Annotated in this window: 99 protein-coding genes, 5 tRNA genes and 1 pseudogene (2 of these 105 cut by a window edge); 53 read left to right on the top strand and 52 right to left on the bottom strand. The window is 72.9% G+C overall.

The window, feature by feature from the left end:
- The 4 genes from ACPC54_RS04310 to pknB all read left to right on the top strand — a co-directional run.
- A protein-coding gene (locus ACPC54_RS04310) for a PP2C family protein-serine/threonine phosphatase (RefSeq protein ID WP_498961015.1) crosses the window boundary here: on the top strand, positions 1–60 show its 3' end. It extends 1,623 nt beyond the left edge of the window; 60 of the gene's 1,683 nt are visible here — the last part of the coding sequence; its start codon lies beyond the left edge, outside the window; it ends in the stop codon at positions 58–60.
- 151 nt (positions 61–211) lie between these two features.
- Positions 212–1,588 carry an FtsW/RodA/SpoVE family cell cycle protein gene (locus ACPC54_RS04305; RefSeq protein ID WP_498961553.1) on the top strand — a complete coding sequence of 459 codons (1,377 nt, stop codon included), beginning with the start codon at positions 212–214 and terminating at the stop codon, positions 1,586–1,588.
- Complete coding sequence (locus tag ACPC54_RS04300; protein ID WP_498961013.1) at positions 1,585–3,036, top strand: peptidoglycan D,D-transpeptidase FtsI family protein; 1,452 nt, start codon at positions 1,585–1,587, stop codon at positions 3,034–3,036. Before ACPC54_RS04305 ends, ACPC54_RS04300 begins: the two co-directional genes overlap by 4 nt.
- A 260-nt stretch (positions 3,037–3,296) precedes the next feature.
- On the top strand, positions 3,297–5,393 hold the full coding sequence (gene pknB, locus ACPC54_RS04295; RefSeq protein WP_498961011.1) for a Stk1 family PASTA domain-containing Ser/Thr kinase: 2,097 nt from the start codon (positions 3,297–3,299) through the stop codon (positions 5,391–5,393).
- 112 nt (positions 5,394–5,505) lie between these two features.
- Here pknB and ACPC54_RS04290 read toward each other — a convergent pair whose 3' ends face one another.
- From ACPC54_RS04290 to ACPC54_RS04270, 5 genes are all read right to left on the bottom strand, one after another.
- Positions 5,506–6,321 (bottom strand): class E sortase, encoded by an 816-nt coding sequence (locus ACPC54_RS04290; RefSeq protein WP_498961009.1) that lies wholly within the window; start codon positions 6,319–6,321, stop codon positions 5,506–5,508.
- 36 nt (positions 6,322–6,357) lie between these two features.
- Positions 6,358–7,563: a class E sortase gene (locus ACPC54_RS04285; protein ID WP_498961007.1), complete on the bottom strand. Its 1,206-nt coding sequence runs from the start codon at positions 7,561–7,563 to the stop codon at positions 6,358–6,360.
- 5 nt (positions 7,564–7,568) lie between these two features.
- Positions 7,569–8,234 (bottom strand): aminodeoxychorismate/anthranilate synthase component II, encoded by a 666-nt coding sequence (locus tag ACPC54_RS04280; RefSeq protein ID WP_498961004.1) that lies wholly within the window; start codon positions 8,232–8,234, stop codon positions 7,569–7,571.
- Positions 8,235–8,288: 54 nt separating this feature from the next.
- The gene (locus ACPC54_RS04275) at positions 8,289–8,468 is read right to left on the bottom strand and encodes a hypothetical protein (RefSeq protein ID WP_498961002.1); all 180 of its coding nucleotides are present in this window, start codon (positions 8,466–8,468) and stop codon (positions 8,289–8,291) included.
- A gap of 69 nt (positions 8,469–8,537) precedes the next feature.
- Positions 8,538–9,302, bottom strand: coding sequence for a DUF881 domain-containing protein (locus tag ACPC54_RS04270; RefSeq protein ID WP_498961000.1), 765 nt, complete (start codon positions 9,300–9,302; stop codon positions 8,538–8,540).
- Between the two features lie 169 nt (positions 9,303–9,471).
- Between ACPC54_RS04270 and crgA the strand changes: the two genes are divergently transcribed.
- A complete protein-coding gene (gene crgA, locus ACPC54_RS04265) occupies positions 9,472–9,720 on the top strand; it encodes a cell division protein CrgA (RefSeq protein ID WP_097236921.1) in 249 nt (82 codons plus the stop codon).
- 336 nt (positions 9,721–10,056) lie between these two features.
- Here crgA and ACPC54_RS04260 read toward each other — a convergent pair whose 3' ends face one another.
- Positions 10,057–10,944: a rhomboid family intramembrane serine protease gene (locus ACPC54_RS04260; RefSeq protein WP_498960998.1), complete on the bottom strand. Its 888-nt coding sequence runs from the start codon at positions 10,942–10,944 to the stop codon at positions 10,057–10,059.
- Between the two features lie 174 nt (positions 10,945–11,118).
- Here ACPC54_RS04260 and ACPC54_RS04255 point away from each other — a divergent pair, with 174 nt between their 5' ends.
- Positions 11,119–11,838 carry a DUF5324 family protein gene (locus ACPC54_RS04255; RefSeq protein ID WP_498960996.1) on the top strand — a complete coding sequence of 240 codons (720 nt, stop codon included), beginning with the start codon at positions 11,119–11,121 and terminating at the stop codon, positions 11,836–11,838.
- Positions 11,839–11,912: 74 nt separating this feature from the next.
- Here ACPC54_RS04255 and ACPC54_RS04250 read toward each other — a convergent pair.
- The 13 genes from ACPC54_RS04250 to dnaA form a co-directional block, all read right to left on the bottom strand.
- Positions 11,913–11,985 (bottom strand) — tRNA-Ala (locus ACPC54_RS04250).
- A gap of 168 nt (positions 11,986–12,153) precedes the next feature.
- On the bottom strand, positions 12,154–12,282 hold the full coding sequence (locus tag ACPC54_RS04245; protein ID WP_014137031.1) for a DLW-39 family protein: 129 nt from the start codon (positions 12,280–12,282) through the stop codon (positions 12,154–12,156).
- 288 nt (positions 12,283–12,570) lie between these two features.
- Positions 12,571–12,644, bottom strand: a tRNA-Ile gene (locus ACPC54_RS04240).
- Between the two features lie 183 nt (positions 12,645–12,827).
- A tRNA-Ile gene (locus tag ACPC54_RS04235) sits at positions 12,828–12,904 on the bottom strand.
- An 80-nt stretch (positions 12,905–12,984) separates the two neighbouring features.
- Entirely contained in the window at positions 12,985–14,334 is a 1,350-nt protein-coding gene (locus tag ACPC54_RS04230) for a class I SAM-dependent methyltransferase (protein ID WP_498960993.1), read from the bottom strand.
- Between the two features lie 259 nt (positions 14,335–14,593).
- Positions 14,594–15,250, bottom strand: a complete 657-nt coding sequence (locus ACPC54_RS04225; RefSeq protein WP_498960991.1) for a DUF3566 domain-containing protein — start codon at positions 15,248–15,250, stop codon at positions 14,594–14,596.
- 220 nt (positions 15,251–15,470) lie between these two features.
- Positions 15,471–18,008, bottom strand: coding sequence for a DNA gyrase subunit A (gyrA, locus tag ACPC54_RS04220; protein WP_498961551.1), 2,538 nt, complete (start codon positions 18,006–18,008; stop codon positions 15,471–15,473).
- A 133-nt stretch (positions 18,009–18,141) separates the two neighbouring features.
- Entirely contained in the window at positions 18,142–20,163 is a 2,022-nt protein-coding gene (gene gyrB, locus ACPC54_RS04215) for a DNA topoisomerase (ATP-hydrolyzing) subunit B (protein ID WP_498960990.1), read from the bottom strand.
- A 256-nt stretch (positions 20,164–20,419) separates the two neighbouring features.
- Positions 20,420–20,971: a DciA family protein gene (locus ACPC54_RS04210; protein WP_498960988.1), complete on the bottom strand. Its 552-nt coding sequence runs from the start codon at positions 20,969–20,971 to the stop codon at positions 20,420–20,422.
- A 109-nt stretch (positions 20,972–21,080) separates the two neighbouring features.
- Positions 21,081–22,217: a DNA replication/repair protein RecF gene (gene recF / locus ACPC54_RS04205; RefSeq protein ID WP_498960986.1), complete on the bottom strand. Its 1,137-nt coding sequence runs from the start codon at positions 22,215–22,217 to the stop codon at positions 21,081–21,083.
- 57 nt (positions 22,218–22,274) lie between these two features.
- Complete coding sequence (gnd, locus tag ACPC54_RS04200) at positions 22,275–23,150, bottom strand: phosphogluconate dehydrogenase (NAD(+)-dependent, decarboxylating) (RefSeq protein ID WP_498960984.1); 876 nt, start codon at positions 23,148–23,150, stop codon at positions 22,275–22,277.
- Positions 23,151–23,339: 189 nt separating this feature from the next.
- Positions 23,340–24,470 carry a DNA polymerase III subunit beta gene (dnaN, locus tag ACPC54_RS04195; protein WP_498960982.1) on the bottom strand — a complete coding sequence of 377 codons (1,131 nt, stop codon included), beginning with the start codon at positions 24,468–24,470 and terminating at the stop codon, positions 23,340–23,342.
- Between the two features lie 950 nt (positions 24,471–25,420).
- On the bottom strand, positions 25,421–27,241 hold the full coding sequence (gene dnaA / locus ACPC54_RS04190; RefSeq protein ID WP_498960980.1) for a chromosomal replication initiator protein DnaA: 1,821 nt from the start codon (positions 27,239–27,241) through the stop codon (positions 25,421–25,423).
- A 355-nt stretch (positions 27,242–27,596) separates the two neighbouring features.
- Between dnaA and rpmH the strand changes: the two genes are divergently transcribed.
- The 9 genes from rpmH (at position 27,597) to ACPC54_RS04145 (ending at position 34,453) form a co-directional block, all read left to right on the top strand.
- The gene (gene rpmH / locus ACPC54_RS04185; RefSeq protein ID WP_030059672.1) at positions 27,597–27,734 is read left to right on the top strand and encodes a 50S ribosomal protein L34; all 138 of its coding nucleotides are present in this window, start codon (positions 27,597–27,599) and stop codon (positions 27,732–27,734) included.
- A 19-nt stretch (positions 27,735–27,753) separates the two neighbouring features.
- On the top strand, positions 27,754–28,182 hold the full coding sequence (rnpA, locus tag ACPC54_RS04180) for a ribonuclease P protein component (protein WP_498960977.1): 429 nt from the start codon (positions 27,754–27,756) through the stop codon (positions 28,180–28,182).
- Positions 28,179–28,493: a membrane protein insertion efficiency factor YidD gene (gene yidD / locus ACPC54_RS04175; RefSeq protein ID WP_375891840.1), complete on the top strand. Its 315-nt coding sequence runs from the start codon at positions 28,179–28,181 to the stop codon at positions 28,491–28,493. Before rnpA ends, yidD begins: the two co-directional genes overlap by 4 nt.
- A gap of 3 nt (positions 28,494–28,496) precedes the next feature.
- A complete protein-coding gene (gene yidC, locus ACPC54_RS04170; protein WP_498960975.1) occupies positions 28,497–29,648 on the top strand; it encodes a membrane protein insertase YidC in 1,152 nt (383 codons plus the stop codon).
- Positions 29,649–29,730: 82 nt separating this feature from the next.
- On the top strand, positions 29,731–30,261 hold the full coding sequence (locus ACPC54_RS04165; protein ID WP_498960973.1) for a Jag family protein: 531 nt from the start codon (positions 29,731–29,733) through the stop codon (positions 30,259–30,261).
- A 180-nt stretch (positions 30,262–30,441) separates the two neighbouring features.
- The gene (gene rsmG / locus ACPC54_RS04160) at positions 30,442–31,281 is read left to right on the top strand and encodes a 16S rRNA (guanine(527)-N(7))-methyltransferase RsmG (RefSeq protein ID WP_498960971.1); all 840 of its coding nucleotides are present in this window, start codon (positions 30,442–30,444) and stop codon (positions 31,279–31,281) included.
- Between the two features lie 325 nt (positions 31,282–31,606).
- Positions 31,607–32,587, top strand: a complete 981-nt coding sequence (locus ACPC54_RS04155; RefSeq protein WP_498960969.1) for a ParA family protein — start codon at positions 31,607–31,609, stop codon at positions 32,585–32,587.
- On the top strand, positions 32,584–33,669 hold the full coding sequence (locus ACPC54_RS04150) for a ParB/RepB/Spo0J family partition protein (RefSeq protein WP_498960967.1): 1,086 nt from the start codon (positions 32,584–32,586) through the stop codon (positions 33,667–33,669). The genes ACPC54_RS04155 and ACPC54_RS04150 overlap by 4 nt, the downstream gene beginning before the upstream one ends.
- Positions 33,670–33,835: 166 nt before the next feature.
- Positions 33,836–34,453: a GNAT family N-acetyltransferase gene (locus tag ACPC54_RS04145; RefSeq protein WP_498960965.1), complete on the top strand. Its 618-nt coding sequence runs from the start codon at positions 33,836–33,838 to the stop codon at positions 34,451–34,453.
- Between the two features lie 115 nt (positions 34,454–34,568).
- On the opposite strand, the gene trxA is transcribed toward ACPC54_RS04145, so the two are convergent.
- From trxA to ACPC54_RS04110, 7 genes are all read right to left on the bottom strand, one after another.
- Entirely contained in the window at positions 34,569–34,895 is a 327-nt protein-coding gene (gene trxA, locus ACPC54_RS04140) for a thioredoxin (protein ID WP_498960963.1), read from the bottom strand.
- Positions 34,896–35,040: 145 nt separating this feature from the next.
- Positions 35,041–36,021, bottom strand: a complete 981-nt coding sequence (gene trxB, locus ACPC54_RS04135) for a thioredoxin-disulfide reductase (RefSeq protein WP_498960961.1) — start codon at positions 36,019–36,021, stop codon at positions 35,041–35,043.
- A gap of 209 nt (positions 36,022–36,230) precedes the next feature.
- The gene (locus ACPC54_RS04130; protein WP_498960959.1) at positions 36,231–37,223 is read right to left on the bottom strand and encodes a cupin domain-containing protein; all 993 of its coding nucleotides are present in this window, start codon (positions 37,221–37,223) and stop codon (positions 36,231–36,233) included.
- Positions 37,220–37,954, bottom strand: coding sequence for an RNA polymerase sigma factor SigM (gene sigM, locus ACPC54_RS04125; protein ID WP_498960957.1), 735 nt, complete (start codon positions 37,952–37,954; stop codon positions 37,220–37,222). The genes ACPC54_RS04130 and sigM overlap by 4 nt, the downstream gene beginning before the upstream one ends.
- A gap of 49 nt (positions 37,955–38,003) precedes the next feature.
- Complete coding sequence (locus ACPC54_RS04120; RefSeq protein ID WP_498960955.1) at positions 38,004–40,007, bottom strand: protein kinase family protein; 2,004 nt, start codon at positions 40,005–40,007, stop codon at positions 38,004–38,006.
- 294 nt (positions 40,008–40,301) lie between these two features.
- Positions 40,302–42,797, bottom strand: a complete 2,496-nt coding sequence (murJ, locus tag ACPC54_RS04115) for a murein biosynthesis integral membrane protein MurJ (protein ID WP_498960953.1) — start codon at positions 42,795–42,797, stop codon at positions 40,302–40,304.
- Positions 42,798–42,854: 57 nt separating this feature from the next.
- The gene (locus ACPC54_RS04110; protein ID WP_498960951.1) at positions 42,855–45,356 is read right to left on the bottom strand and encodes a DUF6049 family protein; all 2,502 of its coding nucleotides are present in this window, start codon (positions 45,354–45,356) and stop codon (positions 42,855–42,857) included.
- Positions 45,357–45,631: 275 nt separating this feature from the next.
- Between ACPC54_RS04110 and ACPC54_RS04105 the strand changes: the two genes are divergently transcribed.
- A complete protein-coding gene (locus ACPC54_RS04105; RefSeq protein ID WP_498960949.1) occupies positions 45,632–47,128 on the top strand; it encodes a CCA tRNA nucleotidyltransferase in 1,497 nt (498 codons plus the stop codon).
- Between the two features lie 81 nt (positions 47,129–47,209).
- On the opposite strand, the gene ACPC54_RS04100 is transcribed toward ACPC54_RS04105, so the two are convergent.
- From ACPC54_RS04100 to ACPC54_RS04080, 5 genes are all read right to left on the bottom strand, one after another.
- Positions 47,210–48,259 carry an LppU/SCO3897 family protein gene (locus ACPC54_RS04100; protein ID WP_498960947.1) on the bottom strand — a complete coding sequence of 350 codons (1,050 nt, stop codon included), beginning with the start codon at positions 48,257–48,259 and terminating at the stop codon, positions 47,210–47,212.
- Positions 48,260–48,293: 34 nt separating this feature from the next.
- Positions 48,294–48,965, bottom strand: a complete 672-nt coding sequence (locus tag ACPC54_RS04095) for an LppU/SCO3897 family protein (RefSeq protein ID WP_498960945.1) — start codon at positions 48,963–48,965, stop codon at positions 48,294–48,296.
- Between the two features lie 134 nt (positions 48,966–49,099).
- A complete protein-coding gene (locus ACPC54_RS04090) occupies positions 49,100–50,440 on the bottom strand; it encodes an MFS transporter (protein WP_498960943.1) in 1,341 nt (446 codons plus the stop codon).
- A gap of 161 nt (positions 50,441–50,601) precedes the next feature.
- Entirely contained in the window at positions 50,602–51,684 is a 1,083-nt protein-coding gene (locus ACPC54_RS04085; protein ID WP_045692711.1) for an inositol-3-phosphate synthase, read from the bottom strand.
- Between the two features lie 129 nt (positions 51,685–51,813).
- Positions 51,814–52,512, bottom strand: coding sequence for a PadR family transcriptional regulator (locus ACPC54_RS04080; protein ID WP_498960941.1), 699 nt, complete (start codon positions 52,510–52,512; stop codon positions 51,814–51,816).
- Between the two features lie 354 nt (positions 52,513–52,866).
- Here ACPC54_RS04080 and ACPC54_RS04075 point away from each other — a divergent pair, with 354 nt between their 5' ends.
- Together ACPC54_RS04075 and ACPC54_RS04070 are read left to right on the top strand one after the other, a co-directional pair.
- Positions 52,867–55,479 (top strand): transglycosylase domain-containing protein, encoded by a 2,613-nt coding sequence (locus ACPC54_RS04075; RefSeq protein ID WP_498960939.1) that lies wholly within the window; start codon positions 52,867–52,869, stop codon positions 55,477–55,479.
- Between the two features lie 178 nt (positions 55,480–55,657).
- Complete coding sequence (locus ACPC54_RS04070) at positions 55,658–57,241, top strand: glycosyltransferase family 87 protein (RefSeq protein WP_498960937.1); 1,584 nt, start codon at positions 55,658–55,660, stop codon at positions 57,239–57,241.
- A 206-nt stretch (positions 57,242–57,447) separates the two neighbouring features.
- Here ACPC54_RS04070 and ACPC54_RS04065 read toward each other — a convergent pair whose 3' ends face one another.
- The 3 genes from ACPC54_RS04065 to ACPC54_RS04055 all read right to left on the bottom strand — a co-directional run bounded on the left by ACPC54_RS04065 (position 57,448) and on the right by ACPC54_RS04055 (position 60,144).
- Positions 57,448–58,482, bottom strand: a complete 1,035-nt coding sequence (locus tag ACPC54_RS04065; RefSeq protein WP_498960935.1) for an alanine racemase — start codon at positions 58,480–58,482, stop codon at positions 57,448–57,450.
- A gap of 43 nt (positions 58,483–58,525) precedes the next feature.
- Positions 58,526–59,644: a lipid II:glycine glycyltransferase FemX gene (locus tag ACPC54_RS04060; protein ID WP_498960933.1), complete on the bottom strand. Its 1,119-nt coding sequence runs from the start codon at positions 59,642–59,644 to the stop codon at positions 58,526–58,528.
- A 200-nt stretch (positions 59,645–59,844) separates the two neighbouring features.
- Complete coding sequence (locus ACPC54_RS04055; protein ID WP_498960931.1) at positions 59,845–60,144, bottom strand: hypothetical protein; 300 nt, start codon at positions 60,142–60,144, stop codon at positions 59,845–59,847.
- Positions 60,145–60,462: 318 nt separating this feature from the next.
- On the opposite strand from ACPC54_RS04055, the gene rpsF reads away from it, so the two are divergent.
- The 4 genes from rpsF (at position 60,463) to rplI (ending at position 62,230) form a co-directional block, all read left to right on the top strand.
- Positions 60,463–60,753 (top strand): 30S ribosomal protein S6, encoded by a 291-nt coding sequence (gene rpsF / locus ACPC54_RS04050; RefSeq protein WP_030278276.1) that lies wholly within the window; start codon positions 60,463–60,465, stop codon positions 60,751–60,753.
- 96 nt (positions 60,754–60,849) lie between these two features.
- Positions 60,850–61,452, top strand: coding sequence for a single-stranded DNA-binding protein (locus ACPC54_RS04045; protein ID WP_498960928.1), 603 nt, complete (start codon positions 60,850–60,852; stop codon positions 61,450–61,452).
- A gap of 77 nt (positions 61,453–61,529) precedes the next feature.
- Entirely contained in the window at positions 61,530–61,766 is a 237-nt protein-coding gene (rpsR, locus tag ACPC54_RS04040; protein WP_030059640.1) for a 30S ribosomal protein S18, read from the top strand.
- Positions 61,767–61,783: 17 nt separating this feature from the next.
- Positions 61,784–62,230: a 50S ribosomal protein L9 gene (rplI, locus tag ACPC54_RS04035; RefSeq protein WP_498960926.1), complete on the top strand. Its 447-nt coding sequence runs from the start codon at positions 61,784–61,786 to the stop codon at positions 62,228–62,230.
- A 76-nt stretch (positions 62,231–62,306) separates the two neighbouring features.
- Here rplI and ACPC54_RS04030 read toward each other — a convergent pair whose 3' ends face one another.
- On the bottom strand, positions 62,307–63,689 hold the full coding sequence (locus ACPC54_RS04030) for an MATE family efflux transporter (protein WP_498960924.1): 1,383 nt from the start codon (positions 63,687–63,689) through the stop codon (positions 62,307–62,309).
- 428 nt (positions 63,690–64,117) lie between these two features.
- Between ACPC54_RS04030 and dnaB the strand changes: the two genes are divergently transcribed.
- Complete coding sequence (gene dnaB, locus ACPC54_RS04025) at positions 64,118–65,719, top strand: replicative DNA helicase (RefSeq protein ID WP_498960922.1); 1,602 nt, start codon at positions 64,118–64,120, stop codon at positions 65,717–65,719.
- 68 nt (positions 65,720–65,787) lie between these two features.
- Here the strand turns inward: dnaB and manA are convergent, their stop codons facing one another.
- Positions 65,788–67,005 carry a mannose-6-phosphate isomerase, class I gene (gene manA / locus ACPC54_RS04020; RefSeq protein WP_498960920.1) on the bottom strand — a complete coding sequence of 406 codons (1,218 nt, stop codon included), beginning with the start codon at positions 67,003–67,005 and terminating at the stop codon, positions 65,788–65,790.
- A 362-nt stretch (positions 67,006–67,367) separates the two neighbouring features.
- On the opposite strand from manA, the gene ACPC54_RS04015 reads away from it, so the two are divergent.
- A complete protein-coding gene (locus tag ACPC54_RS04015; protein ID WP_498960918.1) occupies positions 67,368–68,135 on the top strand; it encodes a polyprenol monophosphomannose synthase in 768 nt (255 codons plus the stop codon).
- A gap of 87 nt (positions 68,136–68,222) precedes the next feature.
- On the opposite strand, the gene ACPC54_RS04010 is transcribed toward ACPC54_RS04015, so the two are convergent.
- Entirely contained in the window at positions 68,223–68,540 is a 318-nt protein-coding gene (locus ACPC54_RS04010) for a winged helix-turn-helix transcriptional regulator (RefSeq protein ID WP_498961549.1), read from the bottom strand.
- 257 nt (positions 68,541–68,797) lie between these two features.
- Between ACPC54_RS04010 and ACPC54_RS04005 the strand changes: the two genes are divergently transcribed.
- The 11 genes and pseudogenes from ACPC54_RS04005 (at position 68,798) to ACPC54_RS03955 (ending at position 80,182) form a co-directional block, all read left to right on the top strand.
- Positions 68,798–69,445 carry an FMN-dependent NADH-azoreductase gene (locus tag ACPC54_RS04005; protein WP_498960916.1) on the top strand — a complete coding sequence of 216 codons (648 nt, stop codon included), beginning with the start codon at positions 68,798–68,800 and terminating at the stop codon, positions 69,443–69,445.
- Positions 69,446–69,549: 104 nt separating this feature from the next.
- Entirely contained in the window at positions 69,550–70,530 is a 981-nt protein-coding gene (locus ACPC54_RS04000) for an MBL fold metallo-hydrolase (protein WP_498960914.1), read from the top strand.
- 67 nt (positions 70,531–70,597) lie between these two features.
- On the top strand, positions 70,598–71,185 hold the full coding sequence (gene mobA, locus ACPC54_RS03995; protein WP_498960912.1) for a molybdenum cofactor guanylyltransferase: 588 nt from the start codon (positions 70,598–70,600) through the stop codon (positions 71,183–71,185).
- Positions 71,186–71,316: 131 nt separating this feature from the next.
- A pseudogene (locus tag ACPC54_RS03990) lies at positions 71,317–71,568 on the top strand (DUF6457 domain-containing protein); the annotation flags it as partial.
- 20 nt (positions 71,569–71,588) lie between these two features.
- On the top strand, positions 71,589–72,773 hold the full coding sequence (locus ACPC54_RS03985) for a molybdopterin molybdotransferase MoeA (RefSeq protein ID WP_498961547.1): 1,185 nt from the start codon (positions 71,589–71,591) through the stop codon (positions 72,771–72,773).
- Positions 72,774–72,846: 73 nt separating this feature from the next.
- Entirely contained in the window at positions 72,847–73,902 is a 1,056-nt protein-coding gene (locus ACPC54_RS03980) for a potassium channel family protein (protein ID WP_498960911.1), read from the top strand.
- 36 nt (positions 73,903–73,938) lie between these two features.
- A complete protein-coding gene (locus ACPC54_RS03975; protein WP_498960909.1) occupies positions 73,939–74,916 on the top strand; it encodes an NAD(P)H-quinone oxidoreductase in 978 nt (325 codons plus the stop codon).
- A gap of 129 nt (positions 74,917–75,045) precedes the next feature.
- Positions 75,046–75,915, top strand: coding sequence for a hypothetical protein (locus ACPC54_RS03970; RefSeq protein ID WP_498960907.1), 870 nt, complete (start codon positions 75,046–75,048; stop codon positions 75,913–75,915).
- Positions 75,916–76,141: 226 nt separating this feature from the next.
- Positions 76,142–76,753, top strand: coding sequence for a bacterial proteasome activator family protein (locus ACPC54_RS03965; protein WP_498960905.1), 612 nt, complete (start codon positions 76,142–76,144; stop codon positions 76,751–76,753).
- Between the two features lie 233 nt (positions 76,754–76,986).
- Positions 76,987–78,402: a protein kinase domain-containing protein gene (locus tag ACPC54_RS03960; protein WP_498960903.1), complete on the top strand. Its 1,416-nt coding sequence runs from the start codon at positions 76,987–76,989 to the stop codon at positions 78,400–78,402.
- 112 nt (positions 78,403–78,514) lie between these two features.
- On the top strand, positions 78,515–80,182 hold the full coding sequence (locus tag ACPC54_RS03955) for a protein kinase domain-containing protein (protein ID WP_498960901.1): 1,668 nt from the start codon (positions 78,515–78,517) through the stop codon (positions 80,180–80,182).
- Between the two features lie 5 nt (positions 80,183–80,187).
- On the opposite strand, the gene ACPC54_RS03950 is transcribed toward ACPC54_RS03955, so the two are convergent.
- A complete protein-coding gene (locus ACPC54_RS03950; protein WP_498961545.1) occupies positions 80,188–81,252 on the bottom strand; it encodes a phosphotransferase in 1,065 nt (354 codons plus the stop codon).
- 125 nt (positions 81,253–81,377) lie between these two features.
- Positions 81,378–82,037 carry a response regulator gene (locus tag ACPC54_RS03945; RefSeq protein WP_498960899.1) on the bottom strand — a complete coding sequence of 220 codons (660 nt, stop codon included), beginning with the start codon at positions 82,035–82,037 and terminating at the stop codon, positions 81,378–81,380.
- A 427-nt stretch (positions 82,038–82,464) separates the two neighbouring features.
- On the opposite strand from ACPC54_RS03945, the gene pdhA reads away from it, so the two are divergent.
- The 3 genes from pdhA to ACPC54_RS03930 are packed head-to-tail and all read left to right on the top strand — an operon-like array spanning position 82,465 to position 86,033.
- The gene (pdhA, locus tag ACPC54_RS03940; RefSeq protein WP_498960897.1) at positions 82,465–83,619 is read left to right on the top strand and encodes a pyruvate dehydrogenase (acetyl-transferring) E1 component subunit alpha; all 1,155 of its coding nucleotides are present in this window, start codon (positions 82,465–82,467) and stop codon (positions 83,617–83,619) included.
- Entirely contained in the window at positions 83,619–84,593 is a 975-nt protein-coding gene (locus ACPC54_RS03935; RefSeq protein ID WP_498960895.1) for an alpha-ketoacid dehydrogenase subunit beta, read from the top strand. The genes pdhA and ACPC54_RS03935 overlap by 1 nt, the downstream gene beginning before the upstream one ends.
- Positions 84,594–84,608: 15 nt before the next feature.
- A complete protein-coding gene (locus tag ACPC54_RS03930) occupies positions 84,609–86,033 on the top strand; it encodes a dihydrolipoamide acetyltransferase family protein (protein ID WP_498960893.1) in 1,425 nt (474 codons plus the stop codon).
- A 72-nt stretch (positions 86,034–86,105) separates the two neighbouring features.
- Here ACPC54_RS03930 and ACPC54_RS03925 read toward each other — a convergent pair whose 3' ends face one another.
- The gene (locus ACPC54_RS03925; protein ID WP_498960891.1) at positions 86,106–87,041 is read right to left on the bottom strand and encodes a hypothetical protein; all 936 of its coding nucleotides are present in this window, start codon (positions 87,039–87,041) and stop codon (positions 86,106–86,108) included.
- Between the two features lie 203 nt (positions 87,042–87,244).
- On the opposite strand from ACPC54_RS03925, the gene ACPC54_RS03920 reads away from it, so the two are divergent.
- From ACPC54_RS03920 to ACPC54_RS03910, 3 genes are all read left to right on the top strand, one after another.
- On the top strand, positions 87,245–88,468 hold the full coding sequence (locus ACPC54_RS03920; RefSeq protein ID WP_498960889.1) for a benzoate/H(+) symporter BenE family transporter: 1,224 nt from the start codon (positions 87,245–87,247) through the stop codon (positions 88,466–88,468).
- 156 nt (positions 88,469–88,624) lie between these two features.
- Entirely contained in the window at positions 88,625–89,854 is a 1,230-nt protein-coding gene (locus tag ACPC54_RS03915) for a M64 family metallopeptidase (protein ID WP_498960887.1), read from the top strand.
- Positions 89,855–89,934: 80 nt separating this feature from the next.
- Positions 89,935–91,305, top strand: coding sequence for an MFS transporter (locus ACPC54_RS03910; protein WP_498960885.1), 1,371 nt, complete (start codon positions 89,935–89,937; stop codon positions 91,303–91,305).
- An 80-nt stretch (positions 91,306–91,385) separates the two neighbouring features.
- On the opposite strand, the gene ACPC54_RS03905 is transcribed toward ACPC54_RS03910, so the two are convergent.
- Both ACPC54_RS03905 and ACPC54_RS03900 read right to left on the bottom strand, forming a co-directional pair.
- A complete protein-coding gene (locus ACPC54_RS03905; RefSeq protein ID WP_498961543.1) occupies positions 91,386–92,144 on the bottom strand; it encodes a BRO-N domain-containing protein in 759 nt (252 codons plus the stop codon).
- 242 nt (positions 92,145–92,386) lie between these two features.
- Positions 92,387–93,208 carry a maleylpyruvate isomerase family mycothiol-dependent enzyme gene (locus ACPC54_RS03900; protein WP_498960882.1) on the bottom strand — a complete coding sequence of 274 codons (822 nt, stop codon included), beginning with the start codon at positions 93,206–93,208 and terminating at the stop codon, positions 92,387–92,389.
- Positions 93,209–93,396: 188 nt separating this feature from the next.
- On the opposite strand from ACPC54_RS03900, the gene ACPC54_RS03895 reads away from it, so the two are divergent.
- The 3 genes from ACPC54_RS03895 to ACPC54_RS03885 all read left to right on the top strand — a co-directional run bounded on the left by ACPC54_RS03895 (position 93,397) and on the right by ACPC54_RS03885 (position 96,185).
- Complete coding sequence (locus tag ACPC54_RS03895; RefSeq protein ID WP_498960880.1) at positions 93,397–94,194, top strand: carbon-nitrogen family hydrolase; 798 nt, start codon at positions 93,397–93,399, stop codon at positions 94,192–94,194.
- A 194-nt stretch (positions 94,195–94,388) separates the two neighbouring features.
- A complete protein-coding gene (locus ACPC54_RS03890) occupies positions 94,389–95,423 on the top strand; it encodes a GntR family transcriptional regulator (protein ID WP_498960878.1) in 1,035 nt (344 codons plus the stop codon).
- A 114-nt stretch (positions 95,424–95,537) separates the two neighbouring features.
- Positions 95,538–96,185, top strand: a complete 648-nt coding sequence (locus ACPC54_RS03885) for a putative DNA-mimic protein (RefSeq protein ID WP_498960876.1) — start codon at positions 95,538–95,540, stop codon at positions 96,183–96,185.
- 65 nt (positions 96,186–96,250) lie between these two features.
- Here the strand turns inward: ACPC54_RS03885 and ACPC54_RS03880 are convergent, their stop codons facing one another.
- Positions 96,251–97,036 (bottom strand): SLATT domain-containing protein, encoded by a 786-nt coding sequence (locus ACPC54_RS03880; RefSeq protein WP_498960874.1) that lies wholly within the window; start codon positions 97,034–97,036, stop codon positions 96,251–96,253.
- A gap of 369 nt (positions 97,037–97,405) precedes the next feature.
- Here ACPC54_RS03880 and purD point away from each other — a divergent pair, with 369 nt between their 5' ends.
- From purD to ACPC54_RS03860, 4 genes are all read left to right on the top strand, one after another.
- Entirely contained in the window at positions 97,406–98,653 is a 1,248-nt protein-coding gene (gene purD, locus ACPC54_RS03875) for a phosphoribosylamine--glycine ligase (RefSeq protein WP_498960872.1), read from the top strand.
- Between the two features lie 553 nt (positions 98,654–99,206).
- On the top strand, positions 99,207–100,769 hold the full coding sequence (locus ACPC54_RS03870; RefSeq protein WP_498960870.1) for a hypothetical protein: 1,563 nt from the start codon (positions 99,207–99,209) through the stop codon (positions 100,767–100,769).
- Between the two features lie 216 nt (positions 100,770–100,985).
- Positions 100,986–102,521, top strand: a complete 1,536-nt coding sequence (locus tag ACPC54_RS03865; RefSeq protein ID WP_498960868.1) for a N,N-dimethylformamidase beta subunit family domain-containing protein — start codon at positions 100,986–100,988, stop codon at positions 102,519–102,521.
- A 90-nt stretch (positions 102,522–102,611) separates the two neighbouring features.
- A complete protein-coding gene (locus ACPC54_RS03860) occupies positions 102,612–103,511 on the top strand; it encodes a phosphoribosylaminoimidazolesuccinocarboxamide synthase (RefSeq protein WP_498960866.1) in 900 nt (299 codons plus the stop codon).
- A 36-nt stretch (positions 103,512–103,547) separates the two neighbouring features.
- On the opposite strand, the gene ACPC54_RS03855 is transcribed toward ACPC54_RS03860, so the two are convergent.
- The 7 genes from ACPC54_RS03855 to ACPC54_RS03825 form a co-directional block, all read right to left on the bottom strand.
- Positions 103,548–104,168 carry a response regulator gene (locus ACPC54_RS03855; RefSeq protein WP_498960864.1) on the bottom strand — a complete coding sequence of 207 codons (621 nt, stop codon included), beginning with the start codon at positions 104,166–104,168 and terminating at the stop codon, positions 103,548–103,550.
- 26 nt (positions 104,169–104,194) lie between these two features.
- The gene (locus tag ACPC54_RS03850) at positions 104,195–105,430 is read right to left on the bottom strand and encodes a sensor histidine kinase (protein WP_498960862.1); all 1,236 of its coding nucleotides are present in this window, start codon (positions 105,428–105,430) and stop codon (positions 104,195–104,197) included.
- 92 nt (positions 105,431–105,522) lie between these two features.
- The gene (locus ACPC54_RS03845) at positions 105,523–106,356 is read right to left on the bottom strand and encodes an ABC transporter permease (RefSeq protein ID WP_498960860.1); all 834 of its coding nucleotides are present in this window, start codon (positions 106,354–106,356) and stop codon (positions 105,523–105,525) included.
- Positions 106,353–107,366 carry an ABC transporter ATP-binding protein gene (locus ACPC54_RS03840; RefSeq protein ID WP_498960858.1) on the bottom strand — a complete coding sequence of 338 codons (1,014 nt, stop codon included), beginning with the start codon at positions 107,364–107,366 and terminating at the stop codon, positions 106,353–106,355. Before ACPC54_RS03840 ends, ACPC54_RS03845 begins: the two co-directional genes overlap by 4 nt.
- A 184-nt stretch (positions 107,367–107,550) precedes the next feature.
- Positions 107,551–107,626, bottom strand: a tRNA-Gly gene (locus ACPC54_RS03835).
- Positions 107,627–107,665: 39 nt separating this feature from the next.
- Positions 107,666–107,738 (bottom strand) — tRNA-Gly (locus ACPC54_RS03830).
- A 145-nt stretch (positions 107,739–107,883) separates the two neighbouring features.
- A complete protein-coding gene (locus ACPC54_RS03825; RefSeq protein ID WP_063348519.1) occupies positions 107,884–108,201 on the bottom strand; it encodes a histone-like nucleoid-structuring protein Lsr2 in 318 nt (105 codons plus the stop codon).
- A gap of 468 nt (positions 108,202–108,669) precedes the next feature.
- Between ACPC54_RS03825 and purS the strand changes: the two genes are divergently transcribed.
- The 4 genes from purS (at position 108,670) to ACPC54_RS03805 (ending at position 112,741) form a co-directional block, all read left to right on the top strand.
- The gene (purS, locus tag ACPC54_RS03820) at positions 108,670–108,924 is read left to right on the top strand and encodes a phosphoribosylformylglycinamidine synthase subunit PurS (RefSeq protein WP_045692676.1); all 255 of its coding nucleotides are present in this window, start codon (positions 108,670–108,672) and stop codon (positions 108,922–108,924) included.
- On the top strand, positions 108,921–109,598 hold the full coding sequence (gene purQ / locus ACPC54_RS03815) for a phosphoribosylformylglycinamidine synthase subunit PurQ (protein ID WP_498960855.1): 678 nt from the start codon (positions 108,921–108,923) through the stop codon (positions 109,596–109,598). The genes purS and purQ overlap by 4 nt, the downstream gene beginning before the upstream one ends.
- Complete coding sequence (purL, locus tag ACPC54_RS03810) at positions 109,598–111,853, top strand: phosphoribosylformylglycinamidine synthase subunit PurL (protein ID WP_498960852.1); 2,256 nt, start codon at positions 109,598–109,600, stop codon at positions 111,851–111,853. The genes purQ and purL overlap by 1 nt, the downstream gene beginning before the upstream one ends.
- A 66-nt stretch (positions 111,854–111,919) precedes the next feature.
- Positions 111,920–112,741 carry a maleylpyruvate isomerase family mycothiol-dependent enzyme gene (locus tag ACPC54_RS03805; RefSeq protein ID WP_498960850.1) on the top strand — a complete coding sequence of 274 codons (822 nt, stop codon included), beginning with the start codon at positions 111,920–111,922 and terminating at the stop codon, positions 112,739–112,741.
- Here ACPC54_RS03805 and ACPC54_RS03800 read toward each other — a convergent pair.
- Complete coding sequence (locus ACPC54_RS03800) at positions 112,738–113,439, bottom strand: hypothetical protein (RefSeq protein WP_498960848.1); 702 nt, start codon at positions 113,437–113,439, stop codon at positions 112,738–112,740. The genes ACPC54_RS03805 and ACPC54_RS03800 overlap by 4 nt on opposite strands.
- A gap of 72 nt (positions 113,440–113,511) precedes the next feature.
- Complete coding sequence (locus tag ACPC54_RS03795) at positions 113,512–114,288, bottom strand: DUF3152 domain-containing protein (protein WP_498960846.1); 777 nt, start codon at positions 114,286–114,288, stop codon at positions 113,512–113,514.
- Between the two features lie 442 nt (positions 114,289–114,730).
- On the opposite strand from ACPC54_RS03795, the gene ACPC54_RS03790 reads away from it, so the two are divergent.
- Positions 114,731–115,036, top strand: the 5' portion of a protein-coding gene (locus tag ACPC54_RS03790; RefSeq protein WP_045692671.1) for a DUF3151 domain-containing protein. The gene runs 114 nt beyond the window's last position; 306 of the gene's 420 nt are visible here — the first part of the coding sequence; the start codon lies at positions 114,731–114,733; its stop codon lies off the right edge, out of view.

Raw genomic sequence — 115,036 nt, 5'->3', positions numbered from 1 at the left:
CAGCAGCCGCAACTGAGCGACGACGACCTGAACCGGGCCAAGGCCTGTCCGAAGCCGTGACGTCCGCGCACCGACCCGGGAGTGTGCGGAGCACCCCCGCCGGCCGTCAGGGAGCGGTCACCACGTGAGCAGCTACCACCTGAGCGGGGACACCGGCCGGCGCCGGTCCGGGGCCGGCCGGGCCGCGCCCCGGCGCCGGACCACCACGACGATCTCCCCGCAGGGCACGCCGAACCGGCGCAACACGGAGCTGGCCCTGCTGGTCTTCGCCGTCCTGCTGCCGATGCTCGCGTACGCCAACGTCGGCCTCGCGATGGACGCCGCGCTGCCCGCCGGCGTGCTCGGCTACGGGCTCGGCATGGGCGCGCTGGCGCTGGTCGCGCACCTGCTGGTGCGCCGCTTCGCACCGTACGCGGACCCGCTGATGCTGCCCGTCGCCACCCTGCTGAACGGGCTCGGCGTGGTGATGATCTGGCGGCTGGACAAGGCCGGGAAGCTGCTCAGCGCCAACCTGCCGGCGGCCCGGAACCAGCTGATGTGGTCGGCCCTCGGGGTGGCGCTGTTCATCGCCGTCATGGTCTTCCTGAAGGACCACCGGGTGCTGCAGCGCTACACCTACATCTCGATGGTGGGGGCGCTGGTCCTGCTCGCCGCGCCGGCCTTCTTCCCGGCCCGGGCGGAGGACTTCGGCGCCAAGATCTGGATCCGGCTGGGCGGGTTCTCCATCCAGCCCGGCGAGTTCGCGAAGATCGTCCTGACCGTCTTCTTCGCCGGCTACCTGATGGTCAAGCGGGACGCCCTGGCACTGGCCAGCCGCCGCTTCATGGGCCTGTACCTGCCGCGCGGCCGCGACCTCGGCCCGATCGTGGTGATCTGGCTGCTCAGCCTGCTGATCCTGGTCTTCGAGAACGACCTCGGCACGTCCTTCCTGTTCTTCGGCCTGTTCGTGGTGATGCTGTACGTCGCCACCGAGCGGACCAGCTGGATCCTGTTCGGCCTGCTGATGTCGGTCGGCGGCGCGATCGCGGTGGCGATGACCACCAGCCACGTGAAGATCCGCATCAACGCCTGGCTCGACCCGATGGCCGCCTTCGGCGCCCACCCGCCGAAGGGCGCCACCGAGCAGATCGGCCAGTCGCTGATGGCCCTCGGCTCCGGCGGGGTGACCGGCTCCGGCCTCGGCCAGGGCCGCTCCTGGCTGATCAACTTCGCCGCCAAGAGCGACTTCATCCTGGGCTCCTTCGGCGAGGAGCTGGGACTCACCGGCCTGATGGCGATCTTCCTGCTGTACGGGCTGCTGGTGCAGCGCGGGCTGCGCACCGCGCTGGCCGCCCGCGACCCGTTCGGCAAGCTGTTCGCGGTCGGCCTGGCCTCGGCGATGGCCCTGCAGGTCTTCGTCGTGGCCGGCGGGGTCACCGGGCTGATCCCGCTGACCGGTATGACCATGCCGTTCCTCGCCCAGGGCGGGTCGTCCGTGGTCGCCAACTGGGCGCTGGTCGCGATCCTGCTGAAGATCAGCGACAGCGCCCGCCGCCCCGGGGCCGAACCGGCCCCCGTCACCGAGGGCCAGGGAGGACCCGTCCGATGAACAAGCCGATCCGCCGGGTCTCGATCTTCTGCCTGGTCCTGATCCTGGCCCTGATGGTGCGCAGCAACTGGGTGCAGGGCGTCCAGGCCGACTCCTGGGCCAACAACAAGAACAACAAGCGCGCGATCTACGACCGCTACGCCCACCCGCGCGGCAACATCATCGTCAGCGGCCAGCCGGTGACGAAGTCCGACTTCGTGAACGGCCTGCGCTACAAGTACAAGCGCTCCTGGGTCGACGGCCCGATGTGGGCCCCGGTGACCGGCTACTCCTCCCAGGCCTACGGCGCCAACGGGCTGGAGAACCTGGAGGACGGCATCCTCTCCGGCACCGACGACCGGCTGTTCTTCCGCAACACCCTGGACATGCTGACCGGCGAGCAGAAGCGCGGCGGCGACGTCGTCACGACCATCAACGCCAAGGTCCAGAAGGCCGCCTACGACGGCATGGCCGGCAAGAAGGGCGCGGTCGTCGCGCTCGACCCGAAGACCGGCGCGATCCTGGCGCTGGTCTCCACCCCGTCCTACGACCCGGGCACCATCGCGGGCAACGAGGACGGCGACGCCTGGAAGGCGCTCAACGCCGACCCCAACAAGCCGATGGACAACCGGGCGCTGAAGTACACCTATCCGCCCGGTTCGACCTTCAAGCTGGTCACCGCGACCGCCGCGTTCGAGAACGGCGTGTTCCAGAACGTCGACGACGCCACGGAGACCCCGGACCCGTACGTCCTGCCGGGCACCCAGACCCAGCTGAAGAACGAGAGCCCGGACGAGAAGTGCGAGAACGCCACGCTCAAGCGGGCCATGGACCAGTCCTGCAACACCGTCTACGCCAAGATCGGCGCTGACCTGGGCAAGGACAAGATGCGGGCGCAGGCCGAGAAGTTCGGCTTCAACAGCACCGTCGACACCCCGGTCCGGGCCGAGAAGAGCATCTTCCCGAGCAGCGCCGGCGCGGACGGCACCGCGATGGACTCGATCGGCCAGCACGACACCCGGGCCACCCCGCTGCAGATGGCGATGGTCGCCGCCGCGATCGCCAACAACGGCAGCCTGATGCAGCCCTACCTGGTCGACTCCGAGCGCTCCGCCTCGCTGACCACCATCTCCAAGCACACCGAGAAGCAGTTCTCCCAGGCGATGAGCCCGGCCACCGCGTCGAAGATGCAGGACCTGATGGTCTCGGTGGTGCAGAACGGCACCGGCAAGAACGCCCAGATCCCCGGCCTGCAGGTCGGCGGCAAGACCGGCACCGCCCAGCACGGCGAGAACAACGCGGGCCTGCCGTTCGCCTGGTTCGTGTCCTGGGCCAAGACCGCGGACGGCCAGTCGGTCGCGGTCGCCGTGGTGGTCGAGGACGGCTCCGACAACCGCGACGGCATCAGCGGCGGGCGGCTCGCCGCCCCGATCGCCAAGGCGGTGATGCAGTCCGCGCTCGGCAAGTGACCGCCGGTGTCGGGAGTGAGGGGAATGTCACGATCGGCACCTCCGTCCGGATACCGGTCTGATATCGGCCGACCGCCGACTCCGGTTGGACGTGGTGCGACCGGTAGCGTATCCGCCAGCAGCGGGTGTGCCCGTTGCCGCCCGCGATGCGGCGCACGGCCCGGCCGGAGAACCGGCCGAGGGCCGCGCGGCGTCACCCAGAGCGTGCGGGGACACCTACGTCACAACCTCACCGGCGGGTGAGGGAGAGGGTCGGAACTATGGAAGAGCCTCGTCGCCTCGGCGGCAGGTACGAGCTCGGCGGCGTCCTCGGGCGCGGCGGCATGGCCGAGGTGTACCTCGCCCATGACACCCGACTCGGCCGCTCCGTCGCAGTGAAGACGCTCCGGGCCGACATGGCCCGTGACCCGTCGTTCCAAGCCCGCTTCCGCCGCGAGGCGCAGTCGGCGGCATCGCTCAACCACCCCGCGATCGTCGCCGTGTACGACACCGGCGAGGACTACATCGACGGCATCTCCATCCCGTACATCGTGATGGAGTACGTCGAGGGGTCGACCCTGCGCGAGCTGCTGCACTCCGGCCGCCGGCTGCTGCCGGAGCGGGCCCTGGAGATGACCATCGGCATCCTGCAGGCCCTGGAGTACTCGCACCGGGCCGGCATCGTGCACCGCGACATCAAGCCGGCCAACGTGATGCTGACCCGGCAGGGCAACGTCAAGGTCATGGACTTCGGCATCGCCCGCGCGATGGGCGACACCGGGATGACCATGACGCAGACCTCGGCCGTCATCGGCACCGCCCAGTACCTCTCCCCCGAGCAGGCCCGCGGCGACCAGGTCGACGCCCGCTCCGACCTCTACTCCACCGGCTGCCTGCTCTACGAGCTGCTGACCGTCCGCCCGCCGTTCATCGGCGACTCCCCGGTCGCGGTGGCCTACCAGCACGTCCGGGAGGAGCCGCAGCCGCCGTCCGTCTTCGACCCCGAGGTGCGCCCCGAGGTCGACGCGATCGTGCTCAAGGCGCTCGCCAAGGACCGCGACTACCGCTACCAGAGCGCCGACGAGATGCGCGACGACATCGAGCGCTTCCTCGACGGCCTCCCGGTGGCCGCCGCCCAGCAGGCCGCCGCGTACGGCATGGGCGCCGGCTACGGCTACGACCAGAACGGCTACCCGCAGCAGCACGACCCGTACGGCCAGACCAACGTGCTGCCGCAGCAGCCCGGCGGCGGCCCGACCACCGTGCTGCCGCAGGCCTCCGCGCAGGGCGGCTACCAGGACGACGGCTACGGCCAGACCTACGCGGGCGGCCCGGGCGGCAACGACGGCTACGACGACGGGGGCCGCGCCGGCCGCCGTGGCGCGGACCAGCCGAAGAAGAGCAACACCTCCTGGATCGTGCTGGCGGTGGCCGCCGTGCTCGTCCTGGTCGGCACCTTCTTCGTCGCCCAGGCGATGTTCAGCAACAGCGACAAGAAGGACGCCGCGAAGGTGACCGCGCCGAACCTGGTCGGCAAGAGCCTCGCGGACGCCAAGACCGCCGCCGCGGCGGCCGGGTCCAAGCTGACGGTGACCGAGGGCGAGAAGATCGCCTGCCCGGACGCCAACGTCAAGAAGGACCAGGTCTGCACCCAGAACCCGGCGGCCAGCACCCAGGTCGCCGAGAACGCCGCCATCACGGTGCAGCTCTCCTCCGGCCCGGCCAAGCTGCAGATGCCGACGGTGACCGGAAAGCCCAAGGACCAGGCCACGAAGGCCCTGAGCGACCTCGGCTTCACCAACGTCACCACCGAGTACAAGGACGACGACACCGCCGCCCAGGACACCGTCACCGCCCAGGACCCGGCGGCCGGCGCCAACGCCGACCCGAGCGCCCCGGTCAAGCTGACCGTCTCTCAGGGCAAGGCCAAGCAGACCGTGCCGAACGTGGTCGGCGCCCAGAAGGACGACGCGACGAACCAGCTGCAGGGCCTCGGCTTCCAGGTGGACGCGTCGAAGACCACCACGACCAACGACCAGACCAAGGTCAACACCGTCGCCTCGCAGTCGGTCGCGCCGAACACCAAGGCCCCGGCCAACACCAAGATCAGCCTGACGATCTACAAGGCCGCGGACAAGCCCCAGGTCCCGCCGCTGCAGAACCAGAAGCTGTCGGACGCCGCCGCCGCGCTGGCCAAGGTCGGCCTGCTGTACACCGTGGTCGCCGGCCCGCAGGACCCGAACGCGGTGGTCGTGCAGAGCAACCCGCCGGCCGGCACGCAGATGGACCCGAACTCCCAGGTCCAGCTGGTCACCCGCCCGGCCGATCCGGCCAAAGGGGGGGACCCCTTCACACCCCCCGGCAAAACCAACAACTAAGCCCTTGTTCCCCTGGTTCTGAGGCGAGTCGAACGCCCGAGGGCCCGTCGCGACGGTTGCGACGGGCCCTCGGGCGTTCCTGCGTTCGTACGTCCCTGCGGTGCGCGGCCGTTCAGGAGTGCCGCAGCTCGGGCGGCGGGGTGCGCTTGGCGTCCACGTCGTCCACCCGCACCAGGCTGCCCCAGACGGCCATCCGGTACCGCGAGGTGTAGACCGGCGTGCAGGTGGTCAGGGTGATGTACCGGCCGGGGGCGGCGTAGCCGGAGCGGGCCGGCACCGGCGCGACGATGCCGGTGTCGTACTTGGACGTCTCCGACAGGGTGTTGTCGACCTTGTAGACGTACCACTTGTCCCTGGTCTCGACGACGATCGGGTCGCCCTTGTGGACGGCGTCCAGGTCGTGGAACTTGGCACCGTGGCCGTCCCGGTGCGCGGCCAGCGCGAAGTTGCCGCTCTGGTCCCAGGGCATCGCGGCCTGGTACGGCTGCTCGTAGACGCCCGCGACGCCCTCGTCCAGCACCTCGGTGGACGTGCCCATCCGGATCAGCACCTGGTAGTCGTCGCCCAACGCCGGGACGTGCAGGAAGCCGACGTCGTCCCCGACCGCGAACCGCCGCGGCGCGGGCGACCCGCCGGGGGACGGCGTCGCGCCGGGGCCGGTCGGGGAGGCGGCGCCCGGGCTCGCCCAGGCGTCGCGCAGCTTGTCCGCGGCGGCCGAGGCCGAGCGGTCGGCCTGCACGTTGGTCCACCACAGCGAGTAGGTCACGAACAGGCCGAGGACCAGGCCGAGGGTGATCAGCAGTTCGCCGAAGACGCCGAGCGCGGCCAGCGCCGGGCTGCGCCGCCGGGCGCGCGGCGGCGCCTCCTCGGGCGGGGGGAAGGCCTCCCGGCCCGGCCCCTCCGGTTCCGCGGTCCCGTCGTCCTGCATCAGCGGTCCTCCCCCTCGTACCGGGCGGCCGTGCGGCTACCCGCCCGTGATCGCGGCCGGCTTGCCTTGGTTGCGCGGCCGTTCGTCGATCATCTTCCCAAAGACGATGAGCCGGAACTTGGAGGTGAACTCCGGGGTGCAGGTGGTCAGCGTGATGTACCGGCCGGGCCCGGTGTACCCCGAGCCGTTCGGCACCGGCTTGATCACGCTCACGTTGCTGGGCGGGGTCTCCGGGATGCCGCTGGTGATCTCGTACGTGTAGTACGCGGAGGCGGTCTCCACCACGACCTTGTCGCCCTTTTCGAGCTTGTTGATGTACCGGAACGGCTCGCCGTGGGTGTTGCGGTGCGCGGCCAGCGCGAAGTTTCCCGCCTTGTCGGCCGGCATGCCGGTGCCGGTGTAGTGCCCGACCAGCCCGTTGTCGAGCACCGCGGACTTCGAAGTCCCTTCCGCGATCGGGAACTTGAGCCCCAGTTTGGGCAGGTAGATGATGGCGAAGCCCTTGCCCGGAGCGAACACCTCGGGCTTGTTCGGGTCGGGCGCCGGCTGCCCGGGCGCGGCGGGGCCCTGGGCGGCGTCGAACTGCTGCTCCAGCTGGTCGCGGGCGCTGCTCGCGGCCTCGTTCGCCTGCACGTTCGTCCACCAGAGCTGGTACGCGACGAACAGCAGCATCACCACGCCGAGCGTGATGCACAGCTCGCCGACGAACCGGGCGGCCACCACGACCACCGACTCCTTGGGCCGCGCCCGCCCGGCGGCCCGGCCGCCCGCCCGGCGCCGGCCGCCGCCCGAGCGCACGGCGGTGCGGCCCTGGGCGGCCCGCCTGCGCTCGGCCCGGCCGCCGGTGGGCGGGGCGGGCTCGGCGGCGGACCCGGCGCCCTCCGCCGGGAGCCGCAGCTGGAGCGTGTGGTCGGGCAGCCAGGGGTACTCGGGGCCGCCCTCGGCGGGCTGCTCGGCCTGCTCGTACACCCCCCAGGCGTCCTCGACCGGCGCCGGCCCGGCCGGCTGCGCGCCGTACGGGTCCTGCCCGTGCGGCGTCTGGGCCTGCGGAACCTGGGCCTGCGGGGCCTGGAGGTGCGCCGGGCGCCCGTACGGCTCCCGGCCGTACGGGTCCTGCGCGTACTGGTGCTGGTCGTACCCGTCGCGGCCGTGCTGCCCGTGCTGCGCACCGCCGTGCCGCGGGGCGGCGCCGTACGCGTCCGCCTCCGGCTGGTAACGCCCCTCCGGACGCAGCGCGGTCACGCCGCTCAGCCCCGGCCGATCACCGGGGCGAGCCCGGCCGACCGCTCGACGGCCCGTGCGTCGCCGCAGTCCGCGAGCCAGTTGGCGAGCATCCGGTGGCCGCCCTCGGTGAGCACCGACTCGGGGTGGAACTGCACGCCCTCGACGGGCAGTTCACGGTGCCTCAGGCCCATGATCACGCCGCTCTCGACGGTCCGGGCGGTGACCACCAGCTCGTCCGGCACGGTGGCCGGGTCGACCGCCAGCGAGTGGTAGCGGGTCGCGGTCAGCGGCGAGGGCAGGCCGGCGAACACCCCGCCGTCCTCGTGCTCGACCAGCGAGGTCTTGCCGTGCAGCAGCTCCGGCGCCCGGCCGACCACCGCGCCGTACGCGACCGCGATCGACTGCAGACCGAGGCAGACGCCGAACACCGGCAGCCCGATCCGGGCGCAGTGGTGCACCATCTCGACGCAGACGCCCGCCTCCTCCGGCGACCCGGGGCCGGGCGAGAGCAGCACGCCGTCGAAGCCCTGCTCCCCCGCACGGCGGACGGCGTGGTCGACGGTCACCTCGTCGTTGCGCACGACCTCGCAGGTGGCGCCGAGCTGGTACAGGTACTGGACCAGGTTGAAGACGAAGCTGTCGTAGTTGTCCACCACCAGGATGCGGGGCGGGGTCGACTGGGTGGTCATGCGCGCGTGGTCTCCGTGGGATGCGGTACTGGGTGGGAGTGCGGGCCCGCCGGCTCAGCCGGCCGCGGCGCCGTCGCCGCCGTCCACTGTGACGTCACCGAAGGGGAGGAGCGGTTCCGCCCACGGGAAGACGTAAGTGAAGAGGAGGTAGACGATCCCCAGGATCAGGAGCAGCGAGATGGCGGCCCGGACCAGGGTGTTCCCCGGCAGGTGACGCCAGATCCAGCCGTACATGGTGCTCCCTCGAGGTAGCGGACTGGGGTCAAGAGTAGACCCGGGATCAACAGCCGCGAGGCCGGTCCGCTACGGCCGCCCGCCCGTCGAGCGCAGCTCGGTGGTGCCGGAGTAACCGGGAAGGGTGAGCTCGCCGCTCTCCTGGACCTTCCAGCCCAGCCCGTACGCCTGGACGTACTGCTGGTAGTTGCGGATCGTCGGGTCCGCCTCGACGGCGGCCCGCAGCGCGTCCGTCCTCCCGACCGCCTTGACCACGTACGGCGGGGAGTAGACCCGGCCCTGGAGCAGCAGGGTGTTGCCGACGCAGCGGACGGCGCTGGTGGAGATCAGCCGCTGGTCCATCACCTGGACGCCCTCGGCGCCGCCGCGCCACATCGCGTTGACCACGGCCTGGATGTCCTGCTGGTGGATGACCAGGTCGTTGACGCCGGGCTCGGGGACACCGGGGATGCGCGCGGTGGCGTTCGGCGGGGCGTCGTTGAGGGTGACGGTCAGGCCCTCGCCCTTCAGCGGCTCCAGGGCCGCGCCGAGCCGCAGGCCGTCCAGCTGGGCGGTGTCGGCGGGGCTGTGGGCCTGCTGGTCGGTGAGCTCCTGCGCCCGGGCCTGGAGGTCGGCCAGCTGGGACTGCGCCTGCTGGTTCTGCGAGCTGCGCTGGCGGATCACGTCGCCGAGGCTCAGGAGGGAGTTGTCGGTGCGCAGGTCGGTGCCGCGGGCGGTCTGCGCGCTGACGTAGAAGAGCAGACCGGCGAGCGCGAAGACGGCGCAGGTCAGGGCACGTCCGACATTTCGGATGCCGGGGCGGCGGGTACCGGCCGGTCCAGGGGGAATCGACAAATTAGTCACCGTACCCTTATCTCCTCGGGACCCGCCGAGCCACTACGCTAACGGACGCCGGTGGCGCGCGCGGGAACGGTCCCCAGGGACCGCCCCCGGAGCCGCCGGCGACCGACTCACCCGCTGCACCTCTGCGCGGTCTCACAGCGCATCGACAGGAGATCCCCTCGTGCCGAAGTCTCGACTCCGCAAGAAGTCCGACTACACCCCGCCGACGACGGCGGCGGTGAAGATCAGCTCGGGCCGCGGTTGGGTCGCGCCGCTGATGCTGGCACTGTTCCTGATCGGCCTGGTGTGGATCGTCACCTACTACGTGACCAGCGGCTCGTACCCGGTCGAGGGCTGGCGGAACTGGAACATCCTGGTCGGCTTCGGCTTCATCGCCGCCGGCTTCGGCGTCTCCACCCAGTGGAAGTGACGCTCCTCCCGTACTGAGGCTCCCCGCCGAGCCCGTACCGCCGCTCCGGAACCGCCCGACCCGGAGCGGCGGTTCGTCGTGCCCGGGTACGGCCGGGACTCCGGTCTGCTTTTCCCACCGTCACACCATCGTGTTTATCCACATGGTTATCCACACTGGGGAAAAGTCTCCCCAGCCTGTGGATAACTTTCCCGGCCGCGGCTTTCCGCGGCTGTGCACAACCGCCGGAGCACGCGAAATCCGCACAGCTGGACACGCGTAGAACACCAGTCCGCAACCCGGGCGGCGCACAGCCTGTGCACAACCCCGCACCCGTTGTGGACAACCGCCGGGGCGTCACCCGCCGTACAGACCCATCCCGGTCAGCAGCAGCCCGGCCTCCACGGCCAGCGCCCCCGCCAGTGCCAGCCCCTGGACCAGTCCCCGGCGCTCCCGCGGGGCGTACATCAGGCCGCACGCCACCAGCGCGCCCATCACCAGCCCGCCGAGGTGCGCCCGCCAGTCGATGACGTCCGTGCGCGAGAACGTGACCACCGCGTTGAAGACCAGCAGCGCCAGCACCGGGCCGAGCGGCCCCCTGGTCCGCAGCTGCAGCACGACCTGGGCGCCGATCAGGCCGAAGATCGCGCCGGAGGCCCCCAGCGAGTTCAGCCAGTCGCCGTCCACCAGGAAGGCGAACACGCTGCCGCCGAGGCCGGCCAGCAGGTAGAGCGCCAGGAAGCGCAGCCGGCCGAGCGCCTGCTCCAGCGCCGGGCCGAGCACCAGCAGGGCCAGCATGTTGGTGCCGATGTGCCACCACTCCAGGTGCAGGAAGGTGGCGGTCAGCAGCCGGTACCACTGGTCCGGGCCGTCCGCGATGCCCTCCGGGCCGCCGCGCAGCGCCCCGACGCTGTACAGCGACCAGACCTGCGCCAGCTTCGGCTGCAGCACGTACGCGGCCAGCACCCAGACCACCAGGTTGATCCCGACCAGCAGCTTGGTGACCAGCGCGCCGTCCGCGGTCGGCACCCCGCCGAACCGGGTGGTCGCCCGCCGGGCACCGGAGTGCCCCGCGCCGACGCACTCCGGGCACTGGAAGCCCACCGCGGCGGGCACCATGCACCGCGGGCAGACCGGGCGCTCGCAGCGGGTGCAGGAGACCCCGGTCGCCGTCTCCGGGTGCCGGTGGCACCGGGGCAGCCCGGCCTCCGGGCCGGTCGCCGGGGTCCGATCCTCCGGACGCATCAGCCGTTCCCCTTCCCTGCGGGAGCCGCCAGCCTACTGCGGCGGCACGGCGCCCGGGCGGGCTTCGCCCGTCGCGTACGGACCACTCCGGAATGCCGGTGGACAAATCTGGATGCATGATCAGCATTCAGGTGGATATGTGCATAAAGGACGCCACCCAGGAGGAGAGAACCCGTGACGCTCACGCACACGGCCCGCGAGACGGCCACCAGGACCAGGGACACCGCCGCGCAGTTCGCGGACGACGCCAGGCAACGCCTCGGCCCCGCCCTGGACGCCCTCGGACCGAAGGCCGGCCAGGCCGCCCACGCGCTCCGCGTCCAGTACGACAAACATCTCGCCCCACAGCTCGGCCACGCCTTCGCCGGGCTGCCGCCGGAGGCCCAGCAGAACGCCCTGAAGGCCTTCCACCGGGCCCAGGAGGCCGCCCTGGCGGCCCGGCTGTCCGCCGGCCGCGCCGCGGACCAGGCGCGCACCACGGTGGCGCCCTGGGTCCTCCAGGCCGTCGAGGACGCCCGGGCAGCCGTCGCCCCGGTCGCCCAGGAGGCGCAGAGCCGGGGCGCCGCCGCGCTGACCGCCCTGCAGGGCAACGTCAGCTCCGCCGAGATCAGCGGCCTCGCCGCCCGCAACGCCCGCAAGCCGTGCTGCCGCCGCGGCTGGGCCGCCGGACTCGCGGTGGCGGGGGCGCTCACGGTCGGCGGCGTGGTGGCCTGGCAGTGGTGGCGCCGGCACAGCAACCCGGAGTGGCTGGTCGAACCGCCCGCCCCGCAGGCCCCCCGGCCGGCCGGCTCGCACGCCGCCACCGCCCCGGTGAACGGCGCCTCGGAACCCGCGGCCACGGCGGAGGCCACCGCCCCGGAGCCGGACGACGAGGAGCCCCCGAAGCCCGAGTGACCGGGCGGCCGGCCCCGGAAACGACGAGAGCGGCCGACCCGGAGGTTTCCGGGTCAGCCGCTCATCGCGTGCTGTGGAGCATAGGAGACTCGAACTCCTGACATCTGCCTTGCAAAGGCAGCGCTCTACCAACTGAGCTAATGCCCCTTGACGGCACGGCGCGTGCCGACGGGCACTAGCGTACCGGGTTCCGGCGCGATTCCCCGCGCCGTCCCCTGGAGGAGAACCGGCCGGTCCGGTCGTTCGACCGGGCCGACCGGATCGGGAGGCGCGGTCCGCGCCTCCGAAGATCGTCGATCGTCAGATCGTCCGGGGTCAGCGACCGGCCGGAACCGGGTCGGTGGCCTCGGTCCACAGGTCCTGCTCGGCGCGGTCCGCCTGGACCTGACGGTAGACAAAGAAGCCGCCGAGGGCGACCAGGGCGACCAGGAGGAGCTTCTTCACCGCGGGACCTCGTCCTTCTTGCGTTGGTGGACTCAGGAGCCGGTGCTCCGGCCGGATCGACCGGGCCGACGAGTCCAGATGTGTTTCGAGCTCGAATGGGCGGCCGGATACCGGGCTGCCCTTGCGGCCGATGATACACACCGGTGTCCCAATCGTGACCAGCCACCGGGGAGGTCAATCCGGCGGCCCGGCCCGAGGATTGACGCCGTACCTCGTCAGAGGCCGTCCCGGTCCGCCGCGGGAACGCCGAAGGGCCCGGAGTCGATGACTCCGGGCCCTTCGGGGCGGTGGGCCTAACAGGACTTGAACCTGTGGCCTCTTCCTTATCAGGGAAGCGCTCTAACCGTCTGAGCTATAGGCCCTCGTCGCTGAGAACAGAGATTACCGGAAGATTCGCCCCGCGCTCGCATCCGCCCCGGCGGGGGAGCCGCCGGGGCGGCGACCGGACGGCGGAACCGCAGGTGGCGGCGCGGACGCGAATCCGGACGCCCACCCGGGCGGGAACGCCGAAGGGCCCGGAGTCGATGACTCCGGGCCCTTCGCGGTGGTGGGCCTAACAGGACTTGAACCTGTGGCCTCTTCCTTATCAGGGAAGCGCTCTAACCGTCTGAGCTATAGGCCCTTGCCGCACTGAAAGATTAGCGGACCGACGGCCGATCCCCCAAATCCGTATCGGCGGGCGCTCCCCGCGGGGCCCGCGGCTCAGACCCCGCTGACCGGCTGCGGGGCCCCGGCGGCCGGGCGCGGGCGCAGCAGCCACTCCTCCCGGGTCGACGGCAGGCCGGCCGGGCCCTCCGCGGTGCCGCGGACGGCGAGGATCTGGTTCACCCCGATCCGGTTCTGCTCGAAGGCGAGCGCGGAGGCGGCCATGTACAGCCGCCAGACCCGGGCCCGGCCGCGGCCGACCAGCCGGACGGCGTCCGTCCAGTGCGCCTCCAGGTTGGCCACCCACTCGCGCAGGGTCAGCCCGTAGTGCTCGCGCAGCGACTCGACGTCCCGCACCTCGAAGCCGGCCTCCTCCAGCCGGGACACGGTGGAACCGACGGGCGACAGTTCGCCGTCCGGGAAGACGTAGCGGTCGATGAAGAGGCTGGGGCGGTGCGGCTCACCGGGGTGGTCGGGGCGGCGGGCGATCTGGTGGTTGAGCAGCCGGCCGCCGGGCACCAGCAGCCGGTGCAGGCCCTCGGCGTAGATCCGGTACTGCTCGGAGCCGACGTGCTCGGCCATCCCGATGCTGGAGATCGCGTCGAACGGGCCGTCGGTGGTCTCCCGGTAGTCCTGCAGCCGGACCTCGACCCGGTCGGCCAGGTCGGCCTCCTCGATCCGGCGGCGGGCCAGCGCGACCTGCTCCGAGGAGATCGAGACCCCGACCGCGGTGACGCCGTAGTGCTCCGCCGCGTGCAGCAGCAGCGAGCCCCAGCCGCAGCCGACGTCGAGCAGGCGCATCCCGGGCCGCAGGCCGAGCTTGCGGCAGACGAGGTCGAGCTTGGCCTCCTGGGCGGCCTCCAGGCTCTTCGCCGCCGGCGTCCAGTAGGCGCACGAGTAGACCATCGAGGGGCCGAGCACGAGGCCGTAGAAGTCGTTCCCGACGTCGTAGTGGTGGCTGATGGCGGCGCGGTCCCGGCTGCGGCTGTGCAGCCCGCCACGGGCCTTCACGACCTCCTCCGGGGGCGGGGCCGGCTCCGGGCCCACCGCCCCGACCCGCAGCGCGACGGACAGCGCCCGGCGGCCGGCGGCGCCGAGCAGGCCGCGCGGGCCGAGGTCCAGCGTGCGGATCTGCGGCAGGTCGGAGAACCGGCCGACCACCGACAGCAGTTCGTACAGGTCGCCGCCGGGGGCGACGTCGAGGTCCCCCGCGACGTAGCCGCGGGCCAGGCCCAGCTCGCCCGGCTGCCAGAGCAGGCGGCGCACCGCCCGGCGGTTGCGCAGCACGAGGGTGGGCGCCCCGGGCGGCCCGGCGGTGCTGCCGTCCCAGGCCTGCACGCGCAGCGGAACGGGAATCCCCAGTAGCCCGTCCAGGGCCTCGACCAGTTGACCTGCGAGCTTCGCCACCGCGCGCCTCCGTCCAGCCGTCCTGCGGAACGTCACCTCACCCGGTCGGGCGGACCGGGGGCGGCCTGCGGCACTCCCAGGAGCGGAACGGGCGGCGTCCAGCTTGTCCCACCGCGGGCGGCCCGCTTCCGGGCGGCGCGCCGCGGCCGGCCGGCTGTCACCCGAATGCCGACGGGCCCCGCGGGCTGCAACAGCCTGCGGGGCCCGGGAATTCCGTGCGTGGACGGACGGTTGACCGGCGGTCAGATCGCGACCGGGGTCACTCCTCCTCGGCGAGGGTCAGCTCGATGCCGCCGGTGAAGCCGGCCGCGGCGTTGTAGATGAACGCCGAGAGGGTGGACAGCGCGGTCAGCAGGACGATGTCGACCACGGCGATCAGCGTGGTGAACAGCATGACCTTGCCGAAGCCGATGTAGTCCATCAGGTTGATGGCGCTGGAGGCGTTCTCCGCGCCGCCGCCGGTGACGTCCTTCATCGTCTTGGTCAGCGAGTCGAAGACGCCGAGCGAGTCCAGCGTCATCCACAGCACCGCCGCGGCGACGATGATGATGATCCCGACCGCGACCGCCAGCAGGAAGCTGACCTTCATCACGGACCACGGGTCGATCTTGGTCACCCGCAGGCGGGCCTTGCGGGTCCGGCCGAGGCCGCCGGCGGTCGGGGGGCTGCCGGCCGGGCGGCGGGCCGCCCCGGGGACCGGAGTGCCGCCGGCCGGGGTGTTGCCACCCGTCCGGGTGCCCCGGGCCGGGGTCGGCTGGCCCTTGGTGTACGTGGTCGGCTGCGAGAAGCCGCCCGAGCCGGCGGCCGGGCCGCCCGGCTGCGCCGGAGTCTGGCCGCCGTAGGTCTGACCCGCTCCGCCGACCGGTGGCATCAGCGAGGTGGACGCGGCCGAGTGCTCGGTCGGCGGCTGCGGCACGCCGTACGAACCCCCGCCCTGCGCGCCCGGACGGCCGCCGGAGGGTCCTCCCGCAGCACCCGTGGCTCCACTCACCTGGTCCTCCCGCACTTCCCACCAGGGCGGCGCCCTGGTCCGTCACTCGTCATCCAGCGCCCGGCGGGATTGCCCGGAACTGGTCGGCGCGCCGGCGCCGCCGCGCCCCTTCTCTGGACGCGACGGCACCGGTCCGCGGTTCGGTTCAGACCTCGGCGTCGCCGCCGACCGCCGTCCCCGTTCCCTCGGCCGTCTCGGTGGACTCGGTGCCAGTGACCTCGTCCTCCGCCGTCTCCTCGTCCTCGGCCTCGGCGTTGCGGGCCATGCCGACGACCGCATCGCGCTTTCCGAGGTTGATCAGTTGGACGCCCATGGTGTCACGTCCGGTTTCACGAACCTCGGAAACCCTCGTGCGGATCACCCCACCCGAGAGGGTGATCGCCATGATCTCGTCGGTGTCGTCGACCACCAGGGCGCCGACCAGCGAGCCCCGGCCCTCCACGATCTTCGCCGCCTTGGTGCCGTAGCCGCCGCGTCCCTGGACACGGTACTCGTCCACCGCGGTCCGCTTGGCGTACCCGCCGTCAGTGGCGGTGAAGACGTACGTCCCCGGACGGACGACGTTCATCGAGAGCAGCTCGTCGTCCTCGCGGAACGCCATGCCCTTGACGCCGGAGGTGGCGCGGCCGGTGGGGCGCAGTGCGTCGTCGGTCGCGGTGAAGCGGATCGACTGGGCCTTCTTGGAGACCAGCAGCAGGTCGTCCTCGGAGGAGACCAGCTCGGCGCCGATCAGCTCGTCGTCCCGGCCCTCCTCGTCCTGGCGCAGGTTGATGGCGATCAGGCCGCCGGAGCGCGGGGAGTCGTAGTCCTTCAGCGGGGACTTCTTCACCAGGCCGGCCCGGGTGGCGAGGACCAGGTACGGCTTGTCCTCGTAGGTGCGGACGGCCATCACCTGGGCGATGTGCTCCTCCGGCTGGAAGGCCAGCAGGTTGGCGACGTGCTGGCCGCGGGCGTCGCGGCCGGCGTCCGGCAGCTCGTAGCCCTTGGCCCGGTAGACCCGGCCCTTGTTGGTGAAGAACAGGATCCAGTTGTGGGTCGTCGTCACGAAGAAGTGGTCGACGATGTCGTCCTGCTTGAGCTGGGCGCCGCGCACGCCCTTGCCGCCGCGCTTCTGCGAGCGGTAGAGGTCGGAACGGGTCCGCTTGACGTAGCCGCCACGGGTGATCGTGACGACGATGTCCTCCTCGGCGATGAGGTCCTCGATGGAGAGGTCGCCGTCCGAGGGGATCAGGGTCGAGCGGCGCTCGTCGCCGTACTTCTCGACGATCGCGGCGAGCTCCTCGGAGATGATCTCGCGCTGGCGGGTCGGCGAGGCGAGGATCGCGTTGTACTCGTCGATCTTGCGCTGCAGCTCGTCGTGCTCGTCGGTGATCCGCTGGCGCTCCAGGGCGGCCAGGCGGCGCAGCTGCATCTCCAGGATCGCGTTGGCCTGCAGCTCGTCGATGTCGAGCAGGCCCATCAGGCCGCTGCGGGCGGCGTCGGCGCTGGCCGAGGCCCGGATCAGCGCGATGACCTCGTCGATCAGGTCCAGGGCCTTGAGCAGGGCGCGCAGGATGTGGGCGCGCTCCTCGGCCTTGCGCAGGCGGAAGGTGGTGCGCCGGACGATGACCTCGACCTGGTGGTTGACCCAGTGCCGGATGAAGGCGTCCAGCGACAGGGTGCGCGGCACGCCGTCGACCAGGGCCAGCATGTTGGCGCCGAAGTTGGTCTGCAGCTCGGTGTGCTTGTACAGGTTGTTGAGCACGACCTTGGCGACCGCGTCGCGCTTGAGCACGACGACCAGGCGGGTGCCGGTGCGGGACGAGGACTCGTCGCGGACGTCGGCGATGCCGGCGATCTTGCCGTCCTTGACCAGGTCGGCGATCTTCAGCGCGAGGTTGTCCGGGTTGACCTGGTACGGCAGCTCGGTGATGACCAGGCACTGGCGGCCCTGGATCTCCTCGACCTCGACCACGGCCCGCATGGTGACCGAGCCGCGGCCGGTGCGGAAGTAGTCGTCGATGCCGCGGCGGCCGACGATCAGCGCGCCGGTGGGGAAGTCGGGGCCCTTGATCCGCTCGATCAGGGCCTCCAGCAGCTCCTCGTTGGAGGCCTCCGGGTTCTCCAGGTACCAGAGCGCGCCGGTGGCGACCTCGCGGAGGTTGTGCGGCGGGATGTTGGTGGCCATGCCGACCGCGATGCCGGTGGCGCCGTTGACCAGCAGGTTGGGGATGCGGGCCGGGAGGACGGTCGGCTCCTGCGAGCGGCCGTCGTAGTTGGGCGCGAAGTCGACGGTCTCCTCGTCGATGTCGCGCATCATCTCCATGGCCAGCGGCATCAGCTTGCACTCGGTGTAGCGCATGGCCGCGGCCGGGTCGTTGCCCGGGGAGCCGAAGTTGCCGTTGCCGTCCACCAGCGGCATCCGCAGCGACCACGGCTGGGCCAGGCGGACCACGGTGTCGTAGATCGAGGTGTCACCGTGCGGGTGGTAGTTGCCCATCACGTCGCCGACGACGCGGGCGCACTTGTAGTAGCCCTTCTCGGGGCGGTACCCGCCGTCGTACATCGCGTAGAGCACGCGGCGGTGCACCGGCTTGAGGCCGTCGCGGACCTCGGGCAGCGCACGGCTGACGATGACGCTCATCGCGTAGTCGAGGTACGAGCGCTGCATCTCGGTCTCGAGCTCGACCGGCTCGATCCGCATCGTCGCCTGGGCGGTGGCCTCGGCGGCCTCGGGGGTCTCGGGCTGTTCGCCGTCGGGACGGTTGTCGTCGACCACTGGTGGTCAGTTTCCTTTCACGCGGACTGGTACGTGCGGGGCCTGGGGTGCAGGCGCGTCACACGTCCAGGAAGCGGACGTCCTTGGCGTTGCGCTGGATGAAGGAGCGGCGGGCCTCGACGTCCTCGCCCATCAGCACGGAGAACAGCTCGTCGGCGCGGGCGGCGTCCTCCAGGGTGACCTGGAGCAGCAGCCGGTGCTCGGCGTCCATGGTGGTGACCCGGAGCTCCTCGGCGTTCATCTCGCCGAGACCCTTGAAGCGCTGGATCGCGTCGTCCTTGGGGAGCCGGCGCCCGGCCTCGACCCCGGCGGCGATCAGCGCGTCGCGCTCGCGGTCGGAGTAGGCGTACTCGAAGTCGTCCTTGCCCCACTTGATCTTGTACAGCGGCGGCATGGCGAGGTAGACGTACCCGGACTCGACCAGCGGCCGCATGAAGCGGAACAGCAGGGTGAGCAGCAGGGTGCGGATATGCTGACCGTCGACGTCGGCGTCGGCCATCAGCACGATCTTGTGGTACCGCAGCTTGGACTCGTCGTAGTCCTCCTGGATGCCGCAGCCGAAGGCCGAGATCAGCGCCTGGACCTCGGTGTTCTGCAGCACCTTGTCGATCCGGGCCTTCTCGACGTTCAGGATCTTGCCGCGGATCGGCAGGATGGCCTGGGTGCGCGGGTCGCGGCCCTGCTTGGCCGAGCCGCCGGCGGAGTCACCCTCGACGATGAAGATCTCGCACTCGGACGGGTCCTTGGACTGGCAGTCCGAGAGCTTGCCCGGCAGCGAGGCGGACTCCAACAGGCCCTTGCGGCGGGTCAGGTCGCGGGCCTTGCGGGCGGCGACGCGCGCGGTGGCGGCCTGGATGGACTTGCGGATGATGTCCGCGGCCTCGTTGGGGTTGCGGTCCAGCCAGTCGTTGAGCTGCTCGTGGACGACCTTCTGGACGAAGGTCTTCGCCTCGGTGTTGCCGAGCTTGTCCTTGGTCTGGCCCTCGAACTGCGGCTCGCCGAGCTTGACCGAGATGATCGCGGTCAGGCCCTCGCGGATGTCCTCGCCGGAGAGGTTGTCGTCCTTCTCGCGGAGCAGCTTCTTGTCCCGCGCGTAGCGGTTGACCAGACCGGTCAGCGCCGCGCGGAAGCCCTCCTCGTGGGTGCCGCCGCCGTGGGTGTGGATGGTGTTGGCGAAGCTGTAGACCCCCTCGGTGTAGGAGGAGTTCCACTGCATCGCGACCTCCACCGAGATCGCCTTGTCCTTGTCCTCCGCCTCGAAGTCGATGACCGAGGGGTGGATGACCTCGCCCTTGCGGGAGTTGAGGTGGGCGACGAAGTCGGCGATGCCGCCGTCGTACTTGTACGTGACGGTGAGCGGCTTGCCGTCCTCGTCCACGTGCTCGGGGCGCTCGTCGGTCAGCGAGATCGACAGGCCCTTGTTGAGGAAGGCCATCTCCTGGAAGCGCCGGGAGAGCGTCTCGAAGGAGTAGACGGTGGTCTCGAAGATGTCCGGGTCGGCCCAGAAGGTGACGCTGGTGCCGGTCCGCTCGGTGGCCTCGTTCTTGACCAGCGACGCGGTCGGCGCGCCCATCTTGTAGTCCTGCGTCCAGCGGTGGCCGTCGGTGTGGATCTCCACCGCGAGCCTGGTGGAGAGCGCGTTCACCACCGAGACGCCGACGCCGTGCAGACCGCCGGAGACCGCGTACCCGCCGCCGCCGAACTTGCCGCCCGCGTGCAGCACGGTGAGCACGACCTCGACGGCCGGCTTCTCCTGCCCGGGGACGATGCCGACCGGGATGCCACGTCCGTTGTCGACCACCCGCACGCCGCCGTCCGGCAGGATCGTGACGTCGATGGTGTCGGCGTGCCCGGCCATGGCCTCGTCGACGGAGTTGTCCACGACCTCCTGCACCAGGTGGTGCAGGCCACGCTCACCGGTCGAGCCGATGTACATGCCGGGACGCTTGCGGACGGCGTCGAGGCCCTCCAGCACCTGGATGTTGCTGGCGTTGTAGGACTTCTCGCCCTGGTCGGTCTGGTCTGGGGTCTGGCTGGGGTTGCCGGAATCGGCCACGAAGCGCCCTCTCTGGCACAGCACGGGCCGCAACCCCGCCCCCACGGGCGAGCGTGCGACCACGGCGTTTCGACTCGGTTGCCACTAGCAACAGTGTTTGCCCTTCAGTCTACCGGTAGGACTGACAGAGATGGGCGTTTGGCAGCCCTTGAAGGCAGATACGCCGCCCTGAATCCCCTCTGCACATGTCCCGATACTCGACCGGGGGGCCCAGAGCGCCTGGAAGGGCTGTCAGGGGTTCCGGAGGATTCGGATCCGTTCCGGGCGCGGCCGGCGCCGGTCAGCCCCAGGTGTCGCCGGGGCCCTTGCTCCCCGGCGCGCGCAGCCGGCCGTAGCCGCGGGCGGGCGCGGCCGGGCCGAGCACCTTGATGGTCCGGACCGTGCCGTGGCCCAGCTCGTGATTCAAACGCGCAACCAACTGCCGCGCCAGCCAGCGCAGTTGGGTGGCCCAGGCGGTGGAGTCGCACTGCACGGTGAGCACCGCGGCGGCGTCGTCGTAGGAAGAGGGGTGGCAGTGCGCGGCGATGTCCGGGCCGACGATCTGCGGCCAGCGGCCCATCACCCCGCCGACCGCCGCCGAGGACTCCCAGCCGCGCTCGGTCAGCAGCCGGTTCAGCGCCGTGCCCAGCGGAACGGGGTCACGGCCGTCCGAGCGGGCGCCGCTGCGCAGGCCGTACCGCTTCGCCTCGCGCTTCTGCTGGACCTGCTCGCCGCGCTGCTTGGCCTGGGCGCGGGCCGCCCGCAGCGCCGAACGGGCGAGGTCGGCGCCGGTCGGCTCGCCGCCGGGCCGGGGACCGGAGGAGGAGGACCCAGCCTCTGCCGGCTCGCTCACGGCGATCTCCTTTCCCCAGCCTGTGGACAACGCTGAGCGATCCAGCGTACGGGAGCGCACGCGCGACGGGCCGCCGGGTGCGCCCGGCGGCGAAGGGGTGGGGGACGGCTCAGGCGTCGACGCGGCGGACGGCGCCGTCCGCGACCGCGAACCGGGCGCCGGCCAGCGCCTTGGGCACGTCCTCCGCGACGGCGGCCGTCACCAGCACCTGCTCGCCGTCCGCGACCAGCTCGGCCAGCCGGTCCCGGCGGGCCGCGTCCAGCTCGGCGAACACGTCGTCCAGGACCAGCACCGGCTCGCCGCCGTCCGCGCGCAGCAGCTCGTACGAGGCCAGCCGCAGCGCCAATGCGTACGACCACGACTCGCCGTGGCTGGCGTAGCCCTTGGCGGGCAGCGGCCCGAGTTTGAGCACCAGCTCGTCGCGGTGCGGGCCGACCAGGGTGAGGCCGCGCTCGACCTCCTGCTTGCGGGCGGCCTGCAGGGCGCCGAGCAGCTGCTCCTCGGCCTGCTCGCGGCTGGTCGGCAGCTCGGCTCCCTCGAAGGAGCTGCGGTACTCCAGGGTGGTCTCGCCGCCGCCGGGGGCCAGTTGCCCGTACGCGGCCGAGACGAGTGGCTGCAGGGCGGCCACCAGCTGGATCCGGAAGGCCGTCAACTCGGCTCCGGCGCGGGCCAGATGGCCGTCCCAGACCTCCAGGGTGGACAGATCGGCGCCCTTGCCGCCGCCGGCCCGGCGGGCCATCGCGGCGGTCTTCAGCAGGGCGTTGCGCTGCTTGAGCACCCGCTCGTAGTCCTGCCGGACCCCGGCCAGCCGCGGCGCCCGGGCGGTCAGCAGCTCGTCCAGGAAGCGGCGGCGTTCACCGGGATCGCCCTTGACCAGGCTGAGGTCCTCGGGGGCGAACAGCACGGTGCGCAGCAGGCCCAGCACGTCGCGCGGGCGGACGTTGTCGGAGCGGTTGATCCGGGCCCGGTTGGCCTTGCCCGCGGTGAGCTCCAGCTCGATCAGGGTGGCGCGGCCGCGGTCCACCACCGAGGTGCGGATCACCGCCCGCTCGGCGCCCAGGCGGATCAGCGGGGCGTCGGTGGCGACCCGGTGGCTGCCCAGGGTGGCGACGTAGCCGATCGCCTCGACGAGGTTGGTCTTGCCCTGGCCGTTGGGCCCGACGAAGGCCGTCACGCCCGGGTCGAGGGGAACCTCGGCCCGGGCGTACGACCGGAAGTCGGCGAGCGACAGATGCGCGACGTGCATGGCTGTGGACTGCGCTCGCCTTCTATCAACAGGGCTGTGGATGAAGCCCGGTGGGGATTACTTCGACTCGACCGCGTGGCCGCCGAACTGGTTGCGCAGCGCGGCGATCATCTTCATCTGCGGCGAGTCGTCCTGGCGGGACGCGAACCGGGCGAACAGCGAGGCGGTGATCGCCGGCAGCGGCACCGCGTGGTCGATCGCGGCCTCGACGGTCCAGCGGCCCTCGCCCGAGTCGGCGGCCCAGCCGCGCAGCTTGGCCAGGTGCTCGTCCTCGTCCAGGGCGCGGACGGCCAGGTCGAGCAGCCAGGAGCGGATGACCGTGCCCTCCTGCCAGCTGCGGAAGACCTCGCGCACGTCGGTGACCTCGGGGGCGGCCTCCAGCAGCTCCCAGCCCTCGGCGAAGGCCTGCATCATCGCGTACTCGATGCCGTTGTGGACCATCTTGGCGAAGTGGCCGGCGCCGACCTTGCCGGCGTGCACGTTGCCGAACTCGCCCTCGGGCTTGAGCGCCTGGAAGATCGGCTGGACCTTGGCGACGTGCTCGGCGTCGCCGCCGTACATGAGCGCGTAGCCGTTCTCCAGGCCCCAGACGCCGCCGGAGACGCCGCAGTCGACGAAGCCGATGCCCTTCGCGGCCAGCGCCTCGGCGTGCTTGATGTCGTCGGTCCAACGGGAGTTGCCGCCGTCGACCACCACGTCGCCGGGGGAGAGCAGCTCGGCGAGCTCGTCGACGGTCGCCTGGGTGGCGGCGCCGGCCGGGACCATCACCCAGACCACGCGCGGGCCCTGCAGCTTGCTGACGAGCTCCTGCAGGCTCGCGACGTCGGAGATGTCCGGGTTGCGGTCGTAGCCGATGACGGTGTGGCCGGCGCGGCGGATCCGCTCGCGCATGTTGCCGCCCATCTTGCCGAGACCGATGAGGCCGAGCTCCATGACCAAGTCCTTACCTGTGGTGACGTGCCTGCCGGCGGCGCCGTTGCCGCACGCCCCGAGCCTACGCTTCCGGCCGGGACGGGCTCTCCGCAGCCGGGCCGACCGGGGGAGACGCCCACAGGCTGTGCACAGCGGGTGTGCACAGCCTGTGGGTAACGCCGCGAACCGGGATCGCCCCTGTTCCGGGCATCAGCCGGAGAGACGCACCGGCATGATCAGGTACTGGTACGCCTTGTCCTCCTCGGCGTCCACCGCGGCCTTGCCGCTGAGCAGGGCCGGCTTGGTCGGGGTGGTGAAGCTGAGCTGGGCGTAGGCGGAGTCGATGGCCTTGAGGCCCTCCTCCAGGTAGCCCGGGTTGAAGGCGATCGAGATGTCGTCGCCCTCCAGGTCCGCCTCGACCCGCTCGGTGGCCTGGGCGTCGTCGCCCGAGCCGGCCTCCAGGGTCAGCACGCCCTGCTCGAAGCTGAGCCGGACCGGGGTGTTGCGCTCGGCGACCAGCGAGACGCGCTTGAGCGCCTCCAGGAAGGGCTGGGTCTGGATCGCCGCGACCGCGCTGAACTCGGTCGGGAAGAGGCTGCGGAACTTGGGGAACTCGCCCTCCAGCAGCCGGGTGGTGGTCCGGCGGCCGGCGCCCTCGAAGCCGATCAGGCCCTCGCCCGCGCCGCCCGAGGAGAGCGCGATGGAGACGTTGTCGCCGCTGCCCAGGGACTTGGCGATGTCCTGCAGGGTCTTGGCGGGCACCAGGGCGACCGCGGAGATGTCCGACTGCTCGGGCTTCCACAGCAGCTCGCGGACGGCGAAGCGGTAGCGGTCGGTGGCGGCCAGGGTGATCCGGTCGCCCTCGATCTCGACCCGGACACCGGTGAGCACCGGCAGGGTGTCGTCCCGGCCGGCGGCCACGGCGGCCTGGCTGACGGCGGAGGCGAAGACGTCACCGGAGACGGTGCCGGTCGCGGTCGGCATCTGGGGCAGCGCCGGGTACTCGTCCACCGGGAGGGTGGGGAGGGTGAACCGGGAGCTGCCGCAGACCACGCTGACCCGCTGGCCATCGGTGGAGATCTCCACCGGGCGGTTGGGGAGGTTGCGGGAGATGTCGTTCAGCAGGCGGCCGGAGACCAGGACGGTGCCGGCCTCCTCGACGTCCGCCTCCAGCTCGACCCGGGCCGAGACCTCGTAGTCGAAGCCGGACAGCGCCAGGCTGCCGTCCTGGGCCGTCAGCAGCAGGCCGGCCAGCACCGGCACCGGCGGCCGTGCCGGGAGGCTGCGGGCAGCCCAGGCCACCGCCTCCGCGAGGACGTCACGCTCCACCCGGAACTTCACCGGTAACCGCCTCCTGGATCGAGCGCTCCCGCTCGCACTCTGGTTCGTCTGATCTTGATCGTCGGTTCGCCTGTCCGCCGAGCGATGCCACTCCGCTTCCAGTCTGCCGAGGACAGTCTGACGTACTCCACCGACAGACGGGGCAGACGGGCGGAAGCGAGCCGAACAGATGTCGGGGAGCGGTTGTCCACAGATTTCGGGCCCACCCACTTGGAAAGCAGTTCCGAGCTCTATCTGTGTAGCGGTAGTAGTAGGGCCTGTGGAAACCGTGGATAACCCTGTTTCCGCAGGTCAGCGCCCGAATTTTGTCCACAGCGGGTGTGGACGGCGGCTGTGGACGGACAGCCGGTGCTGTGGACGGCGGAGCGTTACCCACAGCCCACGCTCGGTATCCACAGGTTATCCCCAGGACTGTCCCCAGATCCGGGCCGGGTTATCCACGGTGGCCGGTCAACTTTTCGTGACGCCTTTCACACCAGGGCATGAACAGGGCCCCAAGGTTGTCGAACTGTGGACGCCGCTGTGGACAAGCTGGGGATAACCGCCCTCACCCTGGGGACAAGCGGTGGATAACCCGGACGGCCCACTGGTGGCCCGTCAATTGTCCACACCCTGTGGATAACCGTTGTGCACAAGTCCACAGGCACCTGACCTGCGCGGAAGAGCGTAGCGGTGGCCGCGCTGTGGACGAATTCTGGATAACTCCGGGAGCCCCGGCCTGTGGACGGTGTGGAAGGCCCCGTTCCTGTGGACAACCGCCTCGCGCTCCCCGGGTTTTCGAATCACCGGTCAGTTGTTCGGCGCGGGCTGTGGATCGGTGGCACGTCCGTCGGGACATCTCTGCCCCGCCGGCGCGCCGCGCACACCTGCGAATGCGCGAAAAGGGCGTCAGGATCGCTCCTGACGCCCTCGCGTGGCCGTGCCGGTGTCCGTGGGCACCCGGCCCGCCGCTAGCTCTTGATGCGGTTGGTGAGTTCGGTGACCTGGTTGTAGATCGAGCGCCGCTCCGCCATCAGCGAGCGGATCTTGCGGTCCGCGTGCATCACCGTGGTGTGGTCGCGGCCGCCGAACTGCGCGCCGATCTTCGGCAGTGACAGGTCGGTCAGCTCCCGGCACAGGTACATGGCGATCTGACGCGCCGTCACCAGTACACGGCTGCGCGAGGATCCGCACAGGTCGTCGACGCCCAGGCCGAAGTACGCGGCGGTCTGCTGCATGATGACCTGCGCGGTGATCTCCGGGCCGGCGTCCTCGTCCCCGCCCGGGATCAGGTCCTTGAGGACGATCCCGGCCAACTCCAGGTCCACCGGCGCCCGGTTCAGGTTGGCGAAGGCGGTGACCCGGATCAGCGCGCCCTCCAACTCCCGGATGTTGCGGGTGATCCGGGACGCGATGAACTCCAACACGTCGGCGGGGGCGTTGAGTTGCTCCTGGATCGCCTTCTTGCGCAGGATCGCGATCCGGGTCTCCAGCTCCGGCGGGGTGACGTCGGTGATCAGCCCCCACTCGAAGCGGTTGCGCAGCCGGTCCTCCAGCGTGGTCAGCAGCTTGGGCGGCCGGTCCGAGGACAGCACGATCTGCTTGTTCGCGTTGTGCAGGGTGTTGAAGGTGTGGAAGAACTCCTCCTGCGTGGACTCCTTGCTCGCCAGGAACTGGATGTCGTCCACGAGCAGGATGTCCATGTCCCGGTAGCGGCGGCGGAAGGTGTCCGCCTTGCCGTCCCGGATCGAGTTGATGAACTCGTTGGTGAACTCCTCCGAGGACACGTACCGCACCCGGGTGCCCGGGAAGAGGCTGCGCGAGTAGTGCCCGATGGCGTGCAGCAGGTGGGTCTTGCCCAGCCCGGACTCGCCGTAGATGAAGAGCGGGTTGTACGCCTTGGCCGGCGCCTCCGCGACGGCGACCGCCGCCGCGTGCGCGAAGCGGTTGCTGGCGCCGATGACGAAGGTGTCGAAGAGGTACTTCGGGTTCAGCCGGGCGGCCGGCTCGTCCTTGCGGGAGCCGCCGGCCGGCGGAGCGCCGGGCGGGGCGGGCACGCCGGGGACGCCGGGGCGCTCGGGGGCGGGCTCGGCGGGGGCCTTCTCGGCCGGGCGGCCGCCGGTCGGGCGGGAGCCGGGGGAGCGGCGGCCGGCGCCGGCGCGGGGCTGCTCGTTCGGGCCGGGGCCGTAGGCGCCGCCGAACAGGTCGCCCTGGGTGGTCGAGGGCGGGCTGGGGACGGGCCGCGGCGCCTGGCGGGGCGCGGACTCCTCGTGCTCGCGGTACGGCGCCTGCTGCTCCTGGTAGCCGGGCCAGGACTGCGGGCCCGGCTGGCCGCCGTACGGCGCGGGGCGCTGCTCGTAACCGCCGGTGTCGTAGCGGGGGCGCTCGTAGTCCTGCGGGTGCTCGTAGTCCGGCTCGTAGGGCTGCTGGTAGCCCGGGCCGCCGTAGCCGCCGGTGCCCTCCTCGACCGGGCCGGGGTACGGCTCGACGGGCGGCTGCGGGGCCGGCGCGGGAGTGGTGGGCACGGCGTTGGCGTCGACCATCACCGCGATCCGCACCGGGCGGCTCAGCTCGCGGCTGAGGGCCTCGGTGAGCTGCGGCAGCAGCCGGCCCTCCAGCACCTGCTTGGCCCGCTCGTTGGGGGTCGCCAGCAGGGCGGTGTCGTGCATCATCCACATCGGCTGGGTGCGCTGCACCCACTGCTTGTCCATCTCCCCGACGTCCGGGTCGTTGACCAGCCGCTCGACGACCCTCGTCCAGACCGGGACGAGGTCGCTGTTGTGATCAGCCACTGGTGCACGCTTTCCGATGAACAAACCAGACAAGTCCTGCAACGGTAGTCAGCGAACAGAGCCGGATCAAGTCGTTGTCCACAGGCTGTGGGAAACCCGGGTCGGGGAGGTCCGGTTTGACCCTCGGACCCCGTCCCGCGTACCGTAACCAGGTCGAGTTGTCGATGGCCGCTGCCGCATGTCCGCGGGTCCACCCGCTCCATAAGGCGCGCAGCACGGGCGCCGTGGATTGCCTGAAACCCCAGCCGAACTGGGGCGATGGGCCGGATTTCCGAAACATGGGGAGATCACGCGGACGCACGGTGACGGCCAAGCGACTCCCCGTCATCCTACGATTCACCTCAGGAGCCCCCGAGTGAGCAAGCGCACCTTCCAGCCGAACAACCGTCGTCGCGCGAAGACCCACGGCTTCCGGCTGCGTATGCGTACCCGCGCCGGCCGCGCCATCCTGGCCGCCCGCCGTGGCAAGGGCCGCGCCAGCCTGTCCGCCTGATCCACACCAAGGGTCTGTTGTGCTGCCCTCCGAGAATCGGCTGCGGCGGCGCCAGGACTTCGCGACCGCGGTGAAACGCGGTCGCCGGGCCGGCCGGCCCCTGTTGGTCGTCCATCTCAGCAGAGAGGACGCCCAGCCAGGGCCGACCGACCGGACCAGCGACTCCCGCCCGCACGTCGCCGAGGGGACTCCTTCGGCGCGTGCGGGTTTCGTCGTGAGCAAGGCCGTCGGCCCGGCGGTCGTTCGCAACCTGGTCAAGCGCCGGTTGCGCCACCTGATCCGTGATCGCCTGTCCAGGCTGCCCGCCGGTAGCCTGATAGTGGTGCGCGCGCTCCCCCCCGCCGCGACCGCCTCGTACCAGGACCTCGAACGGGACCTGGACGCGGCGCTCAAGCGGCTGCTGAGGGCGGAGCCCGCCGCCGCGGCGCCGACGGGAGCAGGGCGATGAAGTACCTGCTGATGGGCCTGATCAGGGTCTACCAGTGGACGATCAGCCCACTGCTCGGTCCGGTCTGCCGCTACTACCCCTCCTGCTCGCACTACGGCTTCGAGGCCGTGAAGGTGCACGGGGCGGTCAAGGGCGGCGGGCTGACCGTGTGGCGCATCCTGCGCTGCAATCCGTGGTCGCCCGGCGGGGTGGACCACGTACCGCCGCGCAAGCACCCGGTGTGGCACCGCCGGCTGCGCGATCTGCTGAGCCCCAAGAGCGGGACCGCCGAGCCGGAGCCGGTGGCGAAGCCCGATGCCCAAGGAGTCTGACCGGTGACCTTCGGTTTTCTGAGTCCCCTCTACACGGCGGTGTCCTGGATCATCGTCCAGTTCCACTCGCTGTACAGCCACATCTTCGACCCGGACGGTGGCTGGGCCTGGGGTCTGTCCATCGCCTCGATGGTGGTCGTCATCCGGATCTGCCTGATCCCGCTCTTCGTGAAGCAGATCAAGGCGACCCGGGCCATGCAGGCGATCCAGCCGAAGATGAAGGCCATCCAGGAGCGCTACAAGAACGACCGGCAGCGCCAGTCCGAAGAGATGATGAAGCTGTACAAGGAGGCGGGTACCAACCCGTTCTCCAGCTGCCTTCCCATCCTCGTGCAGGCCCCGTTCTTCACCGCCCTCTACGGCGTGCTGGCCTCGGTCGCCAAGGGCAAGTCGATCGGCGTCATCCACGGCGACCTGCTGCTGAGCGCCGGCAAGGCGCACATCTTCGGCGCCCCGCTCTCCGCGACCTTCGTCAGCAGCGGTGAGACCAGCGTCAAGATCGTCACCGCGGTGATGATCATCCTGATGTCGCTGTCGCAGTTCATCACCCAGCGCCAGCTGATGACCAAGAACGTCGACCTCACGGTCAAGACGCCGTTCATGCAGCAGCAGAAGATGCTGATGTACGTCTTCCCGGTCATGTTCGCCGTGATGGGCATCAACTTCCCGGTCGGTGTCCTGGTCTACTGGCTGACCACCAACGTCTGGTCGATGGGCCAGCAGCTGATCGTCATCCACAACAACCCGACCCCGGGCAGCAAGGCCTTCCAGGACCGCCAGGAGCGGCTGAAGAAGGCCGGCCGGCTGCGTCCGGACGGTACGGAGATCAAGGGCGCGCTCTGGGGCATGCTGCCCCCGTCCAAGGCGGCCATCGAGGAGGCGGCCTCCGCCGCCGCGGTCGTCGAGGAGTCGGTCCGGGCGAGCCGCCAGCAGCCCCGGCGGCAGACCAAGGCCCAGCGCCAGCAGGGCGGTGCCGCGCAGGTCGCCGAGGCGGGCGAGGACGCCCCGGCGGAGCCCGCCGAGGAGGCCGTCCCGGCCGAGTCCGGTGCCAAGCCGGCCGCCAAGCAGACCGCGGCCAAGCCCGCCGGCCCCAAGCCGGGCGCCCGGCAGCAGCCCAAGCGCGGTGGCGGCCAGCGGCCGAAGAAGAAGTCCTGACCGGTCCCGGACCTGTCGTGACAGCGCGCAGAGCTTCGTTCCCGGCCCACCAGACTGGGCCCAACTCCGAAGGAGTCCATCAGTGACGGAAGGCACCACCTCCGCCGTCGAGGCCGAGGCCGCTGCCAGCGCCGACGAGAGCCTCGTCGCGCGTCTGGAGCAGGAGGGCGACATCGCGGCGGACTACCTGGAGGGTCTGCTCGACATCGCGGACCTCGACGGTGACATCGACATGGACGTCGAGGGTGACCGCGCCCTGGTGTCCATCGTCAGCGACGGCAACGACCGCGCGCTGCAGCGCCTGGTCGGCCAGGACGGCGAGGTGCTGGAGGCCCTGCAGGAGCTGACCCGGTTGGCCGTGCACCGGGAGACCGGCGAGCGCAGCCGCCTCATGCTGGACATCGCCGGCTTCCGGGCCCGCAAGCGCACCGAGCTGGCGACGCTCGGCGCCAAGGCGGCGGAGCAGGCGAAGAGCTCCGGCGAGCAGGTCAAGCTGCGGCCGATGACGCCGTTCGAGCGCAAGGTCGTCCACGACGCGGTCGCGGCCGCCGGTCTGCGCAGTGAGTCCGAGGGCGAAGAGCCCCAGCGGTGCGTGGTCGTGCTGCCGGTCTGAGCCGGCAGGTCGACAACCGGCCGCCTCGGTGGCCGGTGGGCTTCACCGGACGCGACCCCGTCCGCCTCGTGCGGGCGGGGTCGTCGTCCCTTCGCGGGGCGTGGCGTTCGGCGGGAGATGTTCCACGTGAAACAGTGCGATGAGCGGGTCGGTGGCGATCCGGGGATCGGAGAGGTCGAGATGGACACGGACAACGCGGCTGCCGGCCGGCCGGGGGCGGAAGACGTGAACCCGGCCGCCGAGGAGCGGACCACCGCGGCGCCCGAGCTGGACGTGCTGGCCGAGGCCCCGGCCGCCGCCCGGGAGGTGTTCGGCGACCGCTTCGACGCCGCCGTCCGCTACACCGAGCTGCTGGCCACCGCCGGGGTGCAGCGCGGGCTGATCGGACCGCGCGAGGTGCCCCGGCTGTGGGACCGGCACGTGCTCAACTGCGCGGTGCTGGCCGAGCTGCTGCCGACCGGCGCGACGCTCTGCGACGTCGGCTCCGGCGCCGGCCTGCCGGGTATCCCGGTCGCGCTGGCCCGTCCGGACGTCCAGGTGACGCTGCTGGAGCCGCTGCTGCGCCGGACCACCTTCCTGGAGGAGGTCGTCCGCGAGCTGGGGCTGGAGAACGTCACGGTGCTGCGCGGCCGCGCCGAGGAGATGATCGGCAAGCTCGCCGTGGACGTGGTGACCGCCCGCGCGGTGGCGCCGCTGGACCGGCTGGCCGGCTGGGGCATGCCGCTGCTGCGTCCGCACGGGCAGATGCTGGCGCTCAAGGGCGACAGCGCCGAGCAGGAGCTGGCCGACTCCCGGGCCGGCCTGGCCAAGCTCGGCGCGGTCGAGTCCTCGGTCATCTCGGTCGGCGAGGGCACCCTGGAGACCTCCACCCGGGTGATCCAGGTCAAGGCGGGGGAGAGCCCCGGCGGGGTGAAGGCGGCGACCCGGCGGGCCAAGGCGGCCCGGGCCGGGCGCAACGCCGGCACCCCCCGGGCGGGCGGTGCGAGCGGCGGCCGGGGCGGGCGGCGCCGCAGCCGCTGAAGCCGCGGCACCCCGGCCGCCTCGGCCGGGACGGCAGCCGGGCACCTGCGATCCACGGGCGGACGGCCCTCCTGAACGGGAGGGCCGTCCGCCCGCGGTCGTTCCGGTGGCGGTCGGGCCGACTTCCCCCCGGCCTCCGGCTGGGAGGTGTCCTCAGGTCATCGGAGTGTCGCAACGTCAGAATTCCGACATAGCGGGCATGGTGTTTCACGTGAAACGTCGCTCCTTGCTCTCCGACAGTTTCGATTTGCGGCTCAGCCGCGGGCTCGCCCTCTTCCGGGCCGCGACTGTCGCCGCTCCGGTTCCACGTGAAACACTGGCGCCCATGCAGGACTCGGAGACCGTCGACCAGATCGACGACACGCCCATCGCACGGGCTGCCCAGGCTGCGGTTCAGGCGATCGGCCGAGCGGGGGAGGGGCTTCCCCGGCCCGCCGCCACCCGGGTGATGGTGGTCGCCAACCAGAAGGGCGGGGTCGGCAAGACCACCACCACCGTGAACATGGCCGCCTCGCTGGCGATGCACGGACTGCGGGTGCTGGTCGTCGACCTCGACCCGCAGGGCAACGCCTCCACGGCCCTCGGCATCGACCACCACGCCGACGTGCCGTCCATCTACGACGTCCTGGTCGAGGGCAAGCCGATGGCCGACGTGGTCCAGCCGGTGCGGGACGTGGAGGGGCTGTTCTGCGTCCCCGCGACCATCGACCTGGCCGGCGCCGAGATCGAGCTGGTCTCGATGGTGGCCCGGGAGAGCCGGCTGCAGCGCGCCATCGCCGCCTACGAGCAGCCGCTCGACTACGTCCTGATCGACTGCCCGCCCTCGCTGGGCCTGCTGACGGTCAACGCCCTGGTCGCCGGCCAGGAGGTGCTGATCCCGATCCAGTGCGAGTACTACGCGCTGGAGGGCCTCGGCCAGCTGCTGCGCAACGTCGAGCTGGTGCGCGCGCACCTCAACCCCACGCTGCACGTCTCGACCATCCTGCTCACCATGTACGACGCCCGGACCAGGCTGGCCGCCCAGGTCGCCGAGGAGGTCCGGACCCACTTCCAGAACGAGGTGCTGAGCACGGCGATCCCCCGCTCGGTGCGCATCTCGGAGGCGCCCAGCTACGGGCAGACGGTGCTCACCTACGACCCGGGCTCGACCGGGGCGCTCTCCTACCTGGAGGCGGCCCGCGAGCTGGCGCTGCGCGCGGTGGGCCAGAGCGGTCCGGTGGTGAGCCGGCAGCGGGACGGCAGCGGAACGGCAGCGGTACGGGGCACCGAGCCCCGGTGGCACGGCACGACGGAGGGTCAGCAGTGAGTGGTGGTCGCAGGGGTCTGGGACGAGGACTCGGGGCGTTGATCGGTCCCGCCGCCCCGGCTGACGGCGGGGCGGTGCGGCCCGCCGACGCGCCCGCGCCGACCTCGGTGGTGGCGACCGGAGCGACGTCGCCGGCCTCGGTGCCGGTGCTGCCGGGCGGTCGGGGCACGGTGGCGGCCAGGGCGGCGGCGGGCAAGCGGGCCATCGAGCGGCCGCAGGCCGACCAGTCGGCGGCCCCGGTGTCCGGCGCCTTCTTCGCCGAGCTGCCGCTGGACTCGATCAAGCCCAACCCGCGGCAGCCGCGCGAGGTCTTCGACGAGGACAAGCTGGCCGAGCTGGTCCTCTCGATCAAGGAAGTGGGCCTGCTCCAGCCGGTCGTGGTGCGCCAGACCGGGCCGGACGGCTTCGAGCTGATCATGGGCGAGCGCCGCTGGCGCGCCTCCCGGGAAGCCGGCCTGACGCTGATCCCGGCGATCGTCCGGGCCACCGAGGACGACAAGCTGCTGCTGGACGCCCTGCTGGAGAACCTGCACCGGGCGGAGCTGAACGCGCTGGAGGAGGCGGCCGCCTACGAGCAGCTGCTGCACGACTTCTCCTGCACCCACGACGAGCTGGCGGACCGGATCGGCCGCTCGCGCACGCACGTCACCAACACCCTGCGGCTGCTGAAGCTCGCCCCGACCGTGCAGCGGCGGATCGCCGCCGGGACGCTCACGGCCGGCCACGCCAAGGCGCTGGCGGGCCTCCCGGACGCGGAGCGCCAGGAGGAACTGGCGAAGCGGATCATCGCGGAGGGCCTCTCGGTGCGGACCACCGAGGAGATCGTCAAGCTGATGGGCGCGGAGACCAAGCCGAAGCGCCAGACGCCGAAGGCGGGCAAGCTGATCACCCCGGCCTTCAACGAGCTGGCCGACCGGCTCTCGGACCGCTTCGACACCCGGGTCAAGGTCGAGGTCTCGCAGCGCGACGGCAAGCTGGGCAAGGGCAAGGTCGTGCTGGAGTTCGGTTCGGTGGAGGACCTCAACCGGATCCTGGACAGCATGGCGCCGGGCGAGGGCGGGCTGCGGCTGTCGCAGGGCTGAGCCGGCCCGGCTCCGCCTCCCGGGCGTGACCGATGGGTGCATGATGCGCGTGAGCGGTTGTTTCACGTGGAACATGCACCCATCGGTGTTGGTGGGGGCATGCTCGACCGTGAAGCGGCTCGATCCTGAAACGGCTCGGCCGCGCAGTGGAGGAGGTGCACGGGGTATGGGACGCCGGGTCGTTCCGCTGACGCTGGACAACCTCGCGGACCTGCCGTCGACCTGCCGCTCCTGCGTGTTCTGGGAGCTGGATCCGGTCAGCGGGAGGGCGGCGGTGGAGTCTGGGAAGTCGGAGGCGGAGAAGGAGGGGTGGATCTCCGCGGTGCTGCTGGAGTGGGGCGCGTGCGGCCGGATCGCCTACGTGGACGACCAGCCGGCCGGGTTCGTGCTCTACGCGCCGCCCGCGTACGTGCCCCGGTCGCAGTCCTTCCCGACCAGCCCGGTCTCCCCGGACGCCGTTCAGCTGATGATCAGTCGGGTGCTGCCCGGCTACCAGCGGCAGGGGCTGGGCCGGGTGCTGGTGCAGACGGTGGTCAAGGACCTGCTGGGGCGCGGGGTGCGGGCGATCGAGGCCTTCGGCTCGGTGGGCCGGGTGCCGACCAGCTGCGTGCTGCCGGCCGACCACCTGCTCGCGGTGGGCTTCAAGACCGTCCGGCCGCACCACCGCTACCCGCGGCTGCGGCTGGAGGCGCGGACCACGCTCTCCTGGCGCGGCGGTGCGGAAGGGGCGCTGGAGCGGCTGCTCGGCGGCGGGCGCAAGGAACCGGCCCTACGGCCGTTCTGAGCCGCCCCGGCGCCGCCGTGGGCGCGCCACGGGGACCGGCCGGAGACGACGACGGCGGCGGGGCTCCCCGCGGACCGGGGGAGCCCCGCCGCCGTACGGGCGACGGTCGGCGGACCTAGAAGTGGCCGTCCAGCTCGCGGAGCAGAGCGGCCTTCGGCCGGGCACCGGTGATCTGCTTCACCGGCTGGCCGCCCTTGAAGAGGATCAGCGTCGGGATCGAGATGACGTTGTACTCGGCGGCGGTCTTCTGGTTCGCGTCCACGTCGAGCTTGACGACGGTCAGCTTGTCGCCGTGCTCGGCGGCGATGTCCTCCAGGACCGGGGCGACCTGGCGGCACGGGCCGCACCAGGTGGCCCAGAAGTCGACCAGGACGGGCTTGTCGCTCTCCAGGACATCGGCAGTGAACGTCGCGTCGGTGACGGTGGTGGTGGCGCCGGCCACGGGGACTCCTCGGGTAGGACGGAGGGGGTGCTGCCAGGACAACAACGGACGGGGGCGTTCTGTTTCTGCCTGGCCGGGGGAGGGGCACCGGGGGCGTTCCGGGTGTTCCACGTGGAACACCCCCGGGAGGCGCGGGGTGCGGGGCTCAGACCGCCACGACGGCGGCCTTGGCCTCCAAGTCGTCCAGCGCGGCGAGGTAGCGCTCGGCGTCCAGGGCGGCGGAGCAGCCGGTGCCGGAGGCGGTGATGGCCTGGCGGTAGGTGTGGTCCACGACGTCGCCGGCGGCGAAGACGCCCTCGATGTTGGTCCGGGTCGAGGGGGCGTCGACCTTGAGGTAACCCTCCTCGTCGAGCTCCAGCTGGCCCTTGAACAGCTCGGTGCGCGGGTCGTGGCCGATCGCGATGAACAGGCCGGTGACGTCGAGCTCGCGGGTCTCGTCGGTCTGGCCCCCGTCATTCGACACCGTGCGCAGGGTGACGCCGCTCAGCTTCGGGTCACCGTGGATCGCCTCGACCGCGCTGTTCCACTCGAAGCGGATCTTCGGGTCGGCGAAGGCGCGCTCCTGCATCGCCTTGGAGGCGCGCAGGGTGTCCCGGCGGTGGATGATCGTGACGGTCCTGGCGAAGCGGGAGAGGAAGGTCGCCTCCTCCAGCGCGGTGTCACCGCCGCCGACCACCGCGATGTCCTGGTCGCGGAAGAAGAAGCCGTCGCAGGTGGCGCACCAGGAGACACCGCGGCCGGAGAGCTTGTCCTCGTTCGGCAGGTTCAGCTTGCGGTGCTGCGAGCCGGTGGTGACGATCACGGCGCGGGCCTTGTGCACGTTCCCCTCGGAGTCGGTGACGGTCTTGACGTCACCGGTGAGGTCGACGGCGACGATGTCGTCCGGGACCAGCTCGGCGCCGAACTTCTCGGCCTGCGCCCGCATGTTGTCCATCAGCTCGGGGCCCATGATGCCGTCCCGGAAGCCCGGGAAGTTCTCCACCTCGGTGGTGTTCATCAGCGCGCCACCGGCGGTGACGGCCCCCTCGAACACCAGCGGCTTGAGGGAGGCACGGGCCGTGTAGAGCGCGGCCGTGTACCCGGCCGGGCCGGAACCGATGATGATCACGTTACGGACGTCGCTCACTGCATCTCCTGGTTCGCATCGCGACCCGCGTTTGCTGCGGGGAGGGCGGTCCTGCTCCGCCGCCCGGGACAACGACTGACCAGTGTCCCGCATTCCCAGGCGGATCAGTACCAGGTGCCCGAACTTCGGGAGCGTCGTGCCGCCCTGGTCGTCGATCGCATGGGAACGCCGATCGCCGGGGAACGCCGCCCGACCGCCGGGAGCTCCCGTCAGCGCACCGGGACGGTCCGGTGCAGCACGACCGGCCCGCAGCCGGGGGAGCGCAGGAAGACGTCGGCGTGCGCCGCGTCCCCGGGCACCGGGTAGACCAGCACGTCCACCGAGGCGCCCTGGTAGGTGCCCCGGTCGGTGGCCAGCGGGGTGCCGGCGGCGGGTGCGGGGCAGGCTGCCGGGGCGGCCGACCCGGTGGCGACGTGGGGGGCCGGGGTGATGGGCACGGACGGGTTCTGCGAGGCCTGGGCCGGCGGTTCGGCGCCGCCGTCGGTGGGCTGCTCGGCCGCGGACCGGCCGGGCTCGGCGGGGCGCAGCCCCGGGGCGGGGGCCGAGCGGGTCAGCAGCTGTTGGACCTGCGCGGCGAGCCGGTCGTCCTGGTAGGCGGTGCCGGCGCCGGACGAGCGGGGGCTCTGCGCGGCGGCCACGGCCGACCCGGAGGCGGCGGAGCTGTCGCGGTCGGTGTCGCCGGGGGAGAGCCACAGGACTCCGCCCCAGCCGAGGGCGGCCAGCGCGGCGGCCGTGCCGACCAGCAGGCCCAGTCGGCGGCGCCGCCGGGGGCGGCCCGGGCCGGTTGCCGCGCCCGACCGGCCCGGCGGTGCGGCGAGCGGGGCCGGGGACGGGGTCTGGGGCGGGGCGGGGCGGGGCGCCGGGGTGACGGCCCGGGCTTCGGCGGCGCGCGCCTCCTGGGGGGCCGTCCGGGCCTCGGCGGGGGCGGCTTCGGGGGCGGCTTCGGCGGCGGCCTGCGTCAGCGCGGCGTCCAGCCGGGCGGCGACGTCGGCGGGCATCGGCGGGGTGTCGACGTCGCCGAGCAGCGCTTGGACGTCGGCCAGCGCCTCGACGGTCTCGCGGCACTCGGCGCAGCCGTCCAGGTGCCGGTGCAGCGCCTCGACGGCCGCGGCGGGCTCGACCAGGCCCTCGGCCAGGTCGGCCAGCTCGTCGACCGAGGGGTGGGCCCCGGCGGGTTCGGGGGAGGAGAGGGGGGCGCTCATCGCGGGCTCGCGTCTCCTTCCAGAATCGTCCGGCCGGTGTTCGGGCCTGTCCCTGTGACGGTGCGGGGGCCGGTCGGGTTCCCCCGGGCCTCGGGCCGCGTCGGCGGTGTTCCACGTGGAACATCCCGCCCACCGCGCCGGGCGGCGGTCTGCTCCGGCCCGTCCGAGGGTTCGCGCAGGTGTCGCACCAGCGGCAGCAGCCGGGCCCGGCCGCGGGCGCAGCGGCTCTTCACGGTGCCGACCGGGACGCCCAGCAGCTCGGCGGCCTCGGCGACCGGGTAGCCCTGCATGTCGACCAGGACCAGGGCGGCCCGCTGCTCGGCCGGCAGCTCGGCGAGCGCCGCGGTCAGCTCGCGCCGCACCTCGGCCCGGACCACCGGGGAGTCGGCCGGCTCGGCCGCGCCGACCAGGGTGTCCAGCCGCTGCGGGTCGTCGTCCAGCGGGGTGGTGCGGCGGGTGGCGCCGCGCCGTGCGCGGTCCAGGCAGGCGTTGACCACGATCCGGTGCAGCCAGGTGGTGACCGCCGAGCGGCCCTGGAACCCGGCGGCGGCGCGGAAGGCGGAGACCAGGGCGTCCTGGAGGGCGTCGGCGGCCTCCTCGCGGTCGCCGAGGGTCCGCAGGGCGACCGCCCACAGCCGGTCGCGGTGCCGGTTCACCAGCAGCCCGAAGGCCTCCGGGTCGCCGGCGACGTGCCGGGCGAGCAGCGTCGCGTCGTCGTCCGCCACTGTCACCCCTGACTCTCTGCTGTCGTTCCGGTGCCGGACCGCGCGGGCCGTGCGGTCAGCCGAAGACCTTGACCTCGGCGACGTGGCCGCGGAACTGGCCGTCGTCATCTTTCGGCAGAGTGGTCAGCCAGATCAAGAGGTAGCGCGTGGTGGTCGGACTGTCGAGGGTGTAGTCCACGGTGCCGTTGCCGCTCTTCCTGCCGCCCCCGGCGACCGGGAAGGAGGCCAGCGGCGCCTTCTGCGGATTGTCCGCCGCCTGGGCGTTCGGGATCCGCAGTTCGGCCGTGGTGGTGCCGACGAACTGGACGCTCACCGAGTTGACGGCCTGCGGCGTGCCGAGGTCGATCAGCAGGCCGGTGCCCTCCTTGTAGCCGCCCGGCGCGAACTGGTCGTCGTAGCCCTTGGTCGGCCAGTTGGTGTTGGGGTCGCCGTCGATGGCCTTGGGGAGGGCCCAGACGGACTCGCCCGAGTCGCCCTTCGGGTTGTACGAGAGGGCGGCCTTCGGCTGGATCGGGACCGGGGTGTGGGCGGTGGCCTTGGCGGCGGTCGGCGCGGTGCTGACGGTCGAGGACTGCGGGGCGGCGACCGCCTGCCCGTTGTTGCGCAGGTGGTCGACGAACTGCCAGGAGGCGACGCCGATGGCGCCCAGCGCGACCGTCCAGGCCGTCGCCTTGACCACCCGGCGCAGCCGCCGCCGGCTGCGCCGGGTCGTGGTCGGGCGGGAGGAGTCGGGCAGCGGGGTGACCGCCGGGTCGGCGACCCGGGTGGGGTTGGGTGCGGTGGGCAGCGCGTGGGTGTTGTGCCGGGGCGGGGCCGGGAAGGCGGGCAGCTCCGGCTCGGGCTGGCGGATGCGCGGCATCCGGCCGATCTCCCGGGCGAGCTCCTCCGGGGTAATGATCGGCTCGGCGTGGTGCGGCGGGTGGTCGAACAGGGCGCGCGCGGCCAGTTCGGACAGGCCCTTGTGGACGCCGGCGCGGATCTGGTCCGGCGCGGCGTTCTGCAGGCCCTTGGGCAGGCCCTGGAGGTCGTAGCGGTCCTCGGGGTAGGGCCAGCGGTGGGTGAGCGCGGCGAACAGCAGGGCGCCGATCGCCCGGGTGTCGGCGCGCTGGGCGTCCTCGGCGGTGTCGTCGGCGGGCAGTCCGCGCAGCGCGGCGTCCACCGCGATGCCGTTGATCCGGTACTGGCCGCTGTCGGTGCGCAGCACGCAGCGCGGGGTGAGCCGCAGGTGGGCCTGGCCGCGCCGGTGGGCGGCGGCCACCGCGTCGGTGACCTGGCGGACCATCTGGTAGGCCTCGTGCGGCTCCATCGGGCCGTTCGCGAGCAGCCGGGCGAGGTCGGAGGCGTGCGGCAGCCACTCCCGGACGACGTAGACCAGCTCGCCCTCCTGCACGGCGTCCAGCACCTGGACGAAGCGCGGGTCGCCGAGCAGGGCGGCGGACTTGGCGGCGGCGAGCACCTTGCGGGCCCGCTGGTGGCCGGAGGCCATCAGGTGGACGCCCACGGCCCGGCGCAGCTTCTCGTCGACGGCGCGCCAGCTGCTGAAGGTCTCGGTCTGGGAGATGCACTCCTCCAGCCGGTACCGGTGGCCGATCTTGTCGCCGCTGTGCCGCAGCGGGGCGGGGAGGGTGCGCGGGAGGGTGGCGGTGTCGCGCGGGTCGACGGTGGGCTGCGGGTCGGTGGGGCGCCGCTCGGCGGCCGGTGCGGCGGCGGGCTTCTTCCGGGGGGAGCCGGCGGCCAGCTCGGCGGCGATCTCCTTCGCCGAGAGCGGGGCGGTGATCTCCGCGGTCTCCTCGCCGGTGCCGGCCTCGCCGGCCTCGCCGGCCTCCGGCTCGGCGGCCGCGGTGCTCCCGGGGGCCTTCGCGCCGGGGCGCTTCGGCGCGGCCTTCGGCGAGGCGCTCCCGGCGGCGGGCGCGGCGTCGTCCGGGGAGGCTGCGTCGGCGGCGCCCGGGGCGGTCTTCCCGCCCTCGTCGAGTTCGTCGATCGCCGCGGCCAGTGCGGCCTCGTCCGCCGCCTCGTCAGCTGCTGACGTGTCGACGACCGCCTTGGTGCCATCAGCCACCGTGGTCCTGCCTCCCCTTGTGTCGCCCCGGCCTGAGAGAGTCGCTGGAGCGTGCGTGGCGGTGCCCCGTGCTCCAGGACAATTGTGCCCACTCTTCTCCACCGGGTACGACCGCTGAGTGGGCCGCTCGGTTGCGTACCGGTGGAGAGATGTGGTGCAGAACCGACACCGGGCCGTCACGGCGCCCTGGTCGGGGGTGGTGGCACAGTACTCGGCCGGACGAGCGGAGGAGCTGTTCGCTCCGGTTGACGCCTGGTCAAGGGCGCCCGCTCGTCCGGCCGGTCGGTACGGCGGTCAGCGGCCCAGTCGGCCGCGGACCATGCCCAGCATGGCGTTCAGCTCCTCGATCCGCAGGCGCTTCGCGATGAACACGAAGACCAGCAGCTGGAGGCCGCCGCCCAGGGCCACCGAGAGCACGCTGCCCGGCCAGCCGCCGAGCACCTGCTGGATCCCCAGGCTGACGCCGAGGCCGACCACGGCGGCCGGGACACAGGCGGCGGCCAGCCGGCTGTAGGTCTTGCCGATCCGCTTGCTGTCCAGGCCGCCGATCTTCTTCTTCAGCTTCGGCAGGGCGACCGTCACCCCGACGGCGTAGGCCAGGCCGTAGCCGAAGGACATCCCGATCACCGCCCACTGAGCGGGCAGCAGCAGCCAGCACAGCACCGAGAAGCCGGCCTGGCTGACGGCCACCCACACGGTGTTGGAGAACGGCGTCCGGGTGTCCTCGTAGGCGTAGAAGCCGCGCAGCATCACGTACTGCGCCGAGTACGGGATCAGCCCGAGCGCGAAGGCCGAGAGCATCAGACCGACGTTGGTCGCGTCCTCCAGGGCCGTCGTGCTGCCGCCGACCGCGTAGATCGAGCGGCCGATCGCCGGGCCGAGCGCCAGGAACAGGAACGCGCCCGGCACGACCGCCACCGCGGTGGTGCGCAGCCCGTACGAGAGGTCGTCGCGGACGGCCCCGGCGTCCTCGTCGGCCGCCGCCCGGGAGAGCCGGGGGAGCACCGCGCTCATGATCGAGACGGTGATGACGGCCTGCGGGAGCTGCCAGATCAGCAGGGCGTTGGAGAAGGCGGAGAGGCCGACACCGCCGTGGCCCGCCTTGTCGGCCGCGCTGCCGGCGGAGGTGGCCAGCTGGGTGATCACCAGGTAGCCGGCCTGGTTGGCGAGCACGAAGAAGAAGGTCCACTTGGCCAGGCGGGCGGCCTTGCCCAGGCCGTGGCCGCGCCAGTCGAAGCGCGGCCGGAAGCGGAAGTCGGCCGCCCGCAGGTACGGGATCATCGCCAGCGACTGGACGACCAGGCCGAGCAGGGTGCCGATGCCGAGCAGCCGGACGCCCTCGGGGGAGATGGTCTCCGGGGTGACCTGGGTGCCGCCGAAGCCGCCGTAGACCCAGATGTACGCGCCGAAGGTGAAGATCACCACGATGTTGTTGAGGACCGGTGTCCACATCATCGCGCCGAACCGGCCGCGGGCGTTGAGGATCTGGCCCATCACCACGTGGACGCCCATGAAGAAGATGGTCGGCAGGCAGTACCGGGCCAGCGCCACCGTGGTGTCGGCGCGGGCCGGGTTCTCCATCATCGAGTGCGAGATGAGCTGCACCAGCAGCGGGGCGCCGAGCACCGCCAGGAACACCACGCCGCCGAGGCCGACCATCACCAGGGTGAGCAGCCGGCTGGCGTAGGCGGTGCCGCCGTCCTCGTCGGTCTTCATGCTGCGCACCAGCTGCGGCACGAAGACCGCGTTCAGCGCGCCGCCGCCGATCAGGATGTACAGCAGCGTCGGCAGGGTGTAGGCGGCGTTGTACGAGTCGCCCATGGTGACGACGCCGATGGCGGCGGTGATCACCATGGTGCGGACGAAGCCGGTGCCGCGGGAGACCAGGGTGCCGGCCGCCATGATCGCGCTGGAGTTCAGCAGCGAGGCGACCTTGCCGCCGCCGGCCGGGGCCTGGGCCGGCTCGGCGGCGGGCGCGGCGGTGTCGCCGGGCTGCTCGGCGCGCCGGTCGGCCGCGAGGTCCGCCAGCGGCTCGACCGCCGGCGGCACCGCGACGGCGGCCACCTGCATGGTGGCCTCCTCCTCGGAGAGCGGCGGGTCGAACTCGATCGGCGGCACGAAGGGGTGCTGTCCGTTCGGGCCGCCGTGCGGCGGCTGCGCCGGGTGGCCGCCCACCGGCGGGAAGGGCGCGGGCGCGCCGGGCGCGTACGGCGCCGGTCCGGCGGGCGGGGCCGCCGGGGCCATCGGCTGGACCGGGGCCGGCTGCGGCGCCGGCGGCTGCCCGGCGGCGTCCGCCCGCTGACCGCCGAACAGCGCGTCCACCCCGACGTACTCGGTGGTCTCGGTGTCCCAGGCGGAGTGCGCCGGTCCGGGCTCCCACTGCTGCCGGGGCTGCTCGACGCCGCCCCACCCGCCGTCGCCGGCCGGGGCCTGCTCCTGCTGCCAGCCGGGCTGCGCCGGGGCGTCCCAGCCGGGCTGCACCGGCGGCACCGGGGGCGAGAACGGGGCCGCGGGCTGGTACGGGGCCGGCGGCACCGGCGTCGGGTAGCCGCCGCCCTGCGGGGGCAGCTGCGGCGGCACGTCGTACGCGGTGGCCGGCTGCTGCGGCGCGGCCGGCTGGCCGGCCCGCAGGCCGTAGGGGTCCTGACCGTCCTGTGGGCTCCCGTACGCCTCGGCCGCGTACGGGTCCTGGGCGTAGGTGTCGGCCACGTACCAGTCGCCGGAGGGCGACTCGGCGCCCGGCCGGCTCTCGGCGCGGCCCGGCGGCCGCTCCTCGCTGCGCCCGGTCATGTCACCTCTTCAGTGTCGTGGGGGAGGCCGGCCCGGTGTCGCGGGCGGTCGGCGGTGTCAAGGACCAACCTTCTCATCACCGGTCGCCCGATCCCGGCCATCGGCGCCGCTGCCGCGCGGTGTCTGCGCGGGGGCGCCCTCCTCGCCGTCGTCGTCGCGGTCCTGGTCGGGGCCGTCCTCCGGGCCGTCCTGGGGGCCGTCCTCGGGGTCGGTCCCGGCCGGCTCGGCCGCGTGGCCCGCCGCCGGGTCGTCGTCGACCGGCTGGTCCCCGTCCTCGTGCGGCTGCCCGCCGCGCCGCTTGCGCTGGCGGACGAACCGCAGCGCGGCCAGCAGCAGCAGGACGCCGGCGCCCGCGAAGACGTACAGCACGCCGTTGGTCACCGAGGTGACCTCGACGGTGAAGGTCTTCGGGTCGCCGTACGGCTGCGGGTTGGGGCCGGTGGTCATCAGCTGGGCGGTCACGGTGACCGGGCCGTTGTTGCGGGCCTCGGCGTTGAACCGGAGGGTGACGCTCTGCGAGGCGGGGAGGACCAGCTCCTCCTCCTTGCCCAGCCGCAGCCGGTTCGGCTGGGTCGAGGTGAGCACCAGCTTCAGGTTGGTGACCGTCTGGGTGAGGCCGTTGCGCACGCTGACCTGCAGCTGGCCGGTGTTCCCGGCCAGCGTGACCACGGTCTTCTTCGGTACCTCGACGGCGTTGGTGAGGTCCTTCAGGTACTTCTTGACGCCGTCGCGGTAGGTGTTGCCGGCCGGCGCGTCGGCGCGCCACTCGGTGGACAGCGAGCGGACCATGGCGGCGCTGAACGGGCCGCGCACCCGCTGCGGCAGGGTGAGCACCCGCATCAGGGTGTCCAGGTCGTGCTGGATCCCGTCGGTGGTGCTCAGGTCGGCCGCCGGCAGCTCGGTGGCCCGGGTCTGGGTGGGGTAGTCGGTGGGCGCCGGGACGGCGGTGTTCGCCTTCGGGTCGGGCGCGGACTGGGCCAGCTCGTCCAGCCGGGCCGGGGCCAGCCACTGGCCGGAGGCCTGCTGCAGGGCGTTCGCCAGCACCTTGGCGGTGCCGACCGACAGCTCGCGCGGCGGCATGACCAGCAGGCCGCGCTGGTTCTGCGGCTGCTCGTGGGTGATCGCGAAGGTCTCGGCGAGGAAGCGCTGGGTCGACCGGGTCTGCGCCTGCGGGTCGCCCAGGTCGCCCTGGAACAGCGCGGAGACGGTGTCGTCGGCGACGACGGCGCTCTGCCCGTTGCCGATCGGGCGCACCGCGGTCGGGGTGTACGGGACGGAGTCCGGGTCCGGGATGCTCGTGCCGTCGACCAGCACCAGGCTGCTGCCGGCCTGCTGGGCGATGCCGGCGATCTGCTGGTCGAGGTGGCCCTGGTACGGCCAGGCGACGTCGGAGCGGGTGTCGACGCCCAGCCGGCCCTCGACGGTCAGCCGGCCGGCGGTGGCCGCCTTGTTCAGCGCGGTGCCCATCCCGGCCAGGTCGGCGCCGTTGTGCGCGATCGAGGCGAGGTCCGGGTCGGCGTACGGCAGCGAGACCACCTGGGCGCCGTTCTTGCCGACCGCGGCGCGCAGCTTCTCCAGCCAGGCGATGGCGGCGGCCGAGCCGGTGCCCTGGACGGTGTTGTCGTCCCGGGCCGGCTTGCCGGCCGCCTCGGTGCCGGGCTTCTGCACCCGGTACGACTTGTTGGTCATCGCGAACGCGGTGTCCAGCAGGTCCGGGTCGATCATCCAGGTCAGCCCGGGCAGCTTGGCGCCGGTGTCGACCAGCTCGTACAGCCGCCCGCCCGGGGCGAACTCGGTGGCCAGGCTGTCGTTGCGCAGCACCGGGACGGTCTGGTCGTTCTCGGCGTACGTCTGCGCGGCCAGCACCGGCGCGTGCACCAGCGGCCAGAGCGTGGTGACCTTCGTCGGCTGCGCCTCGGCGCCGCCCGGGTTGTACGGCAGGAAGGTGCGGGCGATGCCCAGCGGCCGGTCGTGGGAGTTGTCGCCGGTCGAGCCCCAGGCGTCCACCGCGAGCTCGTAGACGCCGCTCTCGGACAGCCCGAGTTCGCTCACCGCGACGCCCAGGGTGTACTGCTGGCTCTGGCCGGGGCCGAGCTCCGGCAGGGCGTACTGGGGGCTCTCCAGCTCGGCGCCGTCCCGGTCCATCGGCGTGGTGCGGCCGGCCACCAGGGCGAGGTCGCCGCGCCGCTGCAGCGGCTTGCCGGAGTACGGCTTGCGGACGGCGGCGTGGGCGCCCTTGAGCACCGACTTGCCCGCGTTGGTGACGTGCCCGGTGATCGTCACGGTGCCGTTCGGCGCGGCCACCTGCGGCGCCATCGTCTCGATGGTCATCACCACCGGGTACTCGGCGGACACGCCGCTGTCCGCGGCCTGCCGGACGTCGCCGCCGGCGGGCAGCGCCACCGCCGGGGCGGCCGTGAACAGGGTCACGGCGGCCGCACAGGCGGCGGCGAGGCGGCGGGCGGCGCGCCGCCCCCGGCCGGGTCGTTCGGCGGGGCCCTCGGCCCGTCCAGGCTGTCGGTGCGCCCCCAGGCCCGAGTGCCGTGCCGGCTCGCTCACTCGTTCCGCCCTCGCCGTTCTCGATCGCTCGCTGCTGATGCTGGTCGCCCGGCGCTGCCCGCCTGACGTGATTCACTCGACGCTCTCCGCCGCGCTGCTGCCGGGAGGTTCCGCCGGCCGTGGCGACACGTGACACCGCATCCCCTGTCCGGTGTCCGAGACTCGTCCACCGGCATGGTAACGATGCAGCCCGGCGCGCAGTGTTGCGGGCTGTGGGGTGAGACGCTGGAAACGCGCGGGCGGTTGACCTGTCGGGGCACGTACCCTTGTGAGCCGTGTCCACAGCCAATGAGCCCACCGCGCGCACCGACCGTCCCAGCACCGCCGTCCAGGTCGTCCCAGGCCTGAGCGAGGCCCAGACGCTGGGGCTGCAAGAGCTGCTGCGGGTCTCGCCGGTGGCCGACGAGATCGCCCGCCGGTTCCAGGCGGCCGGGCACCGGCTGGCCCTGGTCGGCGGCTCGGTGCGGGACGCGCTGCTCGGCCGGCTCGGCAACGACCTGGACTTCACCACCGACGCCCGCCCGCAGCAGGTGCTCAAGCTGGTCAAGGGCTGGGCGGACGCGGTCTGGGACGTCGGCATCGCCTTCGGCACCGTCGGCGCCCGCAAGGACACCCCCGAGGGTTCCTTCCTGATCGAGATCACCACCTACCGCTCCGAGGCGTACGACCGCACCTCCCGCAAGCCCGAGGTCAGCTACGGCGACACCATCGACGAGGACCTGGTCCGCCGCGACTTCACGGTCAACGCGATGGCCGTCGACCTGCCCGGCCGCGGCTTCGTCGACCCGCACCACGGGCTGGAGGACCTGGAGGCCCGGGTGCTGCGCACCCCCGCCACCCCCGAGGAGTCCTTCTCCGACGACCCGCTGCGGATGATGCGGGCCGCCCGCTTCGCCGCCCAGCTGGACTTCGACCCGGCGCCCGAGGTGGTCGCCGCGATGACGGCGATGGCCGAGCGGCTCACCATCGTCTCGGCCGAGCGGATCCAGGCGGAGCTGAACAAGCTGCTGCTGTCCCGGCACCCGGTGAAGGGCCTGCGGCTGCTGGTCGACACCGGGCTGGCCGGGTTCGTGCTGCCCGAGCTGCCCGCGCTGCAGCTGGAGCGGGACGAGCACCACCGGCACAAGGACGTCTACGAGCACTCGCTGACCGTCCTGGAGCAGGCCATCGACCTGGAGCAGGACGGCCCGGACCTCACCCTGCGGCTCGCCGCGCTGCTGCACGACATCGGCAAGCCGCGCACCCGCCGCTTCGAGTCGGACGGCCGGGTCTCCTTCCACCACCACGAGGTGGTCGGCGCGAAGATGACCCGCAAGCGGATGCGCGAGCTCAAGTACTCCAAGGAGCTCACCGAGGACGTCTCGCGCCTGGTCGAGCTGCACCTGCGCTTCCACGGCTACGGCGGCGGCGAGTGGACCGACTCGGCGGTGCGCCGCTACGTCACCGACGCCGGCCCGCTGCTGGAGCGCCTGCACAAGCTGACCCGCTCGGACTGCACCACCCGCAACAAGAAGAAGGCGGCGACGCTGTCGCGCACCTACGACGGGCTGGAGCACCGGATCGCCGAGCTGAAGGAGCAGGAGGAGCTGGACGCCGTCCGCCCGGCGCTGGACGGCAACCAGATCATGGAGCTGCTCGCCCTGAAGCCCGGCCCGATGGTCGGCAAGGCGTACAAGCACATGCTTGAACTGCGGCTGGAGCACGGCCCGATGGAGCACGACGAGGCGGTCGCCGCGCTGCGCGACTGGTGGGCCGGCCAGCAGCAGGGCTGACCGGCCGGGGACGTGACGAGGGGGTGGCCCCGGCACTCGGCCGGGGCCACCCCCTCGTCGTGTCCGTCCGTGCGGCGGGCCTCAGCTGATCTGCTTGAGGCAGAGCACGTAGTCCAGGGCGGGGAAGCTGGGGTGCTTGCTGGTGTACCAGCTGTCCGCCTTCGACTGCTTCTCGCAGACCTTCTCGTCCGAGGTGGCGATGTACTTGTAGACCACCTTGTACTGGGCCTTGGAGTCGCCGCAGGGCACCATCGTGACCTTCGGGTGGGTGTCGGTGGTCTCGCTGGTGCCGTTCTCGTTGCGCAGGCAGTCGCCGACCTTGGCGTCGTCCACGCTGTCCTTGGGCGTCGGGGTCGGGGTCGGGGTGAAGGTCGGCAGCGGCGGCGGCGTGAAGGTGTAGGTCGGCTTCGGCAGCGGCGCCGGGGTGAAGGTGAACGGCGTCGTGGTCGGCGTCGTCACCGAGAGCGGTGCGGGGTCGTCCTTGCCCTTCGAGCCGAGCACGCCGGTGGCGGCCAGCAGCACGGTGACGACCAGCGAGACCGGCAGGATCAGCATCGCGATGCTCGGCCGGCGGCCGAGCGGTGTGCCGGGGTCGAGCTGCGGGCCGTGGGTGCCCGGGGCGGGCGGCGGAAGCTTGTTGATCTTGCTGTTGGCGGCCAGGTTCATCAGCAGGGTGATCGGTGCCAGGATCACCGACGCCGGGCTCCACCAGCCCTGCACCAGGGTGCGGGAGGACATGTCGCGCACCGTCGCCGTGCCGCAGGTGCGGCAGAACGGGCCGTGCATCTTCAGCATCCGGTAGGCCAGGATCAGGCCCTGGTGGCCGCGCACGGTGGCCTCCACGGCCGGCATGCCGCCGCAGAACCGGCAGGCCGGACCGTCCATCGGCGGGTAGCCGTAGCCGTCGCCCCCGTAGCCGCCGCCACCGCCGTAGCCGCCGCCGTAGTCGTAGCCGCCGGGCGGCGGGGCGCCGTACGGCTGCTGGGGCGGCGGCGGGGCGCTCGGGTAGCCGTACCCGGGCTGGCCCGCGGGCGGTGGTGGCGGGGCGCCGTAGGGGTTTCCGGCGGAGTACGGGTTGCCGTCGCCGGGCGGCGGCGCGCCGTACGGCATCTGCGGCGGCGGAACGGACAAGGGGTCCCCCTGGAGAGCGGTGGTGACGAAGGGTTCAGGACGACTGCACCGGCGGCTTGCCGGTGCCGGTGCCGGGTGCGGCGGGAGTCATCGGGCCGAGGCAGAGCACGTACCGCTTCTTGTTCCAGCGGCGGCCGCTCTTGCCGGAGACGGCGTAGCTGGTCTGCGACGTCTGCCGACAGCGGCTGACGTCACCGGTGTTCTCGAACTTCGACACTACGCGGTAATTCGCGCTGGAATCAGAGCACTTGACGACTTTCTCGACGCGGCCGCCGCCCACGTGCACGCAGTCGCCGGGTTTGGCGCTGCTGACGCTCGGGCCGGCGACGAAGTAGGCGACGCCGAGCGCCGCGCAGCCGCCCAGCGCGCCGAAGAGCCGCAGCTTCGAACGGCCGCGCTTGGCGGGAGGGGCGGCCGGAGCCGGCGCCGGGTAGCCGGGCGGCTGCTGGCCGTACGGCGGCTGGCCGTAGCCGGGCTGCCCGTACGGGGACTGGCCCGGAGCGGGCTGGCCGTACTCCGGCTGCCCGTAGGCCGGCTGCCCGTAGGCCGGCTGGCCGTACGGCTGGGCCGGCTGCCCGTACCCGGGCGGCGGGCCGTAGGCGGGCGGCGGCGGCCCGAAGCCGGGCGGGCCGGACTGCGGCGGTACGGACGGCTGCGGCGGCGCGTACCCGGGCGGCGGCCCGTACGGGCTGGGCGGTGTGCTCATCAGTTCGTCCCCCGAGACCGAGTGCTGTCGCTCCGACAGGTCTGAGTACCTTAGCGAGTCGGTCGGACGCCATCCGTCCCGAGGTCCCGCCGGTTTTCCGGTCGTCCGGGGGACGGCGTCATCGGGTCACCGCGTCAGTGGCCGACCGGGCCGGTGCCGTCCGGCGGGCGGCGGCGGGCGGCGCGCAGGTAGAGGACGGCGGTGAGCGCGTACACCGCGGCGACCCCGACCACCACCGCGACCGAGCGGCCGGACAGCGGCAGCACCAGCGCCGTGACCAGGGCGGCGGCCACGAAGGCCACGTTGAACAGCACGTCGTAGACGGCGAAGACCCGGCCGCGGAACTCGTCCTCGACCGACTCCTGCACCACCGTGTCGGCGCAGATCTTGGTGCCCTGGGTGACCACCCCGAGCAGCAGGGCCGCGATCAGGCAGGGCACCACGGTGAAGCTCAGGCCCAGCGCGGGGACGAAGACCACCGGCGCCACCAGGCAGGCCGTCATCCACCCGGCCAGGCCGAGCCGGTGGGTGCACCACGGGCTGACCACCGCGGCGACGAAGAACCCGGCGGCGGACAGGCCGACCGCCTGGCCGAGGGTGGCGAGGCCGGCCGCGCTGTCGGTCGGGTCGTTGAAGGTGTACCGGGCGAGCATCACCACGACCACGATCAGCACGCCGTAGCAGAACCGGGCCGCGGTGACGGCGGCCAGCGCGTGCACCGCGGGCCGGCAGTCCCGCACCAGGTGGCGCACGGCCGCGCCGAGTTCGACGGCGGCCCGCCCCAGCGCCTGGCCGAGCCCCGGGCGGTCGCCGTGCTGCTCGGGACCGAGCAGGTCGCGGTCCATCCGGCGGGCGGCCAGCGCGGCCGAGAGGTAGAGCAGCGCGGCCACCGTGACCAGCGCGGCGTCCGCGCGCGGGCCGGGGGTCATCACCTGGTGCAGCAGGAAGCCCAGGCCCCCGCCGGAGGCGGCGGCGACGGTGCCGAGGGTGGGGGAGAGCGCGTTGGCGGTGACCAGTTGCTCCTGCTCCACCACCCGGGGCAGGGCGGCGGACAGCCCGGCCAGGATGAACCGGTTGAGCGCCGTCACCAGCAGCGCGGAGGCGAAGAACAGCCAGGTCGGCGCCTCGGCCAGGAGCAGCGCGGCGGTGCCCAGACCCAGCCCGAAGCGGGCCAGGTTGCCGAAGTAGAGCACCTGGCGGCGGCGCCAGCGGTCCAGCAGCACCCCGGCGAACGGGCCGATCACCGAGAACGGCAGCAGCATCACGGCCAGCACCGAGGCGATGTCGGCGGGGGAGGACTGCTTCTCCGGGGAGAACACCACGTAGGCGGCGAGCGAGACCTGGAAAACCCCGTCCGAGAGCTGGGAGAGGACCCTGGCGGTCAGCAGCCGCCGGAAGTCGCGGCCCCGGAGCAGGTCGGCGAGCGTGGCGCGGTGCGCGGACTGGTGGGTGCTGCCGTTCTCGGTGATCGCCACCCGCCCAGGGTGCCACGGAACCCCGCGCTGTTTCACGTGAAACATCGGCAGGGAAAAGGTGAAGGGCTCACGATCCGGAGACCGTGAGCCCTTCGGTGAGGCTATGTGCGCCTATGAGCGATCAGCTCGGCGCTCAGTGCTCAGCACTCAGCACTCAGTGCTCAGCGCTCGACCTCGCCGCGGATGAACTTCTCGACGTTCTCCTTGGCCTCGTCGTCGAAGTACTGCACCGGCGGGGACTTCATGAAGTACGAGGACGCCGACAGGATCGGGCCGCCGATGCCGCGGTCCTTGGCGATCTTCGCGGCGCGCACGGCGTCGATGATGACACCGGCCGAGTTCGGGGAGTCCCAGACCTCCAGCTTGTACTCCAGGTTCAGCGGGACGTCGCCGAAGGCCTTGCCCTCCAGGCGGACGTAGGCCCACTTGCGGTCGTCCAGCCAGGCCACGTAGTCCGAGGGACCGATGTGGACGTTCTTGGCGCCCAGCTCGCGGTCGCGGATCTGCGAGGTGACGGCCTGGGTCTTGGAGATCTTCTTGGACTCCAGGCGCTCGCGCTCGAGCATGTTCTTGAAGTCCATGTTGCCGCCGACGTTCAGCTGCATGGTGCGCTCGAGGATGACACCGCGGTCCTCGAACAGCTTGGCCATCACGCGGTGCGTGATGGTGGCGCCGACCTGGGACTTGATGTCGTCACCGACGATCGGCACGCCGGCCTCGGTGAACTTGTCCGCCCACTCCTTGGTGCCCGCGATGAACACCGGCAGGGCGTTCACGAAGGCGACCTTGGCGTCGATGGCGCACTGGGCGTAGAACTTGGCCGCGGCCTCGGAGCCGACGGGCAGGTAGCAGACCAGGACGTCGACCTGCTGGTCCTTGAGGACCTGGACGACGTCGACCGGGGCCTCGTCGGACTCCTCGATGGTCTCCAGGTAGTACTTGCCCAGGCCGTCGAGGGTGTGGCCGCGCTGGACGGTGACGCCGGTCGGCGGCACGTCGCAGATCTTGATGGTGTTGTTCTCGCTGTTGCCGATGGCGTCGGCCAGGTCGAAGCCGACCTTCTTGGCGTCGACGTCGAAGGCGGCGACGAACTCCACGTCACGGACGTGGTAGTCACCGAACTGGACGTGCATCAGCCCGGGGACCTTGCCGGCCGGGTCGGCGTCCTTGTAGTACTCGACACCCTGCACCAGCGACGCGGCGCAGTTGCCCACGCCCACGATGGCTACGCGAACCGAACCCATTCCGGTTGCTCCCTCTGATCTCATGAGGGCCGCCGGATGTGACGGCACTCGTCCTGCTTCTTCGAATGACTGCTTGTACGGGCGCGCGGGGCGCCCTCTCCTACCGCGCGGCACGGGGCCGGCGCGGTGTCAGCGCTCCTGGGCGGAGCGCCCCGGGCGGTCGTACGGTGGCCCGGGCGGGCCCGGAGGCCCGTCCTCCTGGCCACGGCCGTCCGAAGTCTTGGGGGGTGTGGCGGCGGTGCCACCACCGGCGGGACCGGGCCGGCCGGTGCGGTTGGCCCGCTCGGTCTCGATCAGCTCGTTGAGCCAGCGGACCTCGCGCTCCACCGATTCCAGTCCGTGCCGCTGAAGTTCGACGGTGTAGTCGTCGAACCGCTCGCGGGCCCGGGCCAGCGAGTTGCGCATCCGCTCCAGGCGCTCCTCCAGCCGGCTGCGGCGGCCCTCCAGGACGCGCATCCGCACGGCCCGGTCGGTCTGGCCGAAGAACGCGAAGTGGACGCCGAAGTGCTCGTCCTCCCAGGCGTCCGGGCCGGAGTCGGCGAGCAGTTCCTCGAAGCGCTGCTTCCCCTCGGCGGAGAGCCGGTAGACGATCTTGGACCGCTTGCCGTTGAGCGCGGTGGCCGGGACGTACTCGACGTCCGGGTTGTCCTCGACCAGGAAACCCTGGGCGACCAGGCTCTTCAGGCAGGGGTAGAGCGTTCCGTAGGAGAGCGCGCGGAACGTTCCGAGCAGGATGTTGAGCCGCTTGCGCAGTTCGTAGCCGTGCATCGGGGCGTCGTGGAGCAGGCCGAGAACGGCGAATTCCAGCACTCCTGAGCGTCTGCCCACCGGTGTGGTCCTCCTCCCTCTCGACCCTGGTCCGGCCGTGCATCGGAACGATATGCCGTTTCGATGTATCGGCTCGATATATCGAGAACAGTAAGCCTGACCCCCGGAACCGGCAAGGGGGGCACGCGTGAATGTGATCACAAGCCGACGCGCGGGTGGGCTTGGCAACGGGCGTGTAATGATCTGACGCCGTTTTGCGGGTATTGGCGGCTGATGCCCGATTAGTTGTATTTCCAGGCTGCGTACGCTGTCGCGTGTGCACGAGGACCACCTCCGGGATCGGGTCGGTTTGCGGGCATTCGGACGTGAACCTGCCTTCAGGCTGTAACCGCCTGGCGAGGAGTGGCTGGAAACATGAGCGAACGGCGGCGCAGGACGCCCAACCCGGGCGGCGAGGGTCAGCAGCCCCCGGGGAACAGCGGAGGCCGCCGGGGCGGACCGGGCCGCGACGAGCTGGGCTCGGACGGCGTCGGCCGACGGCGCCCGCCGGGGATGCGGGAGACCGCGCAGCAGCCCCGGATGACCAGGGCCGAGATGCGCAAGGCCGGGCAGAAGGGCGGCAAGGGCGGCGGTCGCCGCGGCGCCGCCGAGGCCGCGGCCGCGGGCCCGGGCAAGAAGCGCTTCATCGACTACCCGCGGTTCGGCAAGACCGGCGTCAAGCGCTGGCTGCCGTCCTGGAAGCAGTGGCTGAGCGGGTTCCTGCTGGTCTTCGGGTGCTTCGTGGGCCTGGTCTTCTACCTGTACCAGACCACCCAGATCCCCGACATGAACGCGCTGGTGAACCAGCAGAACACCATCTACTACTGGGCAGACGGCTCCGAGATGACCCGCAAGGGCGAGGCGAACCGTCAGATCGTCGAGCTCAAGGACATCAGCCCCAACCTGCAGAACGCCGTCATCGCCGCGGAGAACCAGAGCTTCAGGACCGACAGCGGCATCGACCCCAAGGGCATGCTCCGCGCCGTCTACAACATGGCGAAGGGCGGCGAGACCCAGGGCGCCTCGACGATCACCCAGCAGTACGTGAAGAACGCCTACCTGAGCCAGGAGCAGACCCTGAGCCGCAAGGTGCGGGAGTTCTTCATCACGCTGAAGATCAACCAGAAGCTCGACAAGGACGAGATCCTCAAGGGCTACCTGAACACCAGCTGGTTCGGCCGCGGCGCGAACGGCGCCCAGGCCGCCGCCCAGGCGTACTACGGGGTCGACGCCAAGGACCTCAACGTGTGCCAGAGCGCGATGCTGGCCGGCCTGCTGAAGGGTGCCGGGCTCTTCGACCCGACCAACCCGAACAACAAGCAGCGCGCGGTGGACCGGTGGGGCTGGATCCTCGACCAGATGATCAAGACCAAGGCCATCACCCCCGAGGACAAGGCCAAGTGCACGGCCTTCCCGGACCCGATCCCGCAGAAGCAGAGCTCGAAGATGAACGGTGAGATCAGCTACCTGGTCGACACCGCGAACCGGTACGTGATGACCACCGACAAGACGATCACCCAGCAGGTGATCGACAAGGGCGGCCTGAAGATCTACACGACCTTCGAGAAGGACAAGGTCGACGCCCTGAAGAAGGCCGTCGACGACGTCAAGGCCGAGAACCTCAACCCGCAGAAGCGGCCCGACAACGACACCTTCGTCCAGTTCGCCTCCGCCAGCATCAGGCCGGGCGACGGCGCGATCGTCGCCATCTACGGCGGCGACGGCGTGGAGAACGGCCACTTCGACAACAACGCCGAGGCCACCGGTGTGCAGGTCGGCTCGACCTTCAAGCCCTTCGTGCTGGCCGCCGCGATGCAGATGGGCGTGCAGACCGCGAAGGACGACAGCGGCAAGCCGAAGAAGATCAACGCCGACAGCCGCTACCTGTCCGACGACATGGCCGAGATCCGCAAGGCGGACGGCTCGCCGGTGATCGGCGACGACGGCAAGCCCTACCGGCAGAAGAACGAGGACACCGGCAAGCGCGGCTACGTCTCGCTGCGCCAGGCCATGCAGTGGTCGTACAACGTGCCCTTCGTCCAGCTCGGGCAGGACGTCGGCGGCCAGAACATCGCCGACATGGCGGTCCAGATGGGCATCAAGAAGGAGAGCCTGGCCAGCCCGACCACCGCGACCTTCCCGATCGGCACCTCCACCATCAGCCCGATCCGGATGGCCACCGCCTACGGCACCCTCGCGGCCAGCGGCAAGGAGGCCGAGCCCTACTCGGTCACCAAGGTCGAGATCGACGGCCGGGAGAAGCCGGGCTTCGGCAGGAAGGACACCAAGGTGGCGCTGGACGCGGCCGTCGCCGACAACATCACCGACGTGCTGGTCAACGTGGCCTCCAAGGGCACCGGTATCAAGACCAACGCGCTGGGCCGCCCGGTGGCCGGCAAGACCGGTACCACCGACAAGAACAAGTCGGCCTGGTGGGTGGGCTACACCCCGCAGCTGGTGACCAGCGTCGCGATGTGGCGCGAGGACCCGAGCAAGCACCAGCGGGAGTCGCTCAACGGCACCGGTGGCAAGGAGTCCATCCACGGTGGTGACATCCCGACCGACATCTTCACGCGGTACATGAAGGCCGCGCTCGCCAACGAGAAGAAGATGGACTTCCCGACCCCGACGCCGGTCGGCTCCGAGGTGGACTCCTCGGGCGCGCCGTCCACGGCCTCCGCGGCGCCGAGCATGACGGCCTCCGACACGCCGTCCGCCCCGGTCCAGCCGCAGCCCAACCAGTCGCAGCCGAACCAGCCGCAGCCGCCGCAGCCCTCCCAGGGCGGGAACTGCGTCCCCGGCGTGGACTGCCAGAACCCGCAGCCGACCAAGACGCACACCGGGAACCCGCAGCCGACCGGCAGCTGCCTGCCGCTGATCAACTGCCCGCCGGCCACCCCGACCGACGGCACCTCCCCGGGTGGCAGCGGCGGCAACGGCGGCGGGGGCGGCCACACCGGCCGGCCGACGCCCAGCAGCACCCCCTAGCGGCCCACCGGGCGCCCGACGGGCGGTGCCGGACGAACGACGGCGGTGGCGGTCCTCCTCGGAGGGCCGCCACCGCCGTTCCGGTACGGGGGCCCGGCCCGTCCCGGGTGCCGGACGCCGCCGGACGGTTGCGGGGTCCTCCTCGTCCGGGCGCGGCCGGTGCGGCAGGATGTCCGGCATGACGTCGAGCGATCGTGACGAAACCGCCGGCCCGCCCGGGCCCGGCGCAGCCGAAGGGCCCACCCCGGCAGCCGTCGCCACGGCCGTGCCGCCGGTCGACACCGTGGTCGTCCCCGCGGACGAGGACCCGGTGGCGGCGGCCGGCAGCGAGGTGATCGGCGGCCCGCCCGGGCGGCGGGCGCTGCTCGGCGTCTCCTGGTGGATCCCGGCCCGCTTCCTGGCGCTGGTGGTCATCGTGGTCTCGGTGCTCGGCATGGCGCAGAAGCTGCCCTGCTACGAGCAGGCCTGGTTCCAGCCGGGCTCGCCGCAGTACATCCACGCCTGCTACAGCGACGTCCCGCACCTGTTCTCCGGGCGCGGCTTCGCGGCCGGGCTGCACCCGTACGTGGACCGCATCCCGGGCAGCTCGGGGGACCTGCAGTACCTGGAGTACCCGGTGCTGACCGGCCTGTTCATGCAGGTCGCGGCCTGGCTGACGCCCGGCGGCGGGGACCAGCAGAGCCAGGAGCAGTGGTTCTGGGCGATCAACGCCGGGATGCTGATGGCCTGCGCGGTGATCGCCGTGGTCGCGCTCTCCCGCACCCACCGCCGCCGGCCGTGGGACGCCCTGATGTTCGCGATGGCGCCCGTCCTGCTGCTCAACGGCACGGTCAACTGGGACCTGCTCGCCGTCGCGCTGGCCGCCGTGGCGATGGCCTGGTGGTCCCGCTCCCGGCCGGGCTGGGCCGGCGTCTTCATCGGCCTGGCCACCGCGGCCAAGCTCTACCCGCTGCTGCTGCTCGGACCCCTGCTGGTGCTCTGCTGGCGGGCCGGGAAGTGGCGCGAGTTCGGCGCGGTGCTGGGCGGCGCGGTGGGCTCCTGGCTGGTGGTCAACCTGCCGATCATGCTGGTCAACTGGCAGGGCTGGTCGACCTTCTACGTGTTCAGCAAGCACCGCGGCGAGGACTACGGCTCGATCTGGCTGCTGCTGATGCGCTGGCGCGGCGCCGCGCTGGCCGACCTCGACCTGTACATCGCGGTGCTGATGGTGCTGGGCTGCCTGGCCATAGGGTGGCTCGGCCTCGCGGCGCCCCGCCGGCCGCGCTTCGCGCAACTCGCCTTCCTGGTGGTCGCGCTGTTCATCCTGACCAACAAGGTGTACTCGCCGCAGTACTCGCTCTGGCTGCTGCCGCTCGCGGTGCTGGCCCGGCCGCGCTGGCAGGACTTCCTAATCTGGCAGGCCTGCGAGGTGCTGTACACCCTGGGCATCTGGTCCCACCTGGGCTTCGTGACCGGGCCCAAGCAGCACGGGATCGGCGAGCCCTGGTACAACTTCGCGCTCGTGCTGCACGTGCTGGGCACGCTCTACCTGGTCGTCCTGGTGGTGCGCGACGCCCTCCGGCCGGAGCGCGACCCGGTCCGCTGGGACGGCAGCGACGACCCCTCCGGCGGGGTGCTCGACCACGCCCCGGACGTGTCCGTGCTCGGCACCGCCCGGTACCTGCGCGAGCAGCAGGACTACGTCGGCGCCGGATACGCGCCGGCCGGCCCCGAGCAGTGGCTGAACGAGCCCGAACTGCCGGAGCCGGCCGAGAAGGCGTGACCCGCCGGGAAGCCCCTGGGCGTGTCTTGCGGATCTTTGCCGGGTCCGCGGCGTTGGGACACGCACCTCGCCGCGTTGTCGTCGGTCGCCAATGGCCCCCAGCCTTCGGCCGGGAGGTGCCCCCACCGCAGTGGCTCCCTCCTCCGCCTTGCGATGCACGCACCCCAACGCCGCGGCCTGATCCGACAAGATCCACAAGACGCGCCCTAACGGTCCACCACGCGGTCGAAGTGCGTGGTGGTGTGCCGGACCTGGAGGCCGAGCTCCTCGCCGATCGCGGGGGGCGCGGTCTCCCCGTCCAGGAACAGCAGCGAGACCTGCATGTGCGGCGGCTCGGCGAACCACAGCTGCTTGCCGGCCCAGTGGAACGGCGACTTGGTCTTGTTGACGGTCGCCAGGCCGGCCCGGGCGATGCCCTTGGCCCGCGCGCCCATGCTCTGCACGTACTTGGGCGCCTCCAGGCCGATGCCGTGCGCGGTGCCGCCGGCGACCACCAGGATGTGGCCGTCGGACGGCGCCGGGTGCTGGCGGTAGCCGTAGCGGTCGCCCTTCTTCACCGGGGTGACGTCCAGCACGGTGGCCCGGACCTCCAGCGCGGCGTGGTCGCCGAGCCAGAGCCGGGTGCCGATCCGGGCCCGGAAGACGGTGTCCGGGTAGCGCTGGCCCAGCTGCTCCATGCCGGCCGCGCCGAGGTGGCTGACGAACACGGTGTGCACCGGCACGCCGGCCGCCCGGGCGGTGTCCACCCAGTAGGCGACCTCCTCGACCGGGCTGGAGCCGTCCGGCCGGTCCATCGGCAGGTGCAGCGCCAGGCCCTCGAAGGAGACGCCGTCCAGCTCGGCGGCGACGGCCTTCAGGTCGGCCGCGCTCACGCCGTGCCGGCGCATGGTGGTCATGCACTCCAGCACCACCCGGGCGCCGTGCAGCGCCCGCAGCGCGTCCACGCTCGCCACCGTCCGGATCACCCGGGCGTGCGGCAGCGGCAGCACCTCCTCGCCGACCCGGTACGGGGTGAGCACCAGCAGCTCGCCGCCGTAGTACTCGGCGGCGTCGGCCGCCTCGTAGGCGGTGCCGACGGCGAGGACACCGGTGCCGAGCAGCGTCGCCTCCTCGGCCAGCCGGTGGTTGCCCAGGCCGTAGCCGTTCCCCTTGGCGACCGGTACCAGGCCGGGGAACTCGGCGAGGACGGAGCGCTGGTGGGCGCGCCAGCGGTCGGTTTCGAGGTAGAGCGACAGTGTCATCGGGTCGGCCTCCTGAGCGGCGGACGGGCAGCGCGGACCGGGGTCAGCGGCGGGACATGTAGAGGTCGAGCGCCTTGTGCAGCAGCTTGTTGAGCGGGAAGTCCCACTCGCCGAGGTACTCGGCCGCCTGGCCGCCGGTGCCGACCTTGAACTGGATCAGACCGAACAGGTGGTCGTTCTCGTCCAGGGTGTCACTGATGCCGCGCAGGTCGTACACGCCGCCACCGAGCGCGTAGGCGTCGCGCATCATCCGCCACTGGATCGCGTTCGAGGGCTTGACCTCGCGCTTGTGGTTGGCCGAGGCGCCGTAGGAGTACCAGACGTGCTCGCCGACCACCAGCATCGTGGTCGAGGCCAGCGGCTCGCCCTCGTGGTAGGCGATGTAGAGCCGCATCCGGTTCGGGTCCTCGGAGTTGAGGGCCTTCCACATCCGCTGGAAGTAGGCCAGCGGGCGCGGGGTGAACTTGTCGCGCTCGGCGGTGACCAGGTAGAGCTGGTGGAAGATCGGCAGCTCGTCGTAGCCGCCCTGGACGACCTCGACGCCGCTCTTCTCGGCCTTCTTGATGTTGCGGCGCCAGAGCTGGTTGAAGCCCTTCTGGATGTCGTCCAGCGAGCGGTTGGCCAGCGGCACCTGGTACACGTAGCGCGGCTGGACATCGCCGAAGCCGGCGCCGCCGTCCTCGCCCTGCAGCCAGCCGGCCTTCCGCAGCCGGTCGGCCACCTCGAAGGCGCGTGCCTCGTACCAGTCGGCCTCGACGTCGCGCAGGCGCTTGGCCTGCTTGGCGGCGATGGCCTCCTTGATGGTCGGCGCGTTCCAGCGGCGGATCACCACCGGCGGGCCCATCTTCACCGAGAACGCGCCCTGCGACTTGAGGTGCGCCAGCATCGGGGAGAGCCAGCGGTCGAGGTCGCGGTCGAACCAGTCGATGACCGGGCCCTCGGGCAGGTAGGCGAGGTAACGCTTGAGCTTGGGCAGCTGGCGGTAGAGCACCAGGCCGGCGCCGACGAGCTGGTTCTGGTCGTCGAACCAGCCGATCGACTCCGAGCGCCATTCGGCCTTCACGTCACCCCAGGCCGGCACCTGCATGTGGCTGGCCGAGGCGCGGCTCCTGATGAAGGCGAGGTGCTCCTCGCGGGTGATCGTCCTCAGGCGCAGGCTCATTGCTCGGTGCTCCTCGTCGGTCGGGCTGCGGTGGGCCCCGTGTTCTCGGGCTGACCCTATCGTCCGGGGCCCGGACGCCCGCCGCTGCGGGCGCGACGGCGCCCCCGTCGCGTACCTGTCTGCTTGCAGATACGCCACGGGGGCGCCGAGGGTTCCTGGACGGGCGGGGCGGTGGCTCCGCACCGGGCTCCGCGGCCGGCTCAGCCGATCAGGCCGCCGCGGGCGATGCCGAGGTAGAAGCCGACCGCGGAGGCGCCGAGCGTGATCATCAGGACGAACCGCTCCGCCGTGGTGACCGAGACGAACATGCCCCAGAAGCCGGTGATGATCCCGGCCAGGCCGGTCCACGACGTGAGCACGTGCAGGTTGTAGAAGAACGAGGTGGTGAAGGCGATCACGCCGAACAGGGCGGTGAGCGCCACCAGGGTGTTCTCGCGGGGGTGTGCGTGGCCGTCGGTGTTCAGCGTGAGCGCGGGCATGCGGTGGACGGACTGGGCCATGAGTCCCACCTCCTGGCGTGGAGACGAACGGGCAGGAATCCCGTTCCGTCCAGATTGCGGCGGTTGCGCCGCTCTCACAACCCCTATGCGTTTTGTTCGGCCGTCCGGGTGCAGGTAGGCTGTGCCGTCTGCACTGGTGTAGTTGTGCCCCCCTTGTGCCCTCCTGAGGGCCGGTCCCCTCCGGGGGAGCGGGGCCCGACTGTCCGACCCGGCCGCTACGGTGGGCCGGTGTCGTCACCGCACCGGTGCCGACGCTACGCACAACCCTCCTGCCACGGAGAGACCGTGGCCGCTGAGTCCAAAGGAGGTGGGTTACTCATGCGTCACTACGAGCTGATGGTCATCCTCGACCCCTCGGTCGAGGAGCGCGCTGTCTCCCCCCTGATCGAGTCCTTCCTCGCCGTCGTCCGCAACGGCGGTGGCAAGGTCGAGAAGGTCGACACCTGGGGTCGCCGCCGTCTGGCCTACGAGATCAACAAGCAGTCCGAGGGCATCTACTCGGTCATCGACCTGAAGGCCACGCCTGAGGTCGTCAAGGAGCTCGACCGCCAGCTGGGCCTGAGCGAGTCGGTTCTGCGGACCAAGGTCCTGCGCCCGGACACCCACTGAGCCACCTCTGAGGCCTTCGGGTCTCGGGTAGCTCGCGTCCGCTGTTTCACGTGAAACAGCGGTGAACGGACATCTTCCCGAGAGGTCATCACCACCATGGCAGGCGAGACCGTCATCACCCTCGTCGGCAATCTCGTCGACGACCCGGAGCTGCGCTTCACCCCGTCGGGTGCGGCGGTCGCGAAGTTCCGCATCGCGTCCACCCCCCGCACCTTCGACCGTCAGACGAACGAGTGGAAGGACGGCGAGAGCCTCTTCCTCACGTGCAACGTCTGGCGGCAGCCGGCGGAGAACGTGGCCGAGTCGCTGCAGCGCGGCATGCGCGTCATCGTGCAGGGCCGACTGCGCCAGCGGTCTTACGAGACCAAGGAAGGCGAGAAGCGGACGGTCTTCGAGGTCGAGGTCGACGAGGTCGGCCCGAGCCTGCGCTCGGCGACCGCCAAGGTCACCCGGGCCAACCGGTCCGGCGGCCCCGGCGGTGGCGGCGGCTTCGGCGGCCAGCAGGGTGGCGGCCAGGGCAACTGGGGCGGCGGTGGCGGCCAGCAGGGCGGCGGCAACTGGGGTGGAAACTCCGGTGGCGGCCAGTCCGGCCCCTCCGACGACCCGTGGGCGTCCAGCGCTCCGTCCGGTGGAAACCAGGGCGGCGGCGGCTGGGGTGCCCCGTCCGGTGGCGGCTTCTCGGAAGAGCCCCCGTTCTAGAGCTGACAGATTTCGTGCGGCCCGGCCGCAGGCGCCCTCGGGCGCCGGCCGGGCCGTGAAACCAAATGGAGCACACCATGGCGAAGCCGCCTGCTCGCAAGCCGAAGAAGAAGGTTTGCGTCTTCTGCAAGGACAAGGTCAACTACGTTGACTACAAGGACACGAACCTGCTGCGGAAGTACATCTCCGACCGCGGCAAGATCCGTGCCCGCCGGGTCACCGGCAACTGCACCCAGCACCAGCGTGACGTCGCCACGGCCGTGAAGAACAGCCGTGAGATGGCGCTGCTGCCCTACACCAGCACCGCGCGCTAAGAGAGGGTGACCGAGTAATGAAGATCATCCTCACGCACGAGGTGCCGGGTCTCGGCTCCGCCGGCGAGGTCGTCGAGGTCAAGGACGGCTACGCCCGCAACTACCTGGTCCCGCGTGGCTACGCCATCCGCTGGACCAAGGGTGGCCAGAAGGACGTCGACGCGATCCGTCGCGCCCGCAAGATCCACGCCATCCAGACGCTCGAGGCCGCCAACGAGGTCAAGGGCAAGCTCGAGGGCGTCCAGGTCAAGCTGGCCGTCCGCTCGGGCGACGCCGGCCGTCTGTTCGGCTCGGTGACCCAGGCCGACGTCGTCGAGGCCATCAAGGCCGCCGGCGGCCCGGCCGTGGACAAGCGCGCCGTCGCGATCGCCTCGCCGATCAAGACCGTGGGCACCCACAAGGTCTCGGTCAAGCTGCACTCGGACGTCGTGGCCAACCTCGACGTCGCCGTCGTGGCTGCCTGAGTCCCACCAGCAGTGGCCTGAGGGCCGGACTCCTCCGGGAGTCCGGCCCTCGGTCGTTCCCGGCGCCGTCCGCCCTTCAGGCCCGGACGGCGCCGGTGACCAGCCAGCGGCCGCCGCGGGCCCGCCACACCAGGAACGCGGCGCGCACCAGCATGAACAGGTTCATCGCCCACCAGAGCCCGGCCAGCCCGGTGCCGGAGGGCGGCACCGCGAGGGCAGTCGGGACGAACACCGCCAGGGTCGCGAGCGCCGCCCGGGCCAGGTACGGGCCGTCCCCGGCGCCCATCAGCACGCCGTCCAGGACGAAGACCAGGCCGGCCACCGGCTGGGTGAGCGCGAGCAGCAGCAGGGCGGTGGCCAGCTGCCCCTGCACCGCCGGGTCGGGTGTGAACAGCGGCACGTACAGCGGGCGGGCGAGCACCACCAGCAGGCCGAGCACCACCCCGGAGCCGACGCCCCACTCGACCATCCGGCGGGCGGCCTCCTTGGCGCCCGGGACGTCCGAGGCGCCCAGGTGGCGGCCGATGATGGCCTGCCCGGCGATCGCGATGGCGTCCAGCGCGAAGGCCAGGAAGCTGAACAGCGTCATGGTGACCTGGTGCGCGGCGATCTGGTCGTCGCCGAGCCGGGCGGCCACCGCGGTGGCGATCATCAGCACCGCGCGCAGGCTGACCGTCCGCACCAGCAGCGGGCCGCCCGCCCTGGCGCCGGCCCGGATGCCGGCCGCGTCCGGCCGCAGCGAGGCCCCCTCGCGGCGGGCGCCGCGGACCACCACGACCAGGTAGACGGCGGCCATCCCGGTCTGCGCCAGCACCGTCCCCCAGGCCGAGCCGGCCACCCCGAGCCCGGCGCCGTACACCAGCCCGGCGTTCAGCCCGATGTTGGCGGTGAAGCCCGCGACGGCCACCAGCAGCGGGGTGCGGGTGTCCTGCAGGCCGCGCAGCACGCCGGTGGCGGCGAGCACCAGCAGCATCGCCGGGATGCCCAGGGCGCTGATCCGCAGATAGGTTTCGGCGTGCGGCGCGGCGGTCGGCGAGGCGCCCAGCGCGCCGGCCGCCCAGGGGGCCAGCAGCACGGTGAGCAGGACCACCGGGGCGGACAGGCCGAGCGCGAGCCAGAGGCCGTCGACGCCCTGCTGGACGGCGCCCCGGCGGTCCCCGGCGCCGATCCGGCGGGACACCGCGGCCGTGGTGGCGTAGGCGAGGAAGACGAACACCCCGGCGGCGGTGGTGAGCGCGGCGGAGGCGACGCCGACCCCGGCGAGCTGCGGGGTGCCGAGGTGGCCGACGATCGCCGAGTCGGCCATCAGGAACAGCGGCTCGGCGACGAGCGCGCCGAAGGCGGGCACGGCGAGGGCGAGGATCTCGCGGTCGTGCCGGCGGCGGGAGGGCCGGGCGGAGGGGGCGGCGGGAGGCCCGACGGCGGGTCCGGCCGGGGGGTCGGTGGGGGCGGCGGTCATGGGCTCCAGGGTACTCATCCACAGGTAATGACCACGAGTGGTTTTCAGGTCTTACTCGAACTGTGGAGTGACGCACTCGGCGTGCTCGGTGCCCACAGCCGTCCGGGTGTGTGTGAAGAATTTCTCATGCACAGGCCCGGGAAGAAGGAATCCCAGGTCAGCCGGTTGACGGTGGATCGATGGTCGGTTTATCCACAGGGGCTTCCACAGGGGTGTCCACAGCTTTGCGGTACTTCTCCACAGCCCTGGGCCGCTCGTCCACACCCCCTGTGGATAACCGCCTTGGCGCTGGGGCTCCCGGCGCCTTAGCGTGGGCCCTCCGCCCGACACTCCCGCCCACCCCGGCGTCCGATTTGTCACTGCCGTGGCGTACAAAGAGGAGCGGCTCCGCTCCAGAACTCGCACCACTCGCTGATCGGGGAACACGCGTGACCGGCCCCCAGTACGACCCCCACGACGCCCCGCCGCCGGAGGAGGACTGGCAGCCCGCCGAGGACCCGTTCCCGGCCGGCGCCTTCGACGACGCACCCTTCCCGGACGGGCCGAGCGACCGGCTCCCGGTCTCCCGCAACCGCGGCGGCCAGGGCGGCGGCCGGGGCGACGGTCAGGGCGGCTTCCGCAAGGGCGGCGCCGGCTTCAACGACAGCGGCAAGAAGGGCGACCGCCGGGACCGCCGCGACGACGAGGGCCGGGGCGGCGGCGACGGCTTCGAGCGGGTGCCCCCGCAGGACCTGGCGGCCGAGCAGTCCGTCCTCGGCGGCATGCTGCTCTCCAAGGACGCCATCGCCGACGTCGTCGAGATCCTCAAGCCGGCCGACTACTACCGGCCCGCGCACGAGCTGGTCCACGGCGCGATCCTCGACCTCTACGCCCGCGGCGAGCCGGCCGACCCGATCACCGTCGCCGGCGAGCTGACCAAGCGCGGCGAGCTCCAGCGGGTCGGCGGCGCCGCCTACCTGCACACCCTGGTCAACTCCGTCCCGACCGCCGCCAACGCCGAGTACTACGCCCAGATCGTCCACGAGCGCGCCGTGCTGCGCCGCCTGGTCGAGGCCGGCACCCGGATCGCCGGCATGGGCTACGCGGCCGAGGGCGACGTCGACGAGATCGTCAACGCCGCCCAGGCGGAGATCTACGCCGTCACCGAGCAGCGCACCAACGAGGACTACGCGCCGCTCGCCGACATCATGGAGGGCGCCCTCGACGAGATCGAGGCGATCGGCTCCCGCAACGGTCAGATGTCCGGCGTGCCGACCGGCTTCGCCGACTTCGACCAGCTCACCAACGGCCTGCACCCCGGCCAGATGATCGTCATCGCGGCCCGCCCCGCCATGGGTAAGTCCACCCTCGCGCTGGACTTCGCCCGCGCCTGCTCGATCCACCACAAGCTGCCGAGCGTGATCTTCTCGCTCGAAATGGGCCGCAACGAGATCGCCATGCGTCTGCTCTCCGCCGAGGCCCGGGTCGCGCTGCACCACATGCGCTCCGGGAACATGACGGACGACGACTGGACGCGGGTGGCCCGCCGGATGCCCGACGTCAGCGAGGCGCCGCTGTTCATCGACGACTCGCCGAACCTGTCGATGATGGAGATCCGGGCCAAGTGCCGCCGGCTCAAGCAGCGCAACGACATCAAGCTGATCGTCATCGACTACCTCCAGCTGATGCAGTCCGGCGGCTCCCGCCGAGCCGAGAACCGCCAGCAGGAGGTCTCGGACATGTCCCGTAACCTCAAGCTGCTGGCCAAGGAGCTGGAAGTCCCGGTCATCGCGCTCTCCCAGCTGAACCGTGGTCCGGAACAGCGCACCGACAAGCGGCCGATGGTCTCCGACCTGCGCGAATCCGGCTCGATCGAGCAGGACGCCGACATGGTCATCCTGCTGCACCGCGAGGACGCCTACGAGAAGGAGTCCCCGCGCGCGGGCGAGGCCGACCTGATCGTCGCCAAGCACCGTAACGGCCCCACCGCGACCATCACCGTCGCCTTCCAGGGCCACTACTCGCGCTTCGTCGACATGACCCGGGACTGACCCGGCTGTCCCCGGCTGTCCCCGGCTCGCCCCGGCCGTTCGCGGTCGGTCGCTTCGGGCGGAGGCGGTCAGAGCGTCACGGTGGCGCGGAAGACGGTCGCCGCCGGGCCGGCCAGCCGGGTGGGGGCGCCGGTGGCGGGGAGGAACGCCGACTGGCCGCGGGCGAGGGTCAGGCCGGTGCCGTCCGCGGCGGTGAGGCGGGCGGTGCCCTCGGTGCAGAGCAGGATCTGCGGGGTGCGGCCGTCCACCTCGCACGGGGTGTCGCCCAGGGTGAAGCGGGAGAGCCGGAACTCGTCGATCGGGACGGGGTACAGCTCCTCGCCGGGCGCGGCCGCGACCCGGCGCGGGTGCACCGGCTCGGGTGCGCAGGGCTCGAAGACCACGACCTTCAGCAGCTCGGGCACGTCGATGTGCTTGGGGGTGAGGCCGGCCCGCAGCACATTGTCCGAGTTGGCCTGCAGCTCGACGCAGGCGCCGGACAGGTAGGCGTGCGGCACCCCGGCGCCCAGGTAGAGCGCCTCGCCGCTGTGCAGCCGGAAGTGGTTGAGCAGCAAGCCGGCGATCACGCCACGGTCCTCGGGGAAGTCCTTCGCGATCCGGTTGTACGGCGCGTACTCGCCCTGCGGGTCGGTGCGGCCCAGCGCCTCGACGGTCTCCCGGACGGTCCGCGCGGCGGCCTCCCCGTCCATGGTGAGCACGGCGGCCAGCGCCCCGCGCAGCGCCTCGGACTCTCCCCCGGCCTTCGGCGAGGTAGCGCCGTGTCCGGCGGCCAGCAGCGCGATCACCGGGTCGAGCCCGGGCACCGCGAGGCCGGCCAGCAGGCGAGCCGCGTCCGCGGGCCGGCGGAAGCCGCACAGGCCCTCGAACTCGCCCAGCGCGCACACCATTTCAGGCTTGTGGTTGTCGTCCCGGTAGCTGCGTTCGGGGGCGTCCAGCGGGATGCCGAGCGCGTTCTCGGCGGCGAACCCGGCCCGGGCCTGGGCCACGGTGGGGTGGGCCTGGATGGACAGCGGGATGCCCGCGGTGAGGACCTTGAACAGGAACGGCAGGGCCGGGCCGAACTTGGCCACGCTCGCCTCGCCCAGCTCGCCCCGCGGATCGGCGGCGATCAGCTCGTCCAGCCGGCGCGGTCCGGCGCCGCGGTCGACGCGGGACGGGTCGCCCGGGTGGGCGCCCATCCACAGCTCGGCCTGCGGTTCGCCGGTCGGCTCCACTCCGAGCAGCTCGGGCAGGGCCGTGAGCGACCCCCAGGCGTACGGGCGGACGGTGTTGACGAGCCTGTCCATGCGCGCGGTCCTACTCCTTCGCTGACTGCCAGCGCCGGCTGGGCGGGCGGGTGCCGGATCGCCGGGGCGGGGCCCCGGGTGGCGCGGGCGGTACGGGCGGTACGGGCACGCGCCAGGGCAAGGGCATCGACCCTAGCCGACCGGTGTCCCGGAAGGGGAAACGGTGGGTGTCCGGTGGGAGTGCCGAGGACGGACCGGCACTTCCCGGGGGCGCGGTAGTAGGATGCCAGGACGCGGAAGTCTCCGCCCCGCGCGACAGTTCCCCACCGCGGCGATCGCCGGCGGGCCGGCGGCGGAGCCGCGTTCCAGACTGCGGGAGCCGGTGTTCTGGTACTCCCCGCCATCGGCCGAGAGGTTTGTACGTGACCGTGAACCAGCGGAGTTTTGCTGATCTCGGCAGGGTTCTGGTGATCATCCCGACCTACAACGAGGCGGAGAACGTCCAGCGGATCGTCGGCCGGGTCCGCGCCGCCGTCCCCGAGGCCCACGTGCTGGTCGCGGACGACAACAGCCCGGACGGCACCGGCGAGCTGGCCGACAAGCTGGCCGCCGACGACGGCCACGTGCACGTCCTGCACCGCAAGGGCAAGGAGGGCCTGGGCGCCGCCTACCTCGCGGGCTTCCGCTGGGGTATCGACGAGGGTTACGACGTCCTGGTCGAGATGGACGCGGACGGCTCGCACCAGCCCGAGGAACTGGACCGCCTGCTCGCCGCGCTGCGCGGCGCCGACCTGGTGCTCGGCTCGCGCTGGGTGCCCGGCGGCCGGGTGGTGAACTGGCCGAAGTCCCGGCTGCTGCTCTCGCGCGGCGGCTCGACCTACTCGCGGCTGATGCTGGGCGTGCCGATCCGGGACGTCACCGGCGGCTACCGGGCCTTCCGCAAGGAGACCCTGCTGGGCCTGGGCATGGACGAGGTGGCCTCGGCCGGGTACTGCTTCCAGGTCGACCTGGCCTGGCGCACGGTGAAGGCCGGCTTCAAGGTGGCCGAGGTGCCGATCACCTTCGTCGAGCGCGAGCTGGGCGCGTCCAAGATGAGCCGCAACATCGTGGTCGAGGCGCTGTGGCGGGTGACGTCCTGGGGCGTCGCCGACCGGGTCGCCAAGCTGCGCGGGGGCGCGAAGAAGGGCTGATCCGCCGCCCGAACGTCCGAACGGGCCCGCCCACCGGTTGTCGGTGGGCGGGCCCGTTCGCGTGTCCGGGGGCCGGCGGCGGTGGCTTCAGCAGCCGCCCTTGAGGGCGCTCTCCGGCAGGTAGCGGTCGGCCCAGACGGCGAGCTCGCCGAGGGCGGGCTTCAGCGCGAGGCCGCCCTCGGTGAGCCGGTAGCTGACCCGCAGCGGCGGGCCGGCGTCGACCTCGCGGACGACCAGACCGGCCTCGGCCAGCTCGGTCAGCCGGTCGGAGAGCATCCGCTCGCTGATGGCCGGGATCGCGCGGCGCAGCTCGGAGAAGTAGGCCGGGCCGCCGTGATTGAGCACGCCCAGCAGCAGGCCGGTCCAGCGCTTGCCGAGCAGAGTGAACACCCGGTGGAGGGCCATCTCGACGTTGATGCAGCCGGCCTCGCTCCCGGCGTCGCACACGTCGGCGGGGGCCGGGACGGCGTCGGCCGCCGTGCCGGTCGTCGTCGCCGGGCTGGTCTTCGTCGCGCCGGTCACCACGTCGTCGGTCACTGCCTCGCGCTTGGCCATGGCTCCAGCCTACTAGACGCTTCCCTAGTGACTGCAGAAAAGTAAGCTGCTACGGTAGCTGCAGCTGCACGGGAAAAGGCAGCTACTAATCTCTCGGAGGTACTGCCATGCCCACGCTCCTGCACATCGACTCCACCGCGGTCGTCGACGGCTCCCTCTCCCGCGAGGTCGCGGCCGCCTTCAAGGCCGCCTGGCTCGCCGAGCACCCCGGCGGCACCGTGATCCACCGGGACCTCGCCGCCGCCCCCGTCCCGCACCTGGACGTCCACGGCATCAACGGCGCGTACGTCCCCGCCGAGGGCCGCACCGCCGAGCAGGCCGCCGCCTGGGCCCTGCGCGAGGAGCTGATGGCCGAGCTGGAGCAGGCCGACGCCGTGCTGATCGGCGCGCCGATGTACAACTTCACGATCCCGTCGACCCTCAAGGCCTGGCTGGACCAGGTGATCCTGGTCGGCCGCACGGCCGGCGAGGCGCCCACCGCCAAGGGCACCCCGGTCACCGTCGTCGCCCCCCGCGGCGGCTCGTACGCGCCCGGCGCGCCGCGCGAGCCGTACGAGTTCGTCACCACGTACCTGGAGAAGGTGCTCACCGGCATGCTCGGGCTGGAGGTCGACTTCATCGTCCCGGAGTTCGCCCTGGCGGCGAAGGTGCCGGCGATGGCCGACTTCGTCCCGAACGCCGTCGCGTCCCGGGCGCAGGCGCTGGAGCAGGCCACCCGCCGCGGCAAGGAGATCGCCGCCCGGGTCGCGGTGTGAGCTGACCGTCACGACCCGTCTGGCGCGCCTCGCTCGCGATCGGTCGCCGCTGCTCCCATGCTGTAGGGCGCAGCACGTCCGTCCGCGAACCAAGGGAGCAGCCCGTGACGTCGTCCCCGCCCGAGGAGAGCGCCGACGCGGAGCGGGTGGACGCCGAGCCCGCCGGGGCCGGCCCCGCCGCGGCGGCCGATCGGCCCGCCCGGCCGCTGGAGGTCGCCGTCTTCACCGGCCCCGAATCGGCCTTCTTCGCCACCTCCACGCTGATCCTCGGCGAGCACGCGGCGATCCTGGTGGACGCCCAGCTCACCCGCAGCGCCGGTCGCGAACTGGCCGAATGGGTCGCGGGCAAGGGACGCCGACTGCTCGCCATCGTCGTCACCCACCAGCACCCCGACCACTACTTCGGTGCCGAGGAGGTGCTGAAGCTCTTCCCCGACGCGCGGCTGCTGGCCGCGCCGGCGGTGGTCGAGGGCATCCGGCGCACCGCCGCGGCCAAGGTCGCCCAGTGGAAGCCGGTGTACGGCGACGACGTCCCGGACCACCCGCTGATCCCCGCCCCGCTGCTGCCGCAGCCGCTGATGCTCGACCGGCAGGTCATCCCGGTGCTGCTGCTCGGGCAGGGCGACTGCGGGAACTCCACCGTCGTCCACGTGCCGAGCATCCGCACGGTGATCGCCGGTGACTTCGCCTACAACGGCACCCACGTGTGGACGGCCGACACCACCCCCGCGCAGCGCACCACCTGGGGGCACAACCTCGACCGGATCGCGGACCTCGACGTGGACCGGGTGATCGCCGGGCACCGCGCCCCCGGGCAGGGCGACGACGCCGCCCGGGTGCTCGCCTTCACCGGCGAGTACCTGCGGGACTTCGACCGGCTGCTGGCCGAGCACCCGGACGACGCGGAGGCGCTGACCACCGCGATGAACGAGCGGTACGGGGAGCTGACGCTGCCGGTCGTCCTGGACCTGGGCGCGGCGGCGAACACCGCCGCCCGGCAGGAGGCGGCGGACGCGGCGGACGCGGCGGACACCGTCGATCCGGAGGACACCGTGGAGATCTCCCCGGAGGACCTGGAGCCGTAGAGCCTGGAGCCGTAGGGCCTGGAGCCGTAGGGCCTGGCCCTTGGGCCCCGGGCGGGATACTGGCCGCATGACGCCGTACGACGTGATCGTCCCGGCGGGCGGGGCCGCCCGGCGGCTCGGCGGGGCCGACAAGCCCGGCCTGACCGTGGGCGAGAGCAGCCTGCTCGACCGGGTGCTCGCCGCCTGCGCGGGCGCCCGCACCGCCGTCGTGGTCGGCCCCGCCCGGCCGACCGGGCGGGCCGACGCGCTCTGGACCAGGGAGCGGCCGGCCGGCGGCGGGCCGGTCGCCGCCGTCGCGGCCGGGCTCGCCCTGGTCACCGCCGACACCGTGCTGCTGCTCGCCGCCGACCTGCCCTTCCTGGACCGGCGGACGGTGGAGCGCCTCGCCACCGCCCTCGACGAGGCCGGGGAGCACGCCGACGCCGCCGTCCTGGTCGACGCCGCCGGACGCGACCAGCCGCTCACCGCCGCCTACCGCACCGCCCCGCTGCGCGCCGCCCTGGCCGCCCTCGGCGACCCGGCCGGGCTCCCGCTGCGCCGCCTCACCGGCGGGCTGACCCGGGTGCTGGTGGCCGACACCGACAACGTCGCGTACGACTGCGACACCTGGGAGGACCTGGAGCGGGCCCGGGAGCGGGACCGGCGGCAGGAGTAGCGCGCTTCCGGTGCTTCCGCGCGGTTCACGGCCCCGGCTGGGGCGCTGTGAGCGAATCGACGCGCGCCGCACACGGGGCGAACACCTCCCGGAAACCGCCGATCGGGCAGCATGGGCGCATGGAGCGCACGCTGGATGACTGGATCGCCGAGGTCAACGCCGACCTGGGCATCGACCTGGACGTGGACGTCCGGGGCCTGCTCGACATGGCCCGGGTGGTCGCGCACGGGGTGGAGCGGCCCGCCGCGCCGCTCACCGCCTTCCTGATCGGCTACGCCGCCGCCCAGCAGGGCGGCGGGCCGGAGGCCGTCGCCGAGGCCGTCCGGCGGACCGTGGCGCTCGCCGAGCGGTGGACCGCCGCCGACCGGCCGGGCGAGCCGTGAGCACGGTCGGGCAGACCGCGATGGCCGCACCGCACACCGGCCCCGGGGTGCTCGGCTGGCCGCGGGCCCGGGCGACCGCCCGGCGGGCCGGGCTGCGCCCGCTGCCCGCGCTCGGGCTGCCGCTGGTCGAGGCGCTCGGCCACACCCTCGCCGAACCGCTCACCGCGCTGACCGACCTGCCCGCCTTCGACACCTCCGCGATGGACGGCTGGGCCGTCGCCGGGCCCGGGCCCTGGCGGGTGGCCGGGCAGGTGCTGGCCGGCCGCACCGAGGTGGCGCCGCTGGACGACGGCGCCGCCGTGCAGATCGCCACCGGCGCCCAACTGCCGCCCGGCGCCACGGCGGTGCTGCGCCGCGAGCACGGCCGGGTCGACGGCGCGCTGCTGCACGCGTGCGGGCCGGGGCCGCTGACCACCGGTCAGGACGTCCGGCCGCGCGGTCAGGAGTGCCGCCGGGGCGAGGAGCTGCTGCCGGCCGGTGCGCCGGTGGGCCCGGCCGTGCTCGGCCTGGCTGCCGCCTGCGGCCACGACCGGCTGTCGGTCCACCGCCGCCCGGTGGTCCAACTGCTGGTCCTGGGCGACGAGTTGCTCGCCTCCGGGGTGCCCAGGCCGGGCCTGGTCCGGGACGCGCTCGGGCCGCTGCTGCCGCCCTGGCTGCGCGCGGCCGGTGCCGAGGTGGCCGAAGTCCGGTGCGTGCGCGACGACTTCGGGCTGCTCCGGGACGCGCTGCGGCACTCCGGGGCCGACGTGGTGATCACCACCGGGGGCACCGCCGCCGGGCCGGTCGACTTCCTGCACCGGGCCCTGGCCGAGGCCGGCGCCCGGCTGCTGGTGGACGGCGTGGCCGTCCGGCCGGGGCACCCGATGCTGCTGGCCGAACTCCCCGGCGGGCGGCACCTGGTGGGCCTGCCCGGCAATCCGCTGGCCGCCGTCGCCGGCCTGGTGACGCTCGCCCTGCCGCTGCTGCACGCCCGCAGCGGGCGGAGCGCCGAGGGCCCCGCCGCGGCGCCGGCCGCCGTCGCGCTGCCCGGGCACCCGGTGGACACCCGGCTGCTGCCCGTCCGCCGTACCGCCGAGGGCGTCCGCCCGCTCGCCTTCGACGGGCCGGCGATGCTGCGCGGCCTGGCCCTGGCCGAGGCGCTGGCCGTGGTGCCGCCGGGGGGCGTGGCGGCGGGGGAGACCGTCGAGCTGGTGGAGGCCCCGTGAGCGAGCGGAGCGAACCCGCCGTCGAGCGGTGCGGGTGGGCGAACGCCCCTGCCGAGCGCGGCGAGGCGGGCGCATGAGGCGTCTGCGCGGGGCCGTGGCGCCGGGGACGGACCCGTGGGCGGACGCCGGGATCGTGCTGCCCGCGCGGCGCACCGAGCCCGCCCTGCGGCAGGTCGGCTCGCGGCTGCTGCTGGCGCTCGCCGTCCTGGTCGCCACCAGCGTGATCGTCTACCTCGACCGGGCCGGCTACCACGACAACGCGGGCGGCGAGTTCAGCTTCCTGGACGCGGCGTACTACGCCACCGTCACGCTCTCCACCACCGGGTACGGCGACATCACGCCGTACAGCGACAGCGCCCGGCTCATCAACATCCTCGTCATCACCCCGCTGCGGGTGCTGTTCCTGATCATCCTGGTCGGCACCACGCTGGAGGTGCTGACCGAACGGACGCGCCTGCAATGGCGGTTGAACCGCTGGAGGTCCACCGTGCGCGAGCACACCGTCGTCATCGGGTACGGGACGAAGGGGCGCAGCGCCGTCGACACCCTGCTCGGGCAGGGGGTGAAGAAGGAGGAGATCGTCGTCGTCGACCCGCAGCGCAAGGCGATCGAGCACGCCTCGCAGCACGGCCTGGTCGGCGTGGTCGGCGACGCCACCCGCACCGACACCCTGGTCCGCGCGGCGCTGCCGGACGCCGCCCGGGTGGTGGTCGCGCCCGAGCGGGACGACACCGCGGTGCTGATCACCCTGACGGCGCGCCAGTTGAACAAGGCGGCCACCGTGGTGGCGGCCGTCCGGGAGGACGAGAACGCGCCGCTGCTGCGGCAGAGCGGCGCCGACGTGGTGGTCACCAGCTCCAGCTCGGCCGGGCGGCTGCTCGGCCTGTCGATGCTCAGCCCGCACGCCGGGGCGGTGATGGAGGACCTGCTGACCTACGGGCAGGGGCTGGACGTGGTGGAGCGGCCGGTCACCCGGGCCGAGGCCGGGCACGGCCCGCGCGACTGCGCGGACCTGGTGGTCGCGGTGGTCCGCGGGCGGCGGGTGCTCAACTTCAACGAGCCGGAGGCGGCGGTGCTGCAGCTGACCGACCGGGTCATCGTCATCAAGGCGACCGCCCGCGGGGCCTGACGCCGGAACGGCCGTGCGGCGCAGTAGGTTCGGGGCATGCATGCGATGACGATTCCCGTACCCGGCGGTCCCGAGGCGCTCGTCTGGGCCGAGGTGCCCGACCCGGTTCCCGGTGAGGGCGAGGTCCTGGTCGAGGTGACGGCCACCGCCGTCAACCGGGCCGACCTGCTCCAGCGGCAGGGTTTCTACAACCCGCCGCCCGGCGCCTCGCCGTACCCCGGGCTGGAGTGCGCGGGGCGGATCGTCGCGCTCGGGCCGGGGGTGTCCGGCTGGGCGGTCGGCGACGAGGTGTGCGCGCTGCTGGCCGGCGGCGGCTACGCGGAGCTGGTCGCGGTGCCGAGCGGGCAGCTGCTGCCGATGCCGAAGGGGCTGGGCCCCGAGCAGGCCGCGGCGCTGCCGGAGGTGGCCTGCACGGTGTGGTCGAACGTCTTCCTGACGGCCCACCTGCGGCCCGGTGAGACGGTGCTGCTGCACGGCGGCGCCAGCGGGATCGGGACGATGGCGATCCAGCTGGCCAAGGCGGTCGGGGCGCGGGTCGTGGTCACGGCGGGCGGCCCGGAGAAGCTGGCCCGCTGCGTCGAACTGGGCGCGGACGTCGCGGTCGACTACCGCGAGCAGGACTTCGTCGACGAGGTCCGCAAGGCCACCGGCGGGGCCGGGGCGGACGTGATCCTGGACATCATGGGCGCCAAGTACCTGCAGCGGAACGTCGAGGCGCTGGCGGTCAACGGACGGCTGGTGATCATCGGGCTGCAGGGCGGCGTGAAGGGCGAGCTCGACCTCAACGCGCTGCTGCGCAAGCGCGCCGCGGTGATCGCCACCAACCTGCGCGGGCGGCCGCTGGCGGAGAAGGCGGCGATCGTGGCGGCGGTGCGCGAGCACGTGTGGCCGCTGGTGGAGTCCGGGGTGGTGAAGCCGGTGGTGGACCGGGTGCTGCCGCTGGCCGAGGCCGGGGCGGGGCACCGGGTGCTGGAGGCGGGGGAGCAGGTCGGGAAGGTCGTGCTGCGGGCCTGAGCGGGCCGCGGCGGGGCGGGTCGACGGGTCCGAAATGCCCCTGTTGTCGGATTGTGTGAGGCTGGTCACGAGCTGTCCCGCCGCTGACCCGCCCCCGGGCGCGGTCGGCCGTCGGAAGGACCTCCGACCGTGGCCGCACCTCTCCGCGCGTCCCGCGCGCACGCGCTCCTCGGGCCGCTGCCCGTTCCGCCGCACCACCGTCGCAACCGCTGGGGCCGCTGCCGCCGGGACCTCCGTCCGGGCCGGGCGCGGCGGCTCTTCACGGCCGCCGTCCTGGGGGTGACGCTGCCGCTGGCCGTCGCCTCGGTCGCGGCGGCCGCGCCCTCGCCGGGGGCGGCGTCCGCTCCCGCCCCGGCGCCGTCCGGCGGGTCCCCGTCCCCGTCCCCGTCCCCGTCCGAGGCCGCCGGGCCGACCGGGACGGCGGGCGCCGACGCTGCGCCGAGCGCCGGGCCGGCGGCGTCCCCCTCGGCCGAGGCCCCGGATGCCCCCGCTGCCACCGGGACCGCGCCCGCCATCACGTCCACGTCCACGTCCATGCCCGCGCCCACGCCCACGTCCACGTCCCGGCCCGCCCCGACCCCGGCCGCCGCGCCGCCGCAGCACCCGGTGCGCCCGCACCCGGAGGGCGTCGACCCCCGGGCGCTGCGCTACCGGCCCGGCTCGGCGGCCGAGCGCGCCGACGCCGCCGCCGAGCAGGCGCCCGACCAGGCCGCCGACCAGGGCGTCGAGCAGGCCCCGGACCAGGCCCCGGACCAGGCGCCGGACCAGGCGACCGAGGACGACCCGGGCGCCCCGGACGCACCCGCGCCCACCGGCGATCCCGCCTCGGAGAGCGTTCCGGTGGCCTCCGGCCAGGCCGTCGCGGCCGCCGTCGCCGTGCCCGTCGTGCTGCCGGCCCGCTGGCAGGACGCGTCCACCGTGCAGCTGCCGCTGGGCGTCGGGCTGGGGCTGATCGGCTGCGGCGTGGGCCTGGTCGGGCTGCGGCTGCGGCGCGGCTAGCCGCCGGGCGCCGCTCCACCGGCGTGCGGGCGGCTGTCGTCGAGCGCCGATCGGGCCCGACCGCGGCCGGTCCGCGGCGCCGGTCGTCCGGCACCGCGCGGGATCTGAGTATCCGTACGGATTCCGGTCCGCCCCCGGTGGGCGTACCGTCGTGCGGGGTGGCGCAGGCAGGCGGGACGCACGGGGGCTTCCGCCCGACCAACCCCAGTGAGAGAGAATGTTGTTCATGACGAATCCGATGAACGAGCGCCCGTCGCAGGAGCCCTTCCGGGCCGCCGGCGGGCAGTCGCAGGACGGCCAGAAGGTGCTGATCGTCGGACCGGACGGGCTGCCCGTGGGCCAGGGGTTCGCCGCCGCGGACGACGGGGACGACGAGGGCGACCTGCCCCGTGAGCTCCCGGTGACCGAGATGGTCGAGCAGCCGGCCAAGGTCATGCGCATCGGCAGCATGATCAAGCAGCTGCTGGAGGAGGTCCGGATGGCGCCCCTCGACGAGGCGAGCCGGGCCCGGCTGAAGGACATCCACGCCAGCTCGATCAAGGAGCTGGAACTCGGGCTGGCCCCCGAGCTGGTGGCGGAGCTGGAGCGGCTGTCGCTGCCGTTCACCGAGGACTCCATCCCGACCGAGGCCGAGCTGCGGATCGCCCAGGCCCAGCTGGTCGGCTGGCTGGAGGGCCTGTTCCACGGCATCCAGACCGCCCTGTTCGCGCAGCAGATGGCGGCCCGGGCGCAGCTGGAGCAGATGCGCCGGGCGCTGCCGCCCGGGCTGCACGGCGGCGAGGCCGACGAGGACGAGCCGGGCCACGGCCGCGGCATCCGCTCCGGCCCCTACCTGTAGGTCGCGGCCGGCAGCCTGCCGGCCCGCCACCGGGGGGTGGCGCGCGGTCCCGGGCCGGGTGCGGCCCCCGGGGCCGTTCGACGTCGGCGCGAGCCGCTACTCTGACCCCTGTCGCAGGCCGAATCCGCCGCGACAGGGGTCTGCGGGGCCGGCGGGCCGGGCCCACACGCACGGACGAGAGACCGAACGTCACGGTCGCGGCACCGCGTCGCGCCGAGGGGGAGCAGAGGACCATGAGCGAGCACGGCAACGCGGCGGTCGAGGGCTTCTCCCTGGGCAACGGCCGCTATGTGCTGCAGCGCCTGCTGGGCGAGGGCGGCATGGCCTCCGTCCACCTCGCCTACGACAGCGTGCTGGGGCGGCAGGTCGCGCTGAAGAGCATGCACAGCGACCTGGGCCGGGACGACTCGTTCAAGGAGCGGTTCCGCCGCGAGGCCCAGGCGGTGGCCCGGCTGGAGCACCCGAACATCGTCACGGTGTACGACAGCGGCGAGGACGTCGCCGCGGACGGCTCCAGCACGCCGTACATCGTCATGCAGCTGATCGACGGCAAGGGCCTGCGCGAGTCCATCAACGACGCGGTCGCCCAGCAGGGCGCGATGCCGACCGAGGACGCCCTGCGGGTCACCGTCGGCGTGCTGAACGCGCTGGAGGCCTCGCACGACATGGGCCTGGTCCACCGCGACATCAAGCCCGGCAACGTCATGTTCGACCGCAAGGGCAACGTCAAGGTCATGGACTTCGGCATCGCCCGGGCGCTGGAGTCCGGCGTCACGTCGATGACCCAGACCGGCATGGTGGTCGGCACCCCGCAGTACCTCTCGCCCGAGCAGGCGCTCGGGAAGCCGGTGGACGCCCGCTCCGACCTGTACTCGGTCGGCGTGATGCTCTTCGAGATGCTCACCGGCCAGCTGGTCTTCGACGGCGACTCGGCCTTCTCGATCGCCTACAAGCACGTCCAGGAGGAGCCGCCCGCCCCCTCCGCGATCAACCGGGCCGTCACCCCCGAGGTGGACGCCTACGTCGCCAGGGCGCTGCGCAAGGACCCGGCGCACCGGTTCCAGAGCGCGGCGGAGATGCGGGACGAGGCGGAGCGGCTGATCGAGGCCGCCAAGGGCGGCGGCAGCGGGCGCGGGCTGCAGGCCAGCACCCCGCTGGTGATCGGGGAGGGCCCGCGCTCGGCGCACGCCGGGCCGCACGCCCCGCAGACCCCGCAGCCGCAGTACCTCAATCAAGCGCAGTCCGGGCAGCAGTACCAGACCCCGCCGCCGGCCTACCAGACCCCGGCCCCGCAGGCGCCGCACACCCCGCAGCCGCAGTACCTGCAGCAGGGCGGGCAGCCGCGGCCGCCGTACCAGACCCCGCCGCCGGCGTACCAGACCCCGCGCCCGCAGTACCCGCAGCCGGCGCACACCCCGCCGCCGCGGCCGATGCCGCCGTACCAGCAGCCGAAGCCCTCCGGCGGCGGCTGCTCGACGGCCGCGGTGGTGATCGCGATCATCGTCGGTGTCCTGGTGCTGGCCGGGATCATCATCGCGATCGTGATCAACAAGGCGCAGGAGAAGACCGGCAGCAAGGTCGGGCACGCCGCACCCCCGGCGGCCGTCCTGGTCCTGGACGTCCCGACTGACCGGAATGCCCTGATCTGACGGTCTCCGCCGGGTTCGGGCGTGCCACGCGCCCTCTCCGGAAGCGGTAGCGTTCGGGGATACGCAAGCGACAGGGCACCGCGATCCGAGCGAACGCCCGGGGCGAGGAGCGATGGCACAGACGCAGCAGCCGGACGACGGCGGTGCCCGGGCGGACGGTGGGACCGGCGGGACGCCGAGGATCCCCCAGCCCGGCAGCGGCGGGCCGCAGACGCCGGGCCGCGGCACCTCCGCCCCGATCGGCACGGTCGGTGACGGCCGCTACCGGCTGACCCACCGGCTCGGCCGGGGCGGCATGGCCGAGGTGTTCGCCGCCGAGGACATCCGGCTGGGCCGCACGGTGGCGGTCAAGCTGCTGCGCGGCGACCTGGCCCAGGACGAGGTCGCCCGGCTGCGCTTCACCCGCGAGGCGCACGCCGTCGCGGCGCTGAACCACCACTCGATCGTCTCGGTGTACGACACCGGCGAGGAGTACGTCGGGGACGAGTCCACGCCGTACATCGTGATGGAACTGGTCGAGGGCCGTACCGTCCGCGAGCTGCTGATGGAGGAGGAAGCGCCGCCGGTCGACCAGGCGCTGATCATCATCGCCGGGGTCCTGGAGGCGCTCGCCTACAGCCACCGGCACGGGATCGTCCACCGCGACATCAAGCCCGCCAACGTGATCATCACCAACACCGGCGCGGTCAAGGTGATGGACTTCGGCATCGCCCGGGCGCTGACCGGCGGGGCCACCACGATGACCCAGACCGGCATGGTCATGGGCACCCCGCAGTACCTCTCGCCCGAGCAGGCGCTCGGCAAGCCGGTCGACCACCGCTCCGACCTGTACGCGGCCGGCTGCATGCTCTACGAGCTGCTCGCGCTGCGCCCGCCGTTCACCGGCGACACCCCGCTCTCGGTGGTCTACCAGCACGTCCAGGACCCGCCGATGCCGCCCTCGCAGGCCAACGGCCGGGTGCCGGCGAACCTCGACCCGCTGGTGCTGCGCTCGCTCGCCAAGAACCCGGACGACCGCTTCCAGGACGCCGACGAGTTCCGCGCGCACGTCCAGCACGCGCTGCGCGAGATGCACACCGCCGGCCCCGGCTGGGTCGGCGACACCGGCGCCACCCAGGTGCTGCGGCCCACCGACGAGACCGCGGCCACCGCGGCCTTCGGCGCGATCGGCCCCGGCGACCGGACCTCGGTGCTGCCCTACTCCGTGCCGGGCGGCCCGCACACCCCGGCGACGCCGTACCAGGGCGCCGGCGGCCCGTACGGCGGTGGCGGCGGCGGTGGCGGCGACCACGAGGACGACGGCCGGCGGCGCCGCGGGCCGTGGGCCTGGGTGGCCGGCGCGGCCGCCGTGCTGCTCGCGGCCGGGATCGGCATGGCGGCGGCGTTCGGCGGCGAGGACAAGGGCACCAACACGCCCACAGCCCCCACCTCGGTGGTCAGCACGACCGAGTCCACCGCGCCGACCCCGACCGGCCCGCAGAGCCCGCAGCCGACCACGACCACCAAGAAGCCGCAGCAGCCGACCGACAACGGCTCGTACACCGGGAACGGCAGCGGCAACAACATGTCGCCGTCCCCGGGCACGGGCCGGCACACGCCGATGCCCACGGCGAGCGCGAGCGCCACCCACACACCGACCGCCAGTGCGTCGGCCACGTCCACGGGCGGGGCGACCTCGGCGCCGACGACGCCGAGCGGGGGCGGCGGCAGCACGGCCTCCAACCCGCCGCCGGTGCCCACGGGGACGACCAAGCCGACGCTTCCCGGGACGGGCAACTGACGGGCTCAGTTGGCGAAGGCGTCCAGGACCTGCTCGTACTCCTGGCACCACCACGCCAACTGGCCCGCCGAGGCGGGGTAGAGCGGGTCGGCCCGGTGGTCGCCCCGCTGGTAGCGCCACTGCAGCATCCAGAAGTCGTTCAGCCGCTCCCACCAGACCCGGTGGGCGGCGGCGGCCAGGTGCTCGGCGGTGGCGGCGCCGGTGGCCCGGTACGCCTGTGAGTAGCGGCGGACCCGGACCAGGTCGAGCATGCCGGACGCCCGGTCGTTGAACAGCAGGGTGGCGGCGCGGACGGCCTCCTCGGCGCGCGGCTGCGGGCCGAGCTTGTCCCAGTCCAGCACCGCCGCCACCGGGCCGCCGGCCCCGGCCCCGGCCTCGTCCCCGTCCGGGCCGGGGCCGTAGAGCAGGTTGAGCCCGTGGAAGTCGCCGTGGGTCCAGCCGGTGGGCGGGGCGGCCTGCGGGGCCGGGCGGCGGTGGGCGTGTTCGGCGAGCAGTTCCAGCCGTTCCGTCAGCCGGCGGTCGGCCAGCGCGTCCAGGTCGCCGTGCGGGCGGTGCTCGCGGGCACGGCGCCGCAGGTCGCGGGCGAGCGCGGCGCTGTCCGCCGGGTCGGCGCTGCGGTAGCCGGCGGGCTGGTCGAGCGGGGTGCACACGTCGTCGAGGGCGCCGTGCAGGCGGCCGAGCAGCGTGCCGAGCGCGTCGCACCGGGGCGGGGACAGCTCGGTGCCGTGCCGGTGCCGGCCCTCGACCCAGGGGAACAGCGCGAAGAGCCGGCCGTCCAGGGCGGCCACCGTGGCGGAGCTCCCGGTGCGGCTCAGCGGGGGTGCGACGGGCAGTCCGAGGGCCTGCAGGTCGGCCATCGCGCGGTGGTGGGCGAGGATCTTCGGGCGGGCGGCGGTGGCGGCGTCGACGTAGCACTTCAGGAAGTACGGGCCGGACTCGGTGGTGATCCGGTACCCCCGGTTCAGCAGACCCTCGGCGACCGGTTCGGCGGTCAGCAGGCGACCCACCGGGTAGCGGTCCAGGACCTCGGCGAGTGCGGTGTACGGAACGGGCGGGCTGAGGGTTCCCATCGGCGGGGCGGAGAGATCGGGGCGGGCCGGGGCACAGGCGAGGGTCTGGCTGAAAGTCACAGCCAGAGGTTATGGCCACCCGGTGAGGGTCCTTGACAAACCGTCAGATCTGTGAACGGGCCGGATCAGTACTGGTGGTCGGCCTGCCGCCGGGCCACGAAGGCCGCCGCCTGGGTGCGCCGCTCCATGCCCATCTTGGCGAGCAGACTGGAGACGTAGTTCTTCACCGTCTTCTCGGCCAGGTGCAACTCGTTGCCGATCTGACGGTTGGTCATCCCCTCGCCGATCAGGTCGAGGATCCGTCGCTCCTGCCGGGTCAGCTGGGCGAGCCGTTCGTCCTCCTTCTCGCCGCCGTCGCGCAGCCGGGCGAGCACCCGGCTGGTGGCGACCGGGTCGAGCAGCGAGCGGCCGGCCGCGACGTCCCGGACGGCGGTGATCAGGTCGGTGCCGCGGATCGCCTTGAGGACGTAGCCGGAGGCGCCCGCCATGATCGAGTCGAACAGTGCCTCGTCGTCCGAGAACGAGGTCAGCATCAGGCACTTGATCTCCGGCATCCGGGACCGCACCTCGCGGCACACCTCGACCCCGTTGCCGTCCGGCAGCCGGACGTCCAGCACCGCGACGTCGGGCCGCGCCGCCGGGATCCGGGACAGCGCCTCGGCGGCCGTGCCGGCCTCGCCGACCACCTCGATGTCGTCCTCGACCGAGAGGAGATCGTGTACGCCCCGCCGGACCACCTCGTGGTCGTCGAGCAGGAATACCCTGATATGTCCGTTGTGAGTCACGCCCAAAGCCTCCCATATCACCGTACGGCAGACCTATCGCCCGGACCCCGGCACCGGCGGGATCCGGCCACACTCGACCGAAACCGATACCGAGAACCCCCTTACGTACGGGCTTCCGCCCGGATAGCGTGCGCTGGTGTCCTGAAGGCGCTCGAAATGAGAGCTGCGTCACGCCGACCGTCACCCCCACCCTTCCGACGGCGAGCCGAACGCGGCACCCTCGGGGTTGTGGACCCCGAACAAGTAGGACGTCCTAGCGCAAAAGCGCCGAGGGCGGACGCTGGGTAACGTTCTCGTGCGGGAGCGCCGTCGGATCAGGATCACCACCTGCCACGCAGTAGGTGCGCACACCCACGCGCGCCCCGCGAGGCGGTGACCGGACCGGTCACCGGCGACCCCGGGCGGCCGGACAGACCGAGGAGTGAACGTGACCGTCAAAAGCACGGCGAGGACCCGCAAGAAGGCGGCCCCCGCTGTCCCTGACACCCTCCGCGCCACGGGTACGGACGCCCAGCCGGAGCTCGTCCAGCTGCTCACGCCGGAAGGCGAGCGGGTCGAGCACCCGGAGTACCCCCTCACCGTCACCCCGGACGAGCTGCGCTCCCTCTACCGCGACCTGGTGCTGGTGCGCCGGTTCGACGGCGAGGCCACCTCGCTCCAGCGCCAGGGCGAGCTCGGCCTGTGGGCCTCGCTGCTCGGCCAGGAAGCCGCCCAGGTCGGCTCCGGGCGCGCCATGCGCACCGGCGACTACGCGTTCCCCACGTACCGCGAGCACGGCGTCGCCTGGTGCCGCGACGTCGACCCGCTGAACCTGCTCGGCATGTTCCGCGGCGTGAACCACGGCGGCTGGGACCCGAACGAGAAGAACTTCCACCTGTACACCATCGTGATCGGCTCGCAGACCCTGCACGCCACCGGTTACGCGATGGGCATCACCAAGGACGGCGCCGACGACGCGGTCATCGCGTACTTCGGCGACGGGGCCTCCAGCCAGGGCGACGTCAACGAGGCCTTCACCTTCGCCTCGGTCTACAACGCCCCCGTGGTGTTCTTCTGCCAGAACAACCAGTGGGCGATCTCCGAGCCCACCACCACCCAGACCAAGATCCCGCTGTACCGCCGCGCCTCCGGCTTCGGCTTCCCGGGCGTGCGGGTCGACGGCAACGACGTGCTGGCCTGCCTCGCGGTCACCCGCTGGGCGCTAGACCACGCCCGCAGCGGCAACGGCCCGGTGCTGATCGAGGCCTTCACCTACCGGATGGGCGCGCACACCACCTCGGACGACCCCACCCGCTACCGGCTCGCCGAGGAGACCGAGGCCTGGAAGGCCAAGGACCCGATCCTGCGGCTGCGCACCCTCCTGGAGAAGGAGGGCCTGGCGGACGAGGAGTTCTTCGCCGCCGTCGACGCCGAGAGCGAGCAGCTGGGGCTTCGGGTGCGCGAGGGCGTGCGCAGCATGCCGGACCCGGACCCGACGCTGATCTTCGACCACGTGTACAGCGAGCCGCACGCACTGGTCGATGAGGAACGGGCCGAGTACGTCGAGTACGCGGCCTCCTTCGAGGCGGGGGAGAACCACTGATGGCCGGCCAGCTCAGCATCGCCAAGGCGCTCAACGGGGCGCTGCGCAAGTCGCTGGAGAACGACCCGAAGACCGTCCTGATGGGCGAGGACATCGGCAAGCTCGGCGGCGTCTTCCGGATCACCGACGGCCTGCAGAAGGACTTCGGCGAGGACCGGGTCATCGACAGCCCGCTCGCCGAGTCCGGCATCGTCGGCACCGCGATCGGCCTCGCGCTGCGCGGCTACCGCCCGGTCGTGGAGATCCAGTTCGACGGCTTCGTCTACCCGGCCTTCGACCAGATCGTCTCCCAGCTGGCCAAGATGCACGCCCGTGCGCTGGGCCACGTCAAGATGCCGGTCACCATCCGCATCCCCTACGCGGGTGGAATCGGCGCGGTCGAGCACCACAGCGAGTCGCACGAGGCGTACTTCGCGCACACCGCCGGCCTGCGGGTGGTCAGCCCGTCCAACGCGCACGACGCGCACTGGATGCTGCGCCAGGCCATCGAGTCGGACGACCCGGTGATCTTCCTGGAGCCCAAGCGGCGCTACTGGGACAAGGGCGAGGTCGGCGACTCCGCCGACCTGGGGATGCACGACGCCCGGATCGTCCGCGCCGGCACCGACGCGACGCTGATCGCGTACGGCCCGATGGTGAAGACCTGCCTGGAGGCCGCCGCGGCCGCCGAGGAGGACGGCCGCCGTCTGGAGGTCGTCGACCTGCGCTCGCTCTCCCCGGTGGACTTCCGCACCCTGGAGGAGTCGGTCAAGCGCACCGGCCGGGCGATCGTGGTGCACGAGGCGCCGGTCTTCCTGGGCATGGGCGCCGAGCTCGCCGCCCGGCTCACCGAGAAGTGCTTCTACCACCTGGAGGCACCGGTTCTGCGGGTCGGCGGCTACTACGCGCCGTACCCGCCGTCCCGCGTCGAGGAGGCCTTCCTCCCCGACCTTGACCGCGTGCTCGACGCCGTCGACCGCGCGCTCGCGTACTGATCCCGGGGAGCGCAGATGACCACCGCAGTTCGCTCGCTCCGCGAGTTCAAGATGCCCGACGTGGGCGAGGGCCTCACCGAGGCCGAGATCCTCAGCTGGTACGTCAAGCCCGGTGACACCGTCACCGACGGGCAGGTCGTGTGCGAGGTGGAGACCGCCAAGGCGGCGGTCGAGCTGCCGATCCCGTTCAACGGGGTCGTCGAGCAGCTCTTCTTCCCCGAGGGCTCGACGGTCGACGTCGGCACCGTGATCATCTCGGTCGCGGTCGCCGGCGAGGCGGGGGCCGCGCCGGCCGCCGCTCCGGCCGCCGCGCCCGCTGCTGCCGCCGCGCCCGCCGCCCCGGCCGAGCCGGAGCGCCGGGAGGTGCTGGTCGGGTACGGCCCGCGCACGGGTGGCACCCAGCGCCGGGCCCGGCGGACCACGCACACCACCACGACCGCGGTCGCGCCCGCCGCTCCGGCGGCGCCGGTCGTTCCGGTCGCGCCGGTCGTTCCGGTGGCCGAAGCGCCGGTCGGGGAACGGCCGTTGGCCAAGCCGCCGGTCCGCAAGCTGGCCAAGGACCTCGGCGTCGACCTCCGCGCGGTCACCCCGACCGGCGCGGGCGGCGTGATCACCCGCGAGGACCTGCACGCCTTCGCCGCGGCCCAGGCCGCGCCGGCGGCCGTGCCGGCCCCGGCCGTCCAGGCCGAGGCGGTCGCCGCGGTCGAGGCGCCGGTGTCGCTGCCGGTCTCCGCCGCGGGCGACGTCCGGGTGCCGATCAAGGGCGTCCGCAAGGCGACCGCGCAGGCGATGGTGGCCTCGGCCTTCACCGCCCCGCACGTCACCGAGTTCGTCCAGGTCGACGTGACCCGCACGATGAAGTTCGTCCGCAAGCTCAAGGAGACCGGCGAGCTCGGCCGGGACGTCCGGGTCAGCCCGCTGCTGCTCGTCGCCAAGGCGCTGCTCACCGCGATCAAGCGGCACCCCGAGATCAACGCGCAGTGGGACGAGGCGGCCCAGGAGATCGTCATCAAGGGCCAGGTGAACCTCGGCATCGCCGCGGCCACCCCGCGCGGCCTGATCGTCCCGAACATCAAGGACGCCGGGTCCAAGACCCTCACGGGCCTGGCCGTCTCGCTCGGCGAGCTGGTCGAGACCGCCCGCCAGGGCAAGACCTCGCCGGCCGACATGCAGGGCGGCACCGTCACCATCACCAACGTCGGCGTCTTCGGCGTCGACACCGGCACCCCGATCCTCAACCCGGGTGAGGCCGCGATCCTCGCCTTCGGCGCGGTCCGGGAAATGCCGTGGGTGCACAAGGGCAAGGTCGTCCCGCGCATGGTGACCACGCTGGCGCTCTCCTTCGACCACCGCCTGGTCGACGGCGAGCTCGGCTCCAAGGTGCTGGCCGACGTGGCCGGCCTGCTGGAGCAGCCGAAGCGGCTGATCACCTGGGGCTGACGGCTCCGGAGGAACGCGGCAGGGGCCCTGCTCCGCACCACGGTGCGGAGCAGGGCCCCTGTCGCGTGACCGTCAGCCGGAGTCGCGCTGGGGACGCATCCGGCGGACGGCGATCAGGACGCCGGAGCCCAGGGCGAGGAACAGGGCGGAGGAGACGGCGAGGAAGGTGTTGTTCTCGGCGGCGCCGGTGTGGGCCAGCTCGGGGGTGCCCGCCGGGGCGGTGGTGGCCGGCGCGGCGGTCGGGGTGGCGGCGGGCGCCTTGGCGGGCTCGGCGGCCTTGGCGGGGGCCTGGGTGGTGTCGGCGGCGGGCTCCGCCGGAGCGGGCTTGGCGGGCTTCTTGGTGGCCTTGGGCTTGGCCGGGGCGGCGGGCTCGGCGGCGGGGGCCTGGCGAACGACCTTGACCGTCGTCGTCGCGCTGGCGAAGTCGCCGCCGTACACCTGCAGCTCGTTCATGTCCTTGGGCGCGTCGGCCGAGATCGAGACCCTGAACATGTAGCGGCGGGCGCGGCCGACCGCGAGCGGCTCGCCCAGGGCCTCCATCCCCACCGCGTGGATCGCCGGGTCGCAGCCGCCCTTCATGGTGAGGCGCTTCCAGTGCCCGTGGTCCATGACCTCCACGGTGACCTGCGAGGGCCGCGGGGTGGCGCCGTGCGGGTTGAAGAGCCCGAATCCCGCGGCGACCTTGTGGTAGTCGGCCTTGCTGAAGTTCGCGATCTGGACGCCGAACTCGGCCTTCGCGCCGCCCACCGTCAGCGTCTCCGGGACGTCGAAGAAGCTGGCCTTCGCGCCGGCGCCGTGCAGGTCGAAGTCGCGGTCCTGAAGGGTCTCCTGGCTCACCGCGGGGACGTTGCCGTCGGTGTCCGGGCCCGAGCAGGCCGAGGCGTCGGTGGCGGTGAGGAGCTGGACGCCGCCGGCGAGGACGACGGTGGTGGCGAGGGCGGCGAGGCTGCGGCGGGCGGAGAAGGAACGGTCGTTCTTCGCGAAACGGGTGATAACGGACGTGCGCATGACGTGACTCCCCAGGGTCATGTGACTGACGGTGTGTGGTGAAGACGACCGGCTCCGCTCCTCCTGAGCGAAAGCGCCCCCCGGCTCTGCCGGTCTCGCTCTCCGTGCCTTCACCCTGATAGACGTCCATCCCCGCAGGGGGTTGCAGGTGAGTCGAAAAGTTTTTTCGGGAGTCTTCGCACCGGCTTCGGGATACTGCCGGAATGACGGATGAGCTGACGGTCCGACCGGGGACGACGCCGGTCGGGAGCGGGGAACGCCGGTCGCTGCGACGGGACTTGTCCGGTCCGGCGCTGCTGGCCGGGCTGGTGTGTGTCGCGGTGTCCTTCTCGGGACCGCTGGTGGTGGTGCTCGCGGCGGCGAACGCCGGACGGCTGGACGCGGCGCACACCGCGTCCTGGATCTGGGCGGTGGCGATCGGGAGCGGGGTGAGCGGCTTCGCGCTGAGCTGGTGGACCCGGACGCCGGTGGTCACCGCCTGGTCCACCCCGGGGGCCGCGCTGCTGGTGACCAGCCTCGGCGACTACCCGTACCGGGACGCGGTCGGGGCGTTCCTGGTGAGCGCGGTGGTGGTGACCCTGTTCGGGGTGACCGGCTGGTTCGGCCGGCTGATCGCCGCCGTGCCGGTGGGGATCGTGAACGCGATGCTGGCCGGCATCCTGTTCTCCTTCGGCGCCGGGATCTTCGGCGCCGTGCACAGCGCGCCGGTGCTGGTGGTGGGCGCCTTCGCCGCCTTCCTGCTGGCCAAGCGGCTCGCCCCGCGGTACGCCGTCCCGGTCGCGCTGCTGGCCGGCGGGGTGCTGGCGGCGCTCACCGTCGGGCTCCCGCTGCACCTGGGCTCGGGCGGGCCGACCGTACCGGTGCTGACCGTGCCGGCGTTCTCCGGCGCGGCGCTGGTGGGGCTGGCACTGCCGCTCACGATCGTCGTACTGGCCTCGCAGAACGCGCCGGGCCTGGGGGTGATGCGGGCGTTCGGCTACCGGGCGGACGACCGGCTGCTGATCGGCTCGACCGGGCTGGCGTCGTTGCTGATGGCGCCGTTCGGCTCGCCCGGGGTGAACCTGGCGGCGATCACGGCGGCGATCTGCTCGGGCCCGGAGGCCCACCCGGACCCGCGCCGCCGGTACGTCGCGGGGATGTCCTCGGGCGCGCTGTACGTCCTGGTGGGCAGCTTCAGCGGGGTGCTGGTGAGCCTGTTCACCGGGCTGCCGAAGGAACTGGTCGCGGTGATCGCCGGGGTCGCGCTGCTCGCCTCGCTGCAGGGCAGTCTGGCGGCGGCGGTCACGGAGGAGCGCGGGCGGGACGCAGCGGTGGTGACCTTCCTGGCGAGCGCGTCGGGGATGAGCCTGTTCGGCATCGGCTCGGCGTTCTGGGGGCTGCTGTTCGGGCTGGGGACGCATCTGGTGCTGGACTTCCGGAGGAAGTGAGCGGGGGAGTGATTGGTATGACTGGCAGGATCCGGATCGTTCGGCCAGGTCGGTGACATTTGCGTCGCCCGGTAGGGGCGACACGCCGGTCCGGGTACGTCTCCGCTCCCCCACCCGGGCGACACCGGGTGACCGGAGCCCCGAGGACGCACCCGTATGCCGCCTGGCAACCCTGGCCGTCTCGTCCGGAGTCTGGCCGCCCTGGTCCTGGTGTCCACCGCCGTGCTCCCGGCCGCGCTGGAGCTGGCCGGCCCGTCGCCGTTCGGCGTGATCGGGCCGGGTGCCCCCGCGGACCGGGCCGCGCCGCCGCACCAGGCGCTGCGCGCCGACCTGCGGGCCCCGGCCGCCCCCACCTTCGACATACGCCGCACCGGGGACCCGGCCAACCGGATCACCCTGGTCCTGCTCGGGGACGGCTACACCGACGCCGAGCAGGAGCTGTTCCGCCAGCAGGCCGACAAGGCCTGGCACGCCCTGATGGACATCGAGCCGTTCCGCAGCTACCAGGGCTTCTTCAACATACGGCGGGTCGAAGTGGTCTCCGCGGCCTCCGGGATAGCCGAGACCGAGACCCGCGGCCGCAACCCGTCGACCCCGCTCGGCATGCACTTCTGGTGCGAGGGCACCGCCCGGCTGCTGTGCGCCGACGAGGGCGCCACCGCCCGCTACGCCGGGGACAGCGCCGGGCCGCAGTACCTGATCGCGCTCGCCAACTCCACCGAGTACGGCGGCGCCGGCGGCACCGGGGTGACCACCCTGGCCGGCGGCAGCCCGGACGCCGGGCGGATCATCCAGCACGAGATCGGGCACACCGTGGGGGACCTGGGGGACGAGTACGACAGCGCCCCCGACGACGCCGACTACCCGAACCTCTCCACCCTCAACGCCGACGACATGCGCAAGAAGCAGACCAAGTGGTGGCGCTGGCTGGGCGCCGAGTCCCCGGACGGCGCCGGCACGATCGGGGCGTACCGCGGCGCCAACGGCCTCTACCGGCCCACCCCGGACTCGGTGATGCGCACCCTGGGCAGCGCCTACAACCTGCCCTCGCGCGAGGCGATCATCGAGGAGCTGTACCGCAAGGTCCGGCCGACCGACCCCCCGGTGCCGGCCCCCGGCGAGGTCACCGGGCGGCCCCGGCTGGACGTCCGGCCGCTGCCGCTGACCGGCGCACGGCAGCTCAGGGTGGAGTGGAAGGTGAACGGCGCGCCGGCGCCGCCGCAGGCCACGGACGGCGGCCGGCTGGACACCGCCCTGCTGGACCTGGAGCCGGGCCGGACGGCCACCGTGACCGCGACGGTGCGGGACACCACCGACTGGGTCCGGGACGAGGCCTTCCGGGACAAGTACATGACCCGCTCGGTCTCCTGGACGCTGACCGGCTGAGGCCGCTCCCGCGGATCCACCGGGGCCCCGGCGCCCCCACTCTGGGCGTCCAATCATGGGATGACTAATCTGGACGAACTATGACCGTGGAGCCAGCCCGTTCAGTCCCGTCCCTGTCCGTCCCCGCTCCCCGATCCACCGCCGAGCCCCCGGCCGCCCGGACCGCGCCCCCCGTCGCGCCCCCCGCCGTGCCCCCCGGCGGGCGCGCCGCCTGGCTGGCCTGGTCCATCGGCGTCACCGTCTACGTCCTCGCCATCGTCCACCGCACCAGCCTCGGCGTGGCCGGCCTGGACGCCGCCGCCCGCTTCGGCATCGGCGCCTCGGCGCTCTCCACCTTCTCGATCCTCCAGGTGCTGGTCTACGCGGCCATGCAGATACCGGTCGGCCTGCTCGTCGACCGGTACGGGCCCCGCAAGGTGCTGCTGCTCGGCGTGCTGCTGCTCAGCACCGGGCAGCTGGCCTTCGCCTTCAGCTCGTCCTTCGGCCCCGCGCTCGCCTCCCGGGCCGTGCTCGGCTGCGGCGACGCCATGACCTTCATCAGCGTGCTGCGGATCGCCGCCCGGTGGTTCCCGGCGGCGAAGAACCCGTTCGTCGCGCAGCTCACCGGAATGGTCGGCATGGGCGGCAACCTGATCACCACCGTGGTGCTCGCCCAGGCCCTGCACGGCGAGGGCTGGACGCCCACCTTCACCGCGATCGCGCTGCTCGGCGTCGCGGTGTTCGCGCTGGTCGCGCTCTTCCTGCGGGAGGCGCCGGCGGGGGAGCGGGAGGCCGAACGCGCCGCTGGGCCGGTCGTCGAGCGGCCGCGGATCGGCCGGCAGGTCCGCGCCTGCTGGCGGGAACCGGGCACCCGGCTGGGCCTGTGGATCCACTTCACCACCCAGTTCCCCGGCAACACCTTCGCCCTGCTCTGGGGCATGCCCTACCTGGTGCAGGCCCAGGGCCTCTCCCGCGCCGGGGCCGGCGGGCTGCTCACCCTGCTCGTCCTCGCCAACATGACCTCCGGCTTCGTCTTCGGCCGCGTCCTCTCCCGCACCGCCCGCGCCCGGATGCCGATCGTCTTCACCGTCATCGGCGCCACCGCGCTCGGCTGGGCCCTCGCCCTGGCCTGGCCCGGCGGCCACCCGCCGATCTGGCTGCTGGTCGCGCTCGTCGCGGTGATGGGCAGCAACGGCCCCGCCTCCCTCGTCGGCCTCGACTACGCCCGCGCCCGCAACCCGGTCGAACGCCTCGGCACCGCCTCCGGCGTCGTCAACATGGGCGGCTTCATCGGCACGGTGATCACCCTGCTCGGCGTCGGCGTGCTCCTGGACGCGCTCACGCCGGAAGGCACCGCCGGGTACCCGGTCGATGCCTTCCGATGGGCGTTCTGCTGGCAGTACGTGCCGCTGGTGGTGGGGACGCTGATGATCCTCCGGCTGCGCCGGAAGGTCATGGCCTCGGATTCGTAGGGTCTCTGACCTGTGCGAACGTCGTAACCATCGCTTTGGGCGAGGGTTTGCGGCCGCTATGCCTCACGTCAAGTGAGGCATCAGCGCCGGAGCTCCCGGATGAACTCGGCCATCTGCGGGGCCGTCCCGTAGACGCGGCCGATCATGCCGACGTCCACCGTCGCGTACATGAGCCCGGGACTAGGCGTGGGCGCGGTGACGGGCTCGGGCCGGGCCTCGCACCGCATCCGGACCAGGTCCACCAGCTTCAGCTTCGGGCAGCCGGGGACGACCCGGCTGCCCCGGATGCCGACCCGCTCCCCGCCCGGGCAGGCGAAGTACGCGCCGAAGGGCGGCCCGCTGTCCTCCTCCCGAGTCGGCTGGTGGAGGACCATCTCGCCGTGGGGGCAGTGCACCGTCCCGTCCGAGTGGAAGGCCAGGCCGGGCCAGTCCTCGTGGTCGATCTCGGCGACGATCTGCACCTGCTGGCCGATGGCCTCCGTCAGGGTCTCCGCCATCCGCCGCCGCTGGGTGGGGAAGTCGGCGTCCCCGCGGCGGACGGAGGGGAGGAGGTCGCGGGTGACCCACTCCTGGAAGGGCTGGGCATTCGGCTTGGTCGACCTCATGATCAGGGTGTACAGGCCCACCTCATTGAGGACTCCGAGCATGGGGTTTCCGCGCATGTAGGGCTTCTCACCTGCGGAAACCTGGTAACCCTCAGAATTTCTGAGGGTTACCAGACGAAGATCGACCGTGCGGGAGTCCACGGACTTCACGATCTTGATCGCTTCGCTCGGGTTGCTGCGGCCGAGAACTCGGCACACATCCGCCGTGACGAACCACGGCTCCCCGCCGATCATCACGACCCTGATCGGTTGCCCCGTGACCGGGAAGCTCGACCGCACCAGCACCATCTGTTCCTGCTGTTTCCGCCGTTCGTCGTCCATGGGGACGCTCCTCCTTCATCCGGGTGGCGGCTGACTGCCCGGAACAACGAGGCCGAACGGGTGAGGTTGCTGGTGCTGGATTGACGTATGGGTGCACGGGTCGTACCGACCCGGCGTGCGTTGGTGCGTGTACGCCGGGTGGTGCGCGCCGGTGGTCAGGGGGTGATGGAGAAGTTGGCCAGGATGCGGTCGGCGAGTTCCTTGTCGCCGTCGACGGTGACCGGGCCGGGGCGGCCGCGGCCGCAGGCGAGGCGGGCGTAGGTCTCCCAGTCCATGGTGAGCTGGACGTCGGGGGCCAGGCTGATGGACTCGTCGACGGTGCCGCGGCCGGCGGAGTCGACCCGGACGGTGCGCAGGAACTCGACCGGGCCGGTGACGTCCAGCACGACGGTGGTCCCGGCGGGGACGCCGGCGTTGTCGGCGACGGCCTTCGGCAGCTGCTGCAGCAGGAGGTCGCGGCTGATCAGGGCGGCCGGGGAGTCCAGGTTGCCGGGGGTGTTCAGGGCGCGGCGCAGGTCCTGCTCGTGCACCCAGACGTCGAAGACCCGCATCCGCAGCGACACGTGGTACGGGACGTCCTTGGCGAGCGGGCCGAGCGGCAGCCGCACCAGGTCCTCGGGGGCCTGCTTGGCGTTGCGCAGCGCGCGGGCGCGGCGGATGACCGTGTACTCCAGCTCGCTGGTCATCTCCAGCGCGGTGTGGCAGCGGCGCTTGTCCACCGGCAGCTCGATGTAGCGGGTGAACTCGTTGGTGATGTGGTGCAGGTCGCGCGGCAGCGAGTGGATCGGGCGCGGGTCGCCGAGCAGCTCGGACTCGACGGCGATGACGTGCGCGACGACGTCCCGGACGGACCAGCCGGGGCATTCGGTCGGCCGGTTCCAGGAATCCTCGGGGAGCGGGGCGACCAGCTCCGATATGGACTCGATGCTCTGCGTCCACGCTTCCGTGTAAGCCTGCACGGTCTGGTTATCCGTCACGGGAATTTCTCCGGCCCTCCGTCAGCTTCCTCGCCGCCTGCGCCCGGTCCGCACCCCGTCCGCGGGGTCGGACAGGAGTTGGTCCGGCTTCCGGGCGCACACGCTAACGGCACGTTACGCTGCCGGGAGACAGCAGGGCAGCGCTTTCGGGTGACGATCGTAGGTCTCTTGTCGTGGACGGTGGTACTGTGCGCGCTTCATTGATCCAACTCGCGGTCTCCGCCGCCGAGCCGCCAGCCGAGCGGAGGGCCCGGGCGGCCACCTTGGTCCGGGCCCAGCAGGGCGCCGACCTGGTGGTCCTGCCGGAGCTGTGGCCGCTCGGCGGCTTCGCCTACGACCTCTGGTCGGAGGGTGCCGAGACACTGGACGGGCCGACCTCGGACGCGATGGCGGCGGCGGCACGGGCGGCCGGGGTGTGGCTGCACGCGGGTTCGATCGTCGAGCGCGATCCGGACGGGCCGATCTACAACACCTCGCTGGTCTTCGCCCCGGACGGCGAGCTGGTGCACACCTACCGCAAGATCCACCGCTTCGGGTTCGACAGCGGCGAGGCGGTGGTGATGGGCGCCGGGCAGGAGATCGTCACCGCGCCCACCGACTTCGGCACGCTGGGCCTGGCCACCTGCTACGACCTGCGCTTCCCGGAGCTGTTCCGGGCGCTGCTGGACGCGGGCGCGCAGCTGCTGGTCGTCCCGGCGGCCTGGCCGGCCCGGCGGCGCGAGCACTGGACGCTGCTGGCCCGGGCCCGGGCGGTGGAGGAGCAGTGCTTCGTGCTGGCCTGCAACACGGCCGGGACGCACGGCGGGGTGGAGCAGGCCGGGCACAGCATCGTGGTGGACCCGTGGGGCCGGGTGCTGGCCGAGGCGGGGGCGGGGGAGCAGGTGCTGACCGTCGAGTTCGACCCGGCGGAGGTGGGCAAGGCGCGCGAGGAGTTCCCGGTGCTGCGGGACCGCCTGCTGGGGATCCCGGCGCCGGTCCAGCGCTAGGACCGCGGGGCTGCGGGCGTCGCGGGTTCGGTCCGGCCGCCGGTCCGGGGGGCGGTCCGGGGGCGGTCCGGGGGTTGGTTCGTACCTGGCTGCTCCGGGTTTGAGAAGATGAGTACTCGTCGTGTTCTCCGCCGCTCCACGGCCGCTCCGCCGGGGGTCGGCCCGGTCGGCCCGCCCGCGAGGAGGTCGCGCGCATGTCCGTCTACGGCGCAGGCGACACCCGCCCCGTCATCCACCGCAACAGCCTGCGCGAGCAGATCGCCGGCGCCCTGCGCGAGGAGATGATGGCCGGCCGGCTGGCGGCCGGCCGCAACTTCACGGTCAAGGAGGTCGCCGAGATGTACGGGGTCTCGGCGACCCCGGCCCGGGAGGCGCTGGTCGACCTGGGCGCCCAGGGCCTGCTGCGGGCCGAGCACCACCGCGGGTTCACCGTCCCCGAGCTGTGCTGGGACGACTTCCTGGAGATCTTCGAGTCCCGGGTGCTGATCACCGACAGCTTCCACCGGCAGTTCGCCACCGGCCGGGCGCTGCCCGACCTGTCCCGGCTGGAGCCGCTGCGCCGCCGGGCGGACGCGGCGGTGCGGGCCGCCCGGGCCGGGAACCTGGACGTGATGGTGGGCTGCGATCGCCGGTTCTGGCAGGAGGTCGCCGCCCTGCTCGGCAACCGCCGGATCGGCGACTACCTGGACTGGCTGCGGGTGCAGTCCTGGATGTTCGCCGCGCGCTACCTGCGGGAGCTGCCGAGCCTGGCGGGGGTCTGCTGGGACGGCCACCCGGGCCTGGTCGACGCGATCGAGGCGGGCGACCTCGTCGGCGCGCACCGGATCATCTGCGCGTACAACCTGGACACCGTCCGGATGCTGGCCGAGCGGGCCGGCCGGCCGCTGGAGTCGGTGACGGTGCTGGGCCTGCTGGTCGAGCAGGTGGACGGCCCGGAGCAGGCGCCGCCGACCGTCCCGCCCGACCCGCAGCCCGAAGCACTGCCCGAACCGCTGCCCGAGCCGCCGGCGCCGCAGCCCGGGGCGGCACTGGAACCGGGCCGCTCCGGGCGCCGGTCGAAGGCCGGCGACGAGCTCGGCCGGGAGCTGGGCCGCGAGCTGGGCCTGGGCCTCGGCCTGGTGCCGCAGCCGCGCGCGGTGTCGAACGGGCGGTTCGGCCGGCGGCTGCCGGAGTCGCCCACGGAGGCCCCGCGGGGGCGGCCCGGTCCGCACCGGACGCCGGGCCGGTAGGGTGGGCGGTCGTCGAACCGGGCGCCGCGCGAGGCGGTCGTCCGGGTACCGACCCGTCCCCGTCGTCGCCCCGCCCCGCGGGCGATCCCGCCGCCCGGAGAGGAACTGCCGGCCATGGCCTGCGACCTCTGGCTCGTCCCGCTGGTGGACGTGCTGAGCCACAGCCCCGACAACCCCTTCCGGGACGATCTCGCGCTCTACAACGCGGCGTTGGCCGCGCACGGGCTGCCCGAGGTGCCGGTCTACCAGTACGTCCCGGGGCTCAGCGGTGCGGTCGAGCCGATAGCCGCGTTCGACTACGACTCGCTGCACTTCCTGCGCCGCGCCTACATGTTGGGCCTGACCGGCCTGGACATCACCCCGGTCGACTCGCTCGGCGGCGACTACGAGCAGCTGCTGGAGATGTTCGAGAGCACCGCCGAACAGTCGCACCTGGTCTGGCACTTCGACCACGCGGGCGCGTACGTGCCGATCGAGTTCGCGGTCCCGCTGGTGGACGACGCGCTGCTGGCCGGCGGCGGCCCGCTCGGCTCCAGCCACGGGCTGCTGCGCGAGCTGCAGGCCGTGGCGCCGGCCCTGGGCATAGACCCGGCCAACCCGCCCGGCCCGACCCGGCCGCTCGGCCCGACCGGTCTGGAGCAGCCGTTCGGACCGCCGATCGACGACGTGCACCCCTTCGCCAAGGAGCGGCACGCCTGGTCGGGCCTGTACGCGGCGGCGGTCCGCAGCGTCGCCCAGGGCTCGATGATCGTCTTCGCCTGAGCCCTGAGCCCCGAGCCCCGAGCCCTAAGCCCCGAGCCCTAAACTCCGAGCCCCTCGCCCCACGGTCAGCGCAGCGGCCCCTCCGGCGGCCGCTGGCGCGGCATGGTGGGCCTGGTCCCCGGCGGCGGCAGCACCCGCACCTGGGCGCCGACACCGGTCTCGCTGCGCCCGCCCCAGGTCCCCGGGGCCTGGGTGGGCAGCTGGGTCATCGAGGCGCGGAACTCCAGCATCCACTCCGAGGTCTCGGTGCGGACCATGTCCGAGACGTCCTCGCAGAACCGGCGCAGCACCCCGAGGCAGCGCTCGGCGGCCTCGCCCGCGGTGCCCTCGGTCGGGCCGAGCACCTCGCGCACGCACTCCGAGGCCCAGTCGAACTGGAAGGCCTCCAGGCGGCGTTGCAGCGCCTGGGCGGTGGAGACGTCCCGCATCCAGCCGGAGGTCAGGCCGAAGACCCGGTCGGTGCCGTAGCAGGCGGCGGCGAGCGCGAAGCCGACGTAGCCCCAGCTGGTGCCGTGCGCGAGGGTCCCGGTCAGGTCGACCAGCGGGGCGGTCGCCCCGCCGATCGCGAAGCCGGCGGTGCCGAACCGCAGCAGGCGGGCCCAGCGGCGCTTCCACACCCGGTCGCGGCGGTACCAGTCGATGGCCTCGACGGCCCGCTCCTCGGACCAGCGGTACAGCTCCTCCAGCCGCTCGGCGGGCTCGCCCCAGTCCCCGAGCGGGAACTGGCGGGTGCTCAGATCGGTCCGGCCTCGGGTGGAGGCCCGGCGGGCGAGGGCGGCGGCGGGCGGGTCCTCCTCACCGATCTCCTTGGCCCAGGCACTCTCCTCGGGCTGCATTTCCGGCTGGCTCACCTGTGGGGCTCCCTGTGGCGGGCGGACTGCTGGGGCTGGCGGCGCACCGGCTGACGTGGCGTCTGCCGGTGGTGGTCCAACAGCACTTCTTACCGCCAAATGGCTGACCGTGGGGACGCTTCCCCGATGATCGTTACCGGATTCCGCCACCGGAACCCGAGGTGAGCGGGTTGCGCGAGTCGGCGGGATTTCACCCGTCCGAGGGAGCCTCCGGTGACCCGCCGTCCTGACCCGGGCACCCGCCGCTGATCCGGCCGGGCCCGGCTCGGAGGATCCTCCGACGTCGTCGGCGTACGGACCTCTTCCGGCTGGAGGATCGGACGGGACCGGAGGACGGCCGGAACCGGCCACCGACTACTCTTGGCGAGCGTGAAGGTCCTCGTCATCGGCGGCGGCGCCCGCGAACACGCCCTGTGCCGCTCTCTGTCCCAAGATCCCGCCGTGACCGAGCTGCACTGTGCCCCGGGCAACGCCGGGATCGCACAGGTGGCGACGGTCCACCCGGTCGACCAGCTGGACGGCGCGCAGGTCAGCGCGCTGGCCCGGCAGCTCGGCGCCGAGCTGGTCGTGGTCGGCCCGGAGGCCCCGCTGGTGGCCGGCGTCGCCGACGCGGTGCGCGCGGCCGGCGTCCCGGTGTTCGGCCCGTCCGCCGCGGCCGCGCAGCTGGAGGGCTCGAAGGCCTTCGCCAAGGACGTGATGGCCGGGGCCGGCGTCCCGACCGCCCGCTCCTACGTCTGCACCACCGCCGAGGAGGCCGCCGCCGCGCTGGACGCCTTCGGCGCGCCGTACGTGGTCAAGGACGACGGCCTGGCGGCCGGCAAGGGCGTCGTGGTCACCTCCGACCGTGCCGAGGCGCTGGCGCACGCCGCCTCCTGCGAGCGGGTGGTCATCGAGGAGTACCTGGACGGCCCCGAGGTGTCGCTGTTCGCGATCACCGACGGCACCACCGTGCTCCCGCTGCAGCCCGCGCAGGACTTCAAGCGCGCGCTGGACGGCGACGAGGGCCCCAACACCGGCGGCATGGGTGCCTACTCGCCGCTGCCCTGGGCCCCGGCCGGGCTGGTCCAGGAGGTCCAGGAGACCGTCCTGCAGCCGACCGTGGACGAGCTGCGCCGCCGCGGCACCGAGTTCTCCGGCCTGCTGTACGCGGGCCTGGCGCTCACCTCGCGCGGCACCCGGGTGATCGAGTTCAACGCCCGCTTCGGCGACCCGGAGACCCAGGTCGTGCTGGCCCGGCTGCGCACCCCGCTGGCCGGCGTCCTGCTGGCCGCGGCCAACGGCACCCTGGACCAGCTGGAGCCGCTGCGCTGGGACGAGGGCGCGGCCGTCACCGTGGTCGTCGCCTCCGAGGGCTACCCGGCGGCGCCGCGCACCGGCGACCCGATCGAGGGCCTGGCCGAGGCCGAGGCGGACGGCACCGCGTTCGTGCTGCACGCCGGCACCGCGGCGGCGGAGGACGGCCGGGTGCTGAGCGCCGGCGGCCGCGTCCTGTCGGTGACGGCGACCGGCCCGGACCTCGCCGAGGCGCGCGAGCGCGCGTACGCGGCGGTCGGCCGGATCTCCCTGAAGGGCGGGCAGCACCGCACCGACATCGCGCTGAAGGCGGCCACCGCGTAGGCGACTTCGGCCCCTCCGAGGGCGCTGCGGGCCGTGGGGTCAACCCCCATGGACGCAGCGCCCTCGGCGTTTCCGGGGCGGGGGCGGCCACGGCGGGCGGCGCACCGTTCGGCGGCCGGATTCCAGCCCATCGGGTGACAGCGTCCGCATCCGGCTGACGCAACCGGCCGCCCGGCCTTATGGTGCGCCTGATCGCGTTGCGCGGGGTCCGTGCGCTGGGGCGCCGCCGGGTAGCGGCGCGCCCGCGGGGGGATGCTGGACGGCGTCCGGCCGGGTGCTCGCCCGGGTGCTTCGCACCGGACCGGTCGTCGGCGTCCCGGGTGACGACGGCGGTGTTCGGGCGCCGTCACCGGGACGAGTGGAAACCGGGACCATCCGGAACGCCCGCCCGGGGCGGCGCGTCGAGAATGGCAGTAGTGCCACACAGCTTGTCCTGACGCAGCTCGTACTACCGGGATCGGACTCCTCCGCTCCCGGTCGGAACTGATCGTTTCGAGTCGGCTCGGGCCCCGTCGCCGGGCGCCCGAGGGCTCCGAAGGGGGTGCCGCACCGTATGGCCGCAGTCGACACCGCGCGCGCTCACGCCCAGGTGGTCCTGCGGGTCCGGGGCCTGGCCCTGGCCGCCGCCGTCCTGCCCGCCGCCGTCGCGGCCGTGCTGCTCGCCGGCCGGTTCACCGGCCGGATCGGGGCGCCCGGCGCCGGGGACGCCGCCGGGTGGGACGCCGTCCGCTGGGTGGTCTGCGCGGTCGCCGCGCTGACCCTCCTGGTGGCCGGCCTGACCGCCCGCGCCTACCGCGGGGCCGTCCCGCCGCGCATCCCGGCCGTCCCGCTGGAACGCGTGGAGGCCCCCGAGCTGTACCGGCTGATCGACGAGCTGGCCGACCGGATGGAGGTGCCCGCCCCCTCGGCCATCGCCCTCACCCCGGACTGCGACAGCTGGCTGGAGGACGTCCCGCCCGCCCGCCGGCAGCACGAGCCGCCCGCGCCGGTGCTGGTGATCGGCTCGCCGTTCCTGTGGTGGATGCGGGCCGGCGAGCTGCGCGCCCTGCTCGCCCCCGTGGTGGCCGGCACCGCCGCCTCCGCCGACCCGGAGATCGCCGCCGCCCGCCGCTTCCTGCGCAGCCTGGACGCCAGCCTCGACTCGGGCCGGGGCACCGCCCCCGGCCTCGGCGGCGCCCCCGCCGTCGAACCCGCCCCGCCCCGGCGCGGCCCCGCCGCCCTCGCCTACCGGCTCACCCGGCCGATCACCCGCCGGCTGCTCGGCGCCTGCCGCGGCCACGCCGCCGAGCTGGAGCGGGCCGTCGCGGGCCGGGCCTCCGAGCGGGCCCGGACGGTCGACTACGGCCTCCGGATAGCCGCCCAGGAGCAGGTCGGCCTGGCCTACGCCGGCTGGGACCGCCTGCTCACCCGGGTCGCGCTGCCCGCCTGGCGGCTCGGCCGCCACCCCGCCCACCTCAACGCCGGCGTGGCCGCCGCGCTCACCGAGCTGTCCCGCCGCGACCGGCTGGCCGACGGCTACGGCACCCGGCTCGGCGACCGCCCGGCCTGCGACCTGCTGGAGGAGCCCGGCACCGTCGACCGCGCGGTCTCCCGGCTCGCCGCCGAGCTGTTCTTCGGCCGCCCGCCGGCCGGCAGCTGGCACGAACTGGAGTGGACCGACTATCCGGCCGACGTGGTGGACGCCGGCTGGCGGGCCCGCGCCGCCGCCCTGCAGACCGCCCTGGACCGGCTCGCCCCGCAGTCCCGCCCCGGCGCCCCCACCCTGACCCGGCTGCTGGTCCGGCTGGCCGAGGGCGGCGGCGAACGGCTGGCCGCCGCGCTCGCCGCCGAGCTGGCCCGCACCACCACCCCGGCCCCGCTGCTCGAACCCGACCGCACCGGCCGCGACCTGCTGGTCGACCACGTCACCGCGATGGTCTGCTGCGCCGCCGTGGACACCGCGGGCGGCGCCCCCGGCCTGGACTGGCTGGACGGCCCGGTGCTGCTGCTCGGCGGCGTCCGCCGCACCGATCTGGCCGGCCCGGTCGCCCAGGCCGTCGAACAGGGCCAGGACGGCCCGCTGCGGGCCTGGCTGGACGCCGCCGACGTCCGGCTGGAGAAGCCGGTCCGGCTTTAGGCCCCGGGAGGCGCTCGGCGGCTCCGTACGCGCCCCCGGGCGGTCCGGCGGGCGGGCGTCCGCGCAGGCCGGAGGCCCTGTCCGGGCGGGCCGCGAGATTCCCGACACCAATTGCTACCGTGGGGTGACGCAGCGCCAGCGCGGTGTGGTGTATTAGACCGCACGCACATCCGGGGGGCACGTGCCAACCGGGCGGAAGTGCACCTGGGAGGGCGCGTGGGCACGGAACTCAATCGCCGCTGGGAGTCCGGAACGCACGCCTACAGCGTCTCCGACCCCTTCGGGCAGGGCCCGCTGCCCTGGCTGCGCAGCCCCGAGGAGTACCTCGAAGCCGAGGGCAGCGTGCCCTGGTACGTCTCGGTGGACGCCCCCGGCCAGCGGCCGCTGCTGGACGCCGCCCGCCCCGTGCCGCCGGCCGGCACCCCGCGCAGCTCCAACGACGTGGACCAGCAGATCAAGGGCTTCGCCTCGGCCGGGGTGATCCGCCCCGGCGGCTCGGTGGACTTCCGGGTCACCGTCAACCCACCCCGCGAGTTCTCCGTCGCGGTCTTCCGGATCGGCCACTACGGCGGCGACGGGGCCCGCCACATGACGACCAGTCCGCTGATCTCCGGTCTGGTCCAGCCCGCCCCGCTGGTCGCCGAGCGGACCGTCTCCTGCCACCACTGGTGGCACTCCTGGCGGTTGCAGATCCCGACCCACTGGCAGCCGGGCGCGTACGTCGCCGTGCTGACCACCGCCGACATGCTGCACCGCAGCCACATCCCGTTCACCGTCCGGGACGTCGCCGAGCAGGGGCACGCCGCCGAACTGCTGCTGGTGCTCCCGGACGTGACCTGGCAGGCGTACAACCTGTTCCCGGAGGACGGTCGCAGCGGCGCCAGCCTCTACCACGCCTGGGACGGCGGGGGCGGGCTGGTCGGCGAGGCGGACGCGGCCGTCACGGTCTCCTTCGACCGCCCGCACGCCACCGCCGGGCTGCCGCTGCACGTCGGCCACGCCTACGACTTCATCCGCTGGGCCGAGCGCTACGGCTACGACCTCTCCTACGCCACCGCCACCGACCTGCACGCCGGCCTGGTCGACCCGGCCCGGCACCGGGCGCTGGTCTTCCCCGGCCACGACGAGTACTGGTCCGAGCCGATGCGCCGGGCCGCCGAGCAGGCCCGGGACGGCGGCACCTCGCTGGTGTTCCTGTCCGCCAACACCATGTACTGGCGGGTCGAGCTGAGCCCGGCCGCCTCCGGCGAGCCCAACCGGCTGCTCAACTGCCGCAAGCGGCAGAAGGTCGGGCCCGGCAGTCCGGCCGCGGGCGCGGCCGGCGCGGCCAGCGCGCTGTGGCGGGACGCCGGGGAGCCCGAGCAGCACCTGCTCGGCGTGCAGTACTCGGGCCGGGTCGCCGCGCCCGTCCCGCTGGTCGCCCGGCACACCGCGCACTGGCTCTGGGACGGCACCGGCCTGCAGGAGGGCGACGAGCTGCCCGGACTGGTCGCGGGCGAGGCCGACCGGTACTACCCGAAGGTGGCGCTGCCCGAGCACACCGAGCGGGTGCTGCTGGCGCACTCGCCGTACCAGGACCTCACCGGCCGCACCCGCTTCCAGGAGACCTCGCTGTACCGGGCGCCCAGCGGCGCGTACGTCTTCGCGGCCGGCACCTTCGCCTGGTCGCCCGCGCTGGACCGCCCGGGCCTGACCGACGAGCGCGTCCAGCGGGCCACCGCCAACCTGCTGGACCGGCTCTGCAAGAACTGAGCTCCGGCGGGCGTGAAAGACTGCGGGGGCAGTGACCTCCCCTTTCGCGGTGCCCCACGCCCGTGAACGACCCCTGAGGACTGAGAACACTTGAGCGGATTTGTCACCAAGCCCGAGCCCGTCCAGGTCCCCGGCCTGGTCCACCTGCACACCGGGAAGGTGCGCGACCTCTACCGCACCGAGTCGGGCGAGCTGGTGATGGTCGCCAGCGACCGGATGTCCGCGCACGACTGGGTGCTGCCGAACGAGATCCCGGACAAGGGGCGCGTCCTCACCCAGCTCTCGCTGTGGTGGTTCGAGCGGATCGCCGACATCGTGCCCAACCACGTGATCTCCACCGAGGTCCCGGCCGGCGCCCCGGCCGACTGGAAGGGCCGCACGCTGATCTGCAAGAGCCTGGACATGATCCCGGTCGAGGCGGTCGCCCGCGGCTACCTGGCCGGCTCCGGCCTGACCGAGTACGAGGAGAGCCGCACGGTCTGCGGCATCGCCCTGCCGGAGGGCCTGGTGAACAGCTCCGAGCTGCCGGCCCCGATCTACACCCCGGCGCTCAAGGCCGAGGTCGGCGAGCACGACGAGAACGTCCCCTACGAGGAGACCGCCCGCCGGATCGGCGCCGAGCTGGCCAACCAGGTGCGCCGCACCACCCTGGACGTCTACGCCCGGGCCCGGGACATCGCCCGCGACCGGGGCATCATCCTGGCCGACACCAAGTTCGAGTTCGGCCTGCTGGACGGCGAGCTGATCATCGGCGACGAGGTGCTCACGCCGGACTCCTCCCGCTACTGGCCGGCCGACGAGTACGAGCCGGGCCGCTCGCAGTCCTCCTTCGACAAGCAGCTGATCCGCGACTGGCTGGTCTCCCCGGCCTCCGGCTGGGACCGCTACAGCGAGCTGCCGCCGCCGGAGCTGCCGGCCGAGCTGGTCGAGCGGACCCGGGCCCGGTACATCGAGGTGTACGAGCGGCTGACCGGCATCAGCTGGGTGTAGTCCGTCGCGACGCCCGCGGGCACCACGGTCCGGGCCCTAGATCCAGCCGTGCTCGCGGGCGATCCGCACCGCCGCGTGGCGGTTCTCGGCGCCCAGCTTCCCGGCGGCCGAGGACAGGTAGTTGCGCACGGTGCCCTGGGAGAGCGAGGCCCGGTCGGCGATCTCGGCGATCGAGGTGCCGTCCGCGGCCAGCTCCAGCACGTCCGTCTCGCGCGGGGTCAGCGGGGTCTCGCCGGCGCTGATCGCGTCCGCCGCCAGCTCCGGGTCGACGTACCGGCCGCCGGAGCGCACGGTGCGGATGATGCCGGCCAGGTCGGCGGCCGAGACGGTCTTCGGCAGGAAGCCGCGCACCCCGACCTCCAGCGCCCGCTTCAGGTAGCCGGGGCGGCCGTGGCCGGTGACGATCATGCAGCGGCAGTCCGGCAGCAGCCGGCGCAGTTCGGCGGCGACCTCGATGCCGTCCTTGCCCGGCATCTGGAGGTCCAGCACCGCGATGTCCGGCCGGTGCGCCTGCGCCATGGCCAGCGCCTCCGGCCCGGAGCCGGCCTGCGCGACCACCTCCAGGTCGTCCTCCAGCGACAGCAGTGCGGCCATGGCGCCCCGGATCAGGTGCTCGTCGTCGGCGAGCAGGACGCGGACGGGGGCGGTGTCGGTCATCGGGCGGCCTTCCTCGGCAACGGGGTTCACAGCGGTACGGCGGCGAGCATCCGGAAGACGCCGGGTGAGACGGCCGGGACGGTCAGTTCGCCGTCGTGCGCGGCCAGCCGCTCGCGCAGGCCGCGCAGCCCGGTGCCGCCGCCCTGCGAGGGGAGCGGGACCTCCGGCACCCCGTCGTTCTCCAGCTCCAGCACCGCCCGGCCGTCCTCCTGCCGCAGCCGGATCAGGCAGTGGGCCGCCTCGCTGTGCCGCAGCACGTTGGTGGTGGCCTCGCGGATCACCCAGCCGAGCACCGACTGCACCGGCAGCGGCAGCCCGTCGGCGTGCTCGCCGAGGTCGATCTCGCAGTCGACGTCGGCGGCGCGGAGCACCGCGCGGGCGCCGATCGCCTCGGCGTGCAGGTCGGCGGTGCGGTAGCCGCGGACGACGTCCCGGACCTCGCGCTGCGACTCCTGGGCGATCTTCTGCACCTCGGCCATCTGGTCGGCGGCCTCGGGGCGTCCGCGCCGGGCGAGCTGGACGGCGAGTTCGCTCTTCAGCGCGATGGTGGTGAGGTTGCGGCCCATCACGTCGTGCAGGTCGCGGGAGAAGCGCAGCCGCTCCTCGGCGACGGCCAGCCGGGCCTGCGCCTCGCGGGCGGCGTCCAGCTCCCAGACGACGGCGCACAGCCAGGCGAAGCCGCGGCAGCTGGAGCCGATGAAGGCCGTGAAGAGCCCCTGGCCGATCAGGAATCCGGCGGCGGTGACGACGCTGACCCCGGCCAGCAGCACGGCGGGGGCGACCGCCAGCATCATGCCGAGCCCCACGAGCGCGGCCGGCTTCGGGCGCAGTCCCACGCACACCGGGCCGAAGCAGGAGAGCAGCAGGTCCCCGGCGACGTACAGGGTGAACGGAACGTCCCCCGGGCCCGCCGCCACGTCGGCCTTCGGCCCGAGCAGCAGGACCGTCCAGCAGCCGGCCACGGTGAGGCCGACGGCGACGGCGATCCAGCGGGTGCGGGCGGTGGGGCGGCCCAGGTAGTGGTCGATGGCGACCCGGTAGGTCCGCAGCAGGACCAGGGTGAGGGCCAGGGCGAGGAGCAGGGAGACCCGGATCGCGGGCATGAGCGCGGGGTCACGGTCGGCCTGCTGGACGGCGTGGCCGGCGCTCGCCAGTACGGCGATCAGCAGGAGCAGCGCCATCAGGTAGAGCGACCAGCGGAGGTAGAGCTCGGTGCGCTGGGGTTTGCTCAGGCTCCGCCAGCTGCGCAGTGGTGACCGCATCTTCACTTCGTCCGCCCCCTGTCCTGCCACGATCGTGCAGCTGCCTTCCTATCAGAGGTCGAACAGGGGGCTCACCTTCGGATCGCCGCTGGTCAGCGGCGGGGCTCCCAGCGGAAGTACCGCACCGCGCCCCAGACCGCCAGGCCGAGCCAGATCCCGCCGGTGATCAGGTGCGGGGCCGCGGTGCCCCAGCTGCCGAAGAAGCCGGTGGCGGCGGCCGAGCCGTCGGTGCCGAACCAGCCGACGCGGATCAGCTGGAAGGCCGGGGTGGTCGGCAGCAGGCGGCAGACGTCGGCCAGCTGCGAGGGCATGACCTCCAGCGGGACGAACAGGCCGGAGCCGAACTGCATCACCAGCATCACCGGCAGGGTGGTGATGCCGGCGCTCTCCACGGTCCTGGTGAAGGCGCTGGAGAGCGCGGCCAGGGCGATCATGGTGGCCAGGGCCAGCGCCAGGCCGAGCACCATCAGCAGCGGGTTGACCGGCACGGTCAGATGCAGGCGCAGGCTCCCGCCGATCCCGATCAGGGCGGCCATCAGCAGGCCGAGGGTGAGCGAGGGGACGGCCGTGCCGAGCAGGATCTCCAGGTCCCTGGCCTCGCCGGTGCGCATCCGCTTGAGGACCAGCTCGCCGCGCCGCCCGACGTAGGCGGCGGTCAGGTTGTAGTAGACGACGAAGGCCAGGATCATCCCGACCGAGCCGTAGACCAGCAGGGAGTCGACGTCCAGCCCGGGGTTGTCCTCGGCCTGCTTCTTGAGCAGGCCGTGCAGGGAACTGATCAGCACCACCGGCAGCACCAGCGCGGTGAACAGGGCCGTGCGGTTGCGCAGCAGCAGGGTGGCCTCGGCCCGGCCGAGGGCGAGCAGGCGGCGGGCGGTGGTGCTCTGCGGGCCGGTGGCTGCGGTGGTGGTGGCGGCGGTGGTCATCGGGCGGTTCCGATCAGGCGGCGGCGGGCGGGACGGGCGGGGGCGGCGGGCGGTGCGGCCGGTGGCGGCGCCTGGTCGGCGGCCTCGGAGGCGATCGCGAGGAAGGCCTCCTCCAGCGAGGCGCTGCGGGCGTCCAGCGCGCCGAGCGCGATCCCGTGGTGCCGGGCCCAGCCGAGCAGGTCGGTGAGGGTGTCCTGCAGGGTCGTGGTGTGCACGGTGACCTTGCGGCCGTCGACGACGGTCTCGGCGCCGGTCAGGACGGGCAGCGCCGTGCCGGTGAACGAGGGCAGTTCGAAGCCGATCCGGGACGGCCGGCCGGCGATCACCTCGGCGACGGTGCCGGTGGTGACGACCCGGCCGCCGTGCATGATGGCCAGCCGGTCGGCCAGTTCCTCGGCCTCCTCCAGGTAGTGCGTGGTGAGCAGCACGGTGGTGCCCTGGGCGCGCAGCTCGCGCACCAGCCGCCAGACGGCGGCGCGGGCCTCCGGGTCGAGGCCGGTGCTGGGCTCGTCGAGGAACAGCACCTCGGGACGGCCGAGCAGGGCCATCGCGAGGTCGAGCCGGCGCTTCTCGCCGCCGGACAGCTGCTTGACCCGGACGCCCGCCCGGTGGCCGAGCCCGACCAGGTCCAGTGCCTCCGCCACCGGGCGGGCGCCGCTGGTCGTCCCGGCCCAGACGCGGCCGGTCTCGGCGCAGGTCAGGTCGCCGGGGAAGCCGCCCTCCTGGAGCATGATGCCGATCCGCGGGCGGACGGCGGTGCGCTCCCGGTACGGGTCGTGGCCGAGGATCCGGACGCTGCCGCCGGTGGGGGCGGTCAGGCCCTCGATGACCTCCATGGTGGAGGTCTTGCCGGCGCCGTTGGTGCCCAGCAGGGCGAACAGCTCGCCGCGGCCGACGGTGAGGTCGACGCCGCGGACGGCGTGGAACCCGGTGGCGCCGCCGTAGCGGCGGTGCAGGTCGGTGACCTCGATCACGTGGTCGTCGGGGCGGGAGGGCTGGCTCGTTCGCATGACTCCAGCCTTCCGCCGGCCGGGCCGGTCGGGCAGTGCGCGGCGTCATGGAACGGCGGTGGCGATCCATGGGTCGGCGATGACGAATGTCATCGGTCCCCGGCCCCGAGGAATGCCCGGGGACCGAATGCGGTGCGGCCCGGGAATGCCGAAGGGCCCCCTCGATCGAGGGGGCCCTTCGTGCTGGAGCGGACGACGAGATTCGAACTCGCGACCCTCACCTTGGCAAGGTGATGCTCTACCAACTGAGCCACGTCCGCAGGTCTTGCTATTTTGTTGTGCTGTGCTCGCGCACTGCGAGCGGACGACGAGATTCGAACTCGCGACCCTCACCTTGGCAAGGTGATGCTCTACCAACTGAGCCACGTCCGCACGGTGCCTGGTGGGGCACCGGCCGCCTCTTCGGATCTCTCCGTTGCGGCGACGAGGAATACTCTACAGCATGTTTCGGGGTGGTCGCCCCACCCTTTCGGTCCAGGGTGCGGGCGGGGCGACCTGGGGCGCTGCCCCGGACGGGTCAGTTCGCCTCGGCGAACTGCTCGTACACGTGCTTGGGGATCCGGCCCCGGGCGGGCAGCTCCATGCCGCGGGAGAGGGCCCAGGCGCGCACGGCGGCCGGGTCCGGGGTGAGCGCGGTGCGGCGGAAGGACTTTCCGGTGCGGCTCTGTCGGCGGCCGGCCGCGACGAAGGGGGCGAGGGCCTCCCGCAGCTTTTCGGCGTTGTCCACGGACAGGTCGATCTCGTACGACTTCCCGTCGACGCCGAAGTGGACGGTTTCCGCGGCGGCGCCGCCGTCCAGGTCGTCGGAGAGCGTGACAACTACACGCTGAGCCATGGGTGTCAATCCTCTCGGGCAATTCGGCCGCCGGTCCGCGGGATGCGCACGGAGGCCCGTTGTGCACCACTCGCGCAAGCACGTACGGGCAGGCCCGATGGCCGGCCGGATACGCAGCACTTGCCGCGACAGGTGGCCCTATTCTGCACCCGAAGGGGGTCGAAATCGAAGAGTCCGGCATTCTTTTCCGGATATTCACGAATCTTCGCCGTACTGCCGGATACCCCTGTGCGGGGACGGGAGGATCTGTCCCCAAGTGCCGTATTCGGGTGTTCTTCGGGCGTTCTCTCTCCCGGTCCCGAATCCGTGGAAACCGGCCGCCCCGGGCGGGGGGCCGTGGAGCCGGATCCCTTGCGGCGTAAGGGTCTCGGGTCTACGCGCGTCGCTATCCCCGGCCAGCAATCCTGCCCGAAACCCCCGGTAGTCTGGAGTTCCCCCGCCTCACCGAAGACACCACCGGGAGTGCCAGTGGCACGCGTCGTAGTCGACGTCATGCTCAAGCCGGAGATCCTCGACCCCCAGGGACAGGCGGTGCAGCGTGCACTGCCCCGTCTCGGATTCACCGGGATCGCCGACGTCCGCCAGGGCAAGCGTTTCGAGCTGGAAGTGGAGGGCCCGGTCGACGACGCCGCGCTCGCCCGTATCCGTGAAGCCGCCGAGACGTTTCTCGCCAACACCGTCATCGAGGACTTCACCGTCCGCGTCGAGGAGGCGGCGAAGTGACCACCCGCGTCGGCGTCGTCACTTTCCCCGGCTCCCTCGACGACCGCGACGCCCAGCGTGCGGTCCGCCTGGCCGGCGCCGAGCCGGTCGCCCTGTGGCACCGTGACAAGGATCTCCACCAGGTCGACGCCGTCGTCCTGCCGGGCGGATTCAGTTACGGCGACTATCTGCGCTGCGGCGCGATCTCGCGCTTCTCGCCGGTGATGGAGACCGTCATCGAGCAGGCGAGGCTCGGAATGCCCGTGCTCGGTATCTGCAACGGGTTCCAGGTGCTCTGCGAATCGCACCTGCTGCCCGGCGCGCTCACCCGCAACGACTCGCTGCACTTCATCTGCCGCGACCAGAAGCTGCGCATCGAGAACGCGGAGACCGCCTGGACCCGGGATTACTCGGTCGGCCAGGAAATCGTCGTCCCGCTGAAGAACGGCGAGGGCCGCTTCGTCGCCGACGAGCGCGTCCTGGACGAACTGGAGGCGGAGGGCCGGGTGGTCGCCCGTTACCTCGACGTCAACCCGAACGGTTCGTACCGCGACATCGCCGGCATCACCAACGCCGCCGGCAATGTCGTCGGCCTGATGCCGCACCCGGAGCACGCGGTGGAGCCGCTCACCGGTCCGACCACCGAGGGCCTGGGCTTCTTCACTTCCGTCCTGAAGCAGCTGGTGAACGCCTGATGAGCCTCGACACCGTCAAGAACGCCGAGCAGACCCCGGACGCCGCCCAGCCCTGGGCCGAACTCGGCCTCAAGGAGGACGAGTACGCGCGCATCCGGGAGATTCTCGGCCGCCGCCCGACCGGCGCCGAACTCGCGATGTACTCGGTCATGTGGTCCGAGCACTGTTCGTACAAGAGCAGCAAGGTCCACCTGAAGCAGTTCGGCGAGAAGAAGCCGGATTCGGACGCGATGCTCGTCGGCATCGGCGAGAACGCCGGCGTCGTCGACGTCGGCCAGGGCTACGCCGTCACCTTCAAGGTCGAGTCGCACAACCACCCGTCGTACATCGAGCCCTACCAGGGCGCGGCCACCGGCATCGGCGGCATCGTGCGCGACATCCTGGCGATGGGCGCCCGCCCGGTCGCCGTGATGGACCCGCTGCGCTTCGGCGCGGCCGACCACCCGGACACCCGGCGCGTGCTGCCCGGCATCGTCGCGGGCATCGGCGGCTACGGCAACTGCCTGGGCCTGCCGAACATCGGCGGCGAGGTCGTCTTCGACTCCTGCTACCAGGGCAACCCGCTGGTCAACGCGCTGTGCGTGGGTGTCATGAAGCACGAGGACATCCACCTCGCGCAGGCCTCCGGCGCCGGCAACAAGGTCATCCTGTACGGCGCCCGCACCGGCGGCGACGGCATCGGCGGCGTCTCGGTGCTGGCCTCCGAGACCTTCGACGACACCAAGCCGGCCAAGCGCCCGGCCGTCCAGGTCGGCGACCCGTTCCAGGAGAAGCTCCTCATCGAGTGCACCCTGGAGATCTTCCGCGAGAAGCTCGTCAAGGGCATCCAGGACCTCGGCGGCGCCGGCCTGTCCTGCGCCACCAGCGAGCTGGCCTCGGCCGGCTCCGGCGGCATGCGGATCGACCTCGACACCGTGCACCTGCGCGACCACACGCTCTCGCCCGAGGAGATCCTCATGAGCGAGTCGCAGGAGCGGATGTGCGCGATCGTCGAGCCCGACAAGGTCGACCGCTTCCTGGAGATCTGCGAGAAGTGGGACGTCATCGCCAACGTCATCGGTGAGGTGACCGACGGCGAGCGGCTGGAGATCTTCTGGCAGGGCGAGCTCGTGGTGGACGTGCCGCCGCGCACCGTCGCCCACGAGGGCCCGACCTACCAGCGCCCGTACGCCCGCCCGAGCTGGCAGGACGCGCTGCAGGCCGACGCCCCCACCGCCGAGCGGCTGGCCCGCCCGACCACCGGCGAGGGCCTCAAGGCCGACCTGCTGAAGGTCGCGAGCCACCCGAACCAGGCCTCCAAGTCCTGGATCACCGACCAGTACGACCGGTACGTGCTCGGCAACACCGTGCTCTCGCACGGCGAGGACTCGGGCATGATCCGGATCGACGACGAGACCAACCTCGGCGTCTCGGTCGCCACCGACGGCAACGGCCGCTTCGCCAAGCTGGACCCGTACACCGGCGCCCAGCTGGCCCTGGCCGAGGCGTACCGCAACGTCGCGGCCGGCGGCGCCAAGCCGCTCGCCGTCTCCGACTGCCTCAACTTCGGCTCCCCCGAGGACCCGGACGTCATGTGGCAGTTCGCCGAGGCGACCCGCGGCCTGGCCGACGCCTGCCTGGTGCTCGGCACCCCGGTCACCGGCGGCAACGTCTCGCTGTACAACCAGACCGGCGAGGTCGCCATCCACCCGACCCCCGTGGTCGCGGTGCTCGGCGTCATCGACGACGTCACCCGCCGCACCCCGGCCGCCTTCGCCGAGGAGGGGCAGCTGCTCTACCTGCTCGGCGACACGGCGGACGAGCTCGGCGGCTCGGCCTGGTCGCAGGCCGTCCACGACCACCTCGGCGGCCTGCCGCCCAAGGTGGACCTGGAGCGCGAGCGGCTGCTCGGCGAGATCCTGATCGCCGCCTCGCGCGACGGCATGGTCGACGCCGCGCACGACCTCTCGGACGGCGGCCTCGGCCAGGCGCTCGTGGAGAGCTGCCTCAAGGGCGGCCACGGCGCGCGGATCATCGTGCCCGAGGGCCAGGACCCGTTCGTGTTCCTGTTCTCCGAGTCGGCCGGCCGCGCCGTCGTGGCGGTGCCGCGCAGCGAGGAGCTCCGGTTCAACGACATGTGCACCGCGCGGGGCCTGCCGGCCACCCGGATCGGTGTCGTGGACGGCGAGAGCCTGGACGTCCAGGGGCAGTTCAGCGTCTCGCTGGCCGAGCTGAAGGACGCCCACACCGGCGTCATCGAGGCCCTGCTGGCCTGACCTGCGTGTCCCGAGGGGCGGCCGGTTCGTTCTGAACCGGCCGCCCCTCGGCGTAGGTTGGGGCCCATGCCACCCAAGTCCCGTACGTACCAGCCGTCGAAGGTCAGCGCCGCGCTGGCCGCCCAGACCGAGGCGCTGCGCGCCGCCGTGCACGCCCTCACCGAGGAGCAGTTGGAGCTGCCCACCCGGCTCGGGACGTGGCGGGTGCGCGAGCTCGTGGCGCACCTGGGCCTCGCCCTGGGGGTGCTGCCGTCGCAGTTCCACGAGCCGCTGCCGGCCGGCGCGCCGGTGGGTGCGGTCGAGGCGCTCGGCCTCGGCCGGGCGGCGGCGGGTCTGATCGACGAGGGCGCGCGTGCGCTCGCCGCCGACGCGTACGCCGGGGGGCCGGCCGAGGTGGCCGAGGAGTTCGACCGGTCGGCGCTGGCGGTGCTGAAGGTGCTGGACGGGCCCGAAGCCGCCGATCCCGCACGGCGGATCGCGCTGCGCTCCGGGCGGCCGATGCTCCTGACGGACTATCTGGTGACCAGGCTGATCGAGGCCGTCGTGCATGCCGACGACCTGGTCGACGCCCTCGGGCCGGACGCCCCCGCCTTCCCGCACGACCGGCAGGCGCTGGCCGCCGTCACCCGGCTGCTGGCCGACGCCCTCGCCGAGCAGGCGCCCGGCGGGGCCGTCGAGCTGCGGATCCCGCCGTACGCCGTGGTGCAGGCCGTGGAGGGGCCCCGGCACACCCGGGGCACCCCGCCGAACGTCGTCGAGACCGACCCGCTGACCTGGATCCGGCTGGCCACCGGGCGGCTCGACTGGGCCGCGGCGGAGGACTCCGCCGCCCTGTCGGCCTCGGGGGAGCGCAGCGACCTGCGGGAGTACCTGCCGGTGATGGGCTAACGCAGCTGGTCGGCCAGGGCCTCGGCGGCCTTGCGCAGCGGCTCGCCGGCCAGGGCCGGGTCCGGTTCGTCGTGGCTGTCCTGGGCGAGCGTCAGGATCAGGTCGCCCTCGCCGTCGAGCGGGATGCGGGAGACGGCGACCAGGCCCCGGCCCGGGGTGAGCCCGGTCTGGCCGATGCCGGGCCGGTTCTGGGAGAACTGCATCAGCTCGTCCAGGCTGAGTCGCCCGGCCGCCCGGATCCCGGGCAGCCGCATGCTGATCGCGTAGTCGTTCTTCGGATCGGCCATCAGCTCGACGCTCACCGGGGTCGGGCCGACCCGGTACGCGCAGGTGATCTCGGCGAACGGCGGGACGGCCGGCTGCTCGGGCATGGACGGCGGGTGGCTCACCCCGGAGGGCCAGGGCTGGGGCGCGACGCCGTCGCCGGCGTTGCTCGAGACGGAGCGGCCGCCGCTCTCGGCGGGGGTGACGGCGCCGGTGATCCCGGCGGCGCTCGCCGCCTTCGCGAGGTCGAGGCCGAACGGGCAGCTGTCGGACTTGTTCTTGAACCGGTCCAGGGCGACGGACCGGACGCGGTCGTAGCTGAGCGCCCCGCCGCCCTGGGCGAGGTCGACGGCGGAGGAGCAGGCGGCGGTGCCGAGCGCGATCCCGGCGGCGGCGAACGCGGCGGCGAGCCTTCGGCGTTGGGCAGTGGTCATGCCCGCAGGGTAGGGCGCGATCGTTCCGTCCCGTCGTCGGCGGGGTCTCGACTCCGTACCGCCGGGGCCGCCTTACGGGACGGCGGGCCCGCTCAGGTAGATGCCGTCCGCGGTGTACGGCCAGGCGTTCGGCGCGCAGCCCTTGAGGCCGTATATCTGCTGCATCATCGCGGGCGCGGGCTTGCCGGGGCCGGGGCAGGTCTCGTGGCCGTGGCCGATCCGGTGGCCGACCTCGTGGTTGACGATGAGCGCCCGGTACTCCTCCAGCGGGCCGCTGAACTGCGGTGAACCGGTGTTCCAGCGCTTGGAGTTGACGAGCACCTGGTTGCCGACGTTGCAGTTGACCTCGCCGTGGGTGTCCAGCCCGGAGGCGCCGCAGATCTTGTCCACGGTGGCCGGGGAGGCGATCTTCACGGTGAAGTCGTAGGAGCCGCCGGCGACCAGCTGGAAGCCGTTCTTGCGGTCGTTGGTCCAGCCGCGCCGGTCGCCGAGGATGCCGTGGATCTGGGCGGCCGCGGAGGGGGCGTCGATGCCGATGCCGTCCTCGACCTCCACCCGGTAGCGGCGGATGTTGCCGCGGCCGACCGGCTTGGCGTTGGCGGGGGCGGTGGTGAAGGTGCCCGCGCCCTTGGTCGGGCCGGGGTCGGGCCCGGTGGCGGTGGGCTCCGGGGTCGGCGTCGCGGTCGCGGTCGGGGCCGGGGCCGGAGGGGTGGCGGCCGGGGTCTCCTCGGCGGGCGGGACGACCCGGGCCTGGGCGGTGGGCGCGCCGGCGGGCGGGCCCGAGGGGCGGTCCAGCATGAAGGCGGCGGTGCCCAGCACCAGGACGGTCGCGACGATCGCCGCGAGCATGCCAGGCCTGACGCCGCGTCGCCGGTTTCGGCGGCGACGGCCGCTTGGGGCGGTCCGGTCGGCCGGGGCGGGCCGGCTCCGCCGGGCGGACCGGTTGCGCTGGGCGTTCCCCCGATCGCCCTGCGTGGTCCGGGCGTTGGGGGTCTTGCGGCTCGGGGTGGCTCGCCTGGGGGCGGATCTGGCTGCGGGCACGAGCGACACCCTGGCATGCGAACGGGTGAATGTCTACATACCGAGTATGTGGGGGAATGCCGGTCCGGCGGCCCGGAGGCCCAAGGGACCGGCATCGCCGCGCAGTTCGCTCCGGCACCGCCCGGCACCGCCCGGCACCGCCCGGCACCGCCCGGCACCACCCGGAACGGAACCGGAGCGGAACCGGGAAGATCGGGAAGATCGGGAGAGGGCGGTTGACCCCTGCGGCACGGGTGGCAGACTTCAGGGCATGGCGATTCACAGGAATCTTCTCGACGGCCCCGACCCGACCCTCCTGCCGGAGGACGAGCAGCCCTACCGCATGCTGGCGGAGGAGTCGGCCTCGCCGACCCAGGTGGCCGCCGACTTCCCGTCCTTCTGCCTGGCCTGGGCCATGCTCGCCGACGACGCGTACGCGGCCGGCCGGTACGTCGAGTCGTACGCCTACGCCCGCACCGGCTACCACCGCGGCCTGGACGCGCTGCGCCGCAGCGGCTGGAAGGGCCACGGGCCGGTGCCGTGGGAGCACCGCGGCAACCGCGGCTTCCTGCGCTGC

The sequence above is a fragment of the Kitasatospora sp. NPDC094028 genome (assembly GCF_049543595.1).
Lineage (GTDB): Bacteria > Actinomycetota > Actinomycetes > Streptomycetales > Streptomycetaceae > Kitasatospora.
Note: the sequence above shows the minus strand (reverse complement) of the source record. Positions and strands in the feature narration are given on the sequence as shown.

Coding starts and splice junctions, on each gene's coding strand:
- mobA (WP_498960912.1), top strand. CDS start 70,598: ATGACGCCGTACGACGTGATCGTCCCGGCGGGCGGGGCCGCCCGGCGG.
- ACPC54_RS03910 (WP_498960885.1), top strand. CDS start 89,935: ATGACCGTGGAGCCAGCCCGTTCAGTCCCGTCCCTGTCCGTCCCCGCT.
- ACPC54_RS04085 (WP_045692711.1), bottom strand. CDS start 51,684: ATGGGTTCGGTTCGCGTAGCCATCGTGGGCGTGGGCAACTGCGCCGCG.
- ACPC54_RS03885 (WP_498960876.1), top strand. CDS start 95,538: ATGGCCTGCGACCTCTGGCTCGTCCCGCTGGTGGACGTGCTGAGCCAC.
- ACPC54_RS04005 (WP_498960916.1), top strand. CDS start 68,798: ATGCCCACGCTCCTGCACATCGACTCCACCGCGGTCGTCGACGGCTCC.
- ACPC54_RS03985 (WP_498961547.1), top strand. CDS start 71,589: ATGGCCGCACCGCACACCGGCCCCGGGGTGCTCGGCTGGCCGCGGGCC.
- ACPC54_RS04130 (WP_498960959.1), bottom strand. CDS start 37,223: ATGAGCGCCCCCCTCTCCTCCCCCGAACCCGCCGGGGCCCACCCCTCG.
- ACPC54_RS03965 (WP_498960905.1), top strand. CDS start 76,142: ATGACGAATCCGATGAACGAGCGCCCGTCGCAGGAGCCCTTCCGGGCC.
- ACPC54_RS03935 (WP_498960895.1), top strand. CDS start 83,619: ATGGCCGGCCAGCTCAGCATCGCCAAGGCGCTCAACGGGGCGCTGCGC.
- manA (WP_498960920.1), bottom strand. CDS start 67,005: ATGGACAGGCTCGTCAACACCGTCCGCCCGTACGCCTGGGGGTCGCTC.
- ACPC54_RS03960 (WP_498960903.1), top strand. CDS start 76,987: ATGAGCGAGCACGGCAACGCGGCGGTCGAGGGCTTCTCCCTGGGCAAC.
- ACPC54_RS04260 (WP_498960998.1), bottom strand. CDS start 10,944: ATGCGTCCGGAGGATCGGACCCCGGCGACCGGCCCGGAGGCCGGGCTG.
- ACPC54_RS04045 (WP_498960928.1), top strand. CDS start 60,850: ATGGCAGGCGAGACCGTCATCACCCTCGTCGGCAATCTCGTCGACGAC.
- ACPC54_RS04065 (WP_498960935.1), bottom strand. CDS start 58,482: ATGACACTGTCGCTCTACCTCGAAACCGACCGCTGGCGCGCCCACCAG.
- ACPC54_RS03930 (WP_498960893.1), top strand. CDS start 84,609: ATGACCACCGCAGTTCGCTCGCTCCGCGAGTTCAAGATGCCCGACGTG.
- ACPC54_RS04010 (WP_498961549.1), bottom strand. CDS start 68,540: ATGGCCCTCCACCGGGTGTTCACTCTGCTCGGCAAGCGCTGGACCGGC.
- ACPC54_RS03920 (WP_498960889.1), top strand. CDS start 87,245: ATGACGGATGAGCTGACGGTCCGACCGGGGACGACGCCGGTCGGGAGC.
- ACPC54_RS04275 (WP_498961002.1), bottom strand. CDS start 8,468: ATGTACGGCTGGATCTGGCGTCACCTGCCGGGGAACACCCTGGTCCGG.
- ACPC54_RS03890 (WP_498960878.1), top strand. CDS start 94,389: ATGTCCGTCTACGGCGCAGGCGACACCCGCCCCGTCATCCACCGCAAC.
- ACPC54_RS03980 (WP_498960911.1), top strand. CDS start 72,847: ATGAGGCGTCTGCGCGGGGCCGTGGCGCCGGGGACGGACCCGTGGGCG.
- ACPC54_RS03925 (WP_498960891.1), bottom strand. CDS start 87,041: ATGCGCACGTCCGTTATCACCCGTTTCGCGAAGAACGACCGTTCCTTC.
- ACPC54_RS03825 (WP_063348519.1), bottom strand. CDS start 108,201: ATGGCTCAGCGTGTAGTTGTCACGCTCTCCGACGACCTGGACGGCGGC.
- ACPC54_RS04070 (WP_498960937.1), top strand. CDS start 55,658: ATGACGTCGAGCGATCGTGACGAAACCGCCGGCCCGCCCGGGCCCGGC.
- murJ (WP_498960953.1), bottom strand. CDS start 42,797: ATGACCGGGCGCAGCGAGGAGCGGCCGCCGGGCCGCGCCGAGAGCCGG.
- ACPC54_RS04155 (WP_498960969.1), top strand. CDS start 31,607: ATGCAGGACTCGGAGACCGTCGACCAGATCGACGACACGCCCATCGCA.
- ACPC54_RS03905 (WP_498961543.1), bottom strand. CDS start 92,144: ATGATCGGCGGGGAGCCGTGGTTCGTCACGGCGGATGTGTGCCGAGTT.
- ACPC54_RS04060 (WP_498960933.1), bottom strand. CDS start 59,644: ATGAGCCTGCGCCTGAGGACGATCACCCGCGAGGAGCACCTCGCCTTC.
- ACPC54_RS03845 (WP_498960860.1), bottom strand. CDS start 106,356: ATGACCACCGCCGCCACCACCACCGCAGCCACCGGCCCGCAGAGCACC.
- ACPC54_RS03975 (WP_498960909.1), top strand. CDS start 73,939: ATGCATGCGATGACGATTCCCGTACCCGGCGGTCCCGAGGCGCTCGTC.
- pknB (WP_498961011.1), top strand. CDS start 3,297: ATGGAAGAGCCTCGTCGCCTCGGCGGCAGGTACGAGCTCGGCGGCGTC.
- rplI (WP_498960926.1), top strand. CDS start 61,784: ATGAAGATCATCCTCACGCACGAGGTGCCGGGTCTCGGCTCCGCCGGC.
- ACPC54_RS03840 (WP_498960858.1), bottom strand. CDS start 107,366: ATGCGAACGAGCCAGCCCTCCCGCCCCGACGACCACGTGATCGAGGTC.
- ACPC54_RS04055 (WP_498960931.1), bottom strand. CDS start 60,144: ATGGCCCAGTCCGTCCACCGCATGCCCGCGCTCACGCTGAACACCGAC.
- ACPC54_RS04290 (WP_498961009.1), bottom strand. CDS start 6,321: ATGCAGGACGACGGGACCGCGGAACCGGAGGGGCCGGGCCGGGAGGCC.
- ACPC54_RS04095 (WP_498960945.1), bottom strand. CDS start 48,965: ATGAGCACACCGCCCAGCCCGTACGGGCCGCCGCCCGGGTACGCGCCG.
- purL (WP_498960852.1), top strand. CDS start 109,598: ATGAGCCTCGACACCGTCAAGAACGCCGAGCAGACCCCGGACGCCGCC.
- ACPC54_RS03915 (WP_498960887.1), top strand. CDS start 88,625: ATGCCGCCTGGCAACCCTGGCCGTCTCGTCCGGAGTCTGGCCGCCCTG.
- ACPC54_RS03870 (WP_498960870.1), top strand. CDS start 99,207: ATGGCCGCAGTCGACACCGCGCGCGCTCACGCCCAGGTGGTCCTGCGG.
- ACPC54_RS04280 (WP_498961004.1), bottom strand. CDS start 8,234: ATGACCACCCAGTCGACCCCGCCCCGCATCCTGGTGGTGGACAACTAC.
- ACPC54_RS03950 (WP_498961545.1), bottom strand. CDS start 81,252: ATGGGAACCCTCAGCCCGCCCGTTCCGTACACCGCACTCGCCGAGGTC.
- yidD (WP_375891840.1), top strand. CDS start 28,179: ATGAAGTACCTGCTGATGGGCCTGATCAGGGTCTACCAGTGGACGATC.
- ACPC54_RS03955 (WP_498960901.1), top strand. CDS start 78,515: ATGGCACAGACGCAGCAGCCGGACGACGGCGGTGCCCGGGCGGACGGT.
- recF (WP_498960986.1), bottom strand. CDS start 22,217: ATGCACGTCGCGCATCTGTCGCTCGCCGACTTCCGGTCGTACGCCCGG.
- rpsF (WP_030278276.1), top strand. CDS start 60,463: ATGCGTCACTACGAGCTGATGGTCATCCTCGACCCCTCGGTCGAGGAG.
- rpsR (WP_030059640.1), top strand. CDS start 61,530: ATGGCGAAGCCGCCTGCTCGCAAGCCGAAGAAGAAGGTTTGCGTCTTC.
- ACPC54_RS03795 (WP_498960846.1), bottom strand. CDS start 114,288: ATGCTCGCGGCGATCGTCGCGACCGTCCTGGTGCTGGGCACCGCCGCC.
- ACPC54_RS03855 (WP_498960864.1), bottom strand. CDS start 104,168: ATGACCGACACCGCCCCCGTCCGCGTCCTGCTCGCCGACGACGAGCAC.
- ACPC54_RS04030 (WP_498960924.1), bottom strand. CDS start 63,689: ATGACCGCCGCCCCCACCGACCCCCCGGCCGGACCCGCCGTCGGGCCT.
- ACPC54_RS03850 (WP_498960862.1), bottom strand. CDS start 105,430: ATGCGGTCACCACTGCGCAGCTGGCGGAGCCTGAGCAAACCCCAGCGC.
- ACPC54_RS03805 (WP_498960850.1), top strand. CDS start 111,920: ATGCCACCCAAGTCCCGTACGTACCAGCCGTCGAAGGTCAGCGCCGCG.
- gyrA (WP_498961551.1), bottom strand. CDS start 18,008: ATGCGGATCGAGCCGGTCGAGCTCGAGACCGAGATGCAGCGCTCGTAC.
- ACPC54_RS04145 (WP_498960965.1), top strand. CDS start 33,836: ATGGGACGCCGGGTCGTTCCGCTGACGCTGGACAACCTCGCGGACCTG.
- rsmG (WP_498960971.1), top strand. CDS start 30,442: ATGGACACGGACAACGCGGCTGCCGGCCGGCCGGGGGCGGAAGACGTG.
- ACPC54_RS04075 (WP_498960939.1), top strand. CDS start 52,867: ATGAGCGAACGGCGGCGCAGGACGCCCAACCCGGGCGGCGAGGGTCAG.
- gnd (WP_498960984.1), bottom strand. CDS start 23,150: ATGGAGCTCGGCCTCATCGGTCTCGGCAAGATGGGCGGCAACATGCGC.
- ACPC54_RS03800 (WP_498960848.1), bottom strand. CDS start 113,439: ATGACCACTGCCCAACGCCGAAGGCTCGCCGCCGCGTTCGCCGCCGCC.
- ACPC54_RS04300 (WP_498961013.1), top strand. CDS start 1,585: ATGAACAAGCCGATCCGCCGGGTCTCGATCTTCTGCCTGGTCCTGATC.